Genomic DNA, 115,343 nt, shown 5'->3' with positions numbered 1-115,343 from the left:
AATCCATAAAGCAGTTGGCGAAACTTGGGGTGAAATTTGGGCAAAAGAAAAAGAACTTAACAGAACTTATCTTCACGATTATGAAGTCTATGGCGAAAAAGCGCAAGATCCAAACAATGCCGAAATCGAAATTTTTATTGGCATTAAATAGATATAGTTTTTAGTAAATTAATTCATAATTCAATTCGTAAAAAATGTCTTTAAAAGAAGATCTTCAACATAAAATAGATTTTAAAACCAAGCCTTTAGGAGCTTTGGGACAACTTGAAAATTTAGCTTTAAAAATTGGTTTAGCACAAAATACTTTAACACCAGAACTTAAAAATCCACATTTAATTGTCTTCGCTGGCGATCACGGTATTGCAAAAGAAGGTGTCAGCGCGTATCCGCCAGAAGTGACTTACCAAATGGTTTTAAACTTTTTAAATAATGGTGCTGCAATTAATATTTTTTGTAAACAAAATAATATCAATTTATCGATTGTTGATGCTGGCGTTAATGGAGATTTTGACGGAAATAAAAATCTAATTCATCATAAAATTGCAAAAGGAACAAAGAGTTTTTCGTCTGATAAAGCAATGTCAAACGAAGATTTAGAACAATGTTTTGAATATTCGAGAAGCTTAGTCAACGACATTGCAAAACAAGGCACCAATATTATCGGTTTTGGTGAAATGGGTATTGGCAACACTTCTTCCGCTTCGATGATAGTTAATGCACTCACAGATATTTCGTTGGAGAGCTGTGTTGGTCGAGGAACCGGTTTGGACAATGAAGGCGTTACTAAAAAACTAGAAATTCTTACGAAAGCTAGAGATTTTCACGGGAATATTTCTGATCCCAAAGAAGTTTTGTTGACTTTTGGAGGTTATGAAGTTGCCCAAATTACAGGCGCAATGTTGGCTGCATTTGAAAAGAATATGCTGTTAATGGTAGATGGCTTTATTGCAAGTGCCGCTTTTTTAGTCGCTTACAAAATCAATCCTGAAATAAAAAATAATGCTATTTTTTCTCATCAAAGTCAGGAAGTTGGACATCGATTGCTGCTTGATTATTTTGAAGAAAAAGCTTTGTTAGATTTGGATTTACGTTTGGGTGAAGGGACAGGCTGTGCACTCGCCTATCCTTTGATCGAGGCTGCTGTTATTTTTTTAAATGACATGGCGAGTTTTGAAAGCGCTGGTGTAAGCAATAAATAGATTTTTGATTTACGATTGTGTCATTATCTTTTATGATAAATTTACAAATCTTATTTCAAAATTCGTAAATCGTTATTTTAATCAATGAAAAGAGAATTCCATATATTTTTAACGGCTTTAATGTTTTTCACTAGGATTCCGATTCCGAGTTTCAAAAACTACGATGAAAAACTACTTAACCAATGTACGCGGTATTTTTCATTGATAGGGATTTTGGTGGGAAGTATTTCGTTTTTAGCATTTTGGATTTCGAGTTTATTTTTCTCAGTAGAAATAGCCATTATTTTCTCCTTCGTTGCTGGTATTTTGACCACAGGCGCTTTTCACGAAGATGGATTCGCTGATGTTTTTGATGGTTTTGGCGGTGGCTGGACGAAGACCAAAATCCTAGACATTATGAAAGACAGTCGCCTCGGAACTTACGGAACAGTGGCGCTTTTACTAATGTTTGCTCTTAAATTTTATGCACTTCTTAAGTTTGTTGAATTTGCAAATACAGATTGGTTTTTAATTTTTGTTGGATTTATCTGTTATCATGCCTTGGCAAGAACTGCAGGTATTACACTAAGTTTTCTTATACCTTATTCTCGTGAAGATGCCAGTAGTAAAAGTAAACCTTTGGCAGTTTCTTATACTTGGAAGGAAGTTTTTGGCGCTTATTTTTTTGGTTGTTTAACGTTGTTATTTTTAGTATCTTTCTCTTTATATTTTTTCGCAATTATTCCCATTTTAATGATGTTGGTTATGTATGCCAAATACTATTTTAACAAATGGATAGATGGCTTTACAGGCGATTGTTTGGGTACTGTTGAGCAGTTTGCGGAAGTATTTATTTTATTAACGATTGTTGCAGTATGTCGATATATTTAATTCGTCACACAGAAGTGGATGTTCCGAAAGGGACTTGTTATGGGCAAAAAGATGTGCCTTTGAAGAAAAATGCAGAGAAAGAGTTTGCGAAATTAAAACGACTTTTACCGAAGTCTTATGATGTTGTATACAGCAGTCCGAGTCAACGTTGTACAGAATTAGCACAGTTTTTAAGTCCTAATTTTAAAACAGAAAAAGCACTTTTAGAACTCAATTTTGGAGATTGGGAAGGCATGCTTTGGCAAGATATCCCAGAACATGAACTAAAAATTTGGGGCGAAAATTTTGTTACCGAAAAACCGCCAAAAGGAGAAAATCTACTAAAACTTTTTGAACGTACCAGTCAATTTTTTGATACTTTAAGAATGTATGATGATCAAGATATTGTGATTGTTGCACATGCTGGCGTTATCCGTTGCATGATAGCTTACATGTTACAAATTCCGTTAGAGAACATTTTTAAAATCCAAGTTGGCTTTGGAAAGGTTTACAAATTTGACCTTAAAGACGATTCGCTAATGGATCAATGGTTTATTTAATCTTTATTAAACAAAATGTCGAAACTCAAAAAAATACGCGAGCAGAAAAACCTAACTCAGGAAGAATTGGCAGAATTGTCAGGAATTTCGGTGAGAACCATCCAACGCATAGAATCTGGAACGCCTCCAAAAGGCTTTACTTTAAAAGCGCTTGCGAAATCTTTGGACGTTGCTGCGCAAGAGTTTTTAGAAATAACTCCAATAATACAAGAAAGTTTTGTTAACGATTCTCAAATTCCGATCACTACTTCAGAAGAAAAAATCGATGCTATTTTTGGTTTAACTAAAATCATTAACCTTTCTTCGCTTCCAGTTTCGTTCGTTCCGATTTTATGTTTTTTGTCACCGTTAATCTTAAAGTTGGTTTATAAACAAAAGTCAAACATCATAAAGCAGATAATTTCTTTACAAATATTGTGGTCAATTTTGGCACCTGTTATTTTTATGATTATCATCTTTATGAAGCTCGGCAAATCTTCCACAATTATCACAATGATCGTCTTAGTTCTGTCAAATATTTTCATAATTCTCAGAAATGCAATGGAAATCGACAGAAAACAAAAACTATATTTTAAGCTGAATTTTAATATGTTATAAAACTTGTCAGGAATTTGGCGGGTTATTGTCGGCTTCTTTTTTTGCATTAAATTCTCGTTTAAAAGAATATTTGCAAAAAAAACAAAATGCAAATTCTATTTAAATCAACTCTAGTTCTATTACTTTTCACCAATTTTTTCAATGCTCAGATTTCAAAAACTGATGCACTTTTTTTAGATTTAGAAAAGCAAGACAGTCTACTTTTTGAGAGAGGATTCAACCAATGTGACATCCAATATTTAGAAAATACAACAGCTGATAATTTAAAATTTTTTCATGATACTGGTGGTTTTCAAAATAAAAAAGAGTTTATAACGCGAACTAAAAAATACATTTGTTCTAATCTCAATAAGAAACCTATTAGAAAAGCTAATGTTGAAAGCTTAAACGTTTTTCCGTTGTATAATAATGGAAAACTTTATGGTGCAATACAAACAGGAACACATGATTTTTTTATCCGACAGAATAATAAATCTGATAGTATAACGGGAACGGCACAATTCACTTCCGTTTGGTTGAAAAATAAAAATGACTGGAAGTTAAGTGAAGTCTTAAGCTATAATCATCAAGAAAAAAGTCAAGCACAGTTGGATTCTGCATTTATTGATGATTTAAGAATAAAAAATAAGATTCCCACTTTAGGTTTTACTTTATTTCAAAATGGAAAAATTAGTTGTTCTAAAGTTTTTGGTGAAATAAATAATAGTATCAAAACACCGCAAAATAGCGTTTTTAATGTGGCTTCTTTAACAAAACCTATTACTGCGGTTACGGTTTTAAAACTTGTAGAACTCGGACTTTGGAATCTAGATGAACCTCTTTCTAAATATTGGATCGATCCCGATATCAAAAATCATCCTTATCTAAACAAAGTTACAACTCGAAGCGTATTAAGCCACCAGACGGGATTTCCTAACTGGAGATGGCAAAACCATGATAAAAAATTGGATTTTAAATTTGAACCAAATACAAAGTACCAATATTCTGGAGAAGGTTTCGAATATCTGAGAAAAGCTATTGAGTTTAAATTTAAAAAGTCTTTGGAAGACTTGGCTGAATCTTATGTATTCAGAAATTTAAAAATGAATGATACACATTTCACTTTTAATAAAGTAAAAGACAAATCTTTATTATTAAGTGGCTTTAGCGATTCTGGAGAAAATTATGGTATTGTAAAAAATAACAACATCAATTCTGCCGATGATTTGCTAACAACGATCGATGATTACGCCAATTTTTTAGTAGCAATTCTAAATAATCAAATTTTAAATAAAAACAGCTTTAACCAAATAATAACCGAACAAGTGAAAACAAAAGATAACAAAGCTTTTGGTTTAGGTTTCGAAATTTATAAACTTAAAAATAACGAAATCGCAATTTCTCATGGCGGATCTGACAAAGGTGTACAGACTATTTTTTTTCTACTTTCTGAGACAAAATCAGGCTTGCTAATTTTCACAAACAAAGATAATGGTTACGCGGTTTTTGCCCCAATTCTAGAATATTTTCTTGGAAATATTGGAAAACAAATAATTGAAATAGAGACTAAATAACTCTCGACTAAATGGATGATATTTTAGTTTTATTATAGAAATAATAAGCATTCAATAATCCTGAAAGCAACCAAAATATATAACCAACTGGCACTTTATGATATTCTGTCATTGCATAAAAATCTAGTTTTAAAATATAATCTAGACCATAAACCAACATTGTAATTATTGTAAAATAAGCTTAATATTTTCCAACATTCGCAGTATAAAGTATTCAAGAAATTATTAAAGTAAAATTACACAACCAGGTTACAAAATCTGGCACTGTCGAAAATGCCATCCAACCCAAACCTGCATACTGATAACCAAAAGTTTCTGATCTCGTAAAATCTGGCGGAATATCTGAAACACAGGCGTCACCAAACTAATGGCGTAACTAATGATGCTAAAAGCGAGAAAATTCATTTTCATGTTTATAAAATTAAACTAAAATTTTCGTCAAAACTTAAAACACCTTCTTCAATATTTTCAGGATGAGTTGTAAAACCTTTTAGCTTCGAGGTTTTTCCTTTTTTTATTAAATCAACAATCTGTTTTTCGGTCAGCTTTTTTCCAAAAACCTCAAATCCAACTTTGAAACCACAAACTTTAAAATCCGAACAACCAATTGCGGTCTTCCCTTTCATTAGCTTGCTTTTTTTGCATTTTGGACAATCTTCTTCTTCCCAAATTATACTTGTTGGTTTTCTAGGAGCGCGTTCTTTCTTCTCTTTTGGAGCTTCAACTTCTTGATGTACAATAACTTTTGGTTTCTCATGGATAACTTTCCTTGTCAAATCTGTCACCATTTGTATCAACTCATCTTTGAAATGATTGGCCTCGTACTCCCCTTTTTCAATTTTACGAAGTTTGGACTCCCATTCTCCAGTTAATTCGGGGCTTTTCAGAAGTTCATCTTCGATCGTGTCAATTAACTCAATGCCGACTGTTGTTGCAAAAATATTCTTCTTTTTGCGATCAATATATTTTCTTTTAAATAAAGTTTCAATAATATTCGCTCTTGTTGATGGTCGTCCAATGCCGTTGTTTTTGAGCATTTCGCGAAGTTCTTCATCTTCAACTTGTTTACCCGCAGTTTCCATAGCGCGCAACAAAGTCGCTTCGGTATAAGGTTTTGGCGGACTCGTTTTTCCTTGATGGATCAGAGGTTCGTGCTCCCCTTTTTCACCAATAACAAATTCTGGAATCGATTGTTCTTCGTCTTTTTCTTTCTTTTCAGAATCATCTTTTTTATCTTTCGCATACACTTCGCGCCAACCCATTTCGAGGATTTGTCTTCCTGAAGCTTTAAAAGGAATTGTCCCAACTTGCGCTTCAACCAAAGTGTTCGAAATTTTACATTCTGGATAAAAAACAGCGATAAAACGTTTTGCTACCAAATCATAAATCAGCTTTTCTTCTTTACTAAGATTTGAAGTTGGCGGAATTTCAGTCGGAATAATTGCGTGGTGATCTGTTACTTTAGAATCATCAAAAACCGCTTTAGACTTGGGAATTGGCTGACTCAGCAAAACATTTGTCCATTCTGTATAAAACTTCATAGAAGAAAGGATTCCAACGATTTTGGGATACAAACTATCGGATAGATATGTCGTGTCAACTCTTGGGTAAGTTGTATGTTTTTTCTCGTAAAGACTTTGGATATATTTTAGAGTGTTCTCCGCAGAAAAACCATATTTTTTGTTGGCTTCGACCTGCAAAGCCGTCAAGTCAAACAATCTAGGATTTTTTTCGCGACCTTCTTTTATTTCAAAAGATAAAATTTCAAATAAATGTTGTTTAAGATATTCTAAACCTTTTTCAGCTTTGTCCAAAGATTTTAGACGGTCGATTGCAGCATTAAAAACAACATCTCTGTATTTAGTTTTTAGCTCCCAATATTCTTCTGTTTGGAAAGCGTCAATCTCTTTTTGACGTTGCACCAACATCGCTAAAGTCGGCGTTTGTACGCGTCCAATTGATAAAACCGCTTTATTGCCACCATATTTTTTTGTGAACAATCTTGTCGCGTTAATTCCTAAAAGCCAATCACCAATCGCGCGCGCATTTCCCGCCAAATAAAGATTTTGATAATCTTCCGCAGGTTTCAAAGTTTCAAAACCTTCTTTGATCGCATCTTCTGTCAAAGACGAAATCCAAAGACGCTTCATCGGTTTTTTACATTTTGCTTTTTGTAAAACCCAACGTTGTATCAACTCTCCTTCTTGCCCAGCATCCCCACAGTTGATGACTTCATCACAATCTTCAACTAATTTTTCTATGGTTTTAAATTGTTTTTCAACGCCGTTATTAGGGATTAATTTAATTCCAAAATTCTGTGGAATAATCGGTAAAAAAACTAAATCCCAGGATTTGAAATGTGGACTGTAATCATGTGGTTCTTTTAGTGTACAAAGATGTCCAAAAGTCCAAGTTACGCAATAGCCGTTACCTTCGTAATAGCCTTGTTTAGGCATATCTGCACCCAAAACTTTGGCGATATCTCGGGCAACACTTGGTTTTTCGGCAATACACAACTTCATAGATTTTCAGTTCTAAATTTGAACAAACAAAGGTCGACAATTTTTCATTAAAAGACAATTGGTCTTGTTTTGATTTTTTTTCAGAAATTAGGAAAACTTAAATTAAAATTATGACACCCAAAAAACGACAATTGGTCGAGAAAAGTTTTAACAATTCCGAAACTTTAAAGTTCTACAAAGCAACTTTGGAAGAATTGGACACCGATTATATCTCTATTAAAATCCCCAAACAAGACAGAATGACGCGCAAAGCTGGAATGTTTAACGGTGCAATGATGGCGTCTTTGGTCGATGTTTCTTCAGGTTATGCGGCGGTTACACATTATGACGACGATTGTTATGTTGTAACAGTTGAACTAAAAGTTAATTATCTAAGACCTGCAATTGGCGATGCACTTCTTAGCAAATCCTATGTTATAAAAGGTGGAAAAAGCATCAGCGTTGTCCGCACCGAAATCTATTGCATCTCCGAAAATCAAAAAGAATCGCATGTTGCAACTTCGCTTGTAACCATGATGAGAATTAAATAAAAAAAAAACACTCCTTTGACTGCTTTTTATGTAGAATATTTATAAATTTTATTTCGATTTTGAAATAATTTCTGGTGCGCTATAAAGATCCTTTTCGGCTTTATAAATTCTAAATTATGCTTCGTAACCATCAGGAATGTATAACACGATAGGCATTCGTCCATTATAGTCTGTGAAGTATCCTTGTGATTTTACAAACTCATTCTTAGGCGCTGCATTTGGACAAGCCATATTGGTCGAAGGAGTTGATCCATCAGTCTTAAAGGTTAAATAATCGTAACCCCAACCTTTCAACTAAGACTTAGAAAATTGCCCAGATAACCCAATTCTGTTACAACCATCCGTTTGCATGGATTTAACAACAAATATTTCGATCTTTTTGTTCACTTCATTGTTAGAATGTGGCACTTCGATAACCACTTGTTTCATGCCTTTTTCTGCTTTTGGAAAAGGTATAATATCAACATTTTGCGTCGACTGAGCAAATGCTAAACCTGATAATAAACTCAATCCTAAAAGCATTCCGCCAGTTAATGTACTTTTCATTTCTTTATTTTTTGCTACAAGCTAAGACGCAATTAACATAACAAAACAATCTTTCAAAAACTGACAAGAATCAATTTAACCTTTTTAATGAAAAGCAATCGCAGAAGTATTTTCAATAAAAAAAGCCTCAAAAATGAGACTTTTAAATTTAACTATTTTGAAAGCTTTTTGGCATTGTTCTTCTTAACACCTAGATAACATAAAAATAAGAATGCCAACCAAATCGGAATAAGTTCTACCGAAATTTTTAGTCCTGTGAACCACATGATCACCAAAATTCCTAATAAGAAAATAAGACAGATATAATTGGTTAAAGGATAAGCGAAAGATGGGAATAAGGTTTTTGAATTTTTATAAGCTTGTTTGAATTTAATATGCGTGTAACTAATCATTATCCAATTGATTACAAGGCAAGAAACGACTAATGACATTAGGATTTCTAAAGCTTGCTCTGGTATTATTTTATTAATAACGATACAAATTGCAGCAAACGCAGCTGACACCAAAATCGCCATTACAGGAACGTGATTTTTATTTAATTTAGACAAAAATCGAGGAGCATTACCTTGTTCGGCAAGACCAAATAACATTCTACTATTACTATAAACACTACTGTTATAAACTGATAAAGCAGCTGTTAAAACAATGATATTAAGAACATTAGCAATTAATTTTGTAAACTGGATTGTCGTACCAAATATTTCAAATTGAAAACTATTTAACCTTTCAAAAACCATAACAAATGGGCTACTTCCTGCTGTAATTTTTTCCCAAGGCGACAACGAAAACAAGATTATCAAAGCTCCAACATAAAAAATTAAAATTCTATAAATAACTTGATTGGTCGCTCTAGGTATATTTTTTTCTGGATTCTCAGCTTCTGCTGCCGTAATACCAACCAATTCTAATCCACCGAATGAAAACATAATTAGAGCCATTGCAGCCAAAAGCCCTACAAAACCACCTTTTCCGTCAGTGTAAATCCATCCTTTTGGGAAGAAACCACCATTATTCCATAGGTTAGAAATAGTTGCTTGATCACCGCCAGTTCCGCTAATCAACAAATAACTTCCGAAAATAATCATCGCGATGATTGCAACAACTTTAACGATAGAAAACCAAAATTCGGCTTCGCCATAGACTTTAACCGAAGCAAGATTCAACGCATTAATGACAAAAAAGAAAAATAAACTTGACATCCATAATGGGATTTCGGGCCACCAAAACTGGACATAAACGCCAATTGCCGTTAGCTCTGCCATACTTACAAGAATGTACAACAACCAATAATTCCAACCAGAAGCAAAACCAGCAAATGAGCCCCAATATTTATACGCAAAATGACTAAAACTTCCTGAAACTGGCTCCTGAACGACCATCTCTCCAAGTTGACGCATGATAAAAAAAGCGATAAGTCCTGCAAAAGCATAACCCAAAATTACTGATGGCCCCGCCAAAACAGCAGCTGGGCCAATCCCTAAAAACAGACCTGTACCGATTGCTCCTCCTAAGGCAATTAGCTGAATATGACGATTTTTGAGACCTCTTTTTAATTCGGTTTTAGATTCACCAGATTGTTGTTGTGTTTCCAAATTCTTTTCTTTTGAAATAAAGTCCCTAAAATAGCAATTTAATTGCATTCAACAACCGAAATATTTTGAATCCTTAAATATTTGTTAAGATTTTTTTTCAGAAAGAAATTTAGTAACGAAATGCTAGAAAAAAATTCGATAAAAAGTCAATCTAATTTTTAAAACATTTAATTTTATAAAAAATATTAAAGATGGAAAACCAGATTAAAACCACGACTTTAAATTTTCTTTCAAAGCTTGAAATCAATAACAACCGCGATTGGTTTAATGAAAATAAAAATTTGTACGTTGAAGCGCAACAGAATTTCATTACAGTTGTTGACGATATTATTCAAGGGATTTCAAATTTTGACAGTAGCGTTCAAAAATTGGAAGCTAAAAATTGCGTTTTTAGAATATACAAAGACACGCGATTTTCAAAAGATAAAACACCTTACAAAACCAATATGGGCGCTTCTTTAGCAGAAAAAGGAACTAAAACGCTGAGTCACGCTGGTTATTACATCCATCTGCAACCTGGTGAATCTTTTTTAGCTGGCGGCGTTTACATGACCGAAACGGTTAATCTAAAATTAATTCGACAAAAAATAAGTGATGAATCCGAAGAATTTTTAAATATTTTAAATAACAAAAACTTTAAGAAAAATCTAGAACTTCGTGGTGATCGACTGGTTAAAGTTCCACAAGGATTTGACAAAGAAGATCCGATGGCAGATTGCCTTAAATACAAGCAGTTCACGGTTTTTCATCAATTAACGGACGAAGAAGTTTTAGATAAAAAATTTGTTGAGAAAGCTGTTAAGATTTTTAAAGAAATTTATCCTTTTAATCAATTTTTAAATGAAGCTTTGAGTTAAAATTAAACTTCATTTTCCTCTTCCACATTTTCCCAATATTTAGGATTTGAAAGGATAAAACTAATAATATCGCCGACAACTTTCATTACCAAAATATAGCCAAACAACATTGCAAACAACGGAATATAAAATTTAAAAAACGGTATTGCGATAAGAGCTGAAGCACTTGCATTGGAATATGTTAAGCGTTTTTTATTGTTTTGATAATACATAATTCCGTTGGCGATTGCCCAAAATGAAGACAACAAATCTGACCATTGAAAAATAAATTCCCCTTCATTTTTCCAAAGATTAAATGCATAAAAAATGGCCAACATGAAAACACTGACAAAGCATCCCATTATTTAAAAAATTGCAGCAAAAATTGAATCTCCCGTGTCGTCTTTGTCGATGTAAGATCCAAATTCTTTTCTATTTTTATCTGTTTTCTTGCGGGTTCTGTTGAGTCTGTATTTCTTCTTGAGATACTTAATCGGTGTATTTCGGATTAAAAAATAATGCGCAACAATCAAACAAAAAGTTTGGATAATCTGAATAACAACAAGATTGTACAGAAACTCAATATTACTTCCGTAACGATAAACAACAAAAAGATTCAATAGTAAAATACTCCAGAATAATGGATCTTTTAGAAGCTTATCAAGTGAAAATTTTCGTTTTAGCATTTATTACAATAATTGATTTTAAAGATAATATTTAATCATAAAAAAACAGCAGCAAAACTAAATTTGCTGCTGTTAATATCTAAATTTTTCGTTGAGAAAAATTAATTACATATAAGCTTCGATTGGCTCACAAGTACAGATTAAGTTTCTGTCTCCATAAGCTTCATCAATTCTAGAAACTGTTGCGAAGAATTTATGATCGCGTACCCAATCTAGTGGATAAGCCGCTTTTTCTCTTGCGTAAGGTTTGTCCCAAGCATCAGAAATAATCACTTGCTCTGTGTGAGGCGCATTTTTCAACACGTTATTTTCTTTGTCAGCTTCACCATTTGCAATCTCGTCAATCTCTTGTTTAATAGAGATTAAAGCTTCAGCAAATCTGTCAATTTCTGACTTAGATTCAGATTCGGTTGGCTCGATCATCAAAGTTCCAGCAACTGGGAAACTCACTGTTGGCGCGTGGAATCCGTAATCCATCAATCGTTTTGCAACATCAGCAACTTCAATTCCTAAAGCTTTGAACTGACGGAAATCTACGATACACTCATGCGCTACTCTTCCGTGCTCATTTGAATATAAAATTGGGAAATGATCTGCAAGAATTTCTTTAAGATAATTAGCGTTAAGAATCGCGTGTTCAGTCGCTTTCATAAGCCCTGAAGTTCCTAACATTTTGATGTAAGCATACGAAATGTTAAGGATTAAACCAGATCCGTAAGGTGCAGCAGAAATCGCGTCAATAGCTTCTTTACCACCAGTTTGGATATTCGCGTTGCTTGGCAAGAATGGCACTAAATGCTCAGCAACACAGATTGGACCAACACCTGGACCACCACCACCATGAGGAATAGCGAAAGTCTTGTGCAAGTTAAGGTGGCAAACGTCAGCACCAATGTTACCTGGGCTTGTGTAGCCAACTTGCGCATTCATATTCGCGCCATCCATATAGACTTGCCCACCGTGTTGGTGAATAAGATCTGTAATTTCTTTCACGTTTTTATCAAAGAAACCATAAGTCGATGGATAGGTAATCATAATCGCAGAAAGGTTTTCTGAATGTTGCTCTACTTTAGCTTTTAGATCTTCAAAATCGATTTCTCCGTTTTCTAAATTTTTAACAACAACGATTTTCATACCTGCCATTGCAGCCGATGCTGGATTAGTACCGTGCGCAGATTGAGGGATAACCACAACATTTCTGTGAAGTTCTCCTCTAAATTTATGATATTCGCGAATTACCATTAATCCTGCATATTCACCTTGTGCACCAGAGTTTGGTTGAAGTGAAGTTCCTGCAAAACCTGTAATTTCTGCTAAATCTTTTTCTAATTCCTTAATTAATTTTTGATAACCTCCAGCTTGCTCTCTTGGTACAAATGGATGAACACTTCCCCATTCTCCCCAAGATAAAGGAATCATTTGCGTTGCTGCATTTAACTTCATTGTACAAGAACCTAAAGAAATCATCGAATGTGTCAATGACAAATCTTTACGCTCTAGACGCTTGATGTAACGCATCAATTCTGTCTCTGTATGATATTTGTTGAAAACCTCTTCTTTAAGGATTTCGTCATTTCTAAGCATATCAGCAGGAATCGTGATTTCCTCTTTTAATTCTAATTGGTAAGCTTGTTTACCTTTAAAACTAGCAAAAGCTTCAACTAATTTTTGAAGTTTATCAATCGTAGAAGTTTCGTTGATCGAAATACTTATAAAGCCTTGCGAAAAATAGTTAAGGTTAATCTTTTGATCAATCATTAACATCTTTAAAGATGCTTTCTCTTCCTCATGAATTCTAAATTTAACCGTATCAAATACTGGCTCAGCAACAACATCATAACCTAATACTTTAAGCGCATCGCGAAGGGCATTCGCTTTATAATGAATTTGGTTAGCGATAAAATCTAAACCTTTTGGACCATGATACACAGCGTACATACCAGCCATAACCGCTAGCAATACTTGCGCTGTACAAATGTTAGATGTTGCTTTTTCTCTTTTAATATGTTGCTCTCTCGTTTGTAATGCCATACGAAGCGCACGTCTTCCGTACATATCTTGAGAAACCCCAATAATACGTCCCGGAATATCTCTTTTGTAATCCTCTTTGCAAGCGAAGAAAGCTGCGTGTGGACCACCATAACCCATCGGAATACCGAAACGTTGTGTTGTACCAACTGCACAATCTGCGCCCATCGAAGCAGGTGATTTTAATTTCACCAAAGCCATTGGATCACAAGCAACAACCACTTGAAGATCTAAGTTTTTGTACTCAGCGATTTTTTCTGTGTAATCGATAACAACGCCATTTTTTCCTGGATATTGTAAAAGTACACCGTAATAAGAATCGTTAAGTTGATGCTCTTCAAAATTGCCAACGATAAGCTCAATTTCTAATCCTTCTGCTTTAGTTTTAAGAACTGAAATCGTTTGTGGCAAAACCAAATCCGAAACAAAAAACTTGTTAGCATTGGCTTTTTTTTGATCTTTAGTTCTGTTGTTATAGAACATGTGCATCGCCTCAGCAGCCGCAGTTGACTCATCCAATAATGATGCATTTGCCAATTGGAAACCTGTTAAATCGCAAACAACCGTTTGGAAATTAAGTAAAGCTTCTAGACGACCTTGTGCAATCTCAGCTTGGTAAGGCGTGTAAGCTGTGTACCAAGATGGATTTTCCAAAATATTTCTTTGGATAACGGATGGCAAAATTGTATTAAAATATCCAAATCCAATGTAGTTGTCAAACATTGCATTTTGAGACGCCAAATCTTTAGAATGCAATAACATTTCGTACTCCGAAAGTGGCGCCGAAATATCAAGGTCTTTTTCTAGTCTAATAGCATCTGGAATGGTTTGCGAAATAAGTTGTTCTACAGAATCAACGCCTATTCTTTTTAACATTGCCGCTTTATCAGCGTCGTTCAGGCTTATGTGACGGTTCACAAACTGCTGTGTATTCATTTATACTTTTTATTAGGAATTATCAAATATTAATGAGCGTAAATTTACGATAAATAACAGAAATTACAAAGCCTATTATTCATGACATATTAGCAATCGCAACAATTGATAAAACTTATAAAATCTTCAAATCTGAAAAAACTAATTTAGAATTATTCAAAATATTGTTTGTAATTATTCTAAATTAATTTATATTTGCAGTATGAATCAGCCAATTATTGCTTTTAAAATTCCAGCTTTGACGCCAGCATTTTCTAACAATACCGAATTGTATTGCGAAAAAAAGAATTGTTGCAAAAAATTTAAAAAAGGGAAACGTTGCAAAAAATGCCCTGGTAGAGCCAAAATGGCTTAGAACAAAGCAAAAACTTTTTTTAGTACCAACAGAATAAAAGCAATTAACAAAACAATTGTTACAACTTTAATTCTATAAGCTAAAAACCGCTGATCTCTTCTAAATAACGGAGAACTCGCTTGTCTAGGATGATGTTCTTCTCTCCTATTATTAAGACGTTCTTTAACCTGAGGTTCTTCATCAACCTCTCCAACTTCTAATTGTGTAATAGTAATGGCTTGCACAACCGTTTTATGAATCGCCGTATTGGTTGCATGTAACAACAACTGGAACTTTCCTTGGCTATCAAATTGTGTAATCTTAAAACGTCTTTCTCCATTAACTTTTTCTAGTCCAAACGGAATAATCTTCACCAAGTCGGCATCGTAAGTCTGCCAATACAATCTAATCTCATCACCAACACGCGCCCGAATTTTATCTGAATGAAACTTCTGAATCTTCGGAGGTAAGGTCGACTTAATATTTCTTTGAACTGAATTAAATTGGTTGTCGTAAGATTTGCGTCTATCCACATCAATCAAAACTTCGTACGCCTCCTGAACTTCGCGAAAACGCAATTCAAAAAACTCATCATTATCATTTTTATCAGGATGATACTTCATCGACAATTTTCGATAAGCCTTTTTAATGTCCTCTGCGGAAGCATCTTCGCTAACACCTAAAAAATAATAATAGTTCTTCATTTTAATTCTAGTACAAAAATAAAAAAACGAAGAGAGATTTCCCTTCGTTTCTAGATATTTTTCAAATTATATACTTCTACTTCAAAGAATGAAGTCCAACCATGTTTCCTTCTGTAGCGGTAATCAAAGACATAAATTCAAACTCACCGATCCCCATTTTTGGTTTAACAACTTTTCCTCCTGCAGCATCTACTCTACTTTCTTTCACACTGCAATCTTCATAAGTAAAATATACAATGGTGCTATTTCTGCCGCTTGGCACGCCTTGCATCTGGACTAAAGCGGCAGATCAACCAGGAAGCATCTCATCGTTAGCGCCTTGCATTGGGAAGCCAACCATATTCATATTTTCGTACGTAGGATCGGTCATTTGCATCATTTTCTTTTGCATAACTTCCTCATATTATTTTTGAGCTCTGCTCATATCTTGAACATAAATCTCGAACCAACAAACTGGATTTGTTTCCGTTAGCAAGTGCGGCATTTACGACTTTATCCACTTCTTCGTGACTATTAAGACTAATCGCAACCAAAACTTGCGTCGTATCACCTTTTGGAACTGGTCTTTCAGAAAAAGTTTCGAAAAACTCTTCGGTTAAAAACATAACATTGATAAGTTCTTCCTTTAGAATCACGCAAACTGCCTTTTCATCGGTAACGTGAGGATTAATTTCAAAACCTAAAGCTTTCCAAAAAGCCTTTGTTTTTTCGACATCTTTTATTGGGAGATTGACGTAAACTTCGTTGATATTTATAATGTGTTATTTGTGATTAGTGAAAATAATTCATAATTCATAATTCATAATTCATAATTCATAATTCATAATTCAAAAACATTTTCAAGAATTATAAGCCGCTTCTAAATCAGCGATGACAATTTTCTTCATCTTTAGCATTGCTTCAACAACTTTTTGCGCTTTCTCATGATTAGGATCGCCCATCAATTCAATCAATCGATGTGGCACAATTTGCCAGCTTACACCATATTTATCTTTGAGCCAACCGCATTGACTTTCTTGCCCACCATTTTCTGTAAAAGCATTCCAATATTTATCGGTTTCCGTCTGGTCATTCGTCATAACGACCATAGAAACGCCTTCGGTGAAATTAAAATCATGCGTCGTGCCGCCATCCATCGCATACAAAGCATAATTGTCGATTGTAAATTGCGCATGTGCCACCATTCCTGCTAAATCTCCAGAATTTTGAGGATGCTCCATTATTCCATTGATTTCAGAATTTGGGAAATTTGAAACATAAAAATCCATTGCTTCGCGACATTTACCATTACTTTGTTGAATAAACATAAAGGTTGGGATATACTTTTGTTCCATTTTATCACCTTTGTAGAACTGCCAACTTACACCGAATTTATCGTTAATCCATGCATATTTTTCACTCCACGGATAAGAATTTAATTCCATTAAAACCTTAGCATCAGAAGATAATTTATTGTAGTAATCCTCGACTTCTTCGTCCGTTTCGCACATCACCATAATCGAAATACTAGGATTTGGCTGAAACATTGATCTACCATTTAATAACATTAATTTTTGACCATTTAAATCAACATTAACTACCATTGGCGAATCTACACTAACATGCGAATTTGGAAAAACATCTGCATATAATTTTGCGGCTTCACTCGCATTGCCATTGAACCAAAAACAAGGGAAAATATTTGGATTAATCATAAGTTTAAATTTTTTTTAGTTACAGTTTTGTCTCTGCATAATTTTTAAAACTGTTAAGAATCGCCTGCCAGCCTTGCAATTGCATATCTTCTGGATTTTGAGTTTCTAAATCAAATTTCACTGAGATTTCTGTTTTATTAAGATTCAAAGCTTTAAAATTTGTTTCCACTTCGCGACCGGCTTCCATGTGGTATTTTATTAATTCTAAAGGTTTAACGTCGTCATAGACACCTTCAAAATAAAACCCAAAAATTCCATCTTTGGCTTCCATTCTGTTTTTGAATTTTCCACCAACTTGCAAATCGTTTTCGGAGCTTGGACAAGACCAAGATTCGTGTGCAAAATTCCAATTCACGATATCTTTTGGATCGTTATAAGCTTCCCAAACTTGGTCAACTGGCTTGTTGATTTCTGCTGATATTGTGAGTTTTCCCATTTTTAATATTTTAATTATTAATTAAAATTATTAAATCAAATTTAATCCTTTAGAATATTCGAAGCACTTATCATAAGACAATTCAATTATCTTTTAACAAAATTTATTAGTATTAAAAATGAAAAATGATTTGTAACTTTATCCTGTCTTTAGGACAAATTATTTTTTTTAAACTATGAAGAAAGCCACGCTATTACTAAGTTTTGTATCGTTAAGTCTCACTGCTCAAAATTTTACAAAACAAGATACTTTAAAAGGTTCTGATACCGAATTCCGAAATTTTTGGGACGTAAAAAAATATGACATTAATCTAGAAGCAAATTTCGAAAATAGAAGTATCGCAGGAACTAACAAAATCTCTTTTGAAATTACAAAAGATGTGGTTAATCCGACCTTCCAAATCGATTTGCAAAAGCCAATGAAAGTCGCAAAACTTGCCGCTAGCTTCGACAAAAAAGCAAAATATCAACAAGAAGACGATTTCATTTTTATTAAAACAAATAGAAAATTTAAGAAAGGTGAAAAACTAAATTTCGTTGTCACTTTTGAAGGAAATCCTGTTGTCGCCAAAAAAGCACCTTGGGATGGCGGTTGGATTTTTGAAAAAGATAAAAACGGAAATCCTTGGATGACTGCTGCCGACGAAGGTATTGGTGCAAGTATTTGGTTGCCATGTAAAGATATATGGAGTGACGAACCCGACAATGGTATTAGTTTTAAAATCACAACACCGAAAGATTTAGTTGGCGTTGCCAACGGACGATTAGTTGAGACTAAAACACTTGGTAACAAAAAGTCATATTTGTGGGAAGTCAAAAATCCGATTAACGCCTATTCTATCATTCCGTCGATTGGGAAGTATGTCAATTTTAAAGAAACTTATGATGGCGAAAAGGGAAAATTAGACCTTGATTATTGGGTTTTGGATTACAATCTTGACAAAGCTAAAAAGCAATTTGCACAAGTTAAACCGATGATGAAGTCCTTTGAATATTGGTTTGGCGCTTATCCTTTCTACGAAGATTCTTACAAAATTGTTGAATCGCCGCATCTTGGGATGGAACATCAAAGTAATGTCGCTTATGGTAATAAATATGAAAACGGCTATCTAGGTCGTGATCTTTCGGGTTCTGGCGTTGGACTTAAGTGGGATTTTATCATCATCCACGAAACTGGACACGAATGGTTTGCTAATAACATCACAGCAAAAGATCAAGCGGATATGTGGGTTCATGAGGCTTTTACGAGTTACTCAGAAACCTTATACACCGAAAGCCTTTTTGGAAAAGAAGATGCCGATAAATATGTGACTGGAACGCGAAAAAATATCCATAATGACATCCCAATAATCGGGACTTATGGCGTTAGAAATGAAGGCAGCGGCGATATGTATTATAAAGGTGCAAACATGTTACATACGATTCGTCAAGTGATAAATAATGATGAAAAATTTCGACAAATTTTGAGAGGACTTAACAAAGATTTTTATCATCAAACAGTTACAGGAAAGCAAGTTGAAGATTATTTTAGTCAAAAATCAGGAATGGATTTATCAACGATTTTTGACCAATATTTGAGAACAACTTATATCCCAACTTTGGAATATAAACAAGAAAATAATAAATTAAGTTATCGCTGGACACATACGGTTAAAGATTTTAAAATGCCTCTAAGATTAGCTTCTGGCGAAATAATTTCTCCAACTGACAACTGGCAAACTACAGATTTGAAATCGAATAATCCCGTGGAATTTAATAACAACTATTACATTCTTTATAATAAGCAATAAATTTTAGTTTTGTTTAAAATCAAACTTTTTTAGAAAAAATTAAGCTATCAGAAATGATGGCTTTTTTGTTGATAAATTTTCGAAAAAAATCTTTGTCACGACATTCATTTTTTTAAATTTACTTTTTAAAACCGAACGTGATGAAAACGATTCTAACTTTTATATTAATAGGAATAGGCGTGACAATTGCTGCACAAGAAACACCAAAAAAAGATTCTGTAAAGATTTTGGAAGCGAAACCTTTTACTAAATCTCCAAAATTGTCCAATAGTAATCCTTTTTATAAAAACATAGATTCTGCAAAAGCATCGCAATACAAAATGTTAAATAAGAAACCTAAATCTGAAAATTATTCAAGTTTAAAAAAACAAAAACAAATCGAGTTAACAACTCCCAACTTGAAATTAAAAGATTTAAAAGAAAAATCCGACAAATAGTCAAAAACCCCAAATGGCAGATATTCAATTATTATATAAAGCGATTAAAATCGCACAAAAAGCGCACAAAAAACAAACCGACAAATACGATGCGCCTTATCTAGGACACGTTTTCCGCGTTATGGAAGCAGGAAAAACTATCGACGAAAAAATTGTTGGCGCGTTACACGACGTTGTGGAAGATCATCCAGAATTTTCGTTCGAATATCTTCTGGAACAAGGATTTCCCCAATATATTATCGATGCTGTCGAATGCCTTACCAAGCGCGAATCCGAAGATCCAGAACTTAATGAACCTTATGAAGATTTTGTTAAAAGAATAGAGCAAAATCCACTTGCGGTTAAAGTAAAAATCAATGATCTTAAAGATAATATGGATTTGAGACGTTTCACTCGACCTATCGAAGCGAAAGATCTAAAACGTCTTAACAAATATTTGAAAGCTTATCAATATTTAACAAGTACCTATTAATCGGCCATTGGGATATGGATATCTCTTTCGTCATCCGATGGATCGATGGTAAAGTTAAGTGCAAAATATAAGAAATGTAGGTTGGTATTTCCTTTAGAAGCAAATTCTCTTTGGAACATATAACCCGCAGTGGCGTTCATACTATCGTTAAACTGATAACCAATTCCGCCGAAAGTACGACTACGCTTGAAGAATTTATCTTCGGGACCGACAAAAACTTCTTCGAAAGCGTTGGCAAAAACGGTTCCTGATTGTACTTTTGTATTGTTTAATGGTAAAGTCCCACTTAGACGATAACGAAAACGTTGTGTATTGGTGTTAACATCTGTAATTGAATTATGAAAAAAACGTTGCTCAGCTCTTAATCTGTGATCAAGTTTTAAACTTTTGATACGATTGGTTAGTGTATACTGCAACCAAACACGATGTTCTTCCTGAAAGATTTTATGATTTTTGTAAGTTCCGTATCGACCAACACCGATGAAAGCTTGGTTATTTTTATTAATATTATAACCAACTCCTCCTTTAGCTTCGTAGTAATCGATATAAGTGTAATCTTCTATTGATCGCGTTTGAAATTCGGCGTAAGCCATCCATTCTGGTGCAAATTTATAAGTAAAAGACACCATATTAAATCCAGAAAGATTCTCTTTGTCTTGCGCTTTTCCAAAAACACTGATTAATACAACTAATGGGAGCAGGAATTTTTTCATTTTGCAAAGATATTCTTTTTCCAAAATCTAAAAAAAAATCCTCCCGAAATTCAGGAGGATTTATATCATAAAGATTTAGAAACCTACATTTTAACCTAATAAAAGAGAAAGCGGATTTTCTAAATACAATCTTAAAGTTTGTAAGAACTCAGCACCAGTTGCACCGTCCACTACTCTGTGGTCACATGCAAGCGATAACTTCATAGTGTTACCAACAACGATTTGTCCGTCTTTAACAATTGGTTTTTCGATAATCGCACCAACAGAAAGAATAGCTGAATTTGGTTGATTGATAATTGACGTAAATGTCTCAATACCGAACATACCAAGGTTAGAAACTGAGAAAGTAGAACCTTCCATTTCGTTAGCTTTAAGACCTTTGCTTTTCGCTCTAGAAGCCATATCCTTAACCGAAGCAGAGATTTGATTATAGTTCATATAATCTGCATTCTTAAGAACCGGAACAACCAATCCGTCAGGAATTGCAACCGCAACACCAACGTTGATATTACCGTGGTGGATAATCTTATCACCAGCCCAAGATGAGTTAACTTGTGGATGCTTTCTAAGCGCCATCGCAGTCGCTTTGATAATCATATCATTGAAAGATACTTTCGTATCAGGAATGCTGTTGATTTCTTTACGCGCTTGGATCGCTTTATCCATGTTAATCTCAACCATTAGATAGTAATGAGGCGCCGTGAATTTACTTTCAGCAAGGCGTTTTGCAATAATATTTCTAACTTGAGAATTTACAGTTTCTGTATCTTCACCTGGAGTGAAATTAAGCGCTGGTGCAGCAACAACTTTCGGAGCATCTGCAGTGGTAGCAGCTTGCGCCGGTGCTTGATAGTTTTCAATATCTTTTTTAACGATACGACCACCTTCACCAGAACCTTGTACTGATTGAAGATCGATACCTTTATCTTCCGCCATTTTCTTAGCCAAAGGCGAAATATGAACACGCTCTCCATTAGCACCAGTTTGTACAGGAGCAGCATCATCTGATGTCGTTGAAACTGGAGTTGTAGAAGCTTGCGTTTGTATTGTTTTTGCTGGTGCCGCAGCGGGTTTTCCACCTCCTGCAACAACCGCAGATACATCAGTTCCCGCGGGACCAATAATTGCTAAAATCTTATCAACTTCCGCAGCATCACCTTCAGCAACACCTTGGTACAATAAAGTTCCGTTAAACTCGGATTCAAAATCCTGAACCGCTTTATCCGTTTCGATCTCTGCAAGGATATCACCTTCTTTAACAGCATCGCCAACAGCTTTTTGCCATTTCGCAACTTTACCTTCTGTCATTGTATCAGAAAGTCTTGGCATTGTGATAACTTCTACACCGTCTGGCATTGCAGCATCAACAACGGGTGCACTCTCAACTGGTGTTGACTCATTTTGAGTTTTACTTTCTTCCTCAACTTTAGCTTCTGATGCTCCACCACCGATAATGCCAGAGATATCTTCTCCTTGGTTACCGATAATTGCTAAAACATTGTCAACTGGCGCTTGTGCACCTTCTTCAACACCGATATATAATAAAGTTCCGTTAAATTCAGATTCAAAATCCTGAACGGCTTTATCAGTTTCAATTTCTGCTAAGATATCGCCTTCTTTAACTGCGTCTCCAACTTTTTTGTGCCATTTGGAAACTTTTCCTTCTGTCATCGTATCCGACAGACGAGGCATTGTGATTACTTCAGCCATATATTTTTATTGATTTGAGATTCGAGATTCGAGATTTGAAATTCATTGAAAGTCAAACATCAAATCCCAAATTAATAATTTTAGTTATTTTCTAATTTATCTAAGAATGGATAATCCGGCGTCGCGTATACGAAATCGTAAACTTGTGACAAATCTGGATACGGAGAATTCTCCATGAACTCAACACATTCGTCAACAAAAGCTCTAGATTTTTCGTCAATAGCTTCCAACTCCGCTTCTGTAGCCCAATTGTTTTCTAAAAGTCTGTGCTTTACAATTTCGATTGGATCATCTTTTTTGTGTTCTGCAACTTCGTCTTTACTTCTGTAAGGCTCAGCATCAGACATAGAGTGACCTCTGTAACGATAAGTTCTAGCTTCGATAAAAGTTGGGCCATCACCACGTCTTGCTCTTTCAATTGCTTCAAAAGCAGCTTCTGCAACTTTCTCAGGATCCATCGCATCAATAGGTAAACAAGGCATTTCGTAACCTAAACCTAATTTGTAAATATCTTCGTGGTTAGCTGTTCTTTTAACAGACGTACCCATCGCGTATTGGTTATTTTCACAAACGAAAACTACAGGAAGTTTCCAGTTCATTGCCATATTGAAAGTCTCATGCAAAGCACCTTGACGTACTGCACCATCTCCCATAAAACAAATGTTAACAGCTTTTCTGTCAAAATACTTATCAGCAAAAGCGATACCTGCTCCCAAAGGAATTTGTCCACCTACAATACCATGACCACCATAAAAACGGTGTTCTTTGCTAAAAATATGCATCGATCCACCCATACCTTTTGACGTACCCGTAGCTTTCCCGCAAAGTTCGGCAAGGATTCTTTTAGGATCAACGCCCATTGCCATTGGATGAATATGACAACGATAAGCTGTGATCATACTATCCTTTGATAAATCCATCGCATGGGTAAAACCTGCAGGAATTGCCTCTTGTCCGTTATATAAATGTAAAAAACCTCTGATTTTTTGTTTTAAGTAAAGAGAACGGCATTTGTCTTCAAACCTTCTCCACATCGTCATATCCTCGTACCATTTAAGGTAAATCTCTTTGGAAAATTCTTTCATATGATTTCGAAATATTTAGCAAAAATAAGAAAATATCTTTAGTTATTAATAGTGTTATGCTTAAATTAATATCTTGCCGCTATCGATAAAATTAATTAACTAAAAGATGATTTATTTTAAATTTCTAAAATGTAAATTGCAACATAATCTTTATTTTAAAAAATGACAGACAACCTAACTTCGGATTCACTTTTAATAAAAATATCAAAAGTTATATCAAATTTTTTCAATCCGATTGTATCGTTAATCATCTATTATATTGTTCTCTCCTATACGCCACATGCGAGTAATCTCAACGTTACCGATTTCTTCCCTATTCTTTTTATCCTTGTTATACCAGTTGTGGTTTGGATAATTTGGAACGTCAAAAAAGGGCATTATACCAACATGGATGTTTCCAACAGAAAGCAACGGAACAGCCTGTACATCGTCATTGTCATTCTTTGCGCGATTTATCTAGCCTACGAATTTTTTAGAAACGGAAACAAAGACACGACAGTTTTCTTTCTTTTGATATTGTTGATTTTGATGCAGATCAGCAACTTCTTTATTAAAAGCTCAATGCACACTTCTCTTAATATTTTTGTTGCATTTTTATTTTTAAAATTCAGCTTGCCTTGGGGAATATTTTGGATAATTTTATCAATTATCATCGGCATTACAAGAATTATATTAAAAAGACATACCTTAGCAGAAGTCATTTCTGGAGCGGTATTGGGAAGCTTGGTCGGATTGGCTTATTATCTTGTAATCTAAAAATAGAAATATGAAAATTCTTAGTTTGACAAGTTCGGAAGAACAACTCATGTTAGTGATTTGGAATTTGGAAGCAGCCTTTATGAAAGACATCATGACGGCTTATCCAGAACCGAAACCGCATCAAAATACAGTTTCGACATTTTTGAAAATTTTAGTTGAAAAAAATTATTTAAAAATTGAAAAGAAAGGTCGCATCTTTAAATATATTCCTAAAATAAACTTTGAGGATTATCGAAAATTTCAGTTAGAAAATTTATTAGAAATATTTTATCATAATGATGTTGATCTTCTTCTTAAAGACTTAAAAGTCCCCGAAAAAGCTATACAAATTGAAGAAAAAAGTATTGCAGAAATCATCGAAGAAACGACGCAATCCAATGACGAAGCTCTACAAAAAGAGATCGAGATACTGGATGCACAAGTCCTTACACTAGACACACCATCAGAAAAATCTGGTAAAAAGAAGAAAGACAAAAAGGAAAAGGAGAAAAAAGAAAAGAAGAAAAACAATCATAAAAAAAGCGATTCCTAAGAATCGCTTTTTATCTTTTAATGATATTGTAATTTTAATCTTTTACAATTTTGTAAGATTCATCAGTAGAATCAGATTTAAGTCTTAAAATGTAAACACCATTTGCTAAGTGCGAAACATCCACTTGCTTCGTTTTTTTATCTAAAGATCTAACCAATTGTCCTGTTATTGTATAGATTTCAATGCTATTGATGTTTGTATTGACGTCAATATTTAAAACATCTTTTACAGGATTAGGATATAATTTCACTTTAGATTTCAATAAATCTCCGACTGCAAGAGTAGTCGCATCTCCGACCATTACATCATCCAAATTAATTCCTCTTGCCCAATTTGACATACCTTCAAATGCAATTTGATAATTAGACGATTTATTTGGAAGTGGCAAAGTAACATCAGTCCACGCAGTTTTTTCAGTAGTATAAGCAGGACCTAACTGCGTCCATTGATCCGAACTGTTTGCTTTATAGTAGACTCTTAGTTCGTCAACATCTCCAAACCAATTAGTATTGGCATAACTAAACTTTACAACTGGGTTGGTTACTGAAGATAAATCTAACGGCTTTACAACCAGCATCGATTTGTTACCTACTGTCGTTGTTCTGAATTCTGCCATTCGAGGGGCAGATTTAGGAGTAATCGTAGCATTACCATTTGTTGTCACATACGTCCAAACTGCAGATCCACCACCACTCACTGTTTCATTTTTCCAACAAGTGGGTACTGCATTGGCATCAAATTTTTCAATCATTGGGAAAACTGTATTGGCTGAACAATTTGTTGTAAAACTAATCTTATTAGACCAATCACTGAATGTTGGATTACAGTTTTTTCTAACGTACACATCATAAGCAGTATTTGGTGTTAAACTTAGATTAGCAGTTTCGTCAGAAACTGATAAGACTGTCCCCCCGCCATGTGAAAATCCAGCAGGCCCGTATTCTACCTGATAGTTATTACCAGTTCCATTTGCAGCCCAATTAATCTTAGCGGAGTTACTAGTAACATTGCTATAGGTCACATTTACAGGTATATTACATAAAGGTTTCGCCAAAGACGCAACGTCATCAATATCAAAATAGAATTTATCTTGAGTTGTCGAATGAAACGCGATATACACTGTTTTTCCTACATAAGATGATAAATCATATTCATACTTATAAAAATTAGCACCACTGGCGGGATCCACGTTAGCCGCTAAAACAGTTGTAAAGGCAGCTGCAGTAGGTGTAGTTTCTGATAACTTTAGAGCAATCTTTTCAGGGTATAAAGGATCTCTACTTCTAGCATAAAAGCTAAAATAATCATTAACACCTGCTGTTACAGCTATAGCAGGAGTGACTAAATAATCATCATGCGCAACAGCATTGTAACCAATAGAAACTGTATTAGTACCACTGTAGGCAGCAATACCAGTTGATCCTGTAAAATTTACTATCTGCCAAGTATTAGTATCTCCACCATTAATGACAGCCCATCCTGTGGGAATATTAGTATTAGCGTCAAAATTCTGAAAAAATTGCGCATTAAATGCTAACGGTAAAGCTACCGCAAAAATAAAAAATTGTTTTTTCATGATTATTAATTTTTGAATGGTGAGACCAAACTAAATCATTTTCACGACACACACAATATGTAATTAATAATTTTTAGAACACATACATAATAAATTTTATAAAGATTAACAATATTAATATTAAACTAAGATAAATATGAAAAAAATTATTAGTATATCAATATTTCCATATACAATATTTTTTTTGCGTTAGAATTTCTATTTTTTAAATTATTTCATTAATAGAAAGCGATTTCAACCCAAAAAAAAAGCGATTCCTAAGAATCGCTTTTTTATCTTTTAATGATATTTTACCAACGGTTACCACCACGGTTTCCACCGTTGTTACCATAACCACCACCTCTATTATTATCAAATGATCTTCTTGGTTTTTCTTCTCTTGGTCTAGCTTCGCTAACGTTAAGAGTTTTACCGTTAAAATCTTGTTGGTTAAGCGCTTCAATAGCTTGCTTAGCCTCAGCGTCGTTTGGCATTTCTACGAAACCGAATCCTTTAGATCTTCCAGTTTCGCGATCCATAATGATCTTTGCAGAAGTAACTTCTCCTTGATTTTGGAATAATTCTAACAACTGCTCTTCTTTAGTTGCGTAATTGATGTTTGAAACAAAAATGTTCATTGTATAAAAAAATTAAATTGGTATAAAAAATTTGTTGTTATAAGGAGAAAACAACAACTGACTGAACACTTGGATTTCGACTATAAAAACATTGCAATTTACACTTTATTTTCAATTCACCTACTATTTTAAAAAAAATTATTGATTAATTAATTCTTTTATAAATTTGATTTAAAATTTAGTTATGAAAAAGACCTTTACACTTTTCGCTGCAGTAGCCTATTTTGGGCTTAATGCGCAATTTACAAGTCCTAATACTGGGATAACTTATAATTTAACAAGCTTAGCGCAAGCTGCTTCGGGGACTGTTACTAACAATGGCGATCATTTTTTAATCTCTCAAAATGTAACGATTTCTGCCAATGACAAGCTTATTATTGACGAAAACACAACCGTAAAACTTAGTAAAGACGTCATGCTTTTCGTTTTTGGACAATATCAAACCAATGCAACACAACTAATTTATACCACAAATATTGCTGGTGAAGCTTACAAAGGTATCCGTTTCGAAGACACTTCTAATGTTATTCTAAAAAATACGACCATCGAAAACGGCGGCGGACTTCGTGTCAACACATCTAACTTTATTATGGATAATTGTATTATTAAAAATAACCATACCGTAAGTGGCGGAGCGGCTTCGAGCGCAGCAGTTCAGTTTGGAAGCACTACTGGAATTTCGATTACAAACTCACAATTTTTAGAAAATGTTGGATCAGCGATCGGTTCTGGCGCTAACATCAGCGTATCCGGAATTATCGATAACAACTATTTTTACGGAAACAATACAAGTAATCAAAACCGTCCGCAAATTAATATGGGACCTGGCGGAAGTGCCGGAATTATCATCACAAACAACCAAATTATTGGTAACAGAAATCTCCCTATGACAGGCGGAATTTCGGCTTCAGCACTTGTGGGTGGCGCTAACAATGTAAAAATCGAAAACAACACCATTCGTGATAATCGTTACGGAATTACAGTCGCTGGGAACTCATCATACGGAACCGTTGCTAAAAACATTATCGAAAATAACAATACCCAAAACGACCCAATGCTTGGCGGAAGCGGCATCAACTTTATCGGGAGTGGCACCACTGTGATGGATGTTAAAGTCAGCGAAAACCAACTTCGCGGAAATCTTTGGGGTGTAACTTTGCAAGGAACAGCGCAAGCTAACTTTGGAAGCGACTTGCCTGGTAAAGAAAATATCGGTAAAAATATTTTTAAAGATAATATTAATAACGGGGTGACTTACGCGCTTTTCAACAATACACCGAATAATTTGGAGGCCAAGTTCAACTGCTGGAGAGAGGGCGAATTATCAAATGACATCATGGTTGAAGATGTTGTAACGCATCAGGTTGATGATACTAAATATGGTTTGGTTAATTTTAAACCTTATGACTGCGCTGCAACACAAGCTGTTAATGATGTTAATAAATTAAAACTGCAAGTATATCCAAATCCAAGTCAGGGTGATTTTAGTTTTAAATCAGAAACTTCTGGAAATATTGTTGTAACAGACCTTTTAGGAAAGTTAATCCATTCTGCCATTGTTGTAAAAGGAGAAAATAAAATTTCATTAAAAGTAGCTCGGGGCGTTTATATTCTTAATTTTAACAACGGAACTTCGAAAGCGTCAAGTAAAATTGTTGTTAATTAATTTTTAGAAACGAAAAATTATCAATCGGTGGAATTTGATTTCGCCGATTTTTTTTGGTTAAATTTAATAATAGTCAAAAAACTAACAATAGCGCCAATTTCTTATATTTACGTATTAAACATAGAATATAGATAAAGACACTTAAAGCAAATATTCCATCCATCAAAACTTTTACAGTCAATGAAAACGGAGAAATCTTTAATTATCTTGGCAAAAAATTAAACGGTAAAAAGAATCCTTTTTTTCCTTATCTTAGAAGTTTGGATTTCCTAAATCTTGACAAAAAAAGACAAGTCATGACTTTCGGTAAAATCGTTTGGAACACTTTATATCCAGAAAATGTGGCGCAAGCTGACGAAATTGTACAAGTTATAGATCATGAAGCTGAACATATTTTTGCTCTTAAAAATCTTCGTAAAATAACCAAAACTGAAAAGGTTAAAGAACTTAACGAAATAAGATTTTCAAAATTAAAATCAAAACGAGATAATTAAAATGCTGGATTTTCGACTAAAAGTCTTTTCAACGGTTGCAAAACGACTTAGTTTCACAAAAGCTTCACAAGAGTTGTACATATCGCAACCCGCTGTTACAAAGCACATTCAAGAATTAGAACAACAACTTAGCACCAAGCTTTTTACTCGAAATGGCACAAGCATCGAGCTAACCTCAAGCGGAAAAATTCTTTTAGAAAAAGCCAATCAGATTTTTGAAATCTATCGCGAAACCGAATTCGAAATTAATAAACTCAATAACAAACTAAAAGGCAATTTAAAAATCGGTGCTAGTACAACCATTGCTCAATATATTTTGCCCGAAATATTGGTGAAATTTCATTCTTATTACGAAGATATCCATATTGATTTGACTTCTCAAAACACCGAAAAAATTTCAGATTTATTAAAGAAAAATAAAATAGATATTGGTATTATCGAAGGTCCTTTTCAATCGGCACAATTCGATTATATTCCGTTTATGTTAGACGAAATTGTGTTGGTTGCGCGAATTGGCCATCCTTTGTCTAACAAAACTATTTCTGTTAAAGACCTTTCAGAACTCGATTTTGTGAGCCGCGAAAAAGGATCGGGCACGCAAGATTTTATCGATTCCGAACTTCAGAAGAGCAAACTTCTAGCCTCAAAACTTAATGTCATCATGAATCTTGACAGTACAGAAAGCATCAAAAATTATTTAGCGCAATCGGACGCGATGGCTTTTTTGTCGGTTAGCAGTATCACAAACGAACTGAAATACAACAAATTAAACATCATCGACATCAAACATTTTGAAATTAAAAGACAATTTCAGTTCATTGTTTTAAAAGGCGAACAGTCTGAGTTGGTTCGGCTTTTTATGAAAACTTGTGGCATTATGAAAAAATAAAAAAATCCGAGCGTTATAACACTCGGATTTTTAAATATTTTAAATTTCGAAATCTTAACCGAAGTTGATGATTTCTTCCATTTTAGCATTTTCTTCGTTTACCAATTCGTCGTCAACAAGGATTTTACCACTGTTTTCGTCGATGATAATTTTCTTTCTTTGAGCAATTTCCATTTGTTTTTGTGGTGGAATTGTAAAGAAAGATCCTTTTGGCGCACCTCTTTCTAGACCAACAACTGCAAGTCCGTTGATAGATCCTTTACGGATTCTTTGGTATGAGCTTAATAATCTAGAGTCGATCTTTTCTGAGAATTCTTCAGATTTTGCTAACAAGAATTCTTCTTCTTTTTGAGTTTCTGCAATTAGCTCATCCAACTCATTCTTCTTGTGTGTTAGGTGATTACGAAGATCTTCAATCTTAGTTGTCAACTCACTTAGCATTTCGTTTTTGTGAGAAATTTTAGAACCAAATTCTTTAATTCTTTTCTCAGCCAACTCAATTTCTAAAGTTTGATATTCAATTTCTTTATCTAAAGATTCGTACTCTTTGTTATTTCTAACATTATCTTGTTGCGACTTATATTTAGAAATAAGTGTTTGAGCTTGTGCAATCAACTCTTTTTTAGCGTTAATCTCAGCATTTTGCTCTTTTATTTCAGCATCGAATTTGCTAGCTCTTTTATCTAAGCCTTCGATTTCGATTTCTAAATCTTCAACTTCGATAGGCAACTCTCCTCTCGTATTGCGAATTTCGTCTAATCTAGAGTCAATGATTTGTAGGTCGTAAAGTGCTCTTAGTTTCTCTTCAACCGAGATATCGTTTGCTTTTTTAGCCATATCTTAAATAAAATAATTTACAGGGTTGTTTTTTTTGCTTGTTTTAGCGATTGCAAAGTTAGTAAAATTTTCGGACAATATTTCATATAATTGTTGAGTAACAAATTGTTCGCTCTCAAAATGTCCAATATCTGCAATTAATAATTTGTTTTCTCCCGAAAAGAAGTCGTGGTATTTGACATCGCCCGTTAGATAAGCGTCGCAACCAACCGCCATTGCAGACTTTATACCGCTAGCACCGCTTCCGCCAAGCACACCTACTCTTTTTATCGTTTTTTTGTTCGTATTACTGTATCTAATTATTTCTAAATTAAAAATATTCTTTACAAATTTTAAAAATTCATCTAAAGGCATTTCTGTTTCCAAATCGCCATAACGTCCAAGTCCAGCATACTGATTATCATTTTCGAGACCAATAATATTGTAAGCGACTTCTTCGTAAGGATGCGCAGCGAACATCGATTTTAAAATATCATTTTGTCTAAAATTTTCAAAACTAAAAGACAATACACTTTCTTTTACAACTTCACGTTCATTAATCTTTCCTAAAAAAGGATTCGCGCCTTCTTTCGCTCGAAAACTTCCAGTCCCTTCAACCGCAAAGCTACATTCGTCATAGAAGCCAATACTTCCCGCTCCTGCTTCCAAAATTGCATTTTTAACTTGTTCAGCATGATCATTGGGAACAAAGACTTCAAGCTTTTTGAAATTCTTCGATTTCGGCATTAAGATTTTTTGATTTTTTAAACCTAAAACCTCACACATTTTATAATTTACGCCAAAATAATCATTATCAAATGCTGTGTGTATTGCGTAGATTGCAATTTTGTTTTCAATGGCTTTCAGAACTACTTTCTCAACATAATTTTTTCCTGTCAAAGATTTTAAACCCGAAAAAATAATAGGATGAAAAGCAACAATCATGTTAAATCCTCTTTCAATGGCTTCTTCCACAACATCTTCTAAGGCATCGTGTGTCACCAAAATCCCCGTTACTTCGCGATCAGGATTTCCGCATAACAAACCAACATTGTCAAAATCTTCGGCTTGTCGAATTTTAAAAATTTTATCTAACTGACTACAAACTTCTTTTAGTGTTTTTGCGCTCATATTTTTACAGGAACTTTTTCTCATTTAAAAACTAAGTGTAAATTTACATTTATTTTAAAAAATATGAGACGAATAATAAAACCTGAGTTCGACTTGATACCCGCAGATGGATGGCTCAGAAAAGTTTATAACGTTATCTACCTTGACAACACACGCCAAGGGAAAATTTTTGATGTTAGTCTTCTTATATTAATATTGATAAGTGTGGGCTTACTAATGGTGGAAACAATCCCATTGGTTAATCTTAAATATCATAATCTTTTTTACACTGCGGAGTTCATTATTACAATGATTTTCACAGTGGAATATATTCTGAGAATTGCTTGTATCAAGGATAAAAAAGAATATATTTTTAGTCCAATCGGTATTATAGATTTCTTGTCTATTATCCCTTTTTATCTAAGTTTATTCTTCCCAATCATACATTACATCGGTATTTTGAGAATGTTGCGAATGCTAAGGATTTTTAGAATTTTCAACCTTGCCGATTATATGCACGATGGTCGATATATTGTAACTGCTCTTAACCATAGTTCTAGAAAAATTTATATTTTCCTTTTGTTCATGGTGATTTTTATTGTGATTATTGGTTCGATGATGTATCTGATAGAAGGCGGAAAAAATGGTTTTACGAGTATTCCTCAAAGTATATATTGGGCAGTTGTGACCATTACAACTGTTGGTTATGGTGACATCTCGCCAGCAACACCAGTCGGTAAATTCTTGTCTATTATTGTAATGCTTTGCGGTTATAGCATCATTGCAGTACCAACTGGGATTGTAACTTCTGAGTTCAGAAAAGGAAAACGTTATCACTTTATGTGTGGTCGTTGCGGTAATGATGACAACGACAACGATGCTAGATATTGTAAACAATGCGGTGAAAAATTCGCTTAAATTAAATTTAAAACAATCAATGAAAAAACTCTTCTTCTCCATAGCTATTTCGGCAAGTTTTTTTGCTTTTTCGCAGACTAAACAAGATTCGATTCAGTTTAGATCAATTTCAAATTTAATTATGAAAGATGGTCAAGCCTACGATCAACTTTATGATTTAACGAAAAATATCGGCCATCGATTAAGCGGATCTGAAGCTAATGCGAAAGCTGTAAAATGGGCTGAGCAGAAATTAAAAGAAGCTGGCGCAGATAAAGTTTGGTTAGAAGAAGTAATGGTTCCCAATTGGTATCGCGGTCAAGAATCTTTGAACATTAAAACCGCTAACGGATCTTGGAAGAAAATAAAAATGCTTTCTCTTGGTAATTCGGAAGGAACAAAAGGAAAAGATTTGGTTGGCGACTTGCTTGTTTTTAACAGTTTAGAAGATTTTAATAAAGTACCAGCGGAACAAATTAAAGGGAAAATTATCCTTTTTAATAATGAATTTCCTCAAGAATTTATTAAAACAATGCATGCGTATGGAAAAGCAGGTACTGTGAGACGTGTTGCAGCTGCAGAAGTTGCAAAAAAAGGAGGCAAAGCGGTTATTATTCGGTCGATAAGTTCGGCTTATGATGATGTTCCGTACACAGGCGCGATGAAGTATGAGGATGGCGTTGAGAAAATTCCAGCTATTGCCATCGGTCCAAAATCTGCGATAGACTTAGCGAATCTTGCTAAAACAAATAAACTTTCGGCGAAGATTAATTCTAACTGCACGATGAAAGCTGATGTTAAATCTTACAATGTCATCGGTGAAATCACGGGTAAGGAATCCAAAAACGTGATTGTTGTTGGTGGACATCTCGACTCTTGGGATGTTGGTGAAGGTGCACACGATGATGGCGCCGGAATTGTACAATCTATCGAGGCTTTGAGAACTTTTAAAAAATTAAATTTACCTAATAAAAATACGATCCGAGTAGTTTGCTTTGCTAACGAAGAAAATGGTGTTAAAGGTGGAATCACCTACGCAAAAGCCATCGCGAGCAAAGGCGAAAAAAATATTTTCGGAATCGAAAGTGACAGCGGCGGTTTTTCACCAAGAGGTTTTGGACTCGATATGTCTGAGGACAAGCGTAATATTATTAAATCTTGGAAAGATCTATTCCTTCCGTATGGCATCTACGACTTTACGGAAACCTACGCTGGGACGGATATTGGTCCTATGAAAGCCACAGGAACTGATCTTGCAGGTCTTGTACCAGATTCTCAACGTTATTTTGACATTCACCATACCGAAGAAGATACTTTTGAAAAAGTTAACCGCCGCGAGCTTCTTCTAGGCGCAACAGTTATGACGCAGTTAATCTACATGGTCGATCAATATTGGAAGTAAGCAGAATAAAATTTAAAAAAAATGAAAAAGCTAATCGTATTATCATTACTTGGACTTGGCGCATTGACTATTTCATGTGAAAACCATCCAAAAAATCTAGCTAGTATATCTCAAAATAATTTTAATTTTAAAAGCATTAGCTTTCCTTCAAAAGACGGGAAAATAAGAGTTTATGCAGATTATTACGATGCAAATTCTAAAAACGCACCACTTATTCTAGCTTTTCATCAAGCAGGTTCTAGTCGTGGTGTTTATCGCGATATTGCGCCAAGATTGGTAGCTTTAGGTTTTAATGTTTTGGCTGTAGATCTACGTTCTGGTTACAAATTTGGAAATGTGCTTAATGAAAGTTTTTCGGAAGCAAATTCTAAAAATCTGCCAACGCAATTCGAAAATAGTGTTCCTGACATTGAAGCGGCATACGACTATGCAAAAAAGAATCTAAACGCTAAAAAAGTCATATATTTTGGGAGTTCCTACTCTGCTTCTTTAGGCTTTTATAGTGTTAGCAAACATCCTCAAGATTATGCAGCTTTGGTGACTTTTTCGCCTGGAGAATATTTTAAAATCGAAAACAAAACAATTGCTGATTTTGCAAAAGATGTCAACATCCCAACTTTTGTGTCATCTGCAAAAGATGAAAAGTCACATTGGATTGAAATTTTCAACAATGTAAAATCAACTAAAAAACAAGATTTTTTACCAACTAATTGGGAAGGTTATCACGGCGAAGTTACATTAAGTAGCAACTTTCCTGATGCCGAAGAATATTGGAAGCCTTTGACTAAGTTTTTAAAAACAGTGAAGTAAAATCTTCTTCCTGATCGTAAAAGCTTTTTTTTGCACTTTCGTAACCAATATCAAAAATCTCTTCAAGCCGAGAAGGTTTACGTTCAAAAGTGCCATACTGTGCCAGTTTTTTTGAAGTTATAAACCAGTCGCAGTAAGCAAATTTGTGGATTTCTGTTCGGTGAGAAAGCAGATCATAAGCCCTTGTCGTAATAGCTCGGATCGAGTTAAGATCACTCATTTTAACATCCTGAATTGGCGTCACATAGATGCCAATCATATTTTCACATTCGCTAAGGATAATATCTGCAGGAAAATTATTGAGAACACCACCGTCGCTATACATGGCATCACCAACTATATAAGGTGTGGCGATGCCAGGAATAGACGAGGATGCAATAATCGCATCAACTACTTTTGTTTGTTTATCAAAAATCTTTTGTTCGCCGCTGATAAGGTCAGTAGCAATCATCCGAATTTCTTTTTTGAGGCCGCCAATTTTGGAATCTCCAAAAATCGGATCGAGATAATGCGTGAACAATTGTGATGATACAAAACCCGGTTTATTAAAAGTAAAATGCTTCCAATTGAAAAAATATACCGACTTAAAAAAATCTAAAATTTCGTCAGGATTTCGTCCAGCTGCATATAAACTTCCAACTATAGAACCTGCGCTACAGCACGCCAGAATATCAACATCAATACCAATTTCATTTAGAAACTTTATGGCTCCCGCGTGTGCAAGACCTCTTGTTCCGCCACCTGAAAGTACCAAACCTGTTTTGTATTTCGACATATTTTCTACCGCATTATTTTATTTAAAACTTAAAATTAATCTGCACTGTCGTAAGCTGCTTCAGCAGTTGCACTTGCATATTCTTCTTGGTAGTAAGTTCTGTATTTTTGGTTATTTTTATCATACAGAATTACCAATTTAGCATTTTCACTGTTTAGCAAAACCCCATCAATAGGCGAAGGAGTAAGGTTGTCAGTATTCATATAAATTAATGCTTTCTTTTTGAAAGAGCTTAATCTCATCTTATCAGAATAATTTTCTGCGTAAGCCAAATATGGTTCTTTAGAATTCTGGTTAGTACAGATAATCAATAATCTTGAGCTTTGCTTCTCGTTATTGTCTAAGATAACCGCAACGTCCGCTTGTCCATCACCATCGAAATCGCCATACGACACAGTATTCTTCGCACGATCAGCATTCTGGGTTACACTGTATGTTGTCCCATCATTGTATTTATTATCCAAAATAAGTCGCTTAACACGAGCTTCTAACTCTGAAAACTTTCCTAAAGAAAATGATTGTTTGAAATCGTCAAAGTTATAATATTCTACAACGTTAGATTTCAACATGTAATAAGGTTGAGATACTACATTTTTAACAGGTTTTTCAAGATAAACTTTCGCGAAGCTTGGGTTTTCGTATTGATTATCAACAAAAAGTTTTTGTCCAAACTTTAGGTTACCAGCAATATTTGAGGTTTGTGCATTAGGTGCATCACGAAGATTGGCATCTTTTGCAATAACATAATTCTCTGTGTAAGGCTCGTACTCGCCTTCTTCGCCTTCGTAACCTTCTGGTGAACCAGGTGTGGTTTTCACAGAATCTACTTTAGCACTATCCGCAGGTATTTTGACACCAGTGTTAACCACTTCTGGTTTTTTAGGATCTTTTTTACTTACGAAAAAGTAAACTAATCCAGCAAGTAAAAGAACTGCAAGACCTCCAATAATGTAGTATAATTGTTTGTTCTTCTTTTGTAAATCTTCCTGTTGAGTTGGTGGATTAGAAGGTGTGTGTGGTTGAGGTGATTGCTTAGGTTCGTTAGAGTTTTTTTTGTGTTGTTCTTCCATCAATTTTTATTTATAGTTTTCTGTGTCATTTAATTCGTTTAGCAAAATGTAGGCCTTATCTTTATCTTTTATCAATTTTACAAATTCTAAAAAATATTCTCTATAAGCCGAATTCTTTTTAATTGCTCTAATCATCTCATAACTAGAATGTAATGCGAATTTAGAATCAAATTCATAACCTGTACTATTTGCCAGTTCTTCGAAAAGCTCTTTCAGCAAAGCATTATCTTTAGGTGGAGACGTTGCTGCTTCGTCTGCTAACTTACCCATCAAAGCAAAAAAGTAGGATCTTTTTTCTGATAAAACATTAAATGTTATTTTATCATTATCATCAAAATTCTTGAAGAAAATTTCGAAATGCTTAATGCTATTATGATAGTCGTTTTTTTTGGAATACACTCTTGCGTACAAATCTTCCATCGCATTTGTTCTAAATTCTCCAGCATTATCCAAAATAGAAAGCGCTTCGTCAAGTCTTTCAACATTATTAGCATTGGATGCCGCATTAAAAACTGTTAATGCAGATTTGCCATAACGCAAAGCTTTAACTGCTGTTTCGTAAGCCTTTTCGTTTTCGTTGAGATTATTATAAGCAGCGCTTAGATTAGACCAAATCGTTGCATCCTTCTGAGAAAACAAGGTTGCCATTGCAAAATTTTGTTTTGCCTTCGCGTAATTTCCTAATCGAAAATAGGCTAATCCTCTTCCATTAAGATAACTAGCATTATTCTCATCATCTTTTAAAAGGATATTATAATTGGTTAAGGATTTTTGATACTCACCATCGTCAAATTGTTGTCGCGCCAAGTTTTCGCGATCATCTTTTGACATTTTTTCTTGAGCAGACACATTCTGAATACAGAATAAGCCAATTGCTAAAATCAATAGAATTTTTTTCATCAGCACTAAAATAAAAAAATGCTGCATCTTATACAAGATACAGCATCAATATTTCTAAATCTTAAGATTAAATATGGATAACCTCGCCGTAAGCCGCAGCTACAGCTTCCATTACCGCCTCCGATAATGTTGGGTGAGGGTGAATAGATTTAAGAACCTCATGACCTGTCGTCTCAAGATTACGAGCAACAACCGCCTCAGCAATCATTTCTGTAACACCTGTACCAACCATGTGGCAACCTAACCATTCGCCATATTTAGCGTCAAAAATTACCTTTACAAATCCGTCTGTATCACCATTGGCAGTCGCTTTTCCACTTGCTGAGAACGGGAATTTACCAACTTTAAGTTCGTAACCTTTTTCTTTAGCTTGCTTTTCTGTCAAACCAACAGAAGCGATTTCTGGTAAACAATATGTACATCCAGGGATGTTGCCATAGTTGATTTTCTCAACGTGAAGACCTTTAATTTTTTCAACGCAAGTAATACCTTCCGCAGAAGCAACGTGCGCCAAAGCCTGAGTTGGGATAATATCACCAATTGCGTAATATCCAGGCACTGAAGTTTGGTACCATTCGTTAACCAAAACTCTACCTTTATCTGTTTGGATGCCAACTTCTTCTAGACCAATGTTCTCGATGTTAGCAGCAATACCAACAGCCGAAAGAAGAACGTCAGCTTCTAATGTAATATTTCCGTTTGCTGTTTTTACGTTAGCTTTTACACCAGCGCCAGAAGTATCAACAGATTCAACTGAAGCGTTTGTCATCACTTCGATACCAGCTTTCTTCAAAGATTTTTCTAAATGTTTAGAAACTTCTTCGTCTTCTACAGGAACGATGTTTGGCATAAATTCTACAACAGTAACTTTAGTCCCCATAGTTGCATAGAAGTAAGCGAACTCAACACCAATAGCTCCAGATCCAACAACAATCATAGATTTTGGTTGTTCTGGAAGTGCTAAAGCTTGTCTGTAACCGATCACTTTAACGCCATCTTGTGGAAGATTAGGAAGTTCTCTAGATCTTGCACCAGTCGCTAGGATAATGTTATCAGCGCTATATTCTGTAACTTTTCCGTCTTTATCTGTAACGTCGATTTTGCGATCTTTCTTCACTTTAGCAGCGCCCATGATCACATCGATTTTATTTTTACGCATCAAAAACTCGATACCTTTGCTCATTTTTTCAGCAACACCGCGACTTCTTTTTACTACGTTCGGGAATTCGAAAGTAGCATCAACTTTATTAAGTCCGTACTCTTCTGCATGGTTGATATATTTGAAAACTTGTGCAGATTTCAACAAAGCTTTTGTTGGGATACATCCCCAGTTAAGGCAGATACCTCCAAGATTTTCTTTCTCAACAATTGCTGTTTTGAAACCTAATTGTGCAGCTCTAATCGCTGTAACATATCCTCCAGGTCCACTACCGATGACAATAATATCGTATTTCATTAGATCTAAAAATTTTTATCAAAAATAAGGATTTTTTTCTTTTTGTGTTCAAATTAATTTTAATGTACTTTTTTTATTAATTTTTCACTGATATCATAATTTAATAAAACTTAACAAAAGTCTTTATTAAAAGCACTTTAGCTTAAAAACCTAAAAATTTAAGCTTTAACTGAATTGCAAAATTTTCACTGAATTTGTTGGTTGAATAATGTCCAACTCTGTAAAATAGACCTAAATTAAATCCTGTACTCAAAAAATTGTTATACTCTAATCCAACTTCTTGGTATAAATGATCTAGCTTATTATAATTAAATTGATGCTGCCCCATATTCTTCATATCGCCAATGGTCCCTTTGTACACCAAATCAAAACTTGAGGTGTTTCTGCCAAAACTTTTAAAATACCAAGGGATACGATGTGTAAAGTAATATCCTATGAATTTATCATTGAAATATTTGCCTGCCTCCATCGTTGCAAAACCTAAATAAGTTGTCAAATTGAAATGCGAGAAAAAGCTATCGTTGTTAGAAGAATCCAAACCTCCCATCTGGAAATGATGCCAAATTGGAGCATTGCCCGTCATCAAACCACCGTATAACCTAACACCTGTTCTACCAAGTTTAGTTCCGAATTGATGCGTCAACAAGACATCTACACGAGAATAGTTAAACTCGCCGCCCAAAGTTTTCATAGCTTGTTCAAAATTAAAATACACCTCTGGGAACTTTTGATCATAAGTCAACTTACCCGACGGCGTCATAATATTCTGAGAATTTGGTGAATATTTTAAAGTCAACATCGTTGAAAAATTCTTGAACAAGCGGCTGTCGTTGTTGTAGAAATAATCAAATTTCGCTTCTTCATTTTGGCGTTTAGCAGAAAGTCGCATCGTCAACGCATTGTTTAGATCGACTTCGTAACTAAGTTTCCCACCTTGAAAACGGTAGAACTTATCATTTTGTAAATCTACCCCAGAATTCATAAACTGCATTTTAAAACTCCATAAATTCTGACTAAATCGCCCCGAAGATTCTACATCATCATAATATTCTGCACGGAAAAATGAATTGTAATCCAAGGTCGTTTTAACATCCACACCAACACCATATTTAAACTTAGAATCTTTGAAACCATAAGCAACATAAGCATCCGGCGAAATGTATTTGTTAAAATTTTCGTTCAACTTAGCGCGAACAGCCAATCTAATACCTTCGTAACGGTTATAGTTGCTACCAAAAGGGTCGACGTCGAACATCCCAAGACGAATTCTGCCACGCAAAAGGTTACTAACAAGACTTGCTTTTTTGTCAACATTGTATTTCTGCCCAAGGCTGTCAACTTTAATATAAGTGAGCTTTTCACGCGTTGTTAAACTATCTGTTCGATACTTATCAAGAAGACTTCCATCTGTATTTTTAACGGTCATTGTATAACCTTTGAAGTCTTTAGCCGTAAAGTCTACAGGTGTTTCGAAATCGAAATAATCGACTTTCATGTAGACATAATTTCCGAAACGTGTCATTAGCTTTCGCCTTTCTGCACGCTTTTCTTCCGCCGTCATGTCATCTTTAATGTCAGGCTTTTTATCTGTATTTTCGAATGATTGGCTTCCCGCTCTTAACTTTAGATTTTCCTTTTGTAGAAACCATTTGTTGTTAATTGGTGTCCAAACAGAAGTTACGCTGCCATCATTTCTGTTTTTACTATTACTTTCGATTTTTTTGACCGCAAAACTTTGTTGATCAATATAGAGATAACCATTGTATTTTCGGCGGTTTGACTGCGTTTTGGTGCCAACTTCTCGGAAGCGAATCACGTAATTCTCGCGTCCATCAATCTCGATAGAATCCGTTAAATAATATCTGTAAAGATTTCTGTTCTCAGGAAGAATTTCTTTTGGTATTTTATTTCGGTTAGATCGCATGACCAAAAGCTGATAAATAGGCTCTTTAAGACCAGAAATACGATTGTCCAAAACATTGATTTTCTCCCCGAATTTTTCAGAATATAAGTATTGATTAGCACGTTCCCAAAGGAAAAGTTTGCTGTCAATCATCACATTTTCAAAATCTTTATCCATTAAAGAATCCTTCTTTTCCTTTTTTGTTTGTTTCAGTTCTTTAACAGGAAATGCGTTCAACGAATCTTTTCGTTTAGCCATATAATTTTGGTAGATTTTAACAGAATCTTCATCAAAATCAAAAGACATTTTTTCGTAAGACTTAAATTCGTATGATTCTAAACTCTTTGGTGAATTATTTTTAAAATTACTATTAACTTTATCTAAAATTGCAAGTGCTCTAGCATCGCTTTTATCATTGACAACAACAGTTTCTATCTTGTTGACATTAGATTCTTCTTTCTCTAGAGAGACTTCCATAATTTTGTCGACTACCACATCAGCATCTTCGTAATCTTGATGTTTAACAGTGACTTTATCACATTTAGTTTTAAAAATTAAACTTCCGTGGATATCAGTAATTCCCAACAATTTGTTATTACAATAGATCGAAGCTTGTGCAATTGGTGCAGTTTTGCCAGCGGTAGTTACTTTAATCGTCGATTGCGAAAATGCGAATACTGCAAAGCAGATAAGGAATAAAGCGTATATTTTTTTAATCATATTCTTGCGTTAAGCTGTTGCGAAAATAAATATATATATCGAATTCTACACTACTTCTTTAGTTAATGAAGTTATAAAGTCAAGTTTTTAACAATGTTCAAAATTCTAAATGCTTAAATTTGTAAAAATTTATAAAATGGGAATTGCTGATTTATTATCAAAAAAGAAAAAAGCTTTAGCAGAGAAAAACCTAAAAGAAGGTAAAGCTTTCCAAGAAAAATTCGGAAAAGAAGAAGGTGTTATCACTTTGGAAAGTGGCCTGCAATACCAAGTTATGACCGAATCTGAAGGTAGAAGTCCTGAAGCTCGCGATACGGTTATTTGCCATTATCATGGTACAACAATAACAGGCGAAGTATTTGACAGTTCTGTACAAAGAAATAAGCCTGCAAGTTTTCCGCTTAACCGCGTGATTTCTGGTTGGACAGAAGGTTTGCAATTGATGTCGACTGGTAGCAAATGGAAATTCGTTATTCCACCACATTTAGCTTACGGCGATCAACAAATTTCAAAAGAAATTGGACCAAACTCAACCTTAATTTTCGAAGTTGAATTAATTGGGATTAAATAGTAAAATTTTGTGCTATAGAATTTATAAAAAATAAAAAAACCTGAACAAAAGTTCAGGTTTTATATTGATAACAAAAATGATTAATTATTTTACTTGATCTACAACAGCTTTGAAAGCTTCTGGATAATTCATTGCTAAGTCAGCAAGAACTTTTCTGTTAAGCTCGATGTTGTTTTTCTTAAGAGCTCCCATAAACTGAGAGTAAGACATCCCGTGCTCTCTAGCCCCCGCGTTGATACGAGTAATCCAAAGTGCTCTGAAGTTTCTTTTCTTCTCTTTTCTACCGCGGTAAGCATATTGCATTGCTTTTTCCACGGCGTTTTTAGCTACAGTCCAAACATTTTTTCTTCTACCGAAAAAACCTTTAGCCTGCTTCATTACTTTTTTTCTGCGCGCTCTAGACGCTACAGCGTTAACTGATCTTGGCATAATGTAAATTGTTTTTTTGAAAAGGGCGGCAATGTTATTGCTCTTATGTGCTCCGTTTCAGGGTTAAATTTTTTGAATTTGTTGAATTCTTAAAAACCGAATATTGGTTAATAAAAACTACTTAATAGCTAATTGACGTAAAACACTCTTAGTGTCCACAGCTGCAACGTAAGAAGTTTGCGTAAGATTTCTCTTTTGCTTAGTTTCTTTCTTTGTTAAGATGTGGCTTTTGAAAGCATTTTTTCTTTTGATCTTACCAGTACCAGTAAGAGCAAAACGCTTTTTAGCACCTGATTTAGTTTTTAATTTTGGCATTGTTCTGCGTTTTATATTTTGTTATCAATATCATTTCAAGTTTGCAAATATACAACAAAAATATGATATTGTAAAATACTAGAAGACTATTAGCCATGCTAACCTATTATGTAAAATAATAATCTTATTTTTCAATTGTGAAGATAGAACTTGTAGGATTCAGAAATTCTTTCCCATTATACCACAACTTACTAAGTGACTCTCCATTTTTCCAATAAGTAAATTCAGCTTTTATTTCGTCAGTTACAGTGTCATCATATTTTATTTTGAAAGTCTCATGACCATCTTTACCATAATCATAAGGAAATAATCTTATATAATTATGATTGTCTTTATCGTAAAACATATAGCCATAGGCAGCATCCAAATTACCTTGGTAATATTCTGTCCATTTACCATCCCTTAAATAAAGGATTCTTATACTCTCTTTTTTAAAAGCTGGATCATCAAAAAGAAATTTTCCATCTTTTAAAACATTATAATCAAATTTGACATTGATGATCGTACCTCGTATTATCTCATCGCGATCTTTACAATTGAATATACTTAATAAAATCATCGAATAAAAAATAAACTTAAATACGCTTTTCACCTGTTTGTATTTTAATAATTTCATCAAAAATATAAAAATGATACATTCAAGAAACAAAAACCTGTATTATTTTTAATTATAACATAGAAACAAAAAAAGAGACTTCGAAAAGTCTCTTTCTTATTTAATAATAGTGATGAAAATCAAAAATTATTGTTTCACTATTTTGATTGTTTATTTAGCTGGCTTTTTAGGGCTCATCATCATAATCATTCTTTTACCTTCTAACTTAGGCAACTGATCTACTTTACCAACGTGCTCTAGTTCTTGAGCTAATTTTAAAAGTAAAATCTCGCCTTGGTCTTTAAAAATGATTGAACGTCCTTTGAAGAACACATAAGTTTTCAATTTAGAACCTTCTTCTAAGAATTTCTCAGCGTGTTTTTTCTTGAATTCGTAATCGTGCTCATCGGTTTGAGGACCAAAACGAATCTCTTTAACAACAACTTTAACTTGCTTAGCTTTAAGTTCTTTTTGTTTTTTCTTTTGTTCGTAAAGGAATTTTTTATAATCCAGAACTCTCGCAATATAAGGTTCTGACTTGTCTGAGATTACAACAAGATCTAATTCTTGATCATCTGCAATCTGTTGGGCTTTAGCTAAAGGATATACACCGGGCTCCACATTATCGCCAACTAGACGAACTTCTTTTGCTCGGATTTTACCATTAATCTGATGCAAGTCCTCCTGTACTGGACGACGCATCGGGCCTCTACTGTTGTTTCTTCTTAGTGCTATTGTCTTAAAATTTTATGTTAATATTATTTATTTTTAATCTTTTGAATTTTTAAAATTAATCAAAAGACTTGATACCTTTTTGGCTTTCAGTTTTAAAATAACTGATAAAATCATCAATCTTCATTTCCCCAAGGTCGCCCTCGCCTCTTCTTCTCACCGAAACTGTGTTATTTCCAGCTTCGTTTTCACCAACGACAAGCATGAAAGGAATCTTGTTTAATTCGGCATCACGAATCTTTTTACCAGTCTTTTCGTTTCTTTCGTCAATTAGACCGCTAATATCGTGATTTTCTAACAATTGTGAAACTTTTTTAGCATAGTCTACATATTTTTCACTAATTGGAAGAATGATGAATTGATCTGGCGCCAACCACAATGGGAAATCTCCTGCAGTATTCTCTAGCAAAATTGCGATAAAACGCTCCATAGAACCAAATGGTGCTCTGTGAATCATCACTGGTCTGTGTTTTTCGTTATCGCTACCTGTATACCAAAGATCGAATCTTTCTGGAAGGTTATAATCTACCTGGATTGTACCTAACTGCCAGCTTCTACCCAAAGCATCCTTCACCATAAAATCAAGTTTCGGACCATAGAAAGCCGCTTCACCATATTCGGTTACAGTTTTAAGACCTTTAGCTTTTGCTGCATTGATGATTGCACTTTCAGCTTTGTCCCAATTTTCGTCACTACCGATATATTTTTGCTTATTTTCTGGATCTCTTAATGAAATCTGAGCTGTAAAATCCTCAAATCCTAAAGAACCGAAAACATACAATACTAAATCGATTACTTTCTCAAATTCTTCATTCAATTGGTCTGGCATACAGAATAAATGCGCATCATCTTGTGTAAATCCACGAACCCTCGTCAAGCCGTGAAGCTCACCAGACTGCTCGTAACGATATACTGTACCAAACTCTGCATAACGTTTCGGAAGATCTCTATAAGACCATTGTTGCGCTTTGTAAATCTCACAGTGGTGAGGGCAGTTCATTGGTTTTAATAAAAACTCTTCACCTTCGTTTGGAGTTTTGATTGGTTGGAAACTATCTGCACCATATTTCTCGTAATGTCCAGAAGTTACATATAAATCTTTATGTCCAATGTGTGGCGAAATTACAAATTCGTAACCTTGTTTTTTCTGTGCAACTGATAAGAAATGTTCTAGTTTCTTTCTAAGCATTGCACCTTTTGGTAACCAAAGTGGAAGACCAGCACCAACTTTTTCAGAAAATGTAAATATCCCCATCTCTTTACCCAACTTTCTGTGGTCGCGACGTTTTGCCTCTTCTAATCTTTCTAGATATTCTGTAAGTTCTTTTTGTTTAGGAAACGAAATACCATAAACTCTCGTTAACTGCTTATTCTTCTCATCACCTCTCCAGTATGCACCAGCAGCATTTAGGATTTTAACAGCTTTTACAATGCCTGTTGACGGGATGTGTCCACCACGACAAAGGTCTGTAAAGTTATCGTGTGTCACAAAAGTGATTTCGCCGTCTGGTAAGTTTTCAATCAATTCAGTTTTGAAAGGATTGTCTGCATATTCTTTAAGCGCATCAGCTTTTGAAACTTCTCTTAAATTAAAAGTCGAATTCTTTTTTGCGTTTTCTAAAATCTTTTTCTCAAGTCTTTCGAAATCCTTTTCAGAAAGTGGATGATCACCGAAATCTACATCATAATAGAATCCATTAGCAATCGCAGGACCAATTGTCAGCTTTGCATCTGGATAATATTCCATAATAGCTTGTGCCAAAAGATGCGCTGATGAATGCCAAAAAGCTTTCTTTCCCATATCATCATTCCACGTCAATAATTGCACGGTAGAATCCTCGGTTATAGGCGTGTCGACTTCTGTCTGTTTGCCGTTAACGACCGCAGAGATGGTATTTCTAGCTAACCCATCACTGATACTTTGTGCAACTTGAAGTGGAGATACTGCTCCTTCAAATTCTCTGATGCTGCCATCAGGAAGCGTAATTTTAAGCATAATGATATAAAAAATTAAAGTACAAATTTAGTGTTTTTTTCAGTTATTTAACAAGGGAATTGCCAAGCAGATTGAGATTAAACGCAAAGTTTTTAAAATTGAATAAGAATAAAAACGTCTAATAAATTCTGAATTCATCAAAATCGAATAGATGGGTTATGATTAAATTATTTAAAATTAGTATAAAAAAAACATCAGTCTGCTTAGCTTTTGGAAAAATCATATCAAGAACTTTTAATTCTTCACTTATCAATACACTTCATCATGCTCAGTTACTCGAAGTTAGGCTTAGTATAAAGTAAAACCATCAATCTGCCAAAACACTTCCATTAAAAATAATAATCCAAAAAAAGCTTCCCAATTTATTGGAAAGCTTTTTTAATATCTGTAAAAAATTAATCTTATTCTGCTAAGATAATTCCTTTATCGTTATTGAATTCTAGAACACCACTTCTAATTGCGAACGAGTATGCAGATTTTGCTTCGTTCTCCTTAGTGAAATATTTAGAATATTTTTCTGGAACGCTGTCAGTGTAGATTTTTACTTGACCATTAACTAAAGCCGAAACAATAGCCGCGTGGTTTTTGAAAATCTGAAACTCACCTTGTTTACCTGGTAATAAAATTGAGTCAACTTGACCTTCAAATACTACATATTCTGGAGTTATAATTTTAATTGTCATTTTTAATTTAGATTTAAAGATTTCAGATTTCAGATTACAGACAAACTAAGTCTTGTGTCTTGTATCTGAGATCTTGTGTCTAATTATTTATTCTCCGCTAACATTTTCTCACCAGCCTCGATTGCTTCTTCGATAGAACCTTTAAGGTTGAATGCTGCTTCTGGTAGGTGATCTAGCTCCCCGTCGATAATCATGTTAAATCCTTTAATTGTATTTTTGATATCTACTAATACACCTGGGATACCTGTAAACTGCTCTGCAACGTGGAAAGGCTGAGATAAGAATCTTTGTACTTTTCTAGCACGGTATACTGATAATTTATCTTCTTCAGAAAGTTCTTCCATACCAAGAATCGCGATGATATCTTGTAATGCTTTATATCTTTGTAAAATTTCTTTTACTCTTTGTGCACAGTTATAGTGCTCTTCCCCGATGATTTCCGGAGCTAAGATTCTAGACGTCGAAGCCAATGGATCTACCGCTGGATAAATACCTAATGAAGCAATCTTTCTATCAAGTACAGTAGTTGCATCTAAGTGAGCGAAAGTTGTTGCCGGAGCAGGGTCAGTTAAGTCATCCGCAGGCACGTATACCGCTTGTACAGATGTAATTGATCCGTTTTTAGTTGACGTAATTCTCTCTTGCATCGCACCCATTTCTGATGCCAAAGTTGGTTGGTAACCTACCGCAGATGGCATACGACCAAGAAGTGCAGACACCTCAGAACCAGCCTGTGTAAAACGGAAGATATTGTCTACGAAGAACAATACATCTCTACCTTGTCCTGTTTCTCCACCATCTCTATAATATTCAGCTAATGTAAGACCAGAAAGTGCTACTCTAGCTCTTGCTCCTGGCGGCTCGTTCATCTGTCCAAATACGAAAGCAGCTTTAGAATCTTTCATTAATTCTGTATCTACTTTTGACAAATCCCATCCTCCATTTTCCATAGAGTGCATAAACTCGTCACCATATTTAATAATACCAGACTCAAGCATTTCACGTACAAGGTCATTACCTTCTCTAGTTCTTTCTCCTACTCCTGCGAATACAGAAAGACCACCGTGTCCTTTAGCGATATTGTTAATTAATTCCTGAATCAATACAGTTTTACCTACACCAGCACCACCGAATAACCCAATTTTACCACCTTTTGCATAAGGCTCGATAAGGTCAATTACTTTAATACCTGTAAATAAAACTTCTGATGAAGTTGATAATTGATCAAACTTCGGAGCTTCTCTGTGAATTGGCAATCCACCATCTTTAGAAAGATTAGAAAGACCATCGATAGCATCTCCTACCACGTTGAATACTCTACCGTTAACTGCATCACCAATTGGCATAGTGATTTGTTTTCCTGTACCTACTACATCCTGTCCTCTTTGTAGACCATCTGTTGCATCCATCGCAATACATCTTACAGTATCTTCTCCGATATGTTGCTCAACTTCGAGTACTAGATTAGGTCCATCAGTTTTAACAACTTCTAGAGCGTCATATATTCTTGGTAATTCTTCAGCATCATTAAAAACCACGTCGATAACTGGTCCAATAATTTGTGAAATCTTTCCTTTAATTTGGTTTGCCATTACTAAATTTTTTCTTGCGCACAAAGATAATAAAACTTTGTATATCTGCATTGTCACAAATAAAGATTTTTATCATATTTGCATAAAATAAGATTGACTTCTTAAAATTCTATTTTTGAAAGTCCAAAAAATTAACTTCGTCGAAGTTTTAATTAAAAGTCTTATCCAAAATTTTTTAGTTTTGAAAATCAACCAAGATTTAGATCATTATAATAGTAATACACCTCTAGCGCTATCATTAGGCATGTTCGATGGTGTGCATCGTGGGCATTTTTCTATCATCGAAAAACTTAATAAAATTGCTTCTGAAAAGAATCTAGAATCAGGCATTCTTACTTTTTGGCCGCATCCGCGCAAAGTGATCAATCCGCAAGATGAAGTTTTATTATTAAATACTTTGGATGAAAAAATTGAACTTCTAAATCAAGCAGGCATTCAAAATTTGTTTTTAAAAACTTTTGATGAAGATTTTCGAAATCTGACAGGTGAAGATTTTTGTCGAGAAATTTTAATTAAAAAACTAAACGTCAAGCACTTAATCATTGGTTACGATCATACGTTTGGCAAAAATAAAAGCGGAAATTTTGATTTATTAAAACGACTTTCCACCGAACTAGATTTTGAAGTTGAGCAACTTGGACCTGTCGATTTTCATCACCAACATATTAGTTCGACCAAAATAAGAACCGCTCTAGCAGAAGCTAACATCAAAGAAGCTAACGAAATGCTTGGCTATCCTTATATGTTATCTGGAAAAGTGATTCACGGTAAAAAAATTGGTAGAACCATTGGTTATCCTACCGCAAATATTGAAGTTGCGGAAGGTAAACTTCTTCCTAAAAAAGGCGCTTACATTGTTGAAGTCTATGTTGACGGACAATTCTTTAAAGGTATGTTAAGTATCGGTACAAACCCGACTGTTAATGGTGATAAACTGAGTACCGAAGTTTACATTCTCGATTTTGATGAAGATATTTACGACAAAATAATTACAATTAAATTCCGTGACTTTTTGCACGACGAAATTAAATTCGAAGGTTTAGAAAAATTAATAGAAAAGTTAGATTTAGATAAAAAATTAACACAAGAATTTGATTTTTAAATTTTTAATTAAGCGATTTAATTTCAAATGTTTTTATTTGTAATAAAAAACATGAAAATCAATAAAATCTTTTTTCTTTTAATTATAATTTTTGCTGGAAGTTTTTGCAAAGCTCAAGGTTTCGCACTTAACGTTGGCTACAATTATATTGGTAAAAATGCAGGATTTGCAGGCGTCGACTATCGAATTTCAGATTCGCAAAAACCCGCAATTAATGTTGGTGCAGGGACTTATTTAACTTCTGTTAATCACAAATTTGGAGTTGTTCCCGAAATTCATTTCAACTAAGTTTTTGGTAGAGGTTCAGCATTTATGTATCAAGTTTCTGTTAGTTCAAAAAACTTAAGACCGAGTCTTGGTATCAATATCCTGAATATTCTACACTTGGATTTGGGATATAGTTTTGGTTTTTATAAAAGTAAAGACTTCCAAGGTTTTGCACTGGGACTTAATATTCTTTTGGGACAAGATACTTTTTACGATCCTTTCAAAGGCTTTTAAAGTAAAATTTCTTCGCGTACTTTTTTAGTTAAAGACGCAAAAATAAGATCATAAGAATGGTCAATTAATTTTTTGATTAAATCTGACTTTAGACCGTCAATATTTACCGTATTCCAATGGACTTTGTTCATGTGATATCCTGGGACAATTTGCCAATACTCTTCCCGAAGTTCAAGACTCCAATCGGGATCAGCCTTTAGGTTGAGACTTATAGGTTGACGTTCCAAAGACATAAGCGCAAACATTTTGTTTCCAACCTTAAAAACCAAAGTCTCTTTGTCAAAAGGGAAACTTTCTTCAACGCCTTTCTTTAATAAACAATAATCTCTTATTTCTTCGGAATTCATAATTTTCTTATTTAAATACAATAATATCAAAGATAAATAATTGAAATAGTAAATGCTGTCTAAAAAACTTTATTTTCAGCATACAAATCATTAGCTTTGCGTATCATGAATTTTAGAACTTAAAAATGAAAAAAACAGCATTATACGACAAGCATGTAGCTTTGGGTGCAAAGATGGTTCCGTTCGCAGGATTTGATATGCCTGTACAATATTCTGGCGTTACAGAAGAACATTTCGCGGTGCGCGAGAAAGTGGGACTTTTTGATGTGTCACACATGGGACAATTTTTTGTGGAAGGTCCTCAGGCTAAAGCACTTTTACAAAAGGTTACAACCAACAATCTTGACACTTTAGAAGACGGAAAAGCACAATATACTTGTCTTCCTAACGAAACTGGCGGTATTGTTGACGACCTTATTATCTACAAAATGAATCACGAAAAGTACTTCGTTGTGGTTAATGCTTCTAACATCGATAAAGACTGGAATCATATTTCTAAATACAATGCAGAAATTGGTGCGACGATGAATAACGCTTCTGACGATATGTCGTTGCTTGCGATCCAAGGTCCAAAAGCTATTGAAACTTTACAAAAATTGACCGAGGTTAATCTTTCGGAGATTCCTTATTATCACTTTACAGTTGGTACGGTTGCGGGTATTAACGATGTGATTATTTCTAACACGGGTTACACAGGATCTGGAGGTTTCGAAATTTATTTTAAAAATGAAAATGCCGAAACTCTTTGGAATGCGGTTATCGAAGCTGGTGAAGCATTCGGAATTATTCCTTGTGGATTGGCTGCTAGAGATACTTTGAGACTAGAAAAAGGTTTCTGTCTTTACGGTAACGACATCGACGACACAACTTCTCCGCTAGAGGCTGGTCTTGGTTGGATTACTAAATTTGACAAAGATTTTGTGTCAAAAGAAATCTTTGCAAAACAAAAAGAAGAAGGTGTTAGCAGAAAATTAGTTGGTTTCGAATTAACTGACAAAGGTGTCCCAAGACACGATTATCCAGTAGTTGACGCAGAAGGTAATGTTATCGGAAAAGTCACTTCGGGTACGCAATCACCAATGAAAAAAATCGGAATTGGACTGGCTTATGTTGACAAATCGCACAACAAAGTTGGTACAGAGATTTTCATCCAAGTGAGAAATAAAAACATTCCTGCAAAAGTTGTGAAAACACCTTTCGTATAAGAAATAGTTTTTAAAAATATTAAAACCGATTCACATTAATTTGTTAATCGGTTTTTTTATATATTTAATTAAAATAAAAACTATGAAGAAAATTATTCTCGTGGGCTCTATTTTATTTGCACAACTTTTCTTTTCGCAAGATTATCAGATCACTTATAATTTAAGGTATCGAGAAGACTCTTTGTCAACCAATTATATTAACAAAAATTATGTTTTACAGGTTGAAAAAAATCAAACCAAATTCATTTTAAAAAGTCTTATAGATGGCAACAAAATTTTAGATGCCAATACACGTATGTTTTACGATTTGCCAATGGAACAAATTGTACAGCATAAAAGGAACGCCGATGATTACACGAACTACGATGTTATTTTTCAAAACTATTACAGCTATCCATCTTCAAATCCTATAACTTGGACTATTGAAAAAGATACTAAAACCGAAAATACTTATAAACTTCAAAAAGCGACAAGCAACTTTATTGGACGTCAATGGGAGGCTTGGTTTATCCCAGACATCCCGATTATGGAAGGACCTTACAAATTCCGTGGACTTCCTGGTTTAATCTATGAAGTTAAAGACCAGAAAGATAATTTCACTTACGAACTTATTGAAGTTAAAAAATTGGATAAACCTTACGACACTTCCAATATTATCGAAACCCATTTCGGCACAAAACCAATTGCAATTACTCGAAAAAAATATGAAGAATTAAAATTGAATGACTACAAAAATCCATATGCAGATTATAGAAGTATGAGTGCAGGGACTTGGAGCATAAGCCCTAGTGAAGGTCGAGTTATTAATACAATCGCTCAGCTTGATCAATACGCAAAAGAAGTTCAGGAACGGATAAAGCGTCAAAATAATCCTGTAAATTTAGCTACTGCAATTAAATATCCATAAAACAAAAATCCGACTCAGTTATCTAAGTCGGATTTTTTTATGTTTAAACCAAATTAATGATGTTCTTCTACTTTTGGTTTTTCTGGAAATAATAATGATAAGCCAACAGCAATCACCAATATTCCGCCAACAATTCCTAAAGAAACAGGCGATGGAATATGAAGCCAAGGTGCAATAATCATTTTAACACCGATAAAGGCTAAAATAATTGCTAAACCATAAGACAATTTGCTGAACATATAGATAAAATTCGCTAGTAAAAAATACAACGAACGCAGTCCCAAAATTGCAAAAATATTAGAGGTATAAAGGATAAATGGATCATCCGAAATTGCAAAAATCGCAGGGATAGAATCCACTGCAAAAATAACATCTGTGAACTCGATAACCGCAACAACAACTAGTAAAGGCGTCGCCATTTTAATACCATTTTCGATGGTGAAAAATTTGTCACCATCATAAGTTTTAGAAACTTTATAGAATTTTTTAACCAATCGTGCACCAGCGTTATCTGCAAAATCTTCCGCCGAATCGTCGTCGTGATTATGTCCGCCCCAAGATTTAATCCCTGAATACACCAAGAAAAATCCGAAAATAGTCATAACCGCATTTATTTTCACCATGTGACCAAACAGTTCAAACTCTGGCAAATACGTCATATTAATAATCTCAACGCCAGCAAAAATAAATATCGCGCGGAAGACTAAAGCACCAATAATTCCCCAGAATAAAACTTTATGATGAAGATGTTTCGGAACTCTAAAGAAGTTGAAAACCATGATAAATACGAACAAATTGTCGACAGACAAGGCTTTCTCTATCCAATACGCCGCTTGAAATTCTGTAAATTTTTCGATGGCAAGTTTGTGACCGCCTGCATCTTGGTTAAAAACCCAATAGACAACGCCCGAAAATATCATCGCTAGGGAAATCCAAACGATGGACCACGTCGTTGCTTCTTTGGAAGATACAACATGCGCTTTTTTGTTAAAGATGCCCAAATCGAGCAATAGCATAATAAGTACGACCACTGCAAATCCCCAGATTAATCCGGGATGCAATTCCATTATGCTTTGGTGTGGATGATGCATTGTTTTAAAGAAATTTATTTTTAGCTATATTTTAAGATTACAAAATTAGACATAAATAAGATGCCTAGGTTTAGTTTTTTGAAAATCTTTGAGGTCTTGCAAAAATTATACAATAACAAAAAAACTCTTAGAAAAAATCTAAGAGTTTTATCATGTTTTTTATTCCCACTCGATGGTTGCAGGTGGTTTACTCGAAATATCGTAAGCCACACGGTTGATCCCGCGCACTTCGTTGATAATTCGGCTAGACACTGTATCCAAAAATTCGTAAGGAAGTCGACTCCACGTTGCGGTCATAAAGTCGATGGTGTTCGCCGATCTTACAACTGCTGTATATTCGTAAGTTCTCTCATCGCCCATCACACCAACAGATTTTACTGGAAGCAACACAACAAATGCCTGAGAAACTTTTTCGTAAAGATCATTTTTGTAAAGTTCTTCAATAAAAATATCGTCTGCTTCTTGTAATATTCTAACTTTATCGGCATCCACAGCGCCCAAAACTCGGATTCCTAAACCTGGACCTGGGAACGGATGACGATACACCAAATGATGCGGAATACCAAGCTCCTCGCCTACTTTTCTAACTTCATCTTTGAAAAGTTCACGAAGTGGCTCCAACAATTCGAAGTCCATATCTTCTGGAAGTCCACCAACATTGTGATGCGATTTGATAACCGCTGAAGGTCCTTTTACAGACTGAGATTCGATAACATCTGGATAGATTGTACCTTGTGCTAAGAATTTTGCACCTTCTATTTTGTGAGACTCTTCATCGAAAACGGCGATAAACTCGTTACCGATGATTTTTCGTTTTTGCTCTGGATCATCAACACCAGCCAATTTTGAAAGGAAACGATCGGCAGCATCCACCAACTTGATGTTCATATTAAAATGCTCGCCGTAGTTTTGCATTACTTTTTTGGCTTCGTCTTTTCTCAAAAGTCCTGTATCTACAAAAATACAAGTCAACTGATCACCAATTGCTTTTTGGATTAAAACCGCAGCAACCGAAGAATCTACACCACCAGATAAACCAAGAATTACTTTTTGGTCGCCTACCTTTTCTTTAATTGCAGCAACAGTTGTATCGATATAACTGGTTAATTTCCAGTTTTTTTCAGCTTTACAGATGTTGAAAACAAAATTCTCCAACATCTTCCCTCCTTCTTCGCTGTGTGAAACTTCTGGATGGAATTGTACGCCGTAAATATTTTTTTCAGGATTTGAGATTCCTGCGATAACGCCAGATTTAGCATTAAGTTCAAAACCTTCTGGTAAAGCAGAAACTTCGTCGAAGTGACTCATCCAAACAACAGAATTTTGAGAAATGCCATTAAGCAAAGCATTCTCTTTTACAATTTCTAAAGTCGCTTTTCCGTACTCGCCTTTTTGACCTTTGTCAACTTTTCCACCTAAAAGATGTGCCGTTAACTGCATACCATAACAGATCCCAAAAACTGGAATATCTTGCTCGAACAAAGCTTTCTCCACAAGATTTGCGTCTTCTGCATTTACAGAACTTGGTCCTCCAGAAAGGATAATTCCTTTTGGTTGTTTTGCTAAGATGTCTTCTAAAGGTGTGTTGAATGGGATGATTTCTGAATAAACTTCCATCTCGCGAATACGACGCCCAATAAGTTGATTGTATTGCGAACCGAAGTCTAATATGATAATTCCGTTTTGCATAGGTTTTATAATTGTTTTGAAATAATTTTATTTTTAGGTTTTTCTAAACTTTCTCGATTTAACTTGATAATATTTATCAAACTAAAAATTTAGTTTAGCGGTATTTTGTAAACTAGCCCCGATTGCAGTGGAAATCCTTTTTGGATGAAATTGCCTAAAGCTTTGGCATCCAAAAAGATTGCAACGAAAAGCGGGATTAGCTCCAAATAAAAAGAGACATTGGTTGCCCAACATCTCTTATTCTGTATTTAGAATTTGCCAATATCGTCTCTGTAAAAGCCGTAGTCGAAGTCAACTGGTACGGCATCTTCGTAGACTTTTTTTCGAGCCTCGTCATAAGTGTCGCCCGTCGCCACGATGTTAAGCACACGTCCGCCATCCGAAAGGATCTTGTCGCCTTGCATTCTCGCACCAGCGAAAAGCACTTGGCTGTGTTTAACTTTCTCGGTACCACGGATTTCGAAACCTGTCTCGAAGTTCTTCGGATAACCGCCAGAACACATTACTAGACAAACTGCTTTTTGGTTTTTGAACTTTAACTCGATGTTCTTACCATCGAAACAATCTTGGATAACGTCCAACAAGTTGTTCTCCAAAAGAGGTAACAAAACCTGAGTTTCTGGATCGCCCAATCTCATGTTGTATTCTAAAAGATAAGTTCCGTTTTTGGTCACCATCAATCCGAAGAAAATAAATCCTTTGAAGCTAAGACCTTCCTTCTTAAGACCTTCCACAGTTGGTGCAAGGATATTTTTTTCGAAGTCAGCTTGGTGCTCCGCAGTATATTCTGGACTTGGCGCCACAGATCCCATACCGCCTGTGTTAGCACCTTTGTCGCCGTTACCTACTTTTTTGTAATCTTTCGCAGAGATGCAAGGGAACAATTTTTCGCCATTCGAAAATGCGATAATTGACGCTTCGAAACCTTTAAGATGTTCTTCGATTACCACTTGGATACCCGCATCACCAAAGATTCTTTTGATCATGAAATCGTGCAAGGTTGCTTCTGCCTCTTGTTCGTTCTCACAAATTACAACACCTTTGCCACCAGCAAGTCCACTTGCTTTGATAACTAAAGGATATTTTTCGTCTTTTATATATTCTACCGCTTCGTTATAAGCATCAAATGTCTTTGCTCTCGCAGTTTTGATGTTATAAGTCTGCATGAATTTTTTAGAAAAAGCTTTTGAACCTTCTAAAGAAGCCGCCTTTTTGGATGGACCAAAAACACATAAGTCAGCATTTTTGAACTCATCAACAAGACCATCAACAAGAGGCGCCTCTGGCCCTACAATTGTCATGTCTACTTTATGTTGGATAGCAAAATGCTTAAGTTTATCAATATCTTTTTCGTAAATGTTTTCTCCTAATTGCTCTGTCGTAGCATTACCATGTGCAAAATACATTTTTGTAATACGCTGATCTTCACTAAGTTTTTGTGCAATTGCAGATTCACGACCTCCGTTTCCAACGATAAGTACTCTCATTGTGTTATTTGTTATTTTACTATTATAAATTTATTCTGCCAAAAATAATACTTTTTCGGCAAAAAAGCCTCATAATAATTAAATTACAAGGCTTAAATATTTCTTAAAATTATTGTGGTAAATCCATTGGGACTTCCATTAATAAGACTTCTGTGCCTTTTTGGAATTTTAACTCGACGTTGCTGGTATCCCAAATACCAATAGCATCGCGTCTGTCTAATTGTTGCGCATCAACTATTGCGCCACCTTCCAAAACGAAAACATAAAGTCCGTTTCCTTCTTTATGGAATTTGTAATCAACCGTTGTATCTTCTGTGAATTTTCCCCAATTGAACCAGGCATCTTGGTGAATCCAAACGCCATCGTCATCGGCATTAGGAGACAAAATCTGCAATAATTGATTCGGAACTAACTTTTCTTCAAAATTAAGTTCATCATAACGTGGCGTAACATCTTGCTTATTAGGAATTACCCAAATTTGTAAAAATTTAACAGCTTCGGTATCACTACCGTTTTCTTCGCTGTGCATAACACCTGTCCCTGCTGACATCACTTGGATGTCACCTTTCTCCACAACGCCAACACTTCCCATGTTGTCACCATGTTTCAATTTTCCTTCTAACGGGATTGAAATAATCTCCATATCACGGTGCGGATGACGACCAAATCCCATTCCGCCTTCTACGAAGTCATCGTTGATAACGCGAAGCACACCGAAGTTCATACGTTCTGGATTATAATAATTTGCGAAACTAAATGTATGGCTACTTTTTAACCAACCATGATCGGCGTAACCTCTGCTATCTGCTTTATAAAATATTGTTTTCATAATAATTCTATTTTGTTAGGACAAATTTCTGCAAAAAAATCAGCCTCTACATTGACGTGTGATAAAAAAGAAAAAAGTCAACATTACGCTGACTTTTCTTTAATTTTTAGTTTTAAAATTTTTAAAAATGAACTTGCTCTATTTCTTGTTCTATTTCTTTAGGTGTTTCTTTTTCTTCCTTAATTAGGAAAAACGTAATTAAACCTCCTAAAACCATACACGCACCGCCAACTACAATATAATCGACTGCATAATTATTAAAAAATTTCTTGACAATTGGTCCTCCAAAAAATCCGTTGATAATCTGTGGTAATACAATAAAGAAATTAAAAATCCCCATGTACACGCCCATTTTTCGTTGCGGAATACTTTCTATCAACATGGCGTAAGGCATTGCTAAAATACTGGCCCATGCGAATCCTAAACCTAACATCGATATCCAAAGCATCTTGACATCTTGGATGAAATAAAACGAGATCAAGCCAAATCCTCCTGCCAACAAAGCAATTGCATGTGTGTTCTTCTTCCCTATTCTTTTTGCAATAGGTGTTAACAAAAACGCAAACGGAATGGCGAATAAGTTGTACAATCCAAACAAATAACCCGTTGTATCTCCAGCATCATTAAAGGCTTGCGATGACGTATCATTAGGTGAAAGTCCGAAATGATGTGTTGCCAAAGCACTCGTAGTATAAACCCACATCGTAAACAACGCAAACCATGAGAAGAATTGAACAATTCCTAATTTTTTCATTTGGTTTGGAATTTTCGCAAAATCACGGAACATATCAGAAAATTTGGATTTTTCTGGCACAATGTCATCGTTTTCAAAAGAAGCGAATTCTTCCGGCGAATATTCTTTAGTAGAAATGATGGTATAAATAATGGAAACTAACAACACCGCCGCACCAATATAAAATGCGTAGATCACATTATCTGCAACTTGACCTTTTTCAGCAACATTCGAAACGCCTAACTTGGTTAACCAACGCGGCAAATCTGATCCGATAACTGCACCAATCCCAATTAAAATAGTCTGTACCGAGAAGCCAATAGTCGCTTGATGTTTTGGCAACATATCACCAACCAAAGCCCGAAAAGGCTCCATTGCGATATTGACAGAAACGTCCATTATTGCTAGGAAAACAACTGCAAGAAGTAAAACATTGGCCGCAAAAAAAGTTGTCGCAGAAGCCGAATTTGGTAGTAAAACCAAACCAAGAGCACACAAAATTGCGCCTATTAAAAAATAAGGCTTTCGACGTCCCAATGGGCTCCAAGTATTATCGCCCATGTGTCCAATAATCGGTTGAACAATAAGTCCTGTAATAGGCGCTACCAACCAGAAAAATGATAACTTATCAACATCGGCACCCAGGTTTTGTAAGATGCGACTGGCATTTCCGTTTTGTAGTCCGAATGCCATCTGTATTCCCAAAAAACCCATGCTCATGTTGATAATCTGAGCCATTGAAAGATTTGGTTTTATTTTTTTTGCCATTTTTTTAAATATTGTTTTAAAATGTACGATGTACTTTTATCGTGTAATTTTATTTAGCTTTCAAAGCCTGAATTAAAACCTCTTCTATCGGCGCTTTAACTTTGATAACCTCGTTAGTAACATCATTCGGAATCGTCATCGACAATACATATTGCTTGACTTTCCACTGTCCTTTTATCTTTTCTAAAACGCCTGATCCACGACAAATTTTCATCTGTGTGTCCAAAACCTCATCAAACCAAGCATAATTACCATCTTCACTGAAGTATATATTTCGCTTTAAAGATGTGAAATTCCAAATTTTTTTTGATTCAAAAAAAGGTTTTGCCCAAGCCATAAATTCTTTCTTGTTCCAAACTTCCGTTGCATCTGTCCCAATAAAAGTTGACTCTTCTGCGAAACATGCAAAATATTTGTCATAATCAGCTTGTGCCGCAAACAGGTTGAAATCATCCAACAACTTATTGATGTTTTTCTTCTGAACATTTTCATAAAATCCTTTCTTCTGCGCATTGATGCTTTGAAACGAGAATAAACTTAATAGAAAAACGAAATAAAAAATCTTGTGCTTCATAATTGAGTTATTTGGGTTAAACCTCATCTGCTTTAAAACTAATTTAATTCTAAAATCATTGCCGATTTTCCTTTAATATAAAGGTTTCCTGACAAAGATATTTCGGTGTTAGAAAGAATATCTTTTCCTTTTGTAAATTTATCAAGACCTTCAGAAAAGCGTTTTAAATCCAATTTTTGATCAAGTTTGTTATTGTTTAAAATAACCATAACACGCTTCTTATCATCATAACGGAAATAGACATAGACATTATTTTCCGGAACATAATGTAAAGTTTTCCCTGTGTGAATCACGTTTTGCGTTTTTCTCCAGTTCAGTAATTTCTTTGTAAAATCAAAATACTTGCTTTGGTCGGCAGTTCTTCCAGCGGATGTAAATGCATTGTTAGCGTCGCCAGCCCAACCACCTGGAAAATCTCTTCGGATATCGCCGTCGCCTTTATTTTTATCACCTTTCATACCGATTTCGGAGCCGTAATAGATTTGCGGAATTCCACGGATTGTCATCAACAAACTCATTGCTAATTGATAATCTTTAAAATCTGGATAAAGCTCATTAAACCTTTGTGTATCGTGGTTTTCAGCAAAAACTAAAATATTATCAATATTGGGATAAAGGAAATCGTTTGTAAAATTATCATAGACTTTTTGCATCCCAGAATCCCAACCCGATTCTTCTTTGAAAACCTGTCCAATAGCGTCGTGCAAAGTAAAATCCATCACCGACGGTAAATGAGAATTGTAATTCTGAATTGCAGCGATCTTACTGTCTTTTTGCCAATACGACATTTGCGCTTGGTCATGCATCCAGACCTCACCTACGATATTAAATTTTGGATATTCGTCGGTGATTCGTTTTGTCCATTCTGCAATTCCTTTTTTGTCGTTGTAAGAATAAGTATCTACGCGAAGGCCGTCCAATCCTGCATATTCGATCCACCAAATAGCATTTTGAACCATATAATTTAAAACCAAAGGATTACTTTGATTCATGTCTGGCATTGTGGTGTCAAACCAGCCATCCATACAATTTTCAGCATCAATTTTTGAGGCATTGGTATCAAACTGAGACGTCATTCGGTAGTTACTTCTTTTGAAACCGTTTTCCTTCTCGCCTTCCTTCCAATAATGAATCCAATCTTTTGCAGGCAAATCTTTTATTAGCCAATGTTTAGAACCCCAATGGTTGGTGACATAATCCATCACCAACTTCATGTCACGTTTGTGAAGTTCGTCACCTAACTTTTTATAATCTTCGTTGGAACCATAACGCGGATCTATTCTGTAATAATCGCTTTGCGCATAACCATGATACGAGGTTTTTGGTTCGTTATCTTCCAAAAGTGGTGTACTCCAAATTGTAGTTACACCAAGCTCATTAAGATAGTCTAAGTTTTTGACAACACCAGCAATATCGCCACCATGACGACCGTCTTTATCTTGTCGATTAGCCTTGTCAAAGGTGTCTTTGGTGTTATCTTTTTTTGGATCGCCATTAGCGAAACGGTCTGGCATTAATAAATAAAAAACATCTTTTGAGGAAAAAGAATCTCTATTCGCGGAATTAGTTGCTCTATTTTTCAACTCATAAGTATAAGAATTGATGAGCTTTTTCCCGTTTTTTAAATTGATATTAAATTTCGGAACGTTAATTTCGTTGGTGTTAATCGTTACAAAAACATAGTTTGGATTTTCGGTTTTTGTAATTTTTTTGATTTGAACATTGTCCGAAAGTTCAATTTCATTTTTGGCGATGTCTTTTCCGTAGACTAAAATCTGAAGCTCAGGATTCTTCATGCCTTTCCACCAAAAAGCGGGCTCGACCTTCTGGATCTGACCAAAATATAAGGTCGCCACGGAAATGCTAAGTGCAGTAAATATTTTTTTCATTTAGTTATTGTTTATGTAGTAGCCACTAGCCCCGATTGTAGCAATTGTTTGAGCTCGTTGTAAAGCTTGGCAAAAGCCTAGGCTACAACAGCGAGTGCGGAAAGCGGGAATAGCTCCAAAAAAAAATTATAAGAATCCGACTTTTGCAAATCGGATTTCTTAATTATTTTGAAACTGGCTTAATGCTAATGGCAAAACCGCCACTTCGCACCATGTTCATTTTGATTTTGTCTTTGCTTGTAATAACTTTTTTCGTGATTTTGTAAGCTTGTGGATTATTTACGTAATCGGCATCAGCATCATCTTCGTAGAAAATAGCTTCGTACTTTTTGCCTTTATCTAAGAATGAAAAATCAAGATCAAAATTTCGTTTGTTTTCATCTGTAATCCCACCAACAAACCAATTGTCTGTGGCTTTTGCTTTACGCGCTGTCACGATAAAATCGCCAGGTTCTGCTCCCAAAATTTTGGAATCGTCCCAATCTGCTGCCACATCTTTGATAAACTGAAAAGCGTCCATGTGTTTTGCGTAATTCTCAGGAAGGTCTGCCGCCATCTGCAAAGGCGAATACATCACAACATACAATGCCAACTGCTTCACCAAAGTTGTTTTCACAAAACGTGTGTCGTTCGGGAAGTAATAATCCAATTTTGTTTGGAAAATCCCTGGCGTATAATCCATCGGACCGCCCATAAATCTTGTAAATGGCAAGATGGTATGATGGTCTGGATTGTTACCTCCGAATGCGTCGAACTCGGTTCCGCGAGCGGCTTCTGCGGCAATCCAGTTAGGATAAGTTCTTGACAAACCCGTTGGACGAACAGATTCGTGCGAGTTAACCATGATTTTGTAATCGTTAGCTTTCTCCGCAATTCGGCGATAATGGTTGATCATCCATTGGCTGTAATGGTGCTCGCCACGCGGAATAATATTACCAACATAGCCTGTCTTTACAGACGGATAATCGTATTTATTCATCAATTGGAAAGCTCTATCTGCCCACAATTCGTAATTGGTCGCTGAACCAGAAGTCTCGTGATGCATCATCAATTTTATGTTTTTGCTGTGCGCATAATTGTTCAGCATTTTGATATCGAAATCTGGATAAGGGCTCACAAAATCGAAAACAAATTCTTTAGAATGTCCAAACCAATCTTCCCAACCTTCGTTCCAACCTTCGATAAGTAAAGCATCAAAACCGTTAGCAGAAGCGAAATCGATGTATTCTTTAACCTTTGTATTGTTAGCCGCGTGTTTTCCGTTTGGCGTTAAAGTTTTAAAATCTGTTTTTCCTAAATGTACGTTATCGGCTGTCGAATATGCCCATTGTGATTTACCAATAATCATTTCCCACCAAACGCCCATGTATTTTGTCGGCTTGATGTATGACGTGTCTTTGTAAGAAGTCGGCTCGTTAAGGTTAAACATCATTTTTGAATCTAAAACTTCTTCTGCTTTGTTAGAGACAATTACAGTTCTCCAAGGTGTGTTAAAAGGTGTTTGGATATAGCCTTTTGCGCCTTGTCCATCTGGCGTAAGATGTGTTTTAAATTTAAAATTCTTAGCATCAACCTCAAGGTGTGAGGCTGGATAATCGATAAGTGCTGCTTCGCCAAGGTTAACATAAAGCGGTTGTTTTCCTTCTCTCTTTAACATCAAAGGTGATTGCACAGCATCTTTAACTGGCGTTTGTGATGCATTGCTATCGTAACTTGTTGCCCATTTTGCAGGAATTTCTGAGACATTGGAAGTTTGATATTGGTATTCTTGCGAATCGTAATCGCCCGCAATCCACCAAGCCTTCATATCTGTTGGAAAATCGAAATCCGAATCTTCCTCTTTCACCACAAAATAGTTGAGATTCTTCTGTTGCGGAAACTCATATCTAAAGCCTAAACCATCGTTAAATAATCGAAATTTAATAACGATATTTCGGTCTGTTGCTTTTTGGTTAAGGCTTACTGCAAGCTCGTTATAGTTGTTGATGTAGTTTTTCTTTTCGCCAAGAATTGGTTGCCAAGTTTCGTTTTTAGAATCTCTTTTGTCTGATACTTTTTCGAAACCGTAGTTAAGATCTTGCGCTTTGTCATTGACATTGCTGAGATCTGTATTGAATTTGATATTTGAATCTTTGAAAAGTCTTAAACCTAATTTTGAATCTTCAAGAACGGTTTCTCCTTTATATTTAAGATTATAAAAAGGCACTCCATTTTTGAGACTGAAATTCATTTCGAATTGTCCATCTGGTGACTTTAGCGATTGCGCTGTAAGTCCAGTAAACATCATTGAAAAACATAATATCCCAAAGCTAATTTTCCGCATAATTTTCTTTTTAATTTCTAAAAACTAATAAATATAAAAAAAGTGCTGCGGTAATGCAACACTTTTTTTGGTTAATCTAAAGCTGCAAACTATTGTTTTGTAACTTTAATTGTATAATTTGCTGAGTTATGAAGATCTAACTCTATTTTGTAAGTACCAGTTGTAGCTACTTTGTAACTAGCGTCGTCTGACACAGTACCTTCTGAACTAACATAAGTCGCATATTCTGCTCCTGAAGCAAGCTCTTGATCGTCTTTACCTGTTGGCTGAATTTTAACACCCCAAGAACCATCATTTCTAAATTTAAAAGGTTTCCCTGCTACTAAAGCCATGGTTATTTCAAATTTGTGAGTCGTTTTGTTGAAACTTAGTTTAACATCAGAATCCCAACCTTGTGGTGTTGCGTCACCAATAATACCCATATCCATTTTCTTAATTGAATAAGTGTTACCAGTCCAATCTACTTTGATATAATAAGTTCCTGCTCCTGTAGTTGGTTGGATATTTTCTCCATTAGCTTTCAAGGTTGCAAAAGTATTTGGTTTTGCAGTATCGCCTTTATTATCATCCCAACCTTTTTCAGCATAAGTAAACTTAAATTCTGGTTCAGCATTATTCATAAATACAAAACCGTAATATACATCATCCTTCTTAGGAGAGAAAAGATTTGGTGATCCACCATTAGTAGGCGTCCAATCTGTATAGCCACTCGCTCCGGCATAATTACCAGGAACATAAATTTTAGGATACACATTATCAGGATTAGGTTTGTAAGTAGTAATCGTCACAGCAATAGGTTGTGAGCTAACGACATTATTCCCTAAAATAGAATTGAGTCTTACATCACATTTGGTTGCAACTTCCTGAGGAACAATGCCAGAAGCTAATGTATTAAGATCCTTAACAGTAAATACTTTTTTGTTAGAATCAACACCAACTGATTTAGAATTTTTGAAATTAGTGCCTGCAACAGCAAATTCTAATTCATAAGTAGGAACAACATTAACAGAGTAAGTTGCATTGGTGTAAGAAAATGTCACTGCTTCGTCAGCATCTTGCGCTTGGAGTAACACTACATTATCTTTTGAAGATTTAAGTGTTGGTGTCGTCAAATTGTTAGCAGTAGCAAAGTCATCATTTTTCTCACATGACCAAAGCAATGTTGCTACAAATCCTACGAATAATATTTTATATATATTTTTCATTATTTAAAAACAATTAAGATTAATAACCTGGGTTTTGTACAAGGTTAGGATTCGCAATAATATCCTTAACTGGGATTGGGAAAAGATTTCTGTAATCTTCAACTGCTCTACCATCTTTTACATTCCCTTTCCAAGGCCATAGATAAGCTCCTGTAGTGAATTTACCAAAACGAATCAAATCCGAACGTCTTGTCATCTCCCAACTAAGCTCTCTAGCTCTTTCGTCTAGGATAAAATCTAGGTTAATACTAGATACATTGCCCGACGTATTACCATAAGCTCTTTCACGAAGTTTATTAACATAAGAAACCGCCTTGCTCATATCGCCATTCCCGCCACGAAGTGTAGCCTCAGCATACATTAGGTAGATATCTGCCAATCTGTATAATGGGATATCGGCTTCTACCCAGCTTTTGCTTGATCCAGCTGTACCATCACTTTTAACATTCTTATATTTAATAAAAGCATAACCATCATTAAATGAACCTAAATCGTTAATTTCTAGATTTTGATCATTGGTATAAAAACGACCTCTCTTGTCAGAACCATTTGAAGGGAAGAGTCCAACAAAAGCTTTAGTAGTACGGATACCACCCCAACCTCCGTTGATTCCGAAATCAGCAGCTGGCATTTTTCCACCAACAGCTGCACACACCATGTAAGTGGTTCCACCATTAGTTTGTGTATTAACACCATCGAAATTAACTGTAAAAATAGCTTCAGAATTACCAACGTTATTATCAGCTAAAAATAATGATGCATAATCAGATTTTAAAGCATAACCTGCTTCAATAACTTTGTTGGTATAGGTGATAACATCATTATTTCTTTCTGTACCAGAATATACTTTTGCATTAAGATACAATCTAGCCAAAACAGCCCAAGCCGCCGCTTTATCTGCACGACCATATTGATTAGATCTTGGATTTTTAAGGTTATTAGCGCAATCTAACAATTCTGCCTCCACATATTTGAAAAGCTCTTTACGCTCAATTCTTTGAGGTCCAGATGCGGAGCCTGGTAAGTAGTCCTCTTTAACAAAAGGCACATTACCAAACATATCCAAAGCATGCAGATAAGACTGCGCTCTTAAGAATTTAGCTTCAGCTCTCATGAATTTAGCCTCTGTTAAATTGTCGCCCGTAATGCCATTTGCTGCAAGTTTTTCATCCGTAACATTACGTAGAAACTCATTACAAAAAGCAATCTCGGTGTACAATCTGTAATACATCGCCGCAACAAACTCATTGGAAGAATCCCAAGTCATTTTGTGCATCGTATGGAGGTTACCGTCATTCCAACCAATAACAGCTTCATCAGTTGTAATAACATTGAGCGTATACATCAAGCGTGTATATTGAGAAAAACCGCCATTAATACCACTAATGTCAGAATCTGGATAGGTTCCTCCATCTCCACTTACTTGTCCTCCCATTGCAAGACCACCATAAAGTTTTGCCAAAGCGGTTGGATAATTTGCAAAATCTTTGAAAACACTTGCAGAAGTCACATCTGTAATTGGCTCTCTTTCTAAATCTTTAATACAAGATGTTGTTGTAAGCAAAGCCAAAACTGCAGCTGAGAAGAATAGTTTTTTATATTTAAGTTGTTTAGTTTTCATCTTAAATTGTTTTAATTAAAATTGAAAGTTAAATCCTACTGAATACACTCTCGGCATTTGGTAATAACCATTATCAATCCCACCAAATACTTCAGGATCTACACCGCTATATTTCGTGATTACGAAAACATTTTGTGCCATACCGTAAACTCTTAGGTTACTACCTTTAGAGAAAATTTCACCGAAGTTGTAACCAATATTAAGATTATCTAATCTTAAGAATGAAGCATTCTCTACAAAAGTATCTGAGAAATATTGAGGAACGGCAAATCCATTAACAGGAGCTGTGTGATATACGTTTTGTAAATATTCGTTAGTTGAAGCAGATTGTAATGAACTGTTAGATGCCATATTATTGTAAACATAATTACCCAATACCGCTCTAGCACTAAGTCCGAAATCCCAATTTTTAACTTTTAATTTTGTTGAGAAACCTAAAATCGCATCAGGCGTTGTCGATTTATAATAATACTTATCAAAAGCATCTATCTTACCATCATTATTTCTGTCAACAAATACACCATCTAATGCTTTGCCATTGCTGTCGTAAACTTGTTGATAAACCCAGAATGAATTAGGGGCATAACCAACTGCATGAGCTTGTATTGTGTTACCAGAACCACCTTCGATTCCTCCAATTGGAATATTAAATGAATCATCCGTTCTGTCCAAAAGATTTGTTACAATTGGCTTGTAATGTGTTGCATTAAAGTTAAGTTCCCACGTAATGTTTTCTTTTTTGATTGGTATTAAATTAATACTCGCTTCGATACCTTTATTTTCCATGTTACCGACATTCATCCAGTTAGCATTACTCAATCCACCAGCAGCCGTTGTTACGTAAACTAGTAAATCCTTAGTATCTTTTTGAAATAGATCGATCGAACCAGAAATTCTGTTATTCATAAAACCATAATCCAAACCAATATTTTTAGAAACAGTAGTTTCCCATGTTAAATTTGGATTATAATTAGTAGGTCGGAACATGTAATAAAATTGATTTCCGAATTGGTAGTAAGCACCAGTATTACTAGGGCTATAAGCTGCAAATGCTGGATAATTATTAGGTCTATTACCATCTAATCCTGGAAGCTCTTGTTGTCCAGTCTTCCCCCAACCAGCACGTAATTTTAAAGTACTAATAGCAGAGACATCTCTTAGAAAACTTTCTTCATTAAGTTTCCATGCTATCGAAGCTCCTGGGAAGTTACCCCAAACATTATCTCTTGTACCGTTAAAGAATCTTGAAGATCCGTCGCGTCTAATAGATGCAGAAATTACATAACGATTCGCAATTGTGAAAATTCCTCTCGCGTAGAATGATAATAAAGTATTTTGAGTTTCAAAATCATTATTATGGGTTTCAAAAGGCTCTACTCCTTTGTAAGTAACAGCACCTGGTATAATTGTTCGGAAGTCTTGATAAGAATAACCTGCTGTCAAATCAACACTTGTATTAATTGCAGAAATTGATTTTACATAATTAAAATAAGTTTCTAACAACTTATTTTTTTTCTCCATTGAGTAATAGTTGTTACTTCCCTTATCGTTAAATCCAGGCTTATACAAAGCGCTTGTATTTTTTTGACCTTCACTTTTAGTATAGTCGTAACCAGCATTAACATTAAAGTGTAATTCTGGTAAAAAATGGAATTTATAATCTAACTGAATATTTCCCAAACCTCTCCAAGCAGATGAAATATCACGAATACCGTGGATAATTCCAAGTGGATTCGAATTGGCATTAACATTCAAATCTCCATTTAAAAGCCACTCATAATATCCTCCATATTTATTATTACCAGAATAGATTGGTTGAGTAGGATCAAAATACGTTGCAGATTTAATAACACCACCATCTACAAAACGGTTATCAGTAAATGTTCCTTTAGCATTAACATTAACACTTAGGTGGTTATCCAAAAATTTTGGATTTAAATTAAGACCAACCGCAGTTCTCTTGAAAGAGTTTGTTCTCACAATACCATTTTGCTCATTATAACCAATAGACAAACGATACGGAAGCGATTTAATTCCACCTGAGAAAGCAACATTATTATCTGTTCCCCAAGCTTCTTGATAGATAAGATCCTGCCAATTAGTATTAGCATTTCCTAATTTTGCTTTGTAAGCATCTGAAGCATGAGCATTTACAAAACTACGGAACTCATCCGCAGATAATACATCAACCTCTCCCATTTTTGTTGATACCGAAGCAACACTAGAAAAATTAACTTTGAATTTTCCTGCGCTACCTTTTTTAGTCGTAATCAAGATAACCCCATTTGAGGCCCTGTTACCATAGATAGCAGTTGCAGAAGCATCCTTCAAGATATCAAATGACTCGATATCATTAGGATTAACTAAGGACAATGGATCCGAAATACCATTAACACCAACAAAGTCTTGTGGAACGCCGTCAATAACAATCAATGGTGAGTTATTACCATTAAGTGACGAAGTACCTCTTACTCGAATTGCTGTACCAGCACCTGGCGCACCACTGTTACTCACAATCTGTACCCCTGGAGTCTTTCCTTGGATAAGTTGACCTGCGGTTGTAGCACCACCATTAAAGTCTTTTGCAGTTACAGAGGTAATCGAACCTGTAACATCAGACTTTTTTTGCTTACCATAACCAATAACGACAACCTCTTCGATATTCTTAGTTTTAAGACTATCACTTTGTTGGGCATGCAACATACTACCAGCTAATAGGAAGAATGGCGCTATCTTCAGAATAAATTTGTTTTCTTTCACGTATGTATATTTTAAATTAACACTCACTTAACAAATACTTAAGAAAAATTAAGCATGGAAAGGTATAAAAAAAAACTATATCCAAAAGTAAATCTTCACTTTTTTTTATAATTCATTAAAATTCTAGGATAAACACACTTAAAACCTAATAAAACACACATAAAATTACGAAATAATTATTCAACACATAGTATTTTCAAGCTAATAAAATGAGTTTCATAAACAATCGTTTAACAAAAAAACATCTTAAAATGACAATTTAATATCATCGATTTAAAAAAATGAACCCAAAAGAAACTCCATTTTAACTAAAATTTTAAGCTAATAATTCCTTATTTTTGCAGTAATTATAATTATACTTAATGTCAAACAAAAAACTGATTACGGCGGCTTTGCCTTATGCAAACGGACCGGTTCATATAGGGCATTTGGCGGGAGTTTACATTCCGGCGGATGTCTATGCTAGATTCGAGAGAAGATTAGGTAACGATGTTGCATTTATTTGTGGTTCAGATGAACACGGAATTCCCATCACGATTCGTGCAAAAAAAGAAGGCGTTACACCTCAAGATATCGTTGATAAATACCATGAAATTATTAAAAAATCGTTCTCAGATTTAGGGATTTCTTTTGATGAATATTCAAGAACAACGGATAAAAAACATTATGAAGTAAGCCAGGATTTCTTCAAAACTTTATATGATAACGGAAAGTTTACAGAAGAAGTTTCTGAACAATATTTTGATGAACAAGCCAATGAATTTTTAGCAGACCGTTACATCGTTGGAACTTGCCCGAATTGCGGCAACGACAATGCTTACGGTGACCAATGCGAGAAATGTGGTTCTACACTTTCACCATCAGAATTGATTAATCCAAAATCAATGTTGAGCGGAAATGTTCCCGTTCTTAAACCAACAAAAAACTGGTATCTTCCTTTAAATGACTATGAAAATTTCTTGAATGAATGGATTATCGAAGGTCATAAAAACGATTGGAAACCCAATGTTTACGGACAAGTAAAATCTTGGTTAAATGATGGTCTTAAAGCTCGCGCCATGACCAGAGATTTGAATTGGGGCGTACCTGTTCCGCTTCCAGATGCTGATGGAAAGGTACTTTACGTTTGGTTTGATGCGCCAATTGGTTATATTTCTTTCACGCAACAATGGGCGGAGAAAAACGGAAAAAATTGGAAAGATTATTGGCAAAACCCAGAATCGGATTTAATTCACTTTATCGGAAAAGATAATATTGTGTTCCACTGTATTATTTTCCCTGCAATGATGAAGGCTCACGGAAATTATGTGATGCCAACCAATGTTCCTGCTTTTGAATTTTTAAATCTTGAAAACGATAAAATTTCGACTTCAAGAAATTGGGCAGTTTGGGCAAATGAATATGTTGAGGAATTCCCAGGACAACAAGATGTTTTGCGTTATGCATTGCTTTCTTCAGCGCCAGAAACTAAGGATAATAACTTCACATGGAAAGATTTCCAAACCAAAAATAATTCAGAGTTGGTGGGGATTTTCGGGAACTTCATCAATAGAGTTGCGGTTTTAATTCATAAATATTACGATGGCGTTGTTCCAAACGGCGATGTAAACGCTCCTGAATTAAATGAAGTTTCGAAATCAGCGAAAGAAATTCACGAGTTTTTAGAAAAATTTGAGTTTAGAAATGCTTTAACAGCTTTAATGAATTTGGCTCGTTTCGGGAATCAATATCTTCAAACTGAAGAACCTTGGAAAACCATTAAAGATAATCCAGAAAAAGCAGCTCAATCATTATTTGTAGGCGCTCAGATTGCGGTTGGTTTAGCGCAATTGTGTGAACCGTTTATGCCTTTCAGTTCAGAGAAATTATTGAATATGTTTAATGTTCAAAAAATGAATTGGAACGATGTCGAAAACGCGAAAGTTCTTATCGAAAGCGGACACAAAATCAATGAAGCTTCACTTCTTTTCTCCAAAATTGAAGATGATGTGATTGAAGCACAAATCCAAAAACTAGAGAATACAAAACAAAATAATAAAAAAACAAATCCTAACGCAAAACCTATGAAAGAAGAGATTTCTTTTGATGATTTCAGTAAAATTGATCTTAGAATCGGAACTATTTTAGAAGCTGAAAAAGTAGAAAAAGCTGATAAATTATTGAAACTCAAAGTGGATACAGGAATCGATGTAAGAACAGTGGTTTCAGGAATTGCGGAAAGTTTTTCACCCGAAGAATTAATCGGAAAGCAAGTAATGGTTTTAGTGAATTTAGCGCCAAGAAAAATCCGTGGAATTGAATCTCAAGGAATGCTATTGTTGACTTCAAAACCTGATGGAAAGCTTTCTTTCGTTACGCCAGATGATTCTGTGGAAAATGGGATTGATGTTGGATAGGATTTAGATACAAGATTCTAGAACCGAGAATCAAAATTCTAATTTTCTTAGTATAAATATTTAAAAGTTCCCGAAACGCTTTGTTTTGGGAACTTTTTTATTAATTGTAAATTTTCGAAAACTAAACGACATGAGAAAAATCGATCAACTCTTTGCAGAATATACTGAAAGTCATCAAAACCACACCTACAAAATGATACATTGAATTTGTGTTCTTTTGATATTTTGGAGTATTCTGGGTTTTATTTCTCTAATTCCAGGGTTAGAGAAAACCCTAAAAAAACAGACTACATAAACTAATTCACACGATTTCTAAACTCACTTGGACTAATTCCTAAAACTTTTTTCACGTACCTTGTAAAAAAAGAATGGCTAGAAAACCCCATTTGATCAGATATTTCAGAAATATTCAAGCTTTTGTTTTCTAACAACAATACAATTCGGTCTTTGGCGTAACGTTGTATCCATTTCGATGCACTAATACCCGTATTTGTTTTACAAATTTGGTTTAGATATTTTGGAGAAATATTCAGTTGGTTACTATAAAATTTTACTTCACGGTTTTGCATACAATGCATTTCTATTAAATGAGTAAACCGCTCAAAAAGAGTTCCGCTCTGTAAACTTCGATTTCTTCTTTCCAATTGATCGATAAATATATCCCACATTTCTAAAATAAAAAGTTGCATCTGAAGTTTCAATACTTCATCAAAAAAACGATTTTGAATTTCAAGCGATTTTAAATAGAGTAATTGAAAATTTTTTAAAATTCGGTCTTTATTTTTTTTGTCTGCAAACAAAATTGGATTTGTTTTGTGATGAATAATAGCGTCAATGCCTATATTGAGGTTGGGAAAATTGTTAGATAACAAATCTTTTTCCACAAAAAGAATTGTCGCCATAAAACTTTTGGAAAAACACAAATCAGCAATTTCACTCTCAGCAAGCCAAAAAACAAATTCTCCTTTTTGGGCTTCCATAGATCTATTGTTAAACATAAAATTGATTTTTCCCCTCTGACAATAGATATGTGTATGATACTTATTTTGATAATCTTCCGGAAAGTTTTCGCTTCCAAATGATTTAAGCAAAATCACTTTCTGTTGATTTAACAATTCCATTTGTACCTATTTTTTCAAAAAACTAAAATAGGTATTATTTGACATTATTGAAGTACTATTTGTAACAAATGTGTTCTTTATTGTAATTAATTTTGCTCTATTAAAATAGTAAAAATGAAAGCAATAGATATTTTTGAAAGATTAAGAAATGGCGAAACCATCGCAACTAATGATGTAGAAGCGTATAAACTGCGAGAAGCCTCATTTGAAACGAAAAAACTCTTAAATCAAATGAACAACGCAACAAATTCAGACGAAATAAGAAATTTATTAAGTCAAATTACCAATACAGAAATTGACGAAAGCACAACCGTATTTACACCGTTATACATCAATTATGGAAAGCACACCAAAATCGGGAAAAATGTATTCATAAACTTTGATTGCACTTTTTTGGATTTAGGCGGAATTACCATTGAAGATAATGTATTGATTGCCCCGAAAGTTAGTTTGCTGTCCGAGGGACACCCGATAGAACCCAAAAACAGGCACGCATTAGTTCCTAAACCAATCTACATAAAAAAGAACGCTTGGATTGGCGCAGGTGCAACCATTTTGCAAGGCGTTATTATTGGCGAAAATTCAATAGTTGCAGCTGGTTCAGTTGTTTCAAAAGATGTACCCGATAATACCATTGTTGGAGGTATATCAGCAAAAATTTTGAAATCAATTTAATTTTAATAAAATGAAAAAATCAATAATTATCATGTTACTGCTTGCATTTGTAGGACAGTTATCTGCTCAAAAGAACTTATCAAATTTTAAAAAAATGACAAACGAACACTATACATTTCAATTAAGTGAAAAAGTAACACGCCAAAAAGTAACGTTTAAAAATCGTTATGGAATTACACTTTCAGGCGATTTGTATATCCCGAAAAATGTAGGAAGCCAGCTTTTACCAGCTCTCGCTATTAGCGGACCTTTTGGAGCTGTAAAAGAACAATCTTCGGGATTGTATGCTAATCAAATGGCAGAGCGTGGTTTTATCGCTCTGGCTTTTGACCCATCTTACACAGGCGAAAGTAGTGGCGAACCTCGTAATGTTGCATCACCCGACATCAGCACAGAAGATTTTAGTGCCGCAGTAGATTTTCTTGGAATACAGAAAACCGTTGATAGAAATAAAATAGGCATCATCGGTATTTGTGGTTGGGCAGGTTTTGCATTAAACGCTACCGCCATTGACAAACGAGTAAAAGCAGTTGCAACAACAAGTATGTACGATATGACAAGAGTAATGTCGAAAGGCTACAATGATGTGGTAACATTGGAAGAACGTACCAAAACATTGGAACAGTTAGGCGAACAACGTTGGAAAGATGCAGAAAGTGGTACACCTGCCTACCAAGCACCATATAACAAATTAAGTGGTGGCGAAGCACAATTTTTAGTTGAATATCACGACTATTATATGACTCCAAGAGGTTATCACGAACGTTCGGTAAATTCAGGAAATGCGTGGACAATGACTACGCCACTTTCTTTTATGAATATGCCAATTTTGACTTATATCAAAGAGATTTCGCCAAGACCAATGCTTTTAATCACAGGAGAAAATGCACACTCACGTTATTTTAGCGAAACGGCATATAACAACGCTTCCGAACCAAAAGAGTTAATGATTATTCCAAATGCTGTTCACGTGGATTTGTACGACAAATTGGATAAAATTCCATTCGACAAGTTGGAAACATTTTTTAAATCGAACTTGAAATAACATAACTTAAAAAGGGCATCCGCTACATCGTATTGCTAAAATGCGGGGTGATGTTATAATAGAAATATTTGTAAATTTATCCGCAAAATCCATTTCTTTTTTGCAAAATGTGTATTTTAGCAAAAAGGAAAATGGTTTTGCTACTTGCATCCAAAGTTTAAAGATTTGTCATCTTTATACCCGCACTTCGCCAATACTTTTTCCGTTATATGCAGTGCTGCCAAAGCCGTTTCATAAATCAAAATTCAACAAAACTGAATTACAAATTGACTAACTTTTTCCCAGCACATTTGCAAAAAGCCAATGCTGACCATCTTCTTATTTTGCAAAAGAGCTGATTTTTATCACCCGCTGTTTTTAAGAAAATCCCTATTTTTGGGGTTGTAAATAATATGAAATATATACTTAACCTATTTTTAATTTTTTATGTGGTACTAAAACCTTTAGTGCCAATAATTGATTATGCAATTAGGTATGATTATATTTCTAAAGAATTATGCGAAAATAAAAGCAAACCCGAGTTATTATGTAACGGGAAATGTTATCTCACAAAAGAAATAGCTAAAAACACGGATAATACATCCAAATCAGAAACTCCAAAATCAACAATTCATATAGACACTTTTTTAATAAAAGATGTTTTGGTAATTGTAAATTCACAAGTGAAATCAACAAAACAGGTTGTAAAACATTACATTCCTTCTTTTTATTTCTTTGATTTAAATTCTTCTATTTTTCATCCACCTTTAGTCTAATTAATAATACAGATTTTTCACATCATTATTAATTAAATTATCTCATAAAATGAAAAAACATTTTATGTTGGTGCTACTTGCATCAACAATTTCGTGCGCACAAGAAACACCCAAAGTAAAGCAGGTAAAAAAAATGACTCCTAAAACAGATCTTAAAGGTATAAAAGTCGTAAATGCTTTGGACCCGATTTGTCAGATGAAGACCGCAGAATATCTTAAAGATACGGCTGTTTTCAAAGGAAAAACATATGGATTCTGTAGTGATCATTGCAAAAAAGAATTTAAAAAAAATCCTGCAAAATATGCCCAAAATAAATAAGAAGAAGCAGAATAATTCGAAAAACAAAATCATTGTTCCTATCGTCATTTTCGCTTTACTTTTTGTATCAATCGGTTTTGGATTTTCTTATTTTAAGAAGAGTTTATTCACAGTAATGAAAGTTCCTGATTTTGAACTTACCAACCAAAATGATATAAAAATATCCAATAAAGATATGTTAGGAAAAGTGTATCTCGTTGAGTTTTTCTATAGCCGTTGTCCAACGATTTGCCCGATAATGAATCAGAATATGAAATACATTCAAGACGAAATCAACAACCCGAATTTTGGAATTATTTCAATTTCCATTGATCCGGAAAACGATACTTCGGAAGTATTAAAACAGCACGCAAAACTTGTTGGAGCAAATTCTCCCAATTGGCATTTTCTTACAGGAAACAGAGACTATATTGGAGAAATTGCAGATAAGTTCAATATTTATGTTGGCGACAAAGAAGACGAAGCAGAAAGTCTAAATCACAGCGGAATGATTGCTTTGATAGATCAGGAAGGAAATATTAGTTGCAGATATAACGCAAATAATATTCCTATTCTCTACTATTCCGGACTTAATTATTCCGATCCCGAAGGTAAAAACACAGACCTGAGAGGAAAATACCATCCTGATAGAGAAAAATTGATAGAAGATATACAAAAACTTCTAAAAAAGTAGTGTGAAATACATACTCAACATATTTCTTGCTTTATATATGGTGCTAAAACCTTTAGTACCATTGATGGATTATGCTGTAAATTACGAATATATTTCAACCACTCTTTGTATCAACAAAACCAAACAGGAATTGCATTGTAACGGGAAGTGTTATTTGAGTAAAGAATTGGCAAAATCTTCGCAGGAAGATCCCTCTCCTTTATCGAAAACAAAAAATCAATCACAAAAAATTCTCGACTTTTATCTTCCTTCCTTAATTTCCGAAGTAAAAATCATAATAAAAGAATTTCCTGGCAATTCATTATATATTTACAAAAGAGAATATTCTTATCTCTTTCTGAAACACATTTTCAGACCACCAATTATTTAAGTTTTTTGCACGTTTATTATGTATTTTTCTGTGGAACACAATGTTCTGCAGAAACTACACGTATTAATTCATCATTTAAACAAAAACTTAAATATTTAAAAAATGAAAATTTATAAATTCTTATCTCTGTTATTTACAGCAATCCTTTTATTCTCTGTTTCATCTTGTCGCAACAATGATGATGACGATGTTCAAGACACTACACCAGGAAAACTCCAGGTAAAATTTGAAAACGGATTCAATAATCTTGGGCAAATTGTTCTCGGACAAACTATACAAACGTCAAGCAACGGGCAAAAACACCAATTTTCAACTTTAAAGTATATCATTAGTAACATTACACTAATTGATGAAAACGGTGGAGAATTCAAGTATCATTACAACGATCCCGACAAAGGGGCATTTATTGTAGATCAATCCGATGCAGATGCTTCGGGTGTCGTATATCTTAACCTTACAGAAATTGCAAAAGGAAATTACAAAAAAATCAAATTCGGTTTAGGAATCAGTCCGCAAGCTTATTTATTGGGACAATCCGGACAAGGAGAATTTTGGCAAACTGCAAAAACCGAAGGAATGGCTTGGTCTTGGGCTGCAGGATATATTTTCACAAAATTGGAAGGAAAATACGGAGCTTCAGCCACAAATACAGAATTTATGAATCACGCAGGAAATATGGGCGATCCAAATGCTAATGGAACACCAAATTTATATCGTGAAATAACTTTAGACCTGCCTACAACAGCAAGAGTTTCAAAAGATGTTACGCCATCAGTTCACATTCTTGCAGACCTTAACCAATATCTTAGCGGTCAAACTCCATTAACATTGGACACTGCCAATAATATGGCGATGGGAAGCAGTGTGCATTTGGTAAACGTGACGGAGAATGTATCGAAAATGTTCAAAGTAGACCACGTTCATAATGATTAATAGATTATCACAATCCAAAAGAGGGCAAATTCGCTCTCTTTGGATTTTTCTTGTAATAGTTGGATTTTTGTATTCCTGTTCCGATGAATACGAAGGAATTCCAATAGAAAAAGACGAACTCTACAGTTTGGAAAAGCCAAATGGTTTCCCCGAAATGACTTTTGACGTTGCAGGAAATCCCATCACTATAAATGGTGTTGAACTTGGCAGAAAATTATTCTACGAGGGAAAACTTTCACGTAACAATACTATTTCCTGTGGATTTTGTCACATTCAGGAAAATGCATTCACACATCACGGACATACCATTAGCCACGGAATCGATAATCGTCTCGGCTTACGTAATGCTCCTCCTATACAGAATATGGCTTTTCTCAAAAATTAAACTTGGGACGGAGTAAGTCATAATCTGGACGAACGTTCTTTAGTTCCTATCACTACAGATTTCGAAATGGACAGTTCACTTCCCGAAGCAATTGCAAAACTAAATGCGGATAGTAACTACAAAAAAATGTTCAAAGCAGCATTTGGAGACGAAACCATTACCGGAGAACGAATTCTGAAAGCACTTTCACAATTTATGGTAACAATGGTTTCTGCCAATTCCAAATACGATCAAATGAAAAAAGGAACTACAACTTTTACTAATGAAGAAAGCCAAGGATACACCTTATTTCAGAACAAATGTGCAAGTTGTCATTCCGGAGAATTATTTACTGATGAAAGTTACAGAAACACAGGGATGTATTACAATGCACAATTAGACGATAGAGGACGATACCGAGTAACATTAGATTGGAACGACAATATGAAATTTCGGGTTCCTAGTTTAAGAAATGTAGAATATACAGCGCCGTATATGCACGATGGCAGATTATATTCATTAGAAGCAGTTCTTAATTTTTATACCGCTAATGTTGAAAATCAACCCAATCTTGATCCTCTGTTGAAGCAAAATGGTCATATCGGAATACCAATGACGAGCCAAGACAAACAATACATCATTGCTTTTTTAAAAACATTAAGTGACCAAAGTTTTATAACCAACCCAAAATTTGCAGAATAATGAAGCAGTTTATTTTAATACTATTTTTTATAATAAGCAGTCCTGTTTTAGCAACAAAAAAAGACAGCATTTATATACCAAAATACGAAACCCAATACACAACACTTTTCAAATCAGAAGAATTTTTCTGTGATGCTTGCGGTTGTGCTGCTGGGAATGGTTCTTCAGGCTTTGAGTCTTTATTGAATCCACAATTTATCGGAATCAAATATTTTGCACAACATTACAAAGCCAAAGAAAATCTATTTGTTAATGATCTTACTCAAGACCAATATTTCAACACTTTACAATTGTGGGGGAAAATTCCTGTTACAAAAAAATTAAGTATTTACGGAAGTCTTCCATTCCAATTCCACGAAAAGAAGACCCAACAAGGAGACATCAAAATTAGTGGTATTGGAGACGCAAGCGTAATGGGAATTTATGAAATTTTAAAATCAAAAAATACGTTTCACCAGTTAAGTGGAGGATTAGGAGTGAAAATTCCTATTGGAAAATTTGACGAAAAAGGAATTACGGGCGTTAATCCGAGTTTTCAGCTCGGAACAGGAAGTTGGGATTATCAATTGGCATTGAGTTACAAATTTCAGAAAAATATTTTCGCTCTAATGCTCAATACCGATTACACCATCAAAACCGAAAACAAAAAACATTATCAGTTCGGAAACCAATGGAACTACGCAGCTACAGGATTCTACAGTTTATGGAGAAATGAAAACAGTATTTTTAGTGGAAAACTCGGTTTGCAAGGCGAAGTCTACGACTGGAACAAACAATTTGGCGAAATAATGCCAAGAACAGCAGGAAGTGCCCTATATGGCAAATTAGGTTTTGAAGTTTCCTATAAAAAAATCAGCATAGGAAGCGAACTAATGTTACCCACTTACACCAACCTTGCTAGTGGAGATATTGAAGCTAAATCAAGATTCTCTTTGTTTGTGAATTTTGGATTATAAATCTTCATTTTAATATCAATAAGACACGAGTAAATTTAGTAGTACTCGTGTCTTTTATTTTATCAACATCACAAGTGTCAAGCATCTAATAATTACCACAACCAACCTACTTAAAATAGTATTAATCATACTCAAAATTTTGTATATTTGATATATTAACCTCAAAAACACAAAGTTATGCCAAGTACATCAGAAGTAGTGTTGTAAGCTTCCCCGAAAACAATACGGTTTAAAAGTATAAAATAATTAACTTTAAATCGTAATTAAGACAATGAAAAAGAGCACATTCAGTCCTGCAAAGATTGCAGGTGTTTTAAAGGAGTTTGCCGGCGGCCGCAGTGCCGAGGAATTGGCAAGGGAAAATGGCATCAGCACAGCAACTTTATATAAGTGGCGCCAGAAGTACAATGGCATGGAAGCCAGTGAACTCAAACGGGTGAAAGAGCTGGAAGAAGAAAATGCCCGACTCAAGCGGATGTACGCAAACCTCGCGATGGAACTTGACGTTGCAAAATACATTATTGAACTTAGCGAAGCTAAATCATGAAGTCATTTAGAAAGCATTAATTATTTCTGAATAAAAAAAGCTCTAAAGCCTTGTCGGAAACGGGAGATTGTCATGGAGATCCATGAGCTCCGTCCGAAGGATTCCGGCAAGGCTTTACGTGTACTTAAATTAAGGAGAAGCAGTTTTCATTACCGCTCACTGAAAGATGATTCTACGGTGATGATGGAGCTCAAACAACTTACACAGAGACATCCGAGAGAAGGTTTCTGGAAATACTATTACCGGCTGCGCAACCGTGGCAAAAAAAATCAATCATAAGCGGCTACACAGGATTTATAAGGAAATGAAACTTCCTTTGCGGCGCAAGGTAAAGAAACGGATCCCTGCCAGAGTAAAATCGCCCCTGGAGGTTCCGGAAAAATTTACTCACACGTGGAGTATAGATTTTATGAGTGACGTACTTGCCACTGGCAGAAAGTTCCGCAGTTTTAATGTGATTGATGATTACAACAGGGAAATTCTTCACATTGAGGCAGATTACAGTTTGAAAAGTTCGCGGGTAATCTGGATACTGAACCATCTGGTGAACCGCTACGGCAAGCCTGAGAAAATCCGCATGGATAATGGTCCTGAGTTTATAGTAAATACTGCTGAAGTTTGGAGCAGGGTAAATAAGATCAACTTTGCTTATATCCAACCGGGGAAACCTACACAGAATGCCTACATTGAACGCTTGAACAAAACCTACAGGAATCAGATCCTGGATGCATATATTTTTGAAAGTTTGGATGAAGTAAGAAGTGTTACTCAGGAATGGGTAAGAGATTACAACTACGAAAGACCTCATGATTCATTGGGTGGATTGCCACCGGTGATGTGGAAAAATGGATAGCAAGCCCAGGCTAAGGCCAGCACTTTTCCTGCTCACTTTTCTACATCCGACAACAACAGCAGTAAAAAATCAAGAAAAAAATTCTACTTTTGAAGTGTACTGAAAATGGGGAGCTTACACAAATCTACCTAGTAATTTTAATTAATCTGGATTTTAATTAGTATAATAATTTTATTCAACAGTATAAAATTCAATTTATTATATAATTAACAATAAGATAAAAAAAGATAAACATTTAAGCTTCTGCTAATTTTTTCAACATACCATTGAAAATTAATCCGTGAAATGGTAAAACGGAATACCAATATAACCTTCCAGATACACCAAGAGGACGAAATGTTGCTTTTTGATGCAATACCCCATCTTTGATATGAAATTCTAACCAAGCTTCTCCAGGAACTTTCATTTCCGCAAAAAGTAAAAGACGTTTTTCTTCTTTGCTAGCATACAAAACGCGCCAAAAATCTAGAGAATCTCCTGCTTCTAATTCGCTGTTATTCCTCCTGCCTCTTCTCAAACCCACTCCTCCAAAAATTTTATCAAGAAACCCTCTTATTTTCCATAGAAAATTTGCATAATACCAACCTGTTTTACCACCAATCCTGAAAACTCTATCAATTACAGCATCTTCATTATGAATTTTAATTTTTCTAAAATCCTTGAAACAACCTTTTTCTGGAACTTCTAGATATTGCCAAACATTTCTATTATGAAATTTATTTGCAAAAGAATCATACCAACTGCTTAAAACATCATTTTGCTTAATTTTATCAAAAGCCATATTAATGGCTTCTTTGTAAGAAAATAAATGAATACCTAAATCAGAAGCCAAGGAATTGGGTTTTGCAATCACATCAATTTTCATGCTATCAACCAAATTTACTGCTAAAGAATAGGTAGTAGAAGTAATGAAATATAACCAATATGACGAAAGTTTAGGAGTCATTACCGGAACCGTAAATATCCATCTTTTAAGACCACGCACTTCGGCATATTGCATTAGCATTTCTTTATAGGTAAGAACATCATTACTTGCAATATCATAATTTTTATTATACGTTTTTTCTACACCCAAAACTTTGGTTAAAAATTGTATTACATTTCTAATTCCGATTGGTTGACATTTCGTTTTCAACCATTTTGGAGCTACCATAATTGGTAATTTTTCGACTAGATCTCTTATAATTTCAAAGGAAGCACTTCCTGAACCCACAATGATGCCCGCCCTTAAACACGTTAAAGCATATTTTTCACTTTTTAATGCGTGTTCTACATTTTTTCTTGATTGAAGATGTTTTGAAAGTTTATCTTCGTTGATAATTCCAGTAAGAAAAACAACCTGTTTAACATTTGTTTTCTCTAATGTTTTTCTAAAATTTTCTGCAGATATTTTTTCTTTTTCTAAAAAATCGCCATCACTTGAGGACATTGAATGTATCAAATAATAAGCAAAATCTATATCCTTAGGAATATTTTTGAGCGTAGATTCATTCAAAAAATCATTTTCTAACACTTCAATTTTATCAAGATGACTAGTATATAATTTAAGGCCAAATCTTTTTTTATCTCTTACTGAGCAAACAACATCATGACCTTCTTCTAATAACTGAATCAGAAGTCTTTTACCAATATAACCCGTAGCACCAGTGAGAAATATTTTCATGAAATTATTATTTTTTCTAAAATCTTATATCTACTTTCGAAGATAAATTTAACCCTGTTAACCACCATACTTCCAGCAAGAACATCACCTAATATTCCCAATGGAAGTTTAAAATTGACGATATCAGTCATTAAAACTTTTCCTTCAGAGGTTTCAGTAAAATGATGCTCATGATGCCACATGGCATAGGGACCAAAACGCTGTTCATCAACAAAAAACTTTTTTTCCTGTAAATGCGTGATTTCGGTAATCCAATTACTAGAAATTAAAGGAAGTATTCCTATTTTATAGGTAATAATTTGTCCAGCGTATGTTGTATCAGCAGGATTATTCGTAATACTGAACTTCATTTCTTCAGGGGTAATTTTATCTAAATTCTTAGGAAGCGTAAAAAAATTCCACGCTTTTTCTAAAGAAATTGGTAGAATTTGTTCTGAAGTTAACGTATAAATACCGGATTGTTTTTTAATTGAAATTTTCATTGAAAAAACTAATTTTTGATAGATAGAGGATAATTAAATTTTCTTCTTAAATACTCAAACAGAACTACACTAGAGTATAACATGGTAAAACAATAAAAGCTATCTTCTAAAGGCATAGTTCCCACACGAATTCCTAAGTTTTCATCATTATTATAATACACCACAGGGCTATCGGTAAACATTCCTGTAAGTGCAGAATTGACTAAAAAAAACGGAACATAAATTAAAATAAAACTCAAATAAAATCTACGAGCATATTCCCATTGAGTCAATATTTGAAACAACATAAGCAAAGCAAAAAGTCCAAAACTTGAAGCGGTGTAAATTTTGTCTAAATTCCAAACAAAAACGCAAAAACTTACCATGAATAATAAAATACTAATACCTTGTGTTACTTTCTTTGTAAGCTTAATTGTTGGAAGAAAATATTCTAAGGAATAATGTATAAAATTACTTGCATAAGGAATTAATAAGAAAAAGAGCCATTCTTCTAGTGGGAGTTTAAACAATCGAAATCCGACTAAATATTGATCATTAAATCCCCAGACATTTTGATACGCAAAGTAAATATCCCAAAGAATAAAGAAAAAACCAACAATAAATAGTGCTGAGAAAAAAGGCTTCCAAAAACGAATAAAATTCATCCATTTCTTTTCAAAACTAAAAAGAAAAGGAACTACAAAACTCGAAATATCTAAAAACAAATATAAGTACTTTTCCAAAATTTAAGTTATGAAATTGACATTTTAGCTTCTCTAAAATATTTCATGGGAACATATAACATCCCGAAGCATTCTCCATCTTCTTTACAAAGATGTTTGTGGTGAATTTTGTGAGCTTTTCTTAATCCTCTGAAATACCAATTGTTTGTTTTATCAAACCACTTAAATCTTCTATGTATCAGCACATCATGAATTAAAAAATAAGCCATTCCATACATCAGGATTTCTAAACCAATGAAAAACATAAAGTTAATACCATTCAATGTTCCGAAATAGAACAATAGCATACTAGGGATAGCAAATACGACAAAGAAAAAATCATTTTTTTCAAAAACATGAGGATAACCCGGTTGATGATGATCTTCGTGAAAATACCAACCCAAACCATGCATAATGTATTTGTGTGTTAGCCAAGTAACACCTTCCATTGTTACAAAAACCGAAAGAGTGATGAGTAAAAATTGTATTGCTTCCATCTTTTAAATTTTAAAATATTTTTTTATAAAATTGATGAGATTATCATCCCCACAATTTTTGTAATTTTTCATAATAAATTCTTTATCCGTCTTCATATTTTCATTATAACCTAATAATTTAGGTGTTTTTTCCTGAGAAATATACCTCATTAGTCTAATTTCCACATTATTTGGCTCTTTCTTCACAGCATCTTCCAGTAATTTCTTTCCCTTTTTGAAATATGAATATTTGCTTATTGGATTACCGGCATATTTCGCCATAAAAAAATTCCCAACAGCATAAAAAGCTTCATAAATTGGTTTGTTAGTAGTTTCATAAGCGTATTTTGATTTATTAATCAAATTTTTACTCACTTCTTCTGATGTTTCTCCTTTTTGAAGGTAAGTTCTTAGTTCCGATAAGCTTTGAGATTTAAAAAATCCAAAACTAAATACCAGTAAAAAAAGTAATTTTTTCATCTTACCAAATTAAAGTTTTTTGCTAAAATCATTTCACCAAGAAGATAAATTTTTCTGGCATTTGAAACACTTATCCTTTTTTGCATGAGGACTTCCGGCTTACACTTCTTAATTTTTTTAAACAAATTGGTATAGTATTTATATGCCATAAAAACTGCTAATTTAGAAGACATTGGAAGCATTTTAATTCCTATTAAAGCATGTTCAAAATCTTTTGCAATATCTTTTTCAATCTCTAATTTATCCTGAAGTGAGAAATTTCTAAAATTCACATTAGGAAAATAAGTTCTTCCTAAGTCACAAAAATCTGCATTAATATCCCTTAAAAAATTAATTTTTTGAAAAGCTGCTCCTAAGCTTTGTGCATAAGGTTTTAATTTTTCATACTCTTCAGAATTACCATCAACAAATACTTTCAAACACATAAGCCCAACCACTTCGGCACTTCCATAAATATATTCGTTGTATTTTTCATCATTTAAATCTTTGATTTCACCCAAATCCATTCTCATAGAATGCAGAAAAGCATCTACCAAATCCTGAGAAATATTTTTTTCTTTCTGAGTTTTACAAAACGAATGTAAAATTGGATTTAAAGAAATGCCATTTTGTAAACCATTGCGATAATTTCTCTCAAATTCATCAAGCAGTTTTGCTTTATCATAATCATGAAAGGTATCTACAATTTCGTCTGCAAAACGTACAAATCCGTAAATATTGTAGATATGCTGACGAATTTCTGGCTTGAATAAAGTAGAAGCGCGAGAAAAAGACGTGCTGTATTTTTCGGTAACCATTTTTGAGGTTAATCCAGAAACCTGATTAAAAATTTGGAAATTACTCATGATTTTTTGTTTTATTCTATGGAATCTGTGTGTTTTAAAATATAATCCGTAACTACTTTACCTGAGATTAATGCAGGTGGTACACCTGGTCCAGGAACGGTTAATTGACCTGTATAAAAGAAATTCTTTAAATTTTTATTCTTAATACTTGGTCTCAAAATTGAAGTTTGCATTAAGGTATTCGCCAAACCATAAGCATTACCTCTACACGAATGATAACGCTCTTTAAAATCATTAACTCCAAAAGATTTTTTGAAAAGAATAGCATCACTCAAATCTTCGCCAGTGCATTTTTTAATTCGATCCAATATGATTTGAAAATATTTCTCGTGAATCTCTTCGTTAACTTCTAAATCTACCGCAACCGGAATTAAGAAAAATCCCACTTCTTTGCCTTCTTCACAAAAACTATCATCTGTTTTGCTTGAAAAATTTGCGTAGAACAATGGTTTTTTAGGCAATTCTTTGGTGTCGTAAATTTCTTTTGCATGAAGTTCAAAATCGGTATCAAAAAATAAATTATGATGCAGGAGATTCTTCACTTTTCTATTGAATGCCACATAGTACAAAAATGAACTTGGCGCAAAGGTTTTCTTTTTCCAATATTCTTCAGAATAATTTCTGTTGCCATTTAATAGTTTTTCTGTGTGTGCATAATCTGCTCCTGAAATAAAAACATCTGCCTCGTAGATTCCATTTTTAGTAATAACTTTTTTCACTTTATTTTCAGAACTTACAATCTCAGTAACTTCTTCGTTTACTTTGAATTCTACCCCTAATTCTCTTGCCAGTTTCACCATACCCAATGCCACAGCATTAAAACCTCCTTTCGGATACCAAGTACCCAATCCGAAATCGGCATGATTCATAAAATTATAAAAAGCAGGCGTTTTATTGGGTTTTGCACCAAGAAAAAGAACAGGAAACTCCAAAATACTCGTTAGTTTAGGATTTTTAATATTCTTTTTTACCTGTTGAGAAATATTTTTTACAAAAAGATTCAAGCGCTTTGCTGTTTCCAGGGAAACTAATTCCAAAAGTGAAAGCCCAGGATTGTAAACCAAGTCCTGCATCGCAATGCGATAATTCTCTTTGGCTTCATCCATAAATCTTTTCAAATGTTTACCACTTCCTTTTTCAACTTTTTCAAAAGTGTTAATAATTTGTTCGGGAGTATCTTCAATATCAATAAAATCATTTTCTCCAAAAACAACTCTGTACGCAGGAGAAAGCTTTTCTAATTGATAATAATCGGAAACTTTTCTGCCAAAATCTGAGAAAAATCTCTCAAAAATATCCGGCATCCAATACCAACTTGGTCCCATATCAAACTTGAAACCATCAATTTCTATCATTGACGCTCTACCTCCTAACTGCTCGTTTTTCTCCAATACCGTAACTTCATAACCAGCTTTCGCCATATAACAGGCAGAAGCAAGGGAAGAAAATCCTGAACCAATGATAACTACTTTTTTCAAAATCAATTTTTATTTAACGGTTTAATTGAAAGATTATTTACATATTATAATACATTCTCATAATGATGCCCGAAATACTCTTTTTTAGTTTTCAGATAAGAATGATTAATTTCATTAGGCGCTATAATCAAAGGAATTCTTCTTTTCAGTTTAATATCGCTTTGTTCTACATATTTTGCTTTCTCTGGATTATTCGTTAAAAGATTAATCTCCTTTACTTCCAAAATTTTCAGCATATCTATAGCAACATTAAAATCTCTAGCATCTGCAGGTAATCCTAATTGCAGATTAGCTTCAACCGTGTCAAGACCTAATTCCTGTAGTTCATAAGCTCTGATTTTATTAATAATGCCGATATTCCTACCTTCCTGTCGAAGATACAAAATTATACCGCCATTTTCTTGCATATATTTCATTGCAGCATCTAATTGCTGACCACATTCACATTTTTTTGAATGAAAAATTTCTCCTGTAATACATTCCGAATGAAAACGAACATTAACAGGTTTTGTAAAATCTGTATTTTCTGCAATCATCGCAATATGAGGCATCCAATTTTCGTCATTATCCGAAAAAGCAACCATTTTGAAGTCCCCAAAATCAGTTGGTAGATTGGCTTTTGCTTGTGGTTTTATCATGTCATTAATTTTATAAATTATTTTTATTGTACAAATATATACCAATTATTAAATAATTAGTAAAATATTTTACTATTTTTGTCATAGATAAATTTTATTAACAACAGAAAGTATACATATAAAACATAATCAAATGAAAAACAAGGAGTTAAATTCAGATTATTTACTATCTCTTTATGGAGATTATTTATTAGAAAACAGAGAAAGACCTAAAAGCGTCTACAGTTTTGCGAAGGAAAACAAATTTGAAGAAAAAGAATTCTATCAATTTTTTTCAAGTTTTGATCATTTAGAAAAAGAAATCTTGAAACATTTTTTTCAAAAATCACTAGACCTGACTATAGAAATAGAAGGCTATGAAGAAATGAGTGCTAAAGAAAGATTATTGAATCTTTATTTTATCTTTTTTGAAAATCTAACGATAAACAGGTCTTTGGTTACAATGATTTTAGAAAAAAGAGATTTAACAATGTTACAAAAAATGCAAAAACTAAAATCTGAGCATAGGACATTTGTTAAAACATTAGACTTTAATGATTTAGAAATTTTAGAAAAGGCAAAAGAATCATTTAAAAATTTCAACTCTAAATCTAGAGAAGAAATCCTTTGGTTGCACTTTTTATCTATTATAGAATTTTGGCAAAAAGACGAATCACCAAACTTTGAAAAAACAGATTTGTACATAGAAAAAACGATAGACACTGGTTTTCAGTTTATAGACCATGAGCCTTTGAAGAAGTTTGTAGACTTAGGAAAATTTTTGTGGAAAGAGAAGTTTCAAAAAATTTAAAGAATGAAAACATTAGATAGAATTCCTACAGGAAAGATAGACCGTGCAAGTAATTTGATTAAGGCTGGAGCAAAGGTTGGAGTAAACTATATTAAGTATTATGGTAACAAACTCACCAAAGATGAAGAGGAAGCTAAATCTATTTTAAATCGTGATAATGCCGAAGATATTTATGACAGCTTAAAGGAACTAAAAGGATCTGCACTAAAAGTTGCTCAAATGTTGAGTATGGAAAAAAACATTATGCCTCAGGCTTATGTAGAAAAGTTTTCTTTAGCTCAATTTTCGGTTCCGCCACTTTCAGGAGCTTTGGTAAAAAAAACTTTCAGAAAATATTTTGGGAACAATCCTGAAGCCATTTTTGACACTTTTTCTCCTGAGTCTCTAAATGCTGCGAGTATCGGACAAGTTCATAAAGCCACAAAAAACGGAAAAGTATTAGCGGTAAAGATTCAATATCCTGGCGTTAAAGAAAGTATTTCATCTGACTTGGCTATGGTGAAACCAATTGCTATGCGAATGTTTAATATTAAAAAAGAAGGTTCGGAAGCGTATTTTCAAGAAGTAGAACACAAATTATCTGAAGAAACCGATTATACATTGGAACTTGAAAGAAGTCAAAAAATTGTAAATCGATGTAAACACTTAGATAATTTGAAATTTCCCAATTATTATCCTGAATATTCTTGTGAGAAAATAATTACAATGGATTGGTTAGATGGTCAGCATTTTTCAGAATTCACCAAAGAACGACATTCACAAGAAATGCTAAATAAAATAGGACAATCTTTTTGGGATTTTTATATGTATCAGATGCACGAATTAAAACAAGTACATGCTGATCCTCACCCAGGAAACTTTCTTATTTCTGATAAAGGAGAACTAATGGTGATTGATTTTGGTTGCATTAAAGAAATTCCTCATGAATTTTACGAACCTTATTTTGAATTGGCAAAGAGTGAAAATTTACACAACAAAGCGTTTTTTGAGAATAAATTATACGAATTAGAAATTCTGCGAACACAAGATTCTGCAGAAGAAAAAGTATTTTTCACCAAACTATTTCACGAAATGTTGGAATTATTTACAAGACCTTTTAATCAAGAATATTTTGATTTTTCAGATGAATCATTTTTTCAAGAAATAGCTGATTTAGGTCAAAAATACGCCAAAATATCAGATTTAAAAAACATGAATACCAACCGAGGTTCTAGACATTTTATCTATTTAAACAGAACTTTCTTTGGACTGTATAATATGATGCACGATTTAGGAGCCAAAAATATTGCTATCAATAATTATATAAAATATCAATAATGCATTTTGGTACAAAAAATCTTCAAGAATTACAAGAAAGAAAACGAGCTAATCTGATTAATTGTATCTCGGGTTACAAATCAGCTACTCTAATTGCAACACGCTCTAATGTTGGTTTTGAAAATGTTGCCGTTTTTAATTCCGTGGTACATTTCGGTTCAAATCCACCTATTTTAGGCTTTATTTTAAGACCAACAACAGTCGCACGAAACACTTACGACAACATCAAAGAAAATGGTTTTTACACCATTAATCATATTCATCAGGGAATTTTTGAAGAGGCTCATCATACTTCTGCGAAATATCCTAAACAAATATCGGAATTTACTAAAACGAATTTAAAACCTGAATATAAATGCGATTTTTTTGCACCTTTTGTTGAAGGTTGTAAAGTTCAAATGGCCTTAGAGTTTCTAGAAGAATATCATATTAAAGCTAATGGAACGATTATGATTTTAGGAGAGATTAAACATCTTTTTGTGGAAGATACTATGATTTTTGATGACGGTTTTGTGGATTTATCCAAAGGAAAAACGGCTTGCATTAACGGACTGGAAGCTTATGCATTCCCTAATTCTATTGTGCGTTTGGGATATCAACGACCCAAAGAATGAAAAGAGTAAAAAAAAAACATTTACCTTCAAAAATTTGTCTCACCTGTGGCTTGTCCTTCACTTGGAGAAAGAAATGGGAGAAAAATTGGGAAGAAGTAAAATTTTGTAGTGAAAAATGCAGGAAAAGTAAAAACTCAAAATCACTCTGATATTTAAAAATATAAATTATTATGATGACAGAAAGAGATTTAGACCGAATTATAGAAATGGCTTGGGAAGACAGAACTCCTTTTGAAGCCATAAAATTACAATTCAAAATATCCGAAGCACAAGTCATTGAATTGATGAGAAAGGAACTAAAAAGAAGTTCATTCAACCTTTGGAGAAAAAGAGTAAACTCAGGAGTTAGTCAGAAACATCTGAAAAAGAGAAATCCCGAAATCAATAGATTTAAATGCGACAGACAAAGAACAATTAGTTTAAATAAAATATCAAAAAGATGAAAAATATAGTCATTATAGGTTGCGGAAGTGGTATTGGATTGGCAACAGCAAAAGAACTACAAAGCAGTAATCAAATCATTGGAATTTCTAAAACTAAAAATTCAGCAATTGAAAATTTAAATATACAATTTCATGAAAAAAACATCATTACAGATAATATAGATGACATCCCTTTTCCTGAGGTTATTGATGGAATTGTTTATGCACCAGGAAGCATCAACTTAAAACCATTTAACCGATTAAGTATAGATGATTTCAAAAATGATTTTGAAATCAATGTTTTAGGAGCGGTTATCATTATTCAAAAGTTATTGCCTAATTTAAAGAAATCTGACAATGCAAGTATTGTTCTTTTCAGTAGTGTTGCTGCAAAAATGGGAATGCCTTTTCACGCTTCTATTTCCGCAAGTAAAAACGCTGTTGAAGGCCTAGTAAAAAGTTTAGCTGCTGAATTTTCAGCTCAAAAAATAAGAGTAAATGCCATTGCCCCATCATTAACAGAAACCAAATTAGCCACTGCTTTATTGGCATCACCAGAGAAAAGAGAAGCCGCCGCGAAAAGACATCCGCTACAGAAAATAGGAAATCCAGAAGAAATTGCAAAAATGGTTATATTTTTACTTTCTGATTCTTCCAGTTGGATTACAGGACAAATTTTTGCTATTGATGGAGGAATGAGTACAATTAAATTATAAAAAATATGGACACAAGTTTTTTGCTTAATCTAATATTAGAAGTTCAGGAATACGAACAATCAAAATCTAATAAAAACAATTTTACTATAGAAGATTTTAGAATATGGCTAAACGAAAAAGCCTATCAAAATACAAACCCAACTGAACTTTTTAAAAAAGAAAATCAGAAAGTATTTGATTTAGAAAACGAAATTGCAAAGCAGGTAATATTGCTTGGTAGATTTTCTAAACAAATGATTCGCAGAGGATTAAAGGATTTTCCAAATTTAGCCAATGAAGAGTTTACTTATCTGTATCGTTTAATGGATGAAAAATCACTTACCAAAACTCAATTGGTAGAGAGAAATGCTCACGAAAAACAAACAGGTATGGAAATTATCCGAAGATTGGTGAAAAATAATTTGATAGAAGAATTTTCAGATGAAAACGATAAAAGAATAACACGACTAAAAGTAACTGATTTAGGGAAAGAAGTTTTCAAAAAATCGGTTCAGGATGTTACTTTGGTTTCAAGAATTTTATCTGCTAAAATAAGTGATAAAGAAAAAGAAAGTCTACTTTCTATACTTAAAAAATTGAATGAATTTCATTTCACCGTTTATTATGATCACAAAGATTCTGACATTCACAAAATCAATGAATTAATCTAATGGCTAAAATTTCATTTTTTGGTTTAGAAGAGATTTACGGTTGAAAGACAATCATGGATTGTATGAGGCGCTGAAATCGGACAGCAAAGTTTTACCAATTTTTATTTTTGATGAAAACATACTTAATCAATTAGAAAATAAGTCTGATAGACGCGTTAATTTTATTGTTGAAGCACTACGAACGCTAAATTCATTCTTAAAAACTAAAGGAAAAACTATCAAAATATACATCGGTAAGCCATTAGAAATATATCAAAAACTTTTGAGGAATACGAAATATCGGCAGTATATTCTAACGAAGATTACGAACCTTATGCACCAAAAGCTTACACAGAATGAAAAATATGCCAAAAAAATGTCGAGAATAAGAAGTAAAACAGTAGAACCCGTGATAGGAACGTTGGTCAACTTTACCAACATGAAGAGAGTCAATACACGAGGCATCAAAAACGCAAACAAACATGTAATGATGGCAACTTTAACGTACAACTTGAAGAAATACATGCGTTTTACCATTAAAAAACCAAGTCTTTTAGCCCAAGTTCTATCCTTAAAACAAGAAGAACTTTGCTTTTGTAAAAACAGTCTTTTTAAACTTCAATAACTCAATTTTAAGCCTTCTAAAAATTAGAATTCTACACCTTAACTAAAATAAAACCTCGCTTAAAAGTACGTAAACGAGGTTGAAATTTTATGTTTTTGAAAACTATTTTCTAAAAATGTGAGTTGTGCAACGGTTACCAATGTTGTGCGTAGTCACTTTTATTTATTTGTACATTTTAATTTGGTTGATTTTATGAGCTTAAATTTCTTTGTTATATCATTCCATAAATATTCATTTCTAACAGGCTGTGTAAATTCACCATCTTTAAAATTATTAATTACTAACAAATTACTATTTGCTTTTGTATTTATTGCTTCATTATCGTCTTCTAAACATCGCATTACTGCATCTGGGGAATAAGGTTCATTATTTTCTGGAATATCATATACTAGTCCAGTTTTAACATCAGCAATCACAGCACTAGTTTCATATGTTGTATTTCCAATTTCTAATAGAATATAATGTCCTGCAAAATTAATATCATTAGATTCATAAATACCTTTTGCCATTGTAGCGTAAGATTTTGTTAATGGATTTGAAAGATTCTTCAATTTTGCTTTTTTTATAATTTGAATTTTTGCAGGGTGTTTATCAAATTCATAATTTGTTTGTTTTTGTGAAAATAAAAAAATTGCAGAAAATAGAAATGTTGAAGTAATAGTTTTTCTCATCAGTTTATTTGTTTAATATTTTGTAATTCAATCTGTGATCGTGTTTTTTATAAAATTTCCGCTAACGGAAAATGTATTAGCGAACTGCGGGCTTAAGTTGAACGAATGTTCAAGTTCAGACCAATCAGAGCCGATGCTTTTTCAATGAAACTAAATTACAAAAAAATGTGTAATTGAAAAGCAGCGGAGGATAAAAATTTCAAATCTTTCAGGTTTATTTACCGATGTGAACGAATTGATGGAAGCCCGAATTTTAGATACCGTTATCGGAAGTTTAATTGGCGTTTTAGTAGGATGGATATTGCATCACAAAATTTTCATTACCAAACTTGAAAAACAATTTCGCAGCGCACAGATTCAATGGCGTAGAAAATAATAAATTCCGTTTCAGCATTGAGGCGGATTTTCTTTTTTGAAAAAACAGTATTAAAATTTTAAAATATTTTTTAAAAGCAGTTCATATTTTCAATTCGGATTTTATGTATATTTGATTCTGTTTAAAGTGGTTACGCAGCTCTCATCAAATTATTTTTAAATGTTAAAGCATAAATATTTTAGCAGAAAACTTAAAAACACAATTAAAGATTCCTCGGTTTTTGCTTAATGCTTTCGCGCTCGTTAGAAACTAATAACACCAATATGAAAATAAATTCTACTCTTTCTTCTAAGTTTCATGCACCAGAATCATCTTCTACTTTGTTGAAAAATCGGCTTTCGATGATTTGTAGATGTATGATGTTTTTTTGTTTGACTTTAGGTATTACCTCCCGTTTGAATGCGCAAAACTTATCTGAAGTCATCAGCAATCTAAAATCAGAACTCAGTAAAAATCCCGACGATAAAAAACGGGCGTCGATTTACTCCGATCTCACTTGGTATTACGCCAGTGTTTCGGTGGATTCTGCGCTTAGTTACGGGAAAAAAGCCATTTCGGCAACGGAAAAACTTCAGGATTCGGTCTTGCTAGCGCAGGTTTACAGTGATTTGGGAGTGGTTCATTTTCGAAATAATGATTTCAAAAATTCAGAAAAAAATTATCTGAAATCTTATCAAATCCGCAAAAAACAAAAGAACGCCGCGGGAATAGCAAAGCTCAATAATAATCTGGCTTCAGTGTATCAAAGTAGTTTTCAGTACAACAAAGCAATGAAAATGTACCTGGAAGCTTTGAAATATTTTGATGCGAAAGGAGATGTAAGAAATTCCAACATCACCAAGGCGAATATTGGACTGTTGTTTGTGGATTTAAAGGACAATCGCAATGCGATCAAATACATTACAGAAGCGATCAGCTATTTTGAATCTCAGGAAATAAGCGTGGAAATAGAGAATAAACTCTGCGAAAATTACCTGAACTTGGGAAAGGCATTTCAGATGCAGAAAAATTATTCCGAAGCGGAAAAACAATATCAAAAGAGTGCTGCAATTTGTAATAAAATCGGGAATAAACAGGGAATCTCTTTTGCTAACAGAAACTTGGGAAACCTGTACATCATGCAACGAAAGGATTCTTTGGCGCAAGTAAATCTCCAGGTTTCACAAGAAGTTCGGGAAGAATTTAATTCTAAAATTGATCAGGAAAGCAACAGCATTGATGTGGCTCAAGGCTTAATTGTAAAAGGCAAATACCACGATGCTAAACGAATGCTTTTGAACATTTTGCCGACTTTTGAAAAAGAAAAATCTAAAGAAAATCAGCTTTCTACCTACAAACTCCTTACAAATGTTTATCACAACACTGCGCAGCCGGACAGTGCGGAATTTTATTTTGAAAAATACATCGCATTAGATAATGAATTGGTGAATACCAACGTGATTTCCAGTACAACAGAGCTCGAAAAGAAGTACCAGACTTTGAAGAAAGATTCCGAAATTCTTCAGCAGAAATCGAAAATTTTTAAAAGAAATGTTGCGATTTCCTCGTTGGCCGCTTTGCTTCTTTTTGGTTTCGTTTTTTACAGAAACCGTCAACATCGCCAGAAAATGGAACATCAAAAAGCCATTCTCCATCAGCAAGATTTGGCTACAAAAGCGGTAATTACAGCCGAGGACAACGAGCGGAAACGGATGGCAACACACCTGCACGACGGAGTGGGACAACTTTTAATGGCTGCTAATATGAATGTGAGTGTCTTGAATGAATACAAAGACAATCCTGAAAATTTTAAAAATATCACGCAGAAAATATCGAATATTCTGTCGGATGCCATTGCGGATGTTCGTACGCTTTCGCATCAGATGATGCCGAATATGTTGATTAAAAACTCGTTGGCCAATGCCTTGAGAGACCTCATCGAGAAAACATCTACGCCAAAACTCGCTGTTAATCTTCAAATTGAAGGACTTGAAAACGAAATTGATCAAAATATTCAGGTGACACTTTACAGGATTATTCAAGAATGCATTAACAATACCGTTAAACATTCGGGTGCCGATAAAATCGATATTTCCGTGATACAGTCTGATAAAAAAATTACCACAGAAATTAAAGACAATGGCAAAGGTTTCGATCCTTTAAAAATTACGGAAAACAAAGATGGAATCGGCCTGCAAAATATGAAAGCCAGGATTGAAATGCTGAAAGGAAAAATGCGGATTGATAGCGATACAGATCGTGGTACAGAAGTTTTTATAGAAATACCAATCGTTTAATTATTTTCCTATGAAAATTGCCATAGTTGATGATCATCAGATTATAATTGATGGAATCGAAATGCTTCTCGGTTTGGAGAAAAATATTGCGATTGTGAAAACCTATACCGATGCCTTTGATTTTTTGCAAGATATGCGGGAAGAAAAGATCAATCCGGATTTATTGCTGATGGATTTAATGATGCCCACAATAAGCGGATTCGAATGTGCGAAAATCCTGAAACAGGAGTTTCCCAAGCTTAAAATTATTATTCTATCGATGAATTGTGATCCGAAAGTAGTTTATGAATTGGTTGAAAAAATAAAAATTGAAGGTTATCTTTCCAAAAATGTCAACAGACAGAATCTGGTGCGTGCACTGCAGGAGGTACAGTTGGGATACATTCACCTTAGCGAGGAAGCAGAAATGGCTTTGAACCAATTTAAGCGAAAAATCATTGATTATCCGCAAATCATATTGACCGCCCGCGAAAAACAAATCGTGAAATTAATGATCGACGGACTTACCAATAAAGAGATTTCTAATGCATTGTTCATCAGCGAAAGTACTGTAGAAACCCACCGAAAAAATATCTATCGAAAAACAGAAACCCATTCGTTTCCTAAATTAATTCAAGTGGTTGCCAACCTCAATTTATTGGCAGATTAATTTTCGATAGACTCAAAAATACCCTTTAGAGGGTAGATAGTCATCTGGATTTTGAGATACTTTTATCTCGTAAAAAAAATCACAGACTATGACAGCAAAAACTATTTTCAGTACGGCCGCCCTACTTGTCGGCGTTGCCACCTTTGCGCAACAATCCACCTTTGATATCCTGGAAAAGAATTATGAAATTTCCAGAAAAGCAAAAAAAGGCTATCTCGGTGGAGTAGAATCCAGCGGAAATGGAGGTTTTGAAATGGTGTATTTCCTGCCTTCAAGCAAAAGAAAAGTAAAGATTGAAACTTACACTTTCGACAAAGACGCCAATCTTGTCAACACCTTAAAAGACGAATGGGATGTAGAGAAAGTGAAGAAAAAATGGAAATTTTTCAATTTTAAAGGCGACGAATATATCACGACCGCAGCTTCGGTCAGTACCAATTTTACTGGGAAAATGATGTTTAAAAAACGCGAAATCAAAGCGAAATACAACTGGCTTGCCGGAGATTATGTGAAGCGGATAAAACTCCTCGACAAACAAAAACTCACCAGTGAAAACGGCGAAGAATATCTCTTCAGCGGTGCGTATGAAGTAGAACGAGACAGTACGATTTATGCGCTCGCATACCCTTATTCCAAAGGTGCTTCCCTTAATAATCTCGACTTAGTAAAGATCTCAAACACTGGAGAATCCAAAAAAATAGCTTCTATTGCAACGCCTACTCCTTTGAAACCTATTTTCTCCAAACCACTAATGGACGACAACAGCCGAGACGTTTCCAATGACGATTTCCCTAGAGATTGGATTGTAGTTTTAGCGCCAACCAAAGCTTACGGAAAAAGCAATGCCGGAACTCCAAATCAACTGACCTATCTTCGGATTTCTCCGGAAGGCGCGGTAAAGGAACAATTTAATTTCTCTGCACCATCGGCTGGTTTCCGTATTCTTAATGCTTACAACAAAGGTAATGAGGTGATTTTGTATGGTTTAGGAATTAAAAAAGAAGGAAAATATGCAGACGAAATCTTGGGAGCTACAGTGTCGCCATCAAGTATGGATGATGAGGAACAGGCCGCCGCTAAATCTACCGGGGGAATGCTCGGTGGAATTGGAAAAATGGCTAATGTGATCTCCGGGAAAGATGATATGGCGCCTTCACAGCAATCACTGGACAATGCCTTGGACGAAAAAAAATATGACGACTTTATCATTGCAAAAGTATCCGGGGGAAATGTTTCTGTCATTAAAGCGACGCCTATGGCTGAACTGAACCAAAAAGCAGTTGCCGGGCCGGACATGAAAAAAGCATTAGAATTTGATGGAAAAAAATTTGTGACCAATAATTTCCAAATCTTAAAAGATGGTTCGATGATGCTGAGTGTGCAAGATTATAAACCTGAAGGGAAAGGAATTGGACTTCCGGGAGGTAAAATGTTGGGTGCTTTGGCAGGCGTTTCTACCAGCAAAAGCGGCGACAGCTATGACCGAATTTATAAAGGCATGTATCTGCTGCATTTTTCTCCGGACGGGAATTTGATAAGAAACTACACCGTGCAGCTCGATCAGAAAAATAAGAAAGGATTTTTCAATAATTCACCGATGACAGCAGATAATTTCCCTGCTGTAGGATATTTAATTGAAAGCAAAGACGGAAAATCTGTTAACTGGATTATGGAAATTGTGAAAGCTATTGATAAAGACACCAGTTTTAGTTCAATGAGCAATTATTTCACCGGAACCACCACCAATACTACAACCACCACGTATTCACCATTCTACAGTATTGAATATGGTAAGATTGATCTTGCTACCGGAAAATCTTCAGAATTCAGGACATTGGGTGACTTAGAGAAAAAGAAATATTACCTCTACGATAAACATAACCGCATACAGATTGGCGACTATATTTATTTCTTCAGCGAAACTCCAAATGGCGACCGACTTTTGGTTTCCAGAATGGATGTCAACCAATAACAATCTGTGATTCCGTGCCTGTGTAGCTTCGGTTTCCGGGTGCGGTTTTCTTTTAACCAAATTAAAATTTTATATTATGAAAAATCTGTTTTTTTATTTCAGAACCTTGATAGTTTTAGCGGTTCTATTCATTTCCTGTGACAGAAACGAAGATGATGGAACAAACACCGCAACTTCCTCAACTGCAGGATTTACATGGAAAGAAGACTCCGAAACTGGGCCTGAACAGAAATCTTCCTCTGCCTATTTTCAGGGAAGTTCCATTTTCGCACTTAATGCTTCTAATACTACTGTATTCGAAATTAATCTGATGAAAAGTTCCGCGGTAGGAACTTATGTATTCGACGGCGATTACATCAAAGGTACAGCTCTGGTTTACGTTACCAAAAATTTCAACGCCACGGGTGGAACCATCACAATAACTGAAAAAACGGACTCCAAAGTTTCAGGAAAATTCGAAGCTACCGGCACAGGAAACGGAATTACAAAAGTTTACGGAACATTCACAGGTATTCCGGTGAAATAATTTTCTGCCACAATTAATTCCTATCCATCGAAAATATTCCTGCGATAAAGAATTTTATATTTTTTGCTTACTCTAAATAAATTCCTTTTCGATGGATTCAAACAAAAAAATCCAGTTGAGCAGATCAACTGGATTTTCGTTTATCAAAATTTGCAGTAAATATTTTTATGAGGAAATGTTATGCTTAAAAAGCTTCCGAACTTTCCGTTCAACAACACTTTCATTTTTGGACTTCTAGCGATCAACCGAAGTTTATTTATCGGTCAGCTATTGAAACACCTCTAGTAATGTTATTTTTTATAATAATCTCCGGCTAAACTTGCACCACCGCCACAAAAGTAATTTAATGCGAATCTATCGTCAAATTTTGAAGTAAATACTTCAGCTGTTTTATCCTTAAATAAAATCGTCATCGTCCCTTTTAATTCGTTATTGATGGTTTTTAAATCAACATCAATCTGATTATTCACTAACTTTCCTTTGCCTTCAAAAGTACACCCTTTCACAGCACCGGCAAATGAAATTTTTACTGAATAAATACTGTCATTTTCAGATTTCAATTCAAGAATTTGGTTGTATCCTTTGCCACTGGCGTTGGTGTTATACGTACCGTTCAACTCAGCGGGTGTGAATGCTTTTACTTCTTTAAAAATATAATTTTGTGCTAATTTTCCGCTTACTTCTTTTTTATCAGCATCCAATCTAACCAAGGTTTTGTTGGGTTTTACCAGATAATATTCCTTGGGCGAATTTGGGAGGGATACTTCAATAATATCATCATTCTTTGTCCAGGTACCATACTCGTTTTCAGAAGTACCGTCGCTGTCTAAATACGATGTACTTTTAACCGCTTTGTTGTCTTTTTGGAAGGTAATATAGGTTTCGATTCCCATACAATCTGCGCAAGGCAATGTTGCCGTGTAGATTCCTGAAGAAAAATCATTATTCTGCTGTGCCTCTGTTTTTGTCTGCTCTTTATTTGCAGTTTCAACGGTTGATTTACTGTCGCTACAAGAAACAAAAATGGTGGTTAGAGCTGCTACGGTTAAAAATTTAAATGTGTTCATTATTTTTTTTTGATTAATTTAAAATGTTTGATGATCTAATAATTGATACTAAAAGACAGATTTAAGTCTTGAGAAGTATTTAAATAGAAAAATTTCAAGTCCTTATCTTTGATAAAAGCATAAATTTCCATCGAAAACCTGCTGTTATCGTTGCAGGTGATTTCCCATAGTGCAAAAAATAACAAACTTAATTTTTGTCAGCTTAAATACTCGCACAACTTTGTAAAGATCCATTAAACAAGGCTAAAACTGACTTACAAAAAAGAGACCATTCTAGAGGTCTCTTCAATATTTTTATCAATTTTTTAGGATAAAATAGGAATGTAGAAAAGCTCCCAAGCTTCTATACATAGGTAGCGGTGGGATTGCAAGTTAAAGGAAACACTAATTATTGCTCACCGATAATTTCACTTCTATATTATTTCTGGTGGCATTAGAATAAGGGCAAATTTGATGCGCTTTTTCTGTAAGTTCCTGCGCTTCTTCCAGGGAAACGCCCGGGATATTTACCTCGAGTTCCACGTCAAGCCCGAATCCGCCGTTTTCAATTTGGCCTATGCTTACTTTGGCTGTTACGGTGGTTTCACCCGTTTCGGTTTTTGAAAGCATAATGACTCTGTTCAGGGCGCTGTCAAAACATGCGGAATAACCTGCCGCAAAAAGCATTTCCGGGTTTGCGAAATCGTCATTCGCGCCGCCCAGAGCTTTTGGCATTCGTACTGCTAAATCTATAACGCCATTGTCGCTTTTTACCTGGCCGTTTCTGCCACCCTTTGCGGTGACACTGGTAGTGTACATTGGTCTCATAAGTTACTTTTTTAAAGTATTGATTAATTGTGTTAAGGTCTCTTTAAAATTTTCGAGATCTTCAATTTTAACATGGATTTGCGACAGAAGTTTTTGCGGAATGCAGCACGCCTGTTGTCTCAAATTTTTTCCCTGTTCGGTGAGGAACAGAAGCACCATTCTTTCATCGCTCTTGTTTCTGATTCTGTTGATTAAGCCTTTACTTTCCAACCTTTTAAGCACAGGAGTCAAAGTGCCGCTATCCAGAAAAAGTTTTTCACCGATAGCAGATACTGTCAGGCCTTCCTGTTCCCAAAGGACCATCATCACAAGGTATTGTGGGTAGGTTAAATCAAGTTCCTGCAGAATAGGCCTGTACAGTCCCGTAATTTCCTTCGAAAGAACGTAGAGCGGAAAGCAGATCTGTTGATCAAGTTTTAAAGATTCCGATTTTTCCATCATTTGTAGGAAATAACTTTATTTAAAAATAACAAATTCCTCCAGTGGAACTCTTACTTTTTTCATATTGGAAAGCCAATCTCTTTCTTCGTCGCGGTAGCCAAGATAAAGCAAGGTTACACTTTTTAAGCCCATTTCGCGCAGACCTAAAATTTCATCCACCACTTCATTGCTGAAACCTTCGGCAGGGGTGCTGTCAATTTTCAGTTCAGCAGCTTGTGCCATTGCCAATGCAAGAGCAATGTAGGTTTGGCGCGCTGTATGTGCAAAATGCTGATCTGCTGTTTGCGCTCCGTACATTTTTTTCAACTGATCGGTATAGCTCCCGAATCTGCCTCTTGGCAATTCTCTCACATCGGTGTGATAATCATAAACTTTGTCAATTTTTACTTCGGAATAGCTGTCCCAGGCTGCAAAAACTAATACATGAGAACAATCTCTCATTACTTCCGGATTTAAAGCACCTACCACCATTTTTTGCTTTAGTTCCTGGTTCTCTACAGAAATAATTCTGAAGGGTTGAAGTCCGGATGAAGTTGGAGCCAGCCTGGCCGCTTCTAAAATGCGGTTTAAATCTTCCTTTGCAACTTTTTTGGTTGGGTCATACGCCTTTACTGCGTGTCTCCATTGTAGATTTTCTAATAGTGACATTGATATTGTATTATAAATTAGTTAAACATTATTTTAAACTCTTGCAGTGTAAAAATTCTTCTGCAAATGTACCACGAATTTAAATTGCGCACAATATAATTTTGAAAAATTTAAATTAGATAAAATCTATCAGGTAATGGCATTGCTGAATAGTTCTTAACAATTTATATATATATTTGTCAGGTCACAAAATAAATGAGCGTCAATCAAAACCAGTTTCGCAATCGGCTCTGCTTTGGGATACTGGTCAACTCACTCGCGATTTCGTTTGAAACTTTGAGTAGGATTAGAAGTGAGGTTTAAAGTTATAATTAATGATATCAGAAATAAAATTCAGAAAGGCAACGCAGGAGGACGCCGATAGAATCTGGGAAATTCTCCAACAGGCGATCGAAAGACGCAGGCTGGACAACTCCCAACAGTGGCAGAACGGATATCCAAATCCGGAAACCGTACATTCAGATATCGAAAAGCAAGTCGGCTATGTTCTTGTGGAAAATGATAATGTTGTCGCCTACAGTGCCGTGATTTTGAACGATGAACCGGCTTATGAAAATATTGAGGGTAAGTGGCTTTCGGACGGGGATTTCAATGTGGTGCACCGATTAGCAGTCTCTGATGAAGTTGCCGGAAAAGGGTACGCCACGGAGATGTTCCGACGGATTGAAGATCTCTCCCGCCAAAACGGAATTTTCAGCGTAAAAGTGGACACGAATTTTGATAACGCAGCCATGCTTCACCTACTCAAAAAACTAGGCTATACTTATTGCGGCGAGGTTTACCTGGCAGGCGGTGAAAGAAAAGCTTTCGAAAAACTTCTTTAATCATAAAATCTAAAAACTAAATGCTTGAGAATCTCACATTTTACCTGATCCTGGTGATCATCACCGTTTTGCTGGTGATGCTTGCCAAAAAAATAAAAGTTGCCTATCCGGTGTTGCTGGTCTTGGCCGGTCTGGGCATCAGTTTCATTCCCGGCACGCCTACAATTCATCTAGAACCTGAACTGATATTTTTTATATTCCTGCCGCCACTTTTGTATGAAGCTGCCTGGGCGACTTCGTGGAAAGAATTGTGGCGCTGGCGCAGGATTGTGGTCAGTTTTGCTTTCGTGGTGGTGTTTATTACCTCTCTGGTTGTAGCTTTTGTCGCCAATCATTTTATTCCTGGATTTTCGCTGGCCCTGGGTTTTCTTTTGGGTGGAATAGTTTCGCCGCCGGATACCGTAAGTGCTGGGGCGATTTTGAAATTTGTAAAAATTCCGAAACGATATTCTTCGATTCTTGAAGGTGAAAGTTTGCTGAACGATGCTTCATCTTTGATTATTTTCCGCTTTGCAATGATTGCTGTTGCGACAGGACAATTCATCTGGCAGGAAGCTGCCCTTAGTTTCGTGTGGATGTGTATCGGTGGTGCTGGAATCGGAATCCTTATAGGGATTTTCTTTATGAAGATGCACCGTCTGTTGCCAACTGATGCCAATGTCGATATCGTGCTCACGCTCATGGCGCCGTTCTTCATGTATCTGGTAGCGGAAGAGCTGCATGCGTCCGGTGTTCTGGCTGTAGTTTCTGGTGGTTTGTTGCTTTCCAACAGAAGTCATACGTTTCTGGCTACTTCATCGCGTTTAGGGACACTGAATGTCTGGAGCAGTTTGTTTTTTTTGCTGAATGGTATCGTTTTTGTGATGATCGGACTTGACCTTCCACAGATTGTTTCAGGGCTTGAAACAGACTTGTTCACAGCTTTCGGTTATGGCGTTTTGATTACAGTTATTCTGATAATAACAAGAATCGTTGCGGCTTATGGCGCCGTATTCACTACCATGATTATGCGTAATTTCATCACTGTTGCCGACCGACAAAATCCAGGCTGGAAAGGACCTGCTTTAATCGGTTGGACGGGAATGCGCGGCGTGGTTTCACTGGCTGCCGCACTTTCAATTCCGCTGACTTTGCAGGATGGAACACCTTTTCCGCACCGGAACTTGATTTTATTTATCACTTTCGTGGTCATTCTGCTCACTTTGGTGGTTCAGGGTTTGACGCTGCCTTTTCTCATCAGAAAATTCAAAATTCAGGATCCTGATTTTACCCGCTCTGAAAAGGAAATCGATTATGAAATCCGGAACGAACTTGCAAAAATAGGAGTGAAGAGAATTCGGGATACCCATTTTGAAAAACTTGAAAAATTCCCGGCTTTACAGGATCAGTTGCAAGCCTGGGAAAACCGTGTGAACAGTTCGGAAGTTATTCTGAATTTTCCGGAATACCGTGAAATTTACCTGGATATCATCAACCAGCAGCGCGAATGGCTGATATCCAAAAACCGTGAGGAAATTCTGCTGGATGAAGAAATTATACGCAAACATTTAAAAATGCTCGATTTACAGGAAGAAAAACTGGGAATGCATTTTTAAAACAATGCACTTTGTTGACGAGGAGAGTTATTCTTTTGTGCTAAAGGATATTACACTTGAATTTTTTTAAAGGCGGTTTTGTCAATCGATTATTAGGCATGTCACTAAAAATATCCGAAATACTCATCCATTTATAATTTTTGACTTCATGTAAGTTTGGTTTTGGTTTTTCATCAGAATATCCTTTAAAAATGCGATCAAACCTGTGTTCAATTAAATTGTTTTCCACTTTTTCTTTATAAATGAAAGAATAAACCCATTCCAAATTACAATCTATTCCCATTTCCAGTTGCAGTCTTTTCTTTGCACTCTCCAAAACCTTTTCCTTCATTGTGGATGCGAACATCAGGTATTTGTCCATAATCCTGCTCCGTCATGTTCTTAAGCAACCAACTTTTCCATTTCTCCGATAGGTTGATCTTATTCATTGACAAGCAGAACATTGTTTGTTTCAATCATATTTTTTTTACGGTTTTGCATATTTTAACCGGTTAATCAATTGTGTGGTGTGATAGCCATCTAGCGAAGACCCCACTACAGTTCCGGCCTTTTCTATATCAAGCACACCATCTTCTTGCAACACATCATCTGGAAAATACACATCTAAGATTTCGCCTATAATTAAAAGCGTGTCGTTAGTTTTTATCGGTAATAGCTCTTTTAGTTCCAAACCCATTTGTATAGACGACTCTTCAACGAAAGGTGCACTAAAATTATTCTTATAAATTGGAGTAAGACCAGTTTCGTCAAATTCAGATTGGTGGCGAGCGTAGCGTGCGGACGTTTGATGGGCTTTCTTGAAAATATTTTGATTAACATGATTAATACTGTAATAATTCGTTTCCAGAATATTTTCCAGCGTATGTCTTTCTACCGAATTAGGGCGAGATATAAATCCCATTAATGGCGGATTTGCACCAATATGAGAAACCGAGTTAAAAATTGATAAATTGGTTTGCCCTGAATTGCTTTTCGTTCCAATCAAATTAAGGCTTTTAAATCCACTTAATGAATTGACAAAAGCAGTTCTTATTAATTTTTCCATTTGAGCTATTTGCCCATTAGTATAATGCATCATAATTATAATCTATTTTCATTTTACTGCTTCAGCATAAATTTTTAAAGCTCTATCTCTGGCAAAACGATGTTCTACGATCGGTTTTGGATATTTTTCAGTTCCAAATTCGGGTAACCATTTTTTGATGTATTCAAAATTTTTGTCGAATTTTTCGGTTTGCAATGCAGGATTAAACACCCTGAAATAAGGTGCAGCATCGCAACCACAACCTGCTGCCCATTGCCAGTTTCCATTGTTGGCAGACAAATCGTAATCATTCAACTTTTCAGCGAAATACGCTTCGCCCCAACGCCAATCTATCAGCAAATGTTTACACAAAAAACTGGCAACAATCATCCGAACCCGATTATGCATATAACCTGTTTGGTTGAGTTGTCTCATTCCGGCATCTACAATCGGATAACCTGTTTTTCCATTACACCACAACTTAAATTCCTGCTCGTCATTTCGCCATTCAATAAAATCGTATTTTGCTTTAAATGAATGATGAACCACCTTTGGGAAATGATACAAAATCTGCATAAAAAACTCCCTCCAAATTAATTCGCCTAACCAAGTTTGATTGTGCTGCAAAGCAAAATCCACACATTTACGAATGCTGATCGTTCCAAATCTTAACGCAATCCCTAGTTGAGTTGTTTTTTGAAGTGCCGGAAAATCTCTGTATTTATCATATTCATCAATGATTTTCGCTTCTAAAGTTGGTGTTTCAAAATGAAATTCTGTTTTCTTAAATCCAATTTCAGTTAAAGAATGAATTTCGGTGAAATCTTGTTTCAAAAAGTGATTAAAATTTGCTTTGTGAATGTGATAATCTTTTTCGGTTAAAATCTCTTTCCATTTTTTAGCATAAGGCGTATAAACCGTATAAGGAGTTCCGTCATTTTTTACAATCTCATTTTTATCAAAAATTACTTGGTCTTTGAATGCTTTAAAAGGAATGTTTTGGAGTTTGAAAAAGTTGTAAATTTCAGTGTCTCTTTCGATGGCTTGTGGTTCATAATCTCGGTTGCAAAACACCGCTTGAATGTCATACTCTTGGGAAAGTTGTTGAAATGTTTCTAAAGGATTTCCATAAAAAGAACTCAGTTTTGAACGATGATTTTTTAATGCTAAATTGATTGCTGAAAGTGCCTGATGAATATAATCTACTCGTTTATCGCTTTTATTTTCTAACGCATTTAAAATAGCTGTATCAAAAATAAAGATCGGCAATAGCGGAAATCCCGAAGCCAAAGCCTGACACAATCCAGCATTATCTTCCAATCGCAAATCCCTGCGAAACCAGAATATGGAAACTTTAGTTTTCATTACTTAAATTGAACTGGTTAATAAATTTCGATAAGGTTTTAACTTGTTTTTCTTCTGATTTTTGTGTCTTAATTTCTTCAATTATTCTTTTTTTTTCGTCCTCACTCAAACTTTCAAAAACCTCTAGAACACCTGAATGGGAAAAAGTTTCTAAAATTTCATCCTCAGTAAATTGTTGATTTGAAGTCAACAAATAGAGTGTTATTTTTACTTTGTCGCCACCGGTTTTATTTATTGCTTTTCTGATTTTTTCGTTGATGGAAATCAACTTATCTTGTCCTGAAATGGTAAATAGATTGATTTTTTCAATAGGATAATTGTCAATAGTGCCAGAAGCTTTCAACGAACCCCATTTTCCTACAATGTGCTTTGTATTAGGTATTTGAACATGGTATGTCCACGCACCTTTTCCAGGTTCATACTTCAATTCAAGCTGTTCATCTTTTACTAAATAGTTCATTTTTTACTGTTGATTTTTAAAACAGATTATTTTATTTTGAAATACAGAACAACGTATTATCTATGTTTATTTTGCTTTTGATAATTTTTTGAAAAAATAAAGCACTAATAAAAATTGAGAGTATCCATAAACTGCATCTTCAATAGGAATGGTAAACATTCGTATTCCCAAAAAATCTTTTGGATTATAATTAACAATCGGATTTTCAATAAAACTACCAGTTAATACGCCATTAACCGGAAAAAAACCAAGCATAAGAAGCGTAAAAACTAAAGATGCTTTAGTAAGCCAATCTACTTTAGCAATAAAATGCAAATAGATTAATGTAAGTATCGTAACTATTGTTGTAATGAGGGTGTAAATTTTGTCTGTATGCAATAAGCCGACAACCGATAAAATAATAATGCTTACAAAAACCAATAAATTATTAAAAGCACTTAAGGCTTCCCATTTGTAGTATTTATCAATGGTGTAATAGGTAAAAATGCACGAGAAAGGAATACAAATAAAGAATAAAATTTCTTCCAAAGGCAAACCAAAAAAAGAAATTCCAAGGGTGTAAGCTGTATTAAACCACCATACTCCATGAGCCGTAAACCATATATCCCAAGCGATAAAAGGAATAGCTACTAAAATGGCAGCTTTTAGGAATGAACCAAATTGAAGATTGAATTGAATTCTTTTGTCAAAAGATGCGATAAAGCAAATGATGATCGTGAAAAACAATATGAGTGCGTAAGTATAAGCCATCATGATTTAACCGATTTAAAATACATTCTAAAATACTTCAACGGCACATATAAAAACCCAAAACATTCGCCTTCTTCTTTTCCTAAATGTTTGTGATGTTGCTTGTGTGCTCTGCGAAGTGCTAAAAAATAAGCGTTTTTAGTGTGTGTGAAAAACTTTATCCGTTGATGAATAAAAATATCATGTACAAAAAAATAAGCCATGCCGTAGAGCATGATTCCCAAGCCGATAAAAAACAAATAATTGAAATTTTCTAATGACCCGAAATACATCAACGCAATAGTGGGGATTGCGAAAATCACAAAAAACCAATCGTTTTTTTCTAGTTCACCTTTATTACTATGGTCGTGGTGATCTCGGTGTAAAACCCATAAAAATCCGTGCATAATATACTTGTGAATAAGCCAAGTAGCCCCTTCCATCAGTATAAAAACAAGTATAACAATTACTATTTTCATTTTAATTTTTGTTGAAGAGGTTTTCTAAAACATGAACTTCATGACCCGCTTTTGCCGCATAAGCAGCAGCTGACAATCCGGAAAACACTGACCCTATTATGGCAATCTTGTTTTTCATTTTTTGAAATTTTTAAATGCTTCTTCCAATAAATTCTCCGTATCAATATTTCTATCATAAATCTGTTGATGAAAATCATCGAGTTTATTGAGTAAGCGTATTAATTCCATTTTTTCATTTTGTTATAAATTTCCGGTAACGATGGAAGTAGCTTGTCGTATTTTTTAACTCATTTTAGAATACAAATATAATATGTATTTTTAAACAAAGTAAACAATTAGACTATTATTTAACGAATTAGTTTAATTTTATACCATTCAATTGGTTTGTCGTGCGAAGAATATACTTTTAGGATTGTGGAATAATCTTAATGTTATTCTCAATTATTTTAAAGAGCATTAAGAAAAATTCTTAAAAAAAATAAGATTAGTAGGCGGATTTTTAGCTGGTCGGATGAATTATTTTGTGATGAACAAATTCTAATGGGAGAAAACATTATAAAATTGGTTGATTTTCGATAATTAACATTAACGTTATTTAACATCTCTTGTATTTTTAGTTTGATAAAGAAAACTTATTTTTGTTATAAAGAGTTGAAGAACACTCTTAATAACATAAAAATTTTAAATCATGGAAAAGTTTGCAATATTAGCTCGAGTAGAAGCAAAACCGGGTAAAGAAAATGACGTATTGGAATTCCTAAAGTCAGCTCTACCGCTTGCGGAAGGTGAGCCAGGAACCGTAAGATGGTATGCTTTACAAATCGGCCCTTCTACTTTTGGTATATTCGATACGTTCGGGACTACAGATGCAAGAGATGCTCACTTGAATGGTGAGATTGCAAAGGCATTAATGGCCAATGCTTCTGAATTACTTGCTAAAGAACCTGTACTTGAAATGGTAGATCTACTTGCAGTAAAGTAAGCAACCGAACACAAATTTTTAATACAGTTAAATGGAGCCAGAAATTTCCCCAGCTCCATTTTTTTTATATCATTTTGTGAAAGGTTAAACCTTTGAAATGTAAACAGAATCTATCTTATTTGTTCAAAGAAAATTTCAATTTAGCGCAAAAAAAAGAGACTAAAAACAGTCTCTTTTGTATTCTTAATTATTGAAGTTTTTTAAGTTCTTCTAAAACAGCTTCGCCAACTGCATGAGCAGATTGAGGATTTTGTCCTGTAACAACTCTTTCATCTACGGTAACGTGAGTTTGCCATAAACCAGATTTTTCAAACTTGGCTCCGCGTTCTATTAATTTAGATTCTAATCTAAATGGAACCACGTCATCTAATTTCACAGCAGCTTCTTCTTCGTTGGTGAAAGCATTGATTTTTTTGCCATCTACCAAGTATTTTCCATTGCTGAGTTTAATATTCACCAATCCGGCAGGACCGTGACAAACCGCACTTACGATTCCATTTTTTTCGTAGATTTTTTGTGCGATTACTGCCAATTCTTCATTATCTGCAAAATCCCACATCGTACCGTGACCTCCAGCATAAAGAATGCCCACATATTCATCAGGATTTACTTCTGAAGGCGTCATGGTGTTCTGAATTTTATTTTGATAATATTCATCTGCCAAAAATCTTTCATTAACCTTATCATCTGGAGTATTTCCATAATAAGGCGGGTTTCCACCTTTTGGACTCACGAAATCTATTTCGTAACCAGCATCTACTAATACAGCCCAAGGATGCGTCACTTCACCTAAATAATAACCGGTAGATTCACCAGTGTTTCCTAATTTGTCGTGGCTCGTAACCACGAATAATACTTTTTTGCTCATTTTGTTAGATTTTATTGTTTGTGCATTGATCATATTAATCCCTAAAAAAAGAATACAACCCGTTAAGAAAATAATTTTGGATAAAAACTTGTTGTGATTCATTTTACTATTGATTTTTTAATGATTTGATAGTGCAAAGGTAAGTGCAGCTCCCCACAAACAACAGGACCTACCTCACAACTTTTTTGTGACCTACATCACATTACACCGAAAGCCGACTTAAGGTTTCTCTGGAAACACCTAAATATGAAGCGATTAATGTTTTGGGCAATCGTTGTAAAAGTGTGGGATATTGAGAAATAAATTGTTCGTAGCGTTCTTTGGCATTGCTATTCAGCAGAGACAAAATCCTTCTTTGGAGCGCGATATAACCATTATTAGACTTTTTCCTGAAAAAATGTTCTATTTTATGCATATCTGCACAGAGTTTCTCTCGGTTATAGAGAGACAAAGTAAGTACTTCGGTAGATTCTAATGCATCAATGGTAAAAGTAGCTTCCGTTTGATTAAAATACGCTTGATAATCGGTAATCCACCAATCTTCCATTGCAAATTGCATAATGTGCTCTTTCCCTTCTTTATTCAGGTAAGAAGCTTTTAACAAACCTTTGATCACAAAATAATCATTTTTTACGGTATCTCCTTCTTGAATTAAAATCTGATGCTTTTTAAATTTTTTCAAGGTAAAATGAGACAGGATGTACTCGAACTCCTGGTCAGTTAATGGCGTAATTTTCTCAATTTGACGTCTTAAAATCTCACTCATATTTTTATCATTCTAAATTGCAAACAAAAGAATTGTTGACTCCAAATGTAATCTATTGAAACCAAAAAATCCATCGCTCTTGATGGATTTTTTAAATATGGTAGATGGAATTCTTATGGATTGGTGGAGAAAACAAAAGCTATAGAAAGATATCTTGGTCGGACCTATTTTTGTGTTTGTGGATTGTAAAAATCAATTGATAAAAGAAATCCGAAAAAACAGTTTGTTATTGTAATGAAACAACAAATCAATATCGCAAAAAAGTTTTCAGGATCTGAAGGATTTCTATGACACATGCAAATTAAAATTATACACGGATTCGTTTTTTATTAAAGCATATATTCTGTGTATAATTTTGTTTCTAATTGCGTTGAGTATAGACATTTTATTTTTTACTTCCGCAACTTTTCTTTGAAAGTAAATTGCAAGGAAGTATTTTAATCTTATCGAGCTGAGCGCCGCCAAATGCAATACTTTTTTCAGCACTTTATCCACAATTGTAGAAACCCTCGGTTTTCGATAAATAGAACTACCTGAACTGTATTCAAATGGTGCAACTCCTGCGTAAAAAGCCATTTTTCGGGCAGATTGTATATCTGAAAATCCTTTGGTTTTTATAATCATTAATGTTGCTAAAACCTTTCCTACGCCTGGAATACTTTGTATGCGCTCGTACTGTGATTTCAATTGTTCATTGGAATTTATGAGTTCTAAAATTTTGTTTTCAATACCCTTAATTTGCTTGTCTAAAGTCACAATCAATTGCTTGTTTAGCTTTGTAACGTCTTTATAGGCAATGTTTTTTAATTTTTCTGCATCTTTATGCTGATTTCGCAAGCCTGCGCATATTTTCACTTGATGTCTGCGTTCGGCATTTAACAGGCTTAGCTTCTGGATTTCGATTGAACTGGCATTCCAAAGTTCAAGATCCATGAAGTTTCTTTCAATAAAAGTGCAAATCCTCTGGCTATCTATACTATCATTTTTGCCTCTAACCAAGCCAAAACTTCTTTTCAAGTGTAGTGCATTCATCACATAAACAGACACTTTTGTTGATTCTAAAACTTCATACAAAGCAAAGTTATAACGCCCCGTATTTTCCATCGCAATAACCGTGCTGCCCTCATCCTGAAACGATTTAAGAAACTTTTTAATCTCTTTAACATTGTTTTTAACTTGATAATGCTTTTCCGTTTTGTTAAATTTTACAAATAAATCCAATGTAAATTTGCTAACATCTACTCCAATAAAAACTTTTTCCATAACTTTGATTTTAAGATTTTAAAGAGAAACTTATTAAGAGCTCAACTCCTTTATAATGGGTTTTAAACCCGAATTTCTATCTGAGTTTATGATAAGAAGTGTTTAAGTCTAAATCGAATTATGAGCCAAAACTCTGAGTAAATATTAGTTTACTTAAACACTTTTCTCTTTATCTTAAAGTTATCTCTTTTCTTGTCACAAATCTAAAGGAGTTCAATAAACACATTTATAAATGTTATGAAAAAAATCTGCATGATGTTGTTGTTGAAAAAACCGGTAATAAAATGTGGGAAAATCGACTGGAAAAAGCGAATGAAATTTTCCCAAATTTTATTCCGACATTAAAAACAAAAATTCCTATTTTTAAATCGTAAAACAAATCCTAAATATTAACCACAAACAGTCAACCTATTTTAGGACATGACACAAACACTCTGTTAAAACAATTTATCCCACGAAAATGAGTTCTAATTTATACATGCTAAACATGCAAAAAATTTTATTTATTGCGAAAAATTTGCATGCAAAAGGCTATCAAAATCTAAAAGTAATACCTTCTTTATCATCTTCAGGAGTTTACTGGAGATGTAGTTTTACTTCTTCAGAAAAAAATCAAGATTTTGATATTATCGTATCAAATTGGTTACAAAACAAATTTGATGTATCTATTGAAAAAATACAATTAGATCTTAGTGAATTAACAGAGGTTTTCATAAAGGAAAATAAAGAATTTTTAACAACATGTCTAGGAAAAAATGAAGAATATGTACAATGGTTTAAAAATATGCTAGAAATTTTACAAGATGAAGAATTACCATATGCTTTTGCTGATTATTTTGGACCAACAATATATTGGAAAACTTCTTTGGGAAAAAAACTGTATTTAAGTCAACAAGAAGCAGTCAGATAATCAAGTAATTCCAATGAAAATTTTGAAAATTACGAAATTGAAAAAATAATAAAATCATTTTATCAAGATAACGGATATGATGAATATTTCAAAAATGACCTTATTTACCTTCAAACCTCATTCGATGAAATAAAAAATATTTGGTTAGAAAATCTTGAAAAAATAGAAAAAATAAATTACATAATGATTGCGGAAGCTCCACTTTGGGGCAAAAATAAAAAGTACATCTACAATCCAAAAACTAACCTATCTCAATTCTTCTATAAAAGTGACTTGGAGGAAGTTTTAAGAATATCAATAAAAGATAAAGAAGATTTTATAAAAACTTGTAATTCGATTGGTTTATTAATAATTGACATTTCACCTTATGCACTAAATGAAAAAGACACAAAATTAAATTATAGAACTTTAGGTAAAAAGAACTACAAAAAAATTGTAGAATCCACCTTACCATTTTATTTTAATAAAAAAATTCAGTTAATTAAATCTAAGTTATCTGATGATACGGAAGTCTTTTTTAGATATAAACGTGTAAAACAAAATTTTGAAGACTTAATAGGTAAGACACTATTAGAAAATAAAATAATAGATTCTTTGGAAAAAATTGGAGATATTTCACAAACTGGAGGTGGTATAAATAAATCTAAATTAAAGGAAATTATCTCAAAAAAGTACTACAGCTAACATTATATTGACAAAATGCGGGGTTAAATATAAAATAGAAAAAGCAGAAATATTTATCCGCCGCTGCTTTTCATATTGTTTTTTTTCATAATTTAGACAATCTGAAAAAGCATCGGCTCCATTTGGTCTGAACTTGAACATTCGTTCAAATTAAGCCCGCACTTCGCCAATACTTTTTCCGTTATGCGACATTTTACCGCCGTTTCAGAAATCTAGTGCAACAAATGTTAAA

The 115,343-nt window shown here is 34.4% G+C and carries 119 protein-coding genes and 3 pseudogenes (1 of these 122 running past the window's edge); 53 read left to right on the top strand and 69 right to left on the bottom strand.

Features of this window, described 5'->3' with window-relative positions:
- The 6 genes from AC23MB_RS09925 to AC23MB_RS09900 form a co-directional block, all read left to right on the top strand.
- On the top strand, positions 1-151 hold the 3' portion of the coding sequence (locus AC23MB_RS09925; protein ID WP_487787159.1) for a GyrI-like domain-containing protein. The gene continues 296 nt to the left of window position 1, outside the view; the window shows 151 of its 447 coding nt (coding positions 297-447); its start codon lies off the left edge, out of view; its stop codon occupies positions 149-151.
- Between the two features lie 43 nt (positions 152-194).
- Positions 195-1,199 carry a nicotinate-nucleotide--dimethylbenzimidazole phosphoribosyltransferase gene (gene cobT, locus AC23MB_RS09920; protein WP_487787158.1) on the top strand — a complete coding sequence of 335 codons (1,005 nt, stop codon included), beginning with the start codon at positions 195-197 and terminating at the stop codon, positions 1,197-1,199.
- Positions 1,200-1,283: 84 nt separating this feature from the next.
- Positions 1,284-2,069, top strand: coding sequence for an adenosylcobinamide-GDP ribazoletransferase (locus AC23MB_RS09915; RefSeq protein ID WP_312324085.1), 786 nt, complete (start codon positions 1,284-1,286; stop codon positions 2,067-2,069).
- Positions 2,054-2,608, top strand: coding sequence for an alpha-ribazole phosphatase (gene cobC / locus AC23MB_RS09910; RefSeq protein ID WP_312324084.1), 555 nt, complete (start codon positions 2,054-2,056; stop codon positions 2,606-2,608). Before AC23MB_RS09915 ends, cobC begins: the two co-directional genes overlap by 16 nt.
- 15 nt (positions 2,609-2,623) lie before the next feature.
- Positions 2,624-3,205 (top strand): helix-turn-helix domain-containing protein, encoded by a 582-nt coding sequence (locus tag AC23MB_RS09905; RefSeq protein ID WP_374329310.1) that lies wholly within the window; start codon positions 2,624-2,626, stop codon positions 3,203-3,205.
- An 86-nt stretch (positions 3,206-3,291) separates the two neighbouring features.
- Positions 3,292-4,758, top strand: coding sequence for a serine hydrolase domain-containing protein (locus AC23MB_RS09900; RefSeq protein WP_374329309.1), 1,467 nt, complete (start codon positions 3,292-3,294; stop codon positions 4,756-4,758).
- A 7-nt stretch (positions 4,759-4,765) separates the two neighbouring features.
- Here AC23MB_RS09900 and AC23MB_RS09895 read toward each other — a convergent pair whose 3' ends face one another.
- The 3 genes from AC23MB_RS09895 to AC23MB_RS09885 all read right to left on the bottom strand — a co-directional run bounded on the left by AC23MB_RS09895 (position 4,766) and on the right by AC23MB_RS09885 (position 7,280).
- Positions 4,766-4,918, bottom strand: coding sequence for a hypothetical protein (locus AC23MB_RS09895; RefSeq protein WP_312323674.1), 153 nt, complete (start codon positions 4,916-4,918; stop codon positions 4,766-4,768).
- 89 nt (positions 4,919-5,007) lie between these two features.
- Positions 5,008-5,163, bottom strand: a complete 156-nt coding sequence (locus tag AC23MB_RS09890; protein WP_313030431.1) for a hypothetical protein — start codon at positions 5,161-5,163, stop codon at positions 5,008-5,010.
- Positions 5,164-5,171: 8 nt separating this feature from the next.
- Positions 5,172-7,280: a type IA DNA topoisomerase gene (locus tag AC23MB_RS09885; RefSeq protein WP_312323673.1), complete on the bottom strand. Its 2,109-nt coding sequence runs from the start codon at positions 7,278-7,280 to the stop codon at positions 5,172-5,174.
- Positions 7,281-7,390: 110 nt separating this feature from the next.
- Between AC23MB_RS09885 and AC23MB_RS09880 the strand changes: the two genes are divergently transcribed.
- Positions 7,391-7,810: a PaaI family thioesterase gene (locus AC23MB_RS09880; RefSeq protein ID WP_312323671.1), complete on the top strand. Its 420-nt coding sequence runs from the start codon at positions 7,391-7,393 to the stop codon at positions 7,808-7,810.
- A gap of 114 nt (positions 7,811-7,924) precedes the next feature.
- Here the strand turns inward: AC23MB_RS09880 and AC23MB_RS09875 are convergent.
- Both AC23MB_RS09875 and AC23MB_RS09870 read right to left on the bottom strand, forming a co-directional pair.
- Positions 7,925-8,332: pseudogene (locus tag AC23MB_RS09875) on the bottom strand (ecotin family protein).
- Between the two features lie 176 nt (positions 8,333-8,508).
- Positions 8,509-9,948: an amino acid permease gene (locus AC23MB_RS09870; protein ID WP_313030420.1), complete on the bottom strand. Its 1,440-nt coding sequence runs from the start codon at positions 9,946-9,948 to the stop codon at positions 8,509-8,511.
- A gap of 191 nt (positions 9,949-10,139) precedes the next feature.
- Between AC23MB_RS09870 and AC23MB_RS09865 the strand changes: the two genes are divergently transcribed.
- Positions 10,140-10,805, top strand: a complete 666-nt coding sequence (locus tag AC23MB_RS09865; protein WP_487787157.1) for a DUF2461 domain-containing protein — start codon at positions 10,140-10,142, stop codon at positions 10,803-10,805.
- 2 nt (positions 10,806-10,807) lie between these two features.
- Here the strand turns inward: AC23MB_RS09865 and AC23MB_RS09860 are convergent, their stop codons facing one another.
- The 9 genes and pseudogenes from AC23MB_RS09860 to AC23MB_RS09820 all read right to left on the bottom strand — a co-directional run bounded on the left by AC23MB_RS09860 (position 10,808) and on the right by AC23MB_RS09820 (position 17,602).
- On the bottom strand, positions 10,808-11,146 hold the full coding sequence (locus tag AC23MB_RS09860) for a hypothetical protein (RefSeq protein ID WP_487787156.1): 339 nt from the start codon (positions 11,144-11,146) through the stop codon (positions 10,808-10,810).
- A gap of 3 nt (positions 11,147-11,149) precedes the next feature.
- Entirely contained in the window at positions 11,150-11,470 is a 321-nt protein-coding gene (locus AC23MB_RS09855) for a hypothetical protein (RefSeq protein WP_487787155.1), read from the bottom strand.
- Between the two features lie 105 nt (positions 11,471-11,575).
- The gene (gene gcvP, locus AC23MB_RS09850; RefSeq protein WP_487787154.1) at positions 11,576-14,434 is read right to left on the bottom strand and encodes an aminomethyl-transferring glycine dehydrogenase; all 2,859 of its coding nucleotides are present in this window, start codon (positions 14,432-14,434) and stop codon (positions 11,576-11,578) included.
- A 351-nt stretch (positions 14,435-14,785) separates the two neighbouring features.
- Positions 14,786-15,472, bottom strand: a complete 687-nt coding sequence (locus AC23MB_RS09845) for a J domain-containing protein (RefSeq protein ID WP_487787153.1) — start codon at positions 15,470-15,472, stop codon at positions 14,786-14,788.
- Positions 15,473-15,548: 76 nt separating this feature from the next.
- A complete protein-coding gene (locus tag AC23MB_RS09840; RefSeq protein ID WP_487787152.1) occupies positions 15,549-15,680 on the bottom strand; it encodes a hypothetical protein in 132 nt (43 codons plus the stop codon).
- Positions 15,681-15,870: 190 nt separating this feature from the next.
- Positions 15,871-16,107 carry a VOC family protein gene (locus AC23MB_RS09835; RefSeq protein WP_487787151.1) on the bottom strand — a complete coding sequence of 79 codons (237 nt, stop codon included), beginning with the start codon at positions 16,105-16,107 and terminating at the stop codon, positions 15,871-15,873.
- A 9-nt stretch (positions 16,108-16,116) separates the two neighbouring features.
- Positions 16,117-16,221 (bottom strand): annotated as a pseudogene (locus AC23MB_RS09830) (glyoxalase/bleomycin resistance/extradiol dioxygenase family protein); the annotation flags it as partial.
- 90 nt (positions 16,222-16,311) lie between these two features.
- Positions 16,312-17,166, bottom strand: coding sequence for a VOC family protein (locus AC23MB_RS09825; protein WP_312324338.1), 855 nt, complete (start codon positions 17,164-17,166; stop codon positions 16,312-16,314).
- Between the two features lie 19 nt (positions 17,167-17,185).
- Positions 17,186-17,602, bottom strand: coding sequence for an SRPBCC domain-containing protein (locus AC23MB_RS09820; RefSeq protein ID WP_312324340.1), 417 nt, complete (start codon positions 17,600-17,602; stop codon positions 17,186-17,188).
- Positions 17,603-17,777: 175 nt separating this feature from the next.
- On the opposite strand from AC23MB_RS09820, the gene AC23MB_RS09815 reads away from it, so the two are divergent.
- From AC23MB_RS09815 to AC23MB_RS09805, 3 genes are all read left to right on the top strand, one after another.
- Positions 17,778-19,391 carry a M1 family metallopeptidase gene (locus AC23MB_RS09815; RefSeq protein WP_487787150.1) on the top strand — a complete coding sequence of 538 codons (1,614 nt, stop codon included), beginning with the start codon at positions 17,778-17,780 and terminating at the stop codon, positions 19,389-19,391.
- Between the two features lie 140 nt (positions 19,392-19,531).
- On the top strand, positions 19,532-19,828 hold the full coding sequence (locus tag AC23MB_RS09810) for a hypothetical protein (protein ID WP_313030380.1): 297 nt from the start codon (positions 19,532-19,534) through the stop codon (positions 19,826-19,828).
- Positions 19,829-19,841: 13 nt separating this feature from the next.
- On the top strand, positions 19,842-20,300 hold the full coding sequence (locus AC23MB_RS09805; protein WP_079665465.1) for a phosphohydrolase: 459 nt from the start codon (positions 19,842-19,844) through the stop codon (positions 20,298-20,300).
- On the opposite strand, the gene AC23MB_RS09800 is transcribed toward AC23MB_RS09805, so the two are convergent.
- From AC23MB_RS09800 to pdhA, 3 genes are all read right to left on the bottom strand, one after another.
- A complete protein-coding gene (locus tag AC23MB_RS09800; protein WP_487787149.1) occupies positions 20,297-21,013 on the bottom strand; it encodes a DUF2490 domain-containing protein in 717 nt (238 codons plus the stop codon). The two genes, AC23MB_RS09805 and AC23MB_RS09800, sit on opposite strands and share 4 nt — an antisense overlap.
- Positions 21,014-21,103: 90 nt before the next feature.
- On the bottom strand, positions 21,104-22,723 hold the full coding sequence (locus AC23MB_RS09795) for a dihydrolipoyl dehydrogenase family protein (RefSeq protein ID WP_487787148.1): 1,620 nt from the start codon (positions 22,721-22,723) through the stop codon (positions 21,104-21,106).
- 80 nt (positions 22,724-22,803) lie between these two features.
- The gene (gene pdhA, locus AC23MB_RS09790; RefSeq protein WP_312323758.1) at positions 22,804-23,808 is read right to left on the bottom strand and encodes a pyruvate dehydrogenase (acetyl-transferring) E1 component subunit alpha; all 1,005 of its coding nucleotides are present in this window, start codon (positions 23,806-23,808) and stop codon (positions 22,804-22,806) included.
- Between the two features lie 162 nt (positions 23,809-23,970).
- Between pdhA and AC23MB_RS09785 the strand changes: the two genes are divergently transcribed.
- Positions 23,971-24,564, top strand: coding sequence for an ABC transporter permease (locus tag AC23MB_RS09785; protein ID WP_374329328.1), 594 nt, complete (start codon positions 23,971-23,973; stop codon positions 24,562-24,564).
- A 10-nt stretch (positions 24,565-24,574) separates the two neighbouring features.
- Positions 24,575-25,099: a BlaI/MecI/CopY family transcriptional regulator gene (locus AC23MB_RS09780; protein WP_487787147.1), complete on the top strand. Its 525-nt coding sequence runs from the start codon at positions 24,575-24,577 to the stop codon at positions 25,097-25,099.
- A gap of 34 nt (positions 25,100-25,133) precedes the next feature.
- Here the strand turns inward: AC23MB_RS09780 and AC23MB_RS09775 are convergent, their stop codons facing one another.
- A complete protein-coding gene (locus AC23MB_RS09775; protein WP_487787146.1) occupies positions 25,134-26,675 on the bottom strand; it encodes a choice-of-anchor J domain-containing protein in 1,542 nt (513 codons plus the stop codon).
- 290 nt (positions 26,676-26,965) lie between these two features.
- On the bottom strand, positions 26,966-27,292 hold the full coding sequence (gene rbp / locus AC23MB_RS09770; RefSeq protein WP_079665471.1) for an RNA-binding regulator: 327 nt from the start codon (positions 27,290-27,292) through the stop codon (positions 26,966-26,968).
- Between the two features lie 184 nt (positions 27,293-27,476).
- On the opposite strand from rbp, the gene AC23MB_RS09765 reads away from it, so the two are divergent.
- The 3 genes from AC23MB_RS09765 (at position 27,477) to AC23MB_RS09755 (ending at position 30,341) form a co-directional block, all read left to right on the top strand.
- A complete protein-coding gene (locus tag AC23MB_RS09765; RefSeq protein WP_487787145.1) occupies positions 27,477-28,958 on the top strand; it encodes a T9SS type A sorting domain-containing protein in 1,482 nt (493 codons plus the stop codon).
- Positions 28,959-29,254: 296 nt separating this feature from the next.
- The gene (locus AC23MB_RS09760; RefSeq protein WP_487787144.1) at positions 29,255-29,452 is read left to right on the top strand and encodes a hypothetical protein; all 198 of its coding nucleotides are present in this window, start codon (positions 29,255-29,257) and stop codon (positions 29,450-29,452) included.
- 1 nt (position 29,453) lies between these two features.
- On the top strand, positions 29,454-30,341 hold the full coding sequence (locus AC23MB_RS09755; protein WP_487787143.1) for a LysR family transcriptional regulator: 888 nt from the start codon (positions 29,454-29,456) through the stop codon (positions 30,339-30,341).
- Between the two features lie 54 nt (positions 30,342-30,395).
- Here the strand turns inward: AC23MB_RS09755 and AC23MB_RS09750 are convergent, their stop codons facing one another.
- The gene (locus AC23MB_RS09750; RefSeq protein ID WP_079665476.1) at positions 30,396-31,178 is read right to left on the bottom strand and encodes a zinc ribbon domain-containing protein; all 783 of its coding nucleotides are present in this window, start codon (positions 31,176-31,178) and stop codon (positions 30,396-30,398) included.
- 3 nt (positions 31,179-31,181) lie between these two features.
- Entirely contained in the window at positions 31,182-32,288 is a 1,107-nt protein-coding gene (locus AC23MB_RS09745) for a Nif3-like dinuclear metal center hexameric protein (RefSeq protein WP_487787142.1), read from the bottom strand.
- 63 nt (positions 32,289-32,351) lie between these two features.
- Here AC23MB_RS09745 and AC23MB_RS09740 point away from each other — a divergent pair, with 63 nt between their 5' ends.
- Genes AC23MB_RS09740 through AC23MB_RS09730 form a run of 3 tightly spaced genes read left to right on the top strand, consistent with a single transcriptional unit; the run spans position 32,352 to position 35,376 of the window.
- Complete coding sequence (locus tag AC23MB_RS09740) at positions 32,352-33,185, top strand: ion transporter (RefSeq protein WP_079665478.1); 834 nt, start codon at positions 32,352-32,354, stop codon at positions 33,183-33,185.
- A gap of 19 nt (positions 33,186-33,204) precedes the next feature.
- Positions 33,205-34,566 (top strand): M28 family peptidase, encoded by a 1,362-nt coding sequence (locus tag AC23MB_RS09735; RefSeq protein ID WP_487787141.1) that lies wholly within the window; start codon positions 33,205-33,207, stop codon positions 34,564-34,566.
- 21 nt (positions 34,567-34,587) lie between these two features.
- Positions 34,588-35,376, top strand: a complete 789-nt coding sequence (locus AC23MB_RS09730) for an alpha/beta hydrolase family protein (RefSeq protein WP_487787140.1) — start codon at positions 34,588-34,590, stop codon at positions 35,374-35,376.
- Here the strand turns inward: AC23MB_RS09730 and AC23MB_RS09725 are convergent.
- The 5 genes from AC23MB_RS09725 to AC23MB_RS09705 all read right to left on the bottom strand — a co-directional run bounded on the left by AC23MB_RS09725 (position 35,351) and on the right by AC23MB_RS09705 (position 42,200).
- Positions 35,351-36,151: a patatin-like phospholipase family protein gene (locus AC23MB_RS09725; protein ID WP_487787139.1), complete on the bottom strand. Its 801-nt coding sequence runs from the start codon at positions 36,149-36,151 to the stop codon at positions 35,351-35,353. The two genes, AC23MB_RS09730 and AC23MB_RS09725, sit on opposite strands and share 26 nt — an antisense overlap.
- Positions 36,152-36,186: 35 nt before the next feature.
- Positions 36,187-37,221 carry a hypothetical protein gene (locus tag AC23MB_RS09720; protein WP_487787138.1) on the bottom strand — a complete coding sequence of 345 codons (1,035 nt, stop codon included), beginning with the start codon at positions 37,219-37,221 and terminating at the stop codon, positions 36,187-36,189.
- A 6-nt stretch (positions 37,222-37,227) separates the two neighbouring features.
- The gene (locus AC23MB_RS09715) at positions 37,228-38,121 is read right to left on the bottom strand and encodes a tetratricopeptide repeat protein (protein WP_487787137.1); all 894 of its coding nucleotides are present in this window, start codon (positions 38,119-38,121) and stop codon (positions 37,228-37,230) included.
- 67 nt (positions 38,122-38,188) lie between these two features.
- Positions 38,189-39,577, bottom strand: a complete 1,389-nt coding sequence (lpdA, locus tag AC23MB_RS09710) for a dihydrolipoyl dehydrogenase (protein WP_487787136.1) — start codon at positions 39,575-39,577, stop codon at positions 38,189-38,191.
- Positions 39,578-39,719: 142 nt separating this feature from the next.
- Positions 39,720-42,200: a hypothetical protein gene (locus AC23MB_RS09705; protein ID WP_487787135.1), complete on the bottom strand. Its 2,481-nt coding sequence runs from the start codon at positions 42,198-42,200 to the stop codon at positions 39,720-39,722.
- 136 nt (positions 42,201-42,336) lie between these two features.
- Here AC23MB_RS09705 and AC23MB_RS09700 point away from each other — a divergent pair, with 136 nt between their 5' ends.
- A complete protein-coding gene (locus tag AC23MB_RS09700; protein ID WP_487787134.1) occupies positions 42,337-42,771 on the top strand; it encodes an FKBP-type peptidyl-prolyl cis-trans isomerase in 435 nt (144 codons plus the stop codon).
- A gap of 84 nt (positions 42,772-42,855) precedes the next feature.
- Here AC23MB_RS09700 and rplT read toward each other — a convergent pair whose 3' ends face one another.
- From rplT to atpD, 7 genes are all read right to left on the bottom strand, one after another.
- The gene (gene rplT / locus AC23MB_RS09695) at positions 42,856-43,200 is read right to left on the bottom strand and encodes a 50S ribosomal protein L20 (RefSeq protein ID WP_079665485.1); all 345 of its coding nucleotides are present in this window, start codon (positions 43,198-43,200) and stop codon (positions 42,856-42,858) included.
- A gap of 117 nt (positions 43,201-43,317) precedes the next feature.
- Complete coding sequence (gene rpmI, locus AC23MB_RS09690; protein WP_027384637.1) at positions 43,318-43,515, bottom strand: 50S ribosomal protein L35; 198 nt, start codon at positions 43,513-43,515, stop codon at positions 43,318-43,320.
- A 124-nt stretch (positions 43,516-43,639) separates the two neighbouring features.
- Positions 43,640-44,107 carry a hypothetical protein gene (locus AC23MB_RS09685; RefSeq protein ID WP_487787133.1) on the bottom strand — a complete coding sequence of 156 codons (468 nt, stop codon included), beginning with the start codon at positions 44,105-44,107 and terminating at the stop codon, positions 43,640-43,642.
- A gap of 174 nt (positions 44,108-44,281) precedes the next feature.
- Positions 44,282-44,812 (bottom strand): translation initiation factor IF-3, encoded by a 531-nt coding sequence (gene infC / locus AC23MB_RS09680; RefSeq protein WP_312323971.1) that lies wholly within the window; start codon positions 44,810-44,812, stop codon positions 44,282-44,284.
- Between the two features lie 88 nt (positions 44,813-44,900).
- Complete coding sequence (gene thrS, locus AC23MB_RS09675; protein ID WP_487787132.1) at positions 44,901-46,838, bottom strand: threonine--tRNA ligase; 1,938 nt, start codon at positions 46,836-46,838, stop codon at positions 44,901-44,903.
- 401 nt (positions 46,839-47,239) lie between these two features.
- Complete coding sequence (locus AC23MB_RS09670) at positions 47,240-47,521, bottom strand: F0F1 ATP synthase subunit delta/epsilon (RefSeq protein WP_079665492.1); 282 nt, start codon at positions 47,519-47,521, stop codon at positions 47,240-47,242.
- Positions 47,522-47,604: 83 nt separating this feature from the next.
- Positions 47,605-49,113 (bottom strand): F0F1 ATP synthase subunit beta, encoded by a 1,509-nt coding sequence (gene atpD / locus AC23MB_RS09665; RefSeq protein ID WP_313214651.1) that lies wholly within the window; start codon positions 49,111-49,113, stop codon positions 47,605-47,607.
- A 181-nt stretch (positions 49,114-49,294) separates the two neighbouring features.
- Between atpD and AC23MB_RS09660 the strand changes: the two genes are divergently transcribed.
- The 3 genes from AC23MB_RS09660 to AC23MB_RS09650 are packed head-to-tail and all read left to right on the top strand — an operon-like array spanning position 49,295 to position 50,716.
- Positions 49,295-50,215: a bifunctional riboflavin kinase/FAD synthetase gene (locus AC23MB_RS09660; protein WP_374329359.1), complete on the top strand. Its 921-nt coding sequence runs from the start codon at positions 49,295-49,297 to the stop codon at positions 50,213-50,215.
- A gap of 51 nt (positions 50,216-50,266) precedes the next feature.
- On the top strand, positions 50,267-50,503 hold the full coding sequence (locus AC23MB_RS09655; RefSeq protein ID WP_487787131.1) for a hypothetical protein: 237 nt from the start codon (positions 50,267-50,269) through the stop codon (positions 50,501-50,503).
- Between the two features lie 24 nt (positions 50,504-50,527).
- Positions 50,528-50,716, top strand: a complete 189-nt coding sequence (locus AC23MB_RS09650; protein WP_487787130.1) for a hypothetical protein — start codon at positions 50,528-50,530, stop codon at positions 50,714-50,716.
- Here the strand turns inward: AC23MB_RS09650 and AC23MB_RS09645 are convergent.
- Positions 50,713-51,063 carry an MmcQ/YjbR family DNA-binding protein gene (locus AC23MB_RS09645; RefSeq protein WP_487787129.1) on the bottom strand — a complete coding sequence of 117 codons (351 nt, stop codon included), beginning with the start codon at positions 51,061-51,063 and terminating at the stop codon, positions 50,713-50,715. The two genes, AC23MB_RS09650 and AC23MB_RS09645, sit on opposite strands and share 4 nt — an antisense overlap.
- 125 nt (positions 51,064-51,188) lie before the next feature.
- Between AC23MB_RS09645 and gcvT the strand changes: the two genes are divergently transcribed.
- Both gcvT and AC23MB_RS09635 read left to right on the top strand, forming a co-directional pair.
- Positions 51,189-52,268 (top strand): glycine cleavage system aminomethyltransferase GcvT, encoded by a 1,080-nt coding sequence (gene gcvT, locus AC23MB_RS09640; protein ID WP_487787128.1) that lies wholly within the window; start codon positions 51,189-51,191, stop codon positions 52,266-52,268.
- Between the two features lie 82 nt (positions 52,269-52,350).
- Positions 52,351-53,175, top strand: coding sequence for a GLPGLI family protein (locus AC23MB_RS09635; RefSeq protein ID WP_487787127.1), 825 nt, complete (start codon positions 52,351-52,353; stop codon positions 53,173-53,175).
- Positions 53,176-53,228: 53 nt separating this feature from the next.
- Here the strand turns inward: AC23MB_RS09635 and AC23MB_RS09630 are convergent, their stop codons facing one another.
- From AC23MB_RS09630 to AC23MB_RS09580, 11 genes are all read right to left on the bottom strand, one after another.
- The gene (locus AC23MB_RS09630; RefSeq protein WP_487787126.1) at positions 53,229-54,266 is read right to left on the bottom strand and encodes a TerC family protein; all 1,038 of its coding nucleotides are present in this window, start codon (positions 54,264-54,266) and stop codon (positions 53,229-53,231) included.
- Positions 54,267-54,425: 159 nt separating this feature from the next.
- The gene (guaA, locus tag AC23MB_RS09625; protein WP_487787125.1) at positions 54,426-55,955 is read right to left on the bottom strand and encodes a glutamine-hydrolyzing GMP synthase; all 1,530 of its coding nucleotides are present in this window, start codon (positions 55,953-55,955) and stop codon (positions 54,426-54,428) included.
- Between the two features lie 248 nt (positions 55,956-56,203).
- Positions 56,204-57,442 carry a phosphoribosylamine--glycine ligase gene (purD, locus tag AC23MB_RS09620; protein ID WP_312322371.1) on the bottom strand — a complete coding sequence of 413 codons (1,239 nt, stop codon included), beginning with the start codon at positions 57,440-57,442 and terminating at the stop codon, positions 56,204-56,206.
- A 109-nt stretch (positions 57,443-57,551) separates the two neighbouring features.
- The gene (locus AC23MB_RS09615; protein ID WP_313030644.1) at positions 57,552-58,271 is read right to left on the bottom strand and encodes a pirin family protein; all 720 of its coding nucleotides are present in this window, start codon (positions 58,269-58,271) and stop codon (positions 57,552-57,554) included.
- 121 nt (positions 58,272-58,392) lie between these two features.
- Positions 58,393-59,772, bottom strand: a complete 1,380-nt coding sequence (locus AC23MB_RS09610) for an MFS transporter (protein ID WP_312322368.1) — start codon at positions 59,770-59,772, stop codon at positions 58,393-58,395.
- 49 nt (positions 59,773-59,821) lie between these two features.
- Positions 59,822-60,346, bottom strand: a complete 525-nt coding sequence (locus AC23MB_RS09605; protein WP_487787124.1) for a nuclear transport factor 2 family protein — start codon at positions 60,344-60,346, stop codon at positions 59,822-59,824.
- A gap of 38 nt (positions 60,347-60,384) precedes the next feature.
- On the bottom strand, positions 60,385-62,235 hold the full coding sequence (locus AC23MB_RS09600) for a glycoside hydrolase family 13 protein (RefSeq protein WP_487787123.1): 1,851 nt from the start codon (positions 62,233-62,235) through the stop codon (positions 60,385-60,387).
- Positions 62,236-62,398: 163 nt separating this feature from the next.
- Positions 62,399-64,558 (bottom strand): glycoside hydrolase family 97 protein, encoded by a 2,160-nt coding sequence (locus AC23MB_RS09595; protein ID WP_487787122.1) that lies wholly within the window; start codon positions 64,556-64,558, stop codon positions 62,399-62,401.
- Between the two features lie 89 nt (positions 64,559-64,647).
- Positions 64,648-65,763 (bottom strand): SusE domain-containing protein, encoded by a 1,116-nt coding sequence (locus AC23MB_RS09590; protein ID WP_487787121.1) that lies wholly within the window; start codon positions 65,761-65,763, stop codon positions 64,648-64,650.
- A gap of 19 nt (positions 65,764-65,782) precedes the next feature.
- Positions 65,783-67,384 (bottom strand): RagB/SusD family nutrient uptake outer membrane protein, encoded by a 1,602-nt coding sequence (locus AC23MB_RS09585; RefSeq protein WP_313030630.1) that lies wholly within the window; start codon positions 67,382-67,384, stop codon positions 65,783-65,785.
- A gap of 15 nt (positions 67,385-67,399) precedes the next feature.
- A complete protein-coding gene (locus AC23MB_RS09580) occupies positions 67,400-70,087 on the bottom strand; it encodes a SusC/RagA family TonB-linked outer membrane protein (protein WP_374329360.1) in 2,688 nt (895 codons plus the stop codon).
- A 419-nt stretch (positions 70,088-70,506) separates the two neighbouring features.
- On the opposite strand from AC23MB_RS09580, the gene metG reads away from it, so the two are divergent.
- Positions 70,507-72,540 carry a methionine--tRNA ligase gene (gene metG / locus AC23MB_RS09575; RefSeq protein ID WP_487787120.1) on the top strand — a complete coding sequence of 678 codons (2,034 nt, stop codon included), beginning with the start codon at positions 70,507-70,509 and terminating at the stop codon, positions 72,538-72,540.
- Between the two features lie 296 nt (positions 72,541-72,836).
- Here the strand turns inward: metG and AC23MB_RS09570 are convergent, their stop codons facing one another.
- Positions 72,837-73,661, bottom strand: coding sequence for a helix-turn-helix domain-containing protein (locus AC23MB_RS09570; protein ID WP_487787119.1), 825 nt, complete (start codon positions 73,659-73,661; stop codon positions 72,837-72,839).
- A gap of 114 nt (positions 73,662-73,775) precedes the next feature.
- Between AC23MB_RS09570 and AC23MB_RS09565 the strand changes: the two genes are divergently transcribed.
- The 10 genes and pseudogenes from AC23MB_RS09565 (at position 73,776) to AC23MB_RS09520 (ending at position 81,853) form a co-directional block, all read left to right on the top strand.
- Entirely contained in the window at positions 73,776-74,336 is a 561-nt protein-coding gene (locus AC23MB_RS09565; RefSeq protein ID WP_487787118.1) for a sugar O-acetyltransferase, read from the top strand.
- 94 nt (positions 74,337-74,430) lie between these two features.
- Positions 74,431-75,381, top strand: a complete 951-nt coding sequence (locus AC23MB_RS09560; RefSeq protein ID WP_313030620.1) for an alpha/beta hydrolase — start codon at positions 74,431-74,433, stop codon at positions 75,379-75,381.
- Positions 75,382-75,773: 392 nt separating this feature from the next.
- Entirely contained in the window at positions 75,774-76,136 is a 363-nt protein-coding gene (locus tag AC23MB_RS09555; protein WP_487787117.1) for a hypothetical protein, read from the top strand.
- A 49-nt stretch (positions 76,137-76,185) separates the two neighbouring features.
- Positions 76,186-76,455 (top strand): YHS domain-containing protein, encoded by a 270-nt coding sequence (locus AC23MB_RS09550; protein ID WP_312323879.1) that lies wholly within the window; start codon positions 76,186-76,188, stop codon positions 76,453-76,455.
- Positions 76,439-77,128 carry an SCO family protein gene (locus tag AC23MB_RS09545; protein ID WP_487787116.1) on the top strand — a complete coding sequence of 230 codons (690 nt, stop codon included), beginning with the start codon at positions 76,439-76,441 and terminating at the stop codon, positions 77,126-77,128. Before AC23MB_RS09550 ends, AC23MB_RS09545 begins: the two co-directional genes overlap by 17 nt.
- 472 nt (positions 77,129-77,600) lie before the next feature.
- Positions 77,601-78,431: an MbnP family protein gene (locus tag AC23MB_RS09540; RefSeq protein ID WP_487787115.1), complete on the top strand. Its 831-nt coding sequence runs from the start codon at positions 77,601-77,603 to the stop codon at positions 78,429-78,431.
- Positions 78,424-79,497: pseudogene (locus tag AC23MB_RS09535) on the top strand (cytochrome-c peroxidase). Before AC23MB_RS09540 ends, AC23MB_RS09535 begins: the two are co-directional and overlap by 8 nt.
- Positions 79,497-80,453, top strand: a complete 957-nt coding sequence (locus tag AC23MB_RS09530; protein ID WP_374329358.1) for a transporter — start codon at positions 79,497-79,499, stop codon at positions 80,451-80,453. Before AC23MB_RS09535 ends, AC23MB_RS09530 begins: the two are co-directional and overlap by 1 nt.
- A 271-nt stretch (positions 80,454-80,724) precedes the next feature.
- Positions 80,725-81,000: a transposase gene (locus tag AC23MB_RS09525; protein WP_487787114.1), complete on the top strand. Its 276-nt coding sequence runs from the start codon at positions 80,725-80,727 to the stop codon at positions 80,998-81,000.
- 256 nt (positions 81,001-81,256) lie between these two features.
- Positions 81,257-81,853 carry an integrase core domain-containing protein gene (locus AC23MB_RS09520; RefSeq protein ID WP_487787113.1) on the top strand — a complete coding sequence of 199 codons (597 nt, stop codon included), beginning with the start codon at positions 81,257-81,259 and terminating at the stop codon, positions 81,851-81,853.
- A gap of 235 nt (positions 81,854-82,088) precedes the next feature.
- Here the strand turns inward: AC23MB_RS09520 and AC23MB_RS09515 are convergent, their stop codons facing one another.
- From AC23MB_RS09515 to ribA, 8 genes are read right to left on the bottom strand one after another with little or no spacing between them, the layout of a single operon-like run.
- Positions 82,089-83,516, bottom strand: a complete 1,428-nt coding sequence (locus tag AC23MB_RS09515) for an SDR family oxidoreductase (protein WP_487787112.1) — start codon at positions 83,514-83,516, stop codon at positions 82,089-82,091.
- On the bottom strand, positions 83,513-83,998 hold the full coding sequence (locus tag AC23MB_RS09510) for an SRPBCC family protein (protein WP_487787111.1): 486 nt from the start codon (positions 83,996-83,998) through the stop codon (positions 83,513-83,515). Before AC23MB_RS09510 ends, AC23MB_RS09515 begins: the two co-directional genes overlap by 4 nt.
- An 8-nt stretch (positions 83,999-84,006) precedes the next feature.
- Positions 84,007-84,720 carry a lycopene cyclase domain-containing protein gene (locus AC23MB_RS09505; RefSeq protein ID WP_487787110.1) on the bottom strand — a complete coding sequence of 238 codons (714 nt, stop codon included), beginning with the start codon at positions 84,718-84,720 and terminating at the stop codon, positions 84,007-84,009.
- An 8-nt stretch (positions 84,721-84,728) separates the two neighbouring features.
- Complete coding sequence (locus AC23MB_RS09500; RefSeq protein ID WP_487787109.1) at positions 84,729-85,196, bottom strand: sterol desaturase family protein; 468 nt, start codon at positions 85,194-85,196, stop codon at positions 84,729-84,731.
- Positions 85,197-85,199: 3 nt separating this feature from the next.
- Positions 85,200-85,655 carry a hypothetical protein gene (locus AC23MB_RS09495; protein ID WP_487787108.1) on the bottom strand — a complete coding sequence of 152 codons (456 nt, stop codon included), beginning with the start codon at positions 85,653-85,655 and terminating at the stop codon, positions 85,200-85,202.
- Complete coding sequence (locus AC23MB_RS09490) at positions 85,652-86,500, bottom strand: phytoene/squalene synthase family protein (RefSeq protein ID WP_313031473.1); 849 nt, start codon at positions 86,498-86,500, stop codon at positions 85,652-85,654. Before AC23MB_RS09490 ends, AC23MB_RS09495 begins: the two co-directional genes overlap by 4 nt.
- A gap of 11 nt (positions 86,501-86,511) precedes the next feature.
- Complete coding sequence (locus AC23MB_RS09485; protein ID WP_487787169.1) at positions 86,512-87,981, bottom strand: phytoene desaturase family protein; 1,470 nt, start codon at positions 87,979-87,981, stop codon at positions 86,512-86,514.
- A gap of 41 nt (positions 87,982-88,022) precedes the next feature.
- Positions 88,023-88,616, bottom strand: a complete 594-nt coding sequence (ribA, locus tag AC23MB_RS09480; RefSeq protein WP_313031470.1) for a GTP cyclohydrolase II — start codon at positions 88,614-88,616, stop codon at positions 88,023-88,025.
- Between the two features lie 133 nt (positions 88,617-88,749).
- On the opposite strand from ribA, the gene AC23MB_RS09475 reads away from it, so the two are divergent.
- From AC23MB_RS09475 to AC23MB_RS09440, 8 genes are read left to right on the top strand one after another with little or no spacing between them, the layout of a single operon-like run.
- Positions 88,750-89,406: a TetR/AcrR family transcriptional regulator gene (locus AC23MB_RS09475; protein WP_487787107.1), complete on the top strand. Its 657-nt coding sequence runs from the start codon at positions 88,750-88,752 to the stop codon at positions 89,404-89,406.
- 3 nt (positions 89,407-89,409) lie between these two features.
- Positions 89,410-90,723: an ABC1 kinase family protein gene (locus tag AC23MB_RS09470; RefSeq protein WP_487787106.1), complete on the top strand. Its 1,314-nt coding sequence runs from the start codon at positions 89,410-89,412 to the stop codon at positions 90,721-90,723.
- Positions 90,723-91,337 carry a flavin reductase family protein gene (locus tag AC23MB_RS09465; RefSeq protein ID WP_487787105.1) on the top strand — a complete coding sequence of 205 codons (615 nt, stop codon included), beginning with the start codon at positions 90,723-90,725 and terminating at the stop codon, positions 91,335-91,337. Before AC23MB_RS09470 ends, AC23MB_RS09465 begins: the two co-directional genes overlap by 1 nt.
- Entirely contained in the window at positions 91,334-91,486 is a 153-nt protein-coding gene (locus AC23MB_RS09460; RefSeq protein WP_313031455.1) for a DUF2256 domain-containing protein, read from the top strand. The genes AC23MB_RS09465 and AC23MB_RS09460 overlap by 4 nt, the downstream gene beginning before the upstream one ends.
- Before the next feature lie 21 nt (positions 91,487-91,507).
- Positions 91,508-91,780: a TIGR03643 family protein gene (locus tag AC23MB_RS09455; RefSeq protein ID WP_409456526.1), complete on the top strand. Its 273-nt coding sequence runs from the start codon at positions 91,508-91,510 to the stop codon at positions 91,778-91,780.
- A complete protein-coding gene (locus tag AC23MB_RS09450; RefSeq protein WP_487787104.1) occupies positions 91,777-92,475 on the top strand; it encodes an SDR family NAD(P)-dependent oxidoreductase in 699 nt (232 codons plus the stop codon). Before AC23MB_RS09455 ends, AC23MB_RS09450 begins: the two co-directional genes overlap by 4 nt.
- 5 nt (positions 92,476-92,480) lie before the next feature.
- Positions 92,481-93,125: a MarR family winged helix-turn-helix transcriptional regulator gene (locus AC23MB_RS09445; RefSeq protein ID WP_312323632.1), complete on the top strand. Its 645-nt coding sequence runs from the start codon at positions 92,481-92,483 to the stop codon at positions 93,123-93,125.
- Positions 93,126-93,165: 40 nt separating this feature from the next.
- On the top strand, positions 93,166-93,729 hold the full coding sequence (locus AC23MB_RS09440) for a deoxyribodipyrimidine photo-lyase (RefSeq protein ID WP_487787103.1): 564 nt from the start codon (positions 93,166-93,168) through the stop codon (positions 93,727-93,729).
- Positions 93,730-93,887: 158 nt separating this feature from the next.
- Here AC23MB_RS09440 and AC23MB_RS09435 read toward each other — a convergent pair whose 3' ends face one another.
- Entirely contained in the window at positions 93,888-94,400 is a 513-nt protein-coding gene (locus AC23MB_RS09435; protein WP_487787102.1) for a hypothetical protein, read from the bottom strand.
- Positions 94,401-95,039: 639 nt separating this feature from the next.
- Between AC23MB_RS09435 and AC23MB_RS09430 the strand changes: the two genes are divergently transcribed.
- From AC23MB_RS09430 to AC23MB_RS09415, 4 genes are all read left to right on the top strand, one after another.
- A complete protein-coding gene (locus tag AC23MB_RS09430; protein ID WP_487787101.1) occupies positions 95,040-97,052 on the top strand; it encodes a tetratricopeptide repeat-containing sensor histidine kinase in 2,013 nt (670 codons plus the stop codon).
- 10 nt (positions 97,053-97,062) lie between these two features.
- Positions 97,063-97,701, top strand: coding sequence for a response regulator (locus AC23MB_RS09425; RefSeq protein ID WP_313031433.1), 639 nt, complete (start codon positions 97,063-97,065; stop codon positions 97,699-97,701).
- Between the two features lie 253 nt (positions 97,702-97,954).
- Positions 97,955-99,673, top strand: a complete 1,719-nt coding sequence (locus AC23MB_RS09420) for a hypothetical protein (RefSeq protein WP_487787100.1) — start codon at positions 97,955-97,957, stop codon at positions 99,671-99,673.
- 76 nt (positions 99,674-99,749) lie between these two features.
- Positions 99,750-100,199: a hypothetical protein gene (locus AC23MB_RS09415; protein WP_487787099.1), complete on the top strand. Its 450-nt coding sequence runs from the start codon at positions 99,750-99,752 to the stop codon at positions 100,197-100,199.
- Between the two features lie 290 nt (positions 100,200-100,489).
- On the opposite strand, the gene AC23MB_RS09410 is transcribed toward AC23MB_RS09415, so the two are convergent.
- The 4 genes from AC23MB_RS09410 to AC23MB_RS09395 form a co-directional block, all read right to left on the bottom strand.
- Entirely contained in the window at positions 100,490-101,266 is a 777-nt protein-coding gene (locus AC23MB_RS09410) for a copper resistance protein NlpE (protein ID WP_487787098.1), read from the bottom strand.
- Between the two features lie 384 nt (positions 101,267-101,650).
- On the bottom strand, positions 101,651-102,073 hold the full coding sequence (locus AC23MB_RS09405; protein ID WP_487787097.1) for an organic hydroperoxide resistance protein: 423 nt from the start codon (positions 102,071-102,073) through the stop codon (positions 101,651-101,653).
- A 3-nt stretch (positions 102,074-102,076) separates the two neighbouring features.
- Positions 102,077-102,514: a MarR family winged helix-turn-helix transcriptional regulator gene (locus tag AC23MB_RS09400; RefSeq protein ID WP_487787096.1), complete on the bottom strand. Its 438-nt coding sequence runs from the start codon at positions 102,512-102,514 to the stop codon at positions 102,077-102,079.
- A gap of 15 nt (positions 102,515-102,529) precedes the next feature.
- A complete protein-coding gene (locus AC23MB_RS09395) occupies positions 102,530-103,162 on the bottom strand; it encodes a nitroreductase family protein (RefSeq protein WP_487787095.1) in 633 nt (210 codons plus the stop codon).
- Positions 103,163-103,476: 314 nt separating this feature from the next.
- Here AC23MB_RS09395 and AC23MB_RS09390 point away from each other — a divergent pair, with 314 nt between their 5' ends.
- A complete protein-coding gene (locus tag AC23MB_RS09390) occupies positions 103,477-103,986 on the top strand; it encodes an N-acetyltransferase family protein (protein ID WP_487787094.1) in 510 nt (169 codons plus the stop codon).
- Positions 103,987-104,006: 20 nt separating this feature from the next.
- Complete coding sequence (locus AC23MB_RS09385; protein WP_487787093.1) at positions 104,007-105,581, top strand: Na+/H+ antiporter; 1,575 nt, start codon at positions 104,007-104,009, stop codon at positions 105,579-105,581.
- Between the two features lie 266 nt (positions 105,582-105,847).
- Here the strand turns inward: AC23MB_RS09385 and AC23MB_RS09380 are convergent, their stop codons facing one another.
- The 7 genes from AC23MB_RS09380 to AC23MB_RS09350 all read right to left on the bottom strand — a co-directional run bounded on the left by AC23MB_RS09380 (position 105,848) and on the right by AC23MB_RS09350 (position 109,756).
- Complete coding sequence (locus tag AC23MB_RS09380) at positions 105,848-106,009, bottom strand: hypothetical protein (RefSeq protein ID WP_487787092.1); 162 nt, start codon at positions 106,007-106,009, stop codon at positions 105,848-105,850.
- A gap of 38 nt (positions 106,010-106,047) precedes the next feature.
- Complete coding sequence (locus AC23MB_RS09375; RefSeq protein ID WP_487787091.1) at positions 106,048-106,626, bottom strand: flavin reductase family protein; 579 nt, start codon at positions 106,624-106,626, stop codon at positions 106,048-106,050.
- A gap of 48 nt (positions 106,627-106,674) precedes the next feature.
- Entirely contained in the window at positions 106,675-107,970 is a 1,296-nt protein-coding gene (locus tag AC23MB_RS09370) for a cryptochrome/photolyase family protein (protein ID WP_487787090.1), read from the bottom strand.
- Positions 107,960-108,430, bottom strand: a complete 471-nt coding sequence (locus AC23MB_RS09365; protein ID WP_487787089.1) for a DUF1905 domain-containing protein — start codon at positions 108,428-108,430, stop codon at positions 107,960-107,962. The genes AC23MB_RS09370 and AC23MB_RS09365 overlap by 11 nt, the downstream gene beginning before the upstream one ends.
- A gap of 66 nt (positions 108,431-108,496) precedes the next feature.
- Complete coding sequence (locus tag AC23MB_RS09360) at positions 108,497-109,183, bottom strand: lycopene cyclase domain-containing protein (protein ID WP_487787088.1); 687 nt, start codon at positions 109,181-109,183, stop codon at positions 108,497-108,499.
- Entirely contained in the window at positions 109,180-109,638 is a 459-nt protein-coding gene (locus AC23MB_RS09355; RefSeq protein WP_409506955.1) for a beta-carotene hydroxylase, read from the bottom strand. Before AC23MB_RS09355 ends, AC23MB_RS09360 begins: the two co-directional genes overlap by 4 nt.
- Position 109,639: 1 nt before the next feature.
- Positions 109,640-109,756, bottom strand: coding sequence for an NAD(P)-binding protein (locus AC23MB_RS09350; protein WP_312323568.1), 117 nt, complete (start codon positions 109,754-109,756; stop codon positions 109,640-109,642).
- A 570-nt stretch (positions 109,757-110,326) separates the two neighbouring features.
- Between AC23MB_RS09350 and AC23MB_RS09345 the strand changes: the two genes are divergently transcribed.
- Positions 110,327-110,620: a putative quinol monooxygenase gene (locus AC23MB_RS09345; protein ID WP_088468742.1), complete on the top strand. Its 294-nt coding sequence runs from the start codon at positions 110,327-110,329 to the stop codon at positions 110,618-110,620.
- A 187-nt stretch (positions 110,621-110,807) separates the two neighbouring features.
- Here the strand turns inward: AC23MB_RS09345 and AC23MB_RS09340 are convergent, their stop codons facing one another.
- From AC23MB_RS09340 to AC23MB_RS09330, 3 genes are all read right to left on the bottom strand, one after another.
- A complete protein-coding gene (locus tag AC23MB_RS09340; RefSeq protein WP_487787087.1) occupies positions 110,808-111,590 on the bottom strand; it encodes a type 1 glutamine amidotransferase domain-containing protein in 783 nt (260 codons plus the stop codon).
- 100 nt (positions 111,591-111,690) lie between these two features.
- Entirely contained in the window at positions 111,691-112,254 is a 564-nt protein-coding gene (locus AC23MB_RS09335; RefSeq protein ID WP_487787086.1) for a Crp/Fnr family transcriptional regulator, read from the bottom strand.
- 285 nt (positions 112,255-112,539) lie between these two features.
- A complete protein-coding gene (locus tag AC23MB_RS09330; RefSeq protein ID WP_487787085.1) occupies positions 112,540-113,517 on the bottom strand; it encodes an IS110 family RNA-guided transposase in 978 nt (325 codons plus the stop codon).
- A gap of 487 nt (positions 113,518-114,004) precedes the next feature.
- Between AC23MB_RS09330 and AC23MB_RS09325 the strand changes: the two genes are divergently transcribed.
- On the top strand, positions 114,005-114,427 hold the full coding sequence (locus AC23MB_RS09325; protein WP_487787084.1) for a hypothetical protein: 423 nt from the start codon (positions 114,005-114,007) through the stop codon (positions 114,425-114,427).
- A 183-nt stretch (positions 114,428-114,610) separates the two neighbouring features.
- Positions 114,611-115,111 carry a hypothetical protein gene (locus AC23MB_RS09320; RefSeq protein ID WP_487787083.1) on the top strand — a complete coding sequence of 167 codons (501 nt, stop codon included), beginning with the start codon at positions 114,611-114,613 and terminating at the stop codon, positions 115,109-115,111.
- Positions 115,112-115,343 lie beyond the last annotated feature (232 nt).

This window comes from Soonwooa sp. T0.1_25 (assembly GCF_057652215.1).
Note: the sequence above shows the minus strand (reverse complement) of the source record. Positions and strands in the feature narration are given on the sequence as shown.

What these genes read in the sequence shown, in the direction of transcription:
- cobT (WP_487787158.1), top strand. Translation starts at nt 195, where the DNA reads ATGTCTTTAAAAGAAGATCTTCAACATAAAATAGATTTTAAAACCAAG.
- AC23MB_RS09915 (WP_312324085.1), top strand. Translation starts at nt 1,284, where the DNA reads ATGAAAAGAGAATTCCATATATTTTTAACGGCTTTAATGTTTTTCACT.
- cobC (WP_312324084.1), top strand. Translation starts at nt 2,054, where the DNA reads ATGTCGATATATTTAATTCGTCACACAGAAGTGGATGTTCCGAAAGGG.
- AC23MB_RS09905 (WP_374329310.1), top strand. Translation starts at nt 2,624, where the DNA reads ATGTCGAAACTCAAAAAAATACGCGAGCAGAAAAACCTAACTCAGGAA.
- AC23MB_RS09900 (WP_374329309.1), top strand. Translation starts at nt 3,292, where the DNA reads ATGCAAATTCTATTTAAATCAACTCTAGTTCTATTACTTTTCACCAAT.
- AC23MB_RS09895 (WP_312323674.1), bottom strand. Translation starts at nt 4,918, where the DNA reads ATGTTGGTTTATGGTCTAGATTATATTTTAAAACTAGATTTTTATGCA.
- AC23MB_RS09890 (WP_313030431.1), bottom strand. Translation starts at nt 5,163, where the DNA reads ATGAATTTTCTCGCTTTTAGCATCATTAGTTACGCCATTAGTTTGGTG.
- AC23MB_RS09885 (WP_312323673.1), bottom strand. Translation starts at nt 7,280, where the DNA reads ATGAAGTTGTGTATTGCCGAAAAACCAAGTGTTGCCCGAGATATCGCC.
- AC23MB_RS09880 (WP_312323671.1), top strand. Translation starts at nt 7,391, where the DNA reads ATGACACCCAAAAAACGACAATTGGTCGAGAAAAGTTTTAACAATTCC.
- AC23MB_RS09865 (WP_487787157.1), top strand. Translation starts at nt 10,140, where the DNA reads ATGGAAAACCAGATTAAAACCACGACTTTAAATTTTCTTTCAAAGCTT.
- AC23MB_RS09860 (WP_487787156.1), bottom strand. Translation starts at nt 11,146, where the DNA reads ATGGGATGCTTTGTCAGTGTTTTCATGTTGGCCATTTTTTATGCATTT.
- AC23MB_RS09855 (WP_487787155.1), bottom strand. Translation starts at nt 11,470, where the DNA reads ATGCTAAAACGAAAATTTTCACTTGATAAGCTTCTAAAAGATCCATTA.
- gcvP (WP_487787154.1), bottom strand. Translation starts at nt 14,434, where the DNA reads ATGAATACACAGCAGTTTGTGAACCGTCACATAAGCCTGAACGACGCT.
- AC23MB_RS09845 (WP_487787153.1), bottom strand. Translation starts at nt 15,472, where the DNA reads ATGAAGAACTATTATTATTTTTTAGGTGTTAGCGAAGATGCTTCCGCA.
- AC23MB_RS09825 (WP_312324338.1), bottom strand. Translation starts at nt 17,166, where the DNA reads ATGATTAATCCAAATATTTTCCCTTGTTTTTGGTTCAATGGCAATGCG.
- AC23MB_RS09820 (WP_312324340.1), bottom strand. Translation starts at nt 17,602, where the DNA reads ATGGGAAAACTCACAATATCAGCAGAAATCAACAAGCCAGTTGACCAA.
- AC23MB_RS09815 (WP_487787150.1), top strand. Translation starts at nt 17,778, where the DNA reads ATGAAGAAAGCCACGCTATTACTAAGTTTTGTATCGTTAAGTCTCACT.
- AC23MB_RS09810 (WP_313030380.1), top strand. Translation starts at nt 19,532, where the DNA reads ATGAAAACGATTCTAACTTTTATATTAATAGGAATAGGCGTGACAATT.
- AC23MB_RS09805 (WP_079665465.1), top strand. Translation starts at nt 19,842, where the DNA reads ATGGCAGATATTCAATTATTATATAAAGCGATTAAAATCGCACAAAAA.
- AC23MB_RS09800 (WP_487787149.1), bottom strand. Translation starts at nt 21,013, where the DNA reads ATGAAAAAATTCCTGCTCCCATTAGTTGTATTAATCAGTGTTTTTGGA.
- AC23MB_RS09795 (WP_487787148.1), bottom strand. Translation starts at nt 22,723, where the DNA reads ATGGCTGAAGTAATCACAATGCCTCGTCTGTCGGATACGATGACAGAA.
- pdhA (WP_312323758.1), bottom strand. Translation starts at nt 23,808, where the DNA reads ATGAAAGAATTTTCCAAAGAGATTTACCTTAAATGGTACGAGGATATG.
- AC23MB_RS09785 (WP_374329328.1), top strand. Translation starts at nt 23,971, where the DNA reads ATGACAGACAACCTAACTTCGGATTCACTTTTAATAAAAATATCAAAA.
- AC23MB_RS09780 (WP_487787147.1), top strand. Translation starts at nt 24,575, where the DNA reads ATGAAAATTCTTAGTTTGACAAGTTCGGAAGAACAACTCATGTTAGTG.
- AC23MB_RS09775 (WP_487787146.1), bottom strand. Translation starts at nt 26,675, where the DNA reads ATGAAAAAACAATTTTTTATTTTTGCGGTAGCTTTACCGTTAGCATTT.
- rbp (WP_079665471.1), bottom strand. Translation starts at nt 27,292, where the DNA reads ATGAACATTTTTGTTTCAAACATCAATTACGCAACTAAAGAAGAGCAG.
- AC23MB_RS09765 (WP_487787145.1), top strand. Translation starts at nt 27,477, where the DNA reads ATGAAAAAGACCTTTACACTTTTCGCTGCAGTAGCCTATTTTGGGCTT.
- AC23MB_RS09760 (WP_487787144.1), top strand. Translation starts at nt 29,255, where the DNA reads ATGACTTTCGGTAAAATCGTTTGGAACACTTTATATCCAGAAAATGTG.
- AC23MB_RS09755 (WP_487787143.1), top strand. Translation starts at nt 29,454, where the DNA reads ATGCTGGATTTTCGACTAAAAGTCTTTTCAACGGTTGCAAAACGACTT.
- AC23MB_RS09750 (WP_079665476.1), bottom strand. Translation starts at nt 31,178, where the DNA reads ATGGCTAAAAAAGCAAACGATATCTCGGTTGAAGAGAAACTAAGAGCA.
- AC23MB_RS09745 (WP_487787142.1), bottom strand. Translation starts at nt 32,288, where the DNA reads ATGAGCGCAAAAACACTAAAAGAAGTTTGTAGTCAGTTAGATAAAATT.
- AC23MB_RS09740 (WP_079665478.1), top strand. Translation starts at nt 32,352, where the DNA reads ATGAGACGAATAATAAAACCTGAGTTCGACTTGATACCCGCAGATGGA.
- AC23MB_RS09735 (WP_487787141.1), top strand. Translation starts at nt 33,205, where the DNA reads ATGAAAAAACTCTTCTTCTCCATAGCTATTTCGGCAAGTTTTTTTGCT.
- AC23MB_RS09730 (WP_487787140.1), top strand. Translation starts at nt 34,588, where the DNA reads ATGAAAAAGCTAATCGTATTATCATTACTTGGACTTGGCGCATTGACT.
- AC23MB_RS09725 (WP_487787139.1), bottom strand. Translation starts at nt 36,151, where the DNA reads ATGTCGAAATACAAAACAGGTTTGGTACTTTCAGGTGGCGGAACAAGA.
- AC23MB_RS09720 (WP_487787138.1), bottom strand. Translation starts at nt 37,221, where the DNA reads ATGGAAGAACAACACAAAAAAAACTCTAACGAACCTAAGCAATCACCT.
- AC23MB_RS09715 (WP_487787137.1), bottom strand. Translation starts at nt 38,121, where the DNA reads ATGAAAAAAATTCTATTGATTTTAGCAATTGGCTTATTCTGTATTCAG.
- lpdA (WP_487787136.1), bottom strand. Translation starts at nt 39,577, where the DNA reads ATGAAATACGATATTATTGTCATCGGTAGTGGACCTGGAGGATATGTT.
- AC23MB_RS09705 (WP_487787135.1), bottom strand. Translation starts at nt 42,200, where the DNA reads ATGATTAAAAAAATATACGCTTTATTCCTTATCTGCTTTGCAGTATTC.
- AC23MB_RS09700 (WP_487787134.1), top strand. Translation starts at nt 42,337, where the DNA reads ATGGGAATTGCTGATTTATTATCAAAAAAGAAAAAAGCTTTAGCAGAG.
- rplT (WP_079665485.1), bottom strand. Translation starts at nt 43,200, where the DNA reads ATGCCAAGATCAGTTAACGCTGTAGCGTCTAGAGCGCGCAGAAAAAAA.
- rpmI (WP_027384637.1), bottom strand. Translation starts at nt 43,515, where the DNA reads ATGCCAAAATTAAAAACTAAATCAGGTGCTAAAAAGCGTTTTGCTCTT.
- infC (WP_312323971.1), bottom strand. Translation starts at nt 44,812, where the DNA reads ATGCGTCGTCCAGTACAGGAGGACTTGCATCAGATTAATGGTAAAATC.
- thrS (WP_487787132.1), bottom strand. Translation starts at nt 46,838, where the DNA reads ATGCTTAAAATTACGCTTCCTGATGGCAGCATCAGAGAATTTGAAGGA.
- AC23MB_RS09670 (WP_079665492.1), bottom strand. Translation starts at nt 47,521, where the DNA reads ATGACAATTAAAATTATAACTCCAGAATATGTAGTATTTGAAGGTCAA.
- atpD (WP_313214651.1), bottom strand. Translation starts at nt 49,113, where the DNA reads ATGGCAAACCAAATTAAAGGAAAGATTTCACAAATTATTGGACCAGTT.
- AC23MB_RS09655 (WP_487787131.1), top strand. Translation starts at nt 50,267, where the DNA reads ATGAAAATCAATAAAATCTTTTTTCTTTTAATTATAATTTTTGCTGGA.
- AC23MB_RS09650 (WP_487787130.1), top strand. Translation starts at nt 50,528, where the DNA reads ATGTATCAAGTTTCTGTTAGTTCAAAAAACTTAAGACCGAGTCTTGGT.
- AC23MB_RS09645 (WP_487787129.1), bottom strand. Translation starts at nt 51,063, where the DNA reads ATGAATTCCGAAGAAATAAGAGATTATTGTTTATTAAAGAAAGGCGTT.
- gcvT (WP_487787128.1), top strand. Translation starts at nt 51,189, where the DNA reads ATGAAAAAAACAGCATTATACGACAAGCATGTAGCTTTGGGTGCAAAG.
- AC23MB_RS09635 (WP_487787127.1), top strand. Translation starts at nt 52,351, where the DNA reads ATGAAGAAAATTATTCTCGTGGGCTCTATTTTATTTGCACAACTTTTC.
- AC23MB_RS09630 (WP_487787126.1), bottom strand. Translation starts at nt 54,266, where the DNA reads ATGCATCATCCACACCAAAGCATAATGGAATTGCATCCCGGATTAATC.
- guaA (WP_487787125.1), bottom strand. Translation starts at nt 55,955, where the DNA reads ATGCAAAACGGAATTATCATATTAGACTTCGGTTCGCAATACAATCAA.
- purD (WP_312322371.1), bottom strand. Translation starts at nt 57,442, where the DNA reads ATGAGAGTACTTATCGTTGGAAACGGAGGTCGTGAATCTGCAATTGCA.
- AC23MB_RS09615 (WP_313030644.1), bottom strand. Translation starts at nt 58,271, where the DNA reads ATGAAAACAATATTTTATAAAGCAGATAGCAGAGGTTACGCCGATCAT.
- AC23MB_RS09610 (WP_312322368.1), bottom strand. Translation starts at nt 59,772, where the DNA reads ATGGCAAAAAAAATAAAACCAAATCTTTCAATGGCTCAGATTATCAAC.
- AC23MB_RS09605 (WP_487787124.1), bottom strand. Translation starts at nt 60,346, where the DNA reads ATGAAGCACAAGATTTTTTATTTCGTTTTTCTATTAAGTTTATTCTCG.
- AC23MB_RS09600 (WP_487787123.1), bottom strand. Translation starts at nt 62,235, where the DNA reads ATGAAAAAAATATTTACTGCACTTAGCATTTCCGTGGCGACCTTATAT.
- AC23MB_RS09595 (WP_487787122.1), bottom strand. Translation starts at nt 64,558, where the DNA reads ATGCGGAAAATTAGCTTTGGGATATTATGTTTTTCAATGATGTTTACT.
- AC23MB_RS09590 (WP_487787121.1), bottom strand. Translation starts at nt 65,763, where the DNA reads ATGAAAAATATATATAAAATATTATTCGTAGGATTTGTAGCAACATTG.
- AC23MB_RS09585 (WP_313030630.1), bottom strand. Translation starts at nt 67,384, where the DNA reads ATGAAAACTAAACAACTTAAATATAAAAAACTATTCTTCTCAGCTGCA.
- AC23MB_RS09580 (WP_374329360.1), bottom strand. Translation starts at nt 70,087, where the DNA reads ATGTTGCATGCCCAACAAAGTGATAGTCTTAAAACTAAGAATATCGAA.
- metG (WP_487787120.1), top strand. Translation starts at nt 70,507, where the DNA reads ATGTCAAACAAAAAACTGATTACGGCGGCTTTGCCTTATGCAAACGGA.
- AC23MB_RS09570 (WP_487787119.1), bottom strand. Translation starts at nt 73,661, where the DNA reads ATGGAATTGTTAAATCAACAGAAAGTGATTTTGCTTAAATCATTTGGA.
- AC23MB_RS09565 (WP_487787118.1), top strand. Translation starts at nt 73,776, where the DNA reads ATGAAAGCAATAGATATTTTTGAAAGATTAAGAAATGGCGAAACCATC.
- AC23MB_RS09560 (WP_313030620.1), top strand. Translation starts at nt 74,431, where the DNA reads ATGACAAACGAACACTATACATTTCAATTAAGTGAAAAAGTAACACGC.
- AC23MB_RS09555 (WP_487787117.1), top strand. Translation starts at nt 75,774, where the DNA reads ATGAAATATATACTTAACCTATTTTTAATTTTTTATGTGGTACTAAAA.
- AC23MB_RS09550 (WP_312323879.1), top strand. Translation starts at nt 76,186, where the DNA reads ATGAAAAAACATTTTATGTTGGTGCTACTTGCATCAACAATTTCGTGC.
- AC23MB_RS09545 (WP_487787116.1), top strand. Translation starts at nt 76,439, where the DNA reads ATGCCCAAAATAAATAAGAAGAAGCAGAATAATTCGAAAAACAAAATC.
- AC23MB_RS09540 (WP_487787115.1), top strand. Translation starts at nt 77,601, where the DNA reads ATGAAAATTTATAAATTCTTATCTCTGTTATTTACAGCAATCCTTTTA.
- AC23MB_RS09530 (WP_374329358.1), top strand. Translation starts at nt 79,497, where the DNA reads ATGAAGCAGTTTATTTTAATACTATTTTTTATAATAAGCAGTCCTGTT.
- AC23MB_RS09525 (WP_487787114.1), top strand. Translation starts at nt 80,725, where the DNA reads ATGAAAAAGAGCACATTCAGTCCTGCAAAGATTGCAGGTGTTTTAAAG.
- AC23MB_RS09515 (WP_487787112.1), bottom strand. Translation starts at nt 83,516, where the DNA reads ATGAAAATATTTCTCACTGGTGCTACGGGTTATATTGGTAAAAGACTT.
- AC23MB_RS09510 (WP_487787111.1), bottom strand. Translation starts at nt 83,998, where the DNA reads ATGAAAATTTCAATTAAAAAACAATCCGGTATTTATACGTTAACTTCA.
- AC23MB_RS09500 (WP_487787109.1), bottom strand. Translation starts at nt 85,196, where the DNA reads ATGGAAGCAATACAATTTTTACTCATCACTCTTTCGGTTTTTGTAACA.
- AC23MB_RS09495 (WP_487787108.1), bottom strand. Translation starts at nt 85,655, where the DNA reads ATGAAAAAATTACTTTTTTTACTGGTATTTAGTTTTGGATTTTTTAAA.
- AC23MB_RS09490 (WP_313031473.1), bottom strand. Translation starts at nt 86,500, where the DNA reads ATGAGTAATTTCCAAATTTTTAATCAGGTTTCTGGATTAACCTCAAAA.
- ribA (WP_313031470.1), bottom strand. Translation starts at nt 88,616, where the DNA reads ATGATAAAACCACAAGCAAAAGCCAATCTACCAACTGATTTTGGGGAC.
- AC23MB_RS09475 (WP_487787107.1), top strand. Translation starts at nt 88,750, where the DNA reads ATGAAAAACAAGGAGTTAAATTCAGATTATTTACTATCTCTTTATGGA.
- AC23MB_RS09470 (WP_487787106.1), top strand. Translation starts at nt 89,410, where the DNA reads ATGAAAACATTAGATAGAATTCCTACAGGAAAGATAGACCGTGCAAGT.
- AC23MB_RS09465 (WP_487787105.1), top strand. Translation starts at nt 90,723, where the DNA reads ATGCATTTTGGTACAAAAAATCTTCAAGAATTACAAGAAAGAAAACGA.
- AC23MB_RS09460 (WP_313031455.1), top strand. Translation starts at nt 91,334, where the DNA reads ATGAAAAGAGTAAAAAAAAAACATTTACCTTCAAAAATTTGTCTCACC.
- AC23MB_RS09455 (WP_409456526.1), top strand. Translation starts at nt 91,508, where the DNA reads ATGATGACAGAAAGAGATTTAGACCGAATTATAGAAATGGCTTGGGAA.
- AC23MB_RS09450 (WP_487787104.1), top strand. Translation starts at nt 91,777, where the DNA reads ATGAAAAATATAGTCATTATAGGTTGCGGAAGTGGTATTGGATTGGCA.
- AC23MB_RS09445 (WP_312323632.1), top strand. Translation starts at nt 92,481, where the DNA reads ATGGACACAAGTTTTTTGCTTAATCTAATATTAGAAGTTCAGGAATAC.
- AC23MB_RS09435 (WP_487787102.1), bottom strand. Translation starts at nt 94,400, where the DNA reads ATGAGAAAAACTATTACTTCAACATTTCTATTTTCTGCAATTTTTTTA.
- AC23MB_RS09430 (WP_487787101.1), top strand. Translation starts at nt 95,040, where the DNA reads ATGAAAATAAATTCTACTCTTTCTTCTAAGTTTCATGCACCAGAATCA.
- AC23MB_RS09425 (WP_313031433.1), top strand. Translation starts at nt 97,063, where the DNA reads ATGAAAATTGCCATAGTTGATGATCATCAGATTATAATTGATGGAATC.
- AC23MB_RS09420 (WP_487787100.1), top strand. Translation starts at nt 97,955, where the DNA reads ATGGTGTATTTCCTGCCTTCAAGCAAAAGAAAAGTAAAGATTGAAACT.
- AC23MB_RS09415 (WP_487787099.1), top strand. Translation starts at nt 99,750, where the DNA reads ATGAAAAATCTGTTTTTTTATTTCAGAACCTTGATAGTTTTAGCGGTT.
- AC23MB_RS09410 (WP_487787098.1), bottom strand. Translation starts at nt 101,266, where the DNA reads ATGAACACATTTAAATTTTTAACCGTAGCAGCTCTAACCACCATTTTT.
- AC23MB_RS09405 (WP_487787097.1), bottom strand. Translation starts at nt 102,073, where the DNA reads ATGAGACCAATGTACACTACCAGTGTCACCGCAAAGGGTGGCAGAAAC.
- AC23MB_RS09400 (WP_487787096.1), bottom strand. Translation starts at nt 102,514, where the DNA reads ATGATGGAAAAATCGGAATCTTTAAAACTTGATCAACAGATCTGCTTT.
- AC23MB_RS09395 (WP_487787095.1), bottom strand. Translation starts at nt 103,162, where the DNA reads ATGTCACTATTAGAAAATCTACAATGGAGACACGCAGTAAAGGCGTAT.
- AC23MB_RS09390 (WP_487787094.1), top strand. Translation starts at nt 103,477, where the DNA reads ATGATATCAGAAATAAAATTCAGAAAGGCAACGCAGGAGGACGCCGAT.
- AC23MB_RS09385 (WP_487787093.1), top strand. Translation starts at nt 104,007, where the DNA reads ATGCTTGAGAATCTCACATTTTACCTGATCCTGGTGATCATCACCGTT.
- AC23MB_RS09380 (WP_487787092.1), bottom strand. Translation starts at nt 106,009, where the DNA reads ATGAATAAGATCAACCTATCGGAGAAATGGAAAAGTTGGTTGCTTAAG.
- AC23MB_RS09375 (WP_487787091.1), bottom strand. Translation starts at nt 106,626, where the DNA reads ATGGAAAAATTAATAAGAACTGCTTTTGTCAATTCATTAAGTGGATTT.
- AC23MB_RS09370 (WP_487787090.1), bottom strand. Translation starts at nt 107,970, where the DNA reads ATGAAAACTAAAGTTTCCATATTCTGGTTTCGCAGGGATTTGCGATTG.
- AC23MB_RS09365 (WP_487787089.1), bottom strand. Translation starts at nt 108,430, where the DNA reads ATGAACTATTTAGTAAAAGATGAACAGCTTGAATTGAAGTATGAACCT.
- AC23MB_RS09360 (WP_487787088.1), bottom strand. Translation starts at nt 109,183, where the DNA reads ATGATGGCTTATACTTACGCACTCATATTGTTTTTCACGATCATCATT.
- AC23MB_RS09355 (WP_409506955.1), bottom strand. Translation starts at nt 109,638, where the DNA reads ATGAAAATAGTAATTGTTATACTTGTTTTTATACTGATGGAAGGGGCT.
- AC23MB_RS09350 (WP_312323568.1), bottom strand. Translation starts at nt 109,756, where the DNA reads ATGAAAAACAAGATTGCCATAATAGGGTCAGTGTTTTCCGGATTGTCA.
- AC23MB_RS09345 (WP_088468742.1), top strand. Translation starts at nt 110,327, where the DNA reads ATGGAAAAGTTTGCAATATTAGCTCGAGTAGAAGCAAAACCGGGTAAA.
- AC23MB_RS09340 (WP_487787087.1), bottom strand. Translation starts at nt 111,590, where the DNA reads ATGAATCACAACAAGTTTTTATCCAAAATTATTTTCTTAACGGGTTGT.
- AC23MB_RS09335 (WP_487787086.1), bottom strand. Translation starts at nt 112,254, where the DNA reads ATGAGTGAGATTTTAAGACGTCAAATTGAGAAAATTACGCCATTAACT.
- AC23MB_RS09330 (WP_487787085.1), bottom strand. Translation starts at nt 113,517, where the DNA reads ATGGAAAAAGTTTTTATTGGAGTAGATGTTAGCAAATTTACATTGGAT.
- AC23MB_RS09325 (WP_487787084.1), top strand. Translation starts at nt 114,005, where the DNA reads ATGCAAAAAATTTTATTTATTGCGAAAAATTTGCATGCAAAAGGCTAT.
- AC23MB_RS09320 (WP_487787083.1), top strand. Translation starts at nt 114,611, where the DNA reads ATGATTGCGGAAGCTCCACTTTGGGGCAAAAATAAAAAGTACATCTAC.